The sequence below is a fragment of the Mycobacterium sp. genome (assembly GCF_965230835.1).
Lineage (GTDB): Bacteria > Actinomycetota > Actinomycetes > Mycobacteriales > Mycobacteriaceae > Mycobacterium.
The window spans coordinates 4785348-4900690 of record NZ_CBDDLW010000002.1; the positions used below are offsets into that span (position 1 = coordinate 4785348).

At 63.1% G+C, this 115343-nt stretch carries 87 protein-coding genes and 7 pseudogenes (1 of these 94 only partly in view); 37 read left to right on the plus strand and 57 right to left on the minus strand.

Annotated elements, in window-relative coordinates; genetic code table 11:
• The 14 genes from mycP to ACO07W_RS21925 form a co-directional block, all read right to left on the minus strand.
• A protein-coding gene (mycP, locus tag ACO07W_RS21860; RefSeq protein ID WP_421846165.1) for a type VII secretion-associated serine protease mycosin crosses the window boundary here: on the minus strand, positions 1-1352 show its 5' portion. The gene continues 430 nt to the left of window position 1, outside the view; 1352 of the gene's 1782 nt are visible here — the first part of the coding sequence; the start codon lies at positions 1350-1352; the stop codon falls past the left edge of the window.
• The gene (gene eccD / locus ACO07W_RS21865) at positions 1330-2838 is read right to left on the minus strand and encodes a type VII secretion integral membrane protein EccD (RefSeq protein WP_421845648.1); all 1509 of its coding nucleotides are present in this window, start codon (positions 2836-2838) and stop codon (positions 1330-1332) included. The genes mycP and eccD overlap by 23 nt, the downstream gene beginning before the upstream one ends.
• A 269-nt stretch (positions 2839-3107) precedes the next feature.
• Complete coding sequence (locus ACO07W_RS21870) at positions 3108-4013, minus strand: ESX secretion-associated protein EspG (protein WP_421845650.1); 906 nt, start codon at positions 4011-4013, stop codon at positions 3108-3110.
• Between the two features lie 87 nt (positions 4014-4100).
• On the minus strand, positions 4101-4385 hold the full coding sequence (locus tag ACO07W_RS21875) for a WXG100 family type VII secretion target (protein WP_421844534.1): 285 nt from the start codon (positions 4383-4385) through the stop codon (positions 4101-4103).
• Positions 4386-4447: 62 nt separating this feature from the next.
• The gene (locus tag ACO07W_RS21880; protein ID WP_421845651.1) at positions 4448-4744 is read right to left on the minus strand and encodes a WXG100 family type VII secretion target; all 297 of its coding nucleotides are present in this window, start codon (positions 4742-4744) and stop codon (positions 4448-4450) included.
• Positions 4745-5080: 336 nt separating this feature from the next.
• The gene (locus ACO07W_RS21885; RefSeq protein ID WP_421845653.1) at positions 5081-5380 is read right to left on the minus strand and encodes a type VII secretion system ESX-5 target PE19; all 300 of its coding nucleotides are present in this window, start codon (positions 5378-5380) and stop codon (positions 5081-5083) included.
• Positions 5381-5614: 234 nt separating this feature from the next.
• Positions 5615-6820 (minus strand): PPE family protein, encoded by a 1206-nt coding sequence (locus ACO07W_RS21890; RefSeq protein WP_421845654.1) that lies wholly within the window; start codon positions 6818-6820, stop codon positions 5615-5617.
• 11 nt (positions 6821-6831) lie between these two features.
• Positions 6832-7131: a PE family protein gene (locus ACO07W_RS21895; protein ID WP_421845655.1), complete on the minus strand. Its 300-nt coding sequence runs from the start codon at positions 7129-7131 to the stop codon at positions 6832-6834.
• A 71-nt stretch (positions 7132-7202) separates the two neighbouring features.
• The gene (locus tag ACO07W_RS21900; RefSeq protein WP_421845657.1) at positions 7203-8366 is read right to left on the minus strand and encodes a PPE family protein; all 1164 of its coding nucleotides are present in this window, start codon (positions 8364-8366) and stop codon (positions 7203-7205) included.
• A 654-nt stretch (positions 8367-9020) separates the two neighbouring features.
• Complete coding sequence (eccCa, locus tag ACO07W_RS21905) at positions 9021-13196, minus strand: type VII secretion protein EccCa (protein WP_421845658.1); 4176 nt, start codon at positions 13194-13196, stop codon at positions 9021-9023.
• The gene (gene eccB / locus ACO07W_RS21910; RefSeq protein ID WP_421845659.1) at positions 13193-14713 is read right to left on the minus strand and encodes a type VII secretion protein EccB; all 1521 of its coding nucleotides are present in this window, start codon (positions 14711-14713) and stop codon (positions 13193-13195) included. Before eccB ends, eccCa begins: the two co-directional genes overlap by 4 nt.
• Before the next feature lie 516 nt (positions 14714-15229).
• Positions 15230-17917, minus strand: a complete 2688-nt coding sequence (locus ACO07W_RS21915) for a sugar epimerase family protein (protein ID WP_421845660.1) — start codon at positions 17915-17917, stop codon at positions 15230-15232.
• Positions 17918-17942: 25 nt separating this feature from the next.
• Positions 17943-30512: a type I polyketide synthase gene (locus ACO07W_RS21920; RefSeq protein ID WP_421845661.1), complete on the minus strand. Its 12570-nt coding sequence runs from the start codon at positions 30510-30512 to the stop codon at positions 17943-17945.
• Between the two features lie 398 nt (positions 30513-30910).
• The gene (locus ACO07W_RS21925; RefSeq protein WP_421845662.1) at positions 30911-31270 is read right to left on the minus strand and encodes a hypothetical protein; all 360 of its coding nucleotides are present in this window, start codon (positions 31268-31270) and stop codon (positions 30911-30913) included.
• Between the two features lie 161 nt (positions 31271-31431).
• Between ACO07W_RS21925 and rbpA the strand changes: the two genes are divergently transcribed.
• Entirely contained in the window at positions 31432-31776 is a 345-nt protein-coding gene (rbpA, locus tag ACO07W_RS21930) for an RNA polymerase-binding protein RbpA (RefSeq protein ID WP_421845663.1), read from the plus strand.
• A 12-nt stretch (positions 31777-31788) separates the two neighbouring features.
• On the opposite strand, the pseudogene lnt reads toward rbpA, so the two are convergent.
• The 3 genes and pseudogenes from lnt to ACO07W_RS21945 all read right to left on the minus strand — a co-directional run bounded on the left by lnt (position 31789) and on the right by ACO07W_RS21945 (position 36791).
• A pseudogene (gene lnt / locus ACO07W_RS21935) lies at positions 31789-34604 on the minus strand (apolipoprotein N-acyltransferase).
• Positions 34597-36129, minus strand: a complete 1533-nt coding sequence (locus tag ACO07W_RS21940; protein WP_421846166.1) for an amidohydrolase — start codon at positions 36127-36129, stop codon at positions 34597-34599. Before ACO07W_RS21940 ends, lnt begins: the two are co-directional and overlap by 8 nt.
• 107 nt (positions 36130-36236) lie before the next feature.
• Positions 36237-36791: an FxsA family protein gene (locus ACO07W_RS21945; RefSeq protein ID WP_421846167.1), complete on the minus strand. Its 555-nt coding sequence runs from the start codon at positions 36789-36791 to the stop codon at positions 36237-36239.
• Between the two features lie 169 nt (positions 36792-36960).
• On the opposite strand from ACO07W_RS21945, the gene ACO07W_RS21950 reads away from it, so the two are divergent.
• Positions 36961-37605, plus strand: a complete 645-nt coding sequence (locus ACO07W_RS21950) for a hypothetical protein (protein WP_421845664.1) — start codon at positions 36961-36963, stop codon at positions 37603-37605.
• Between the two features lie 50 nt (positions 37606-37655).
• Here the strand turns inward: ACO07W_RS21950 and ACO07W_RS21955 are convergent, their stop codons facing one another.
• Positions 37656-38042, minus strand: a complete 387-nt coding sequence (locus ACO07W_RS21955; RefSeq protein ID WP_421845665.1) for a PPOX class F420-dependent oxidoreductase — start codon at positions 38040-38042, stop codon at positions 37656-37658.
• A 19-nt stretch (positions 38043-38061) separates the two neighbouring features.
• On the minus strand, positions 38062-41637 hold the full coding sequence (gene cobN / locus ACO07W_RS21960) for a cobaltochelatase subunit CobN (protein WP_421845666.1): 3576 nt from the start codon (positions 41635-41637) through the stop codon (positions 38062-38064).
• 308 nt (positions 41638-41945) lie between these two features.
• Here cobN and ACO07W_RS21965 point away from each other — a divergent pair, with 308 nt between their 5' ends.
• From ACO07W_RS21965 to ACO07W_RS21990, 6 genes and pseudogenes are all read left to right on the plus strand, one after another.
• Positions 41946-42278 carry a heme-binding protein gene (locus ACO07W_RS21965; RefSeq protein ID WP_421845667.1) on the plus strand — a complete coding sequence of 111 codons (333 nt, stop codon included), beginning with the start codon at positions 41946-41948 and terminating at the stop codon, positions 42276-42278.
• Positions 42279-42334: 56 nt separating this feature from the next.
• A complete protein-coding gene (locus ACO07W_RS21970; RefSeq protein ID WP_421845668.1) occupies positions 42335-42616 on the plus strand; it encodes a hypothetical protein in 282 nt (93 codons plus the stop codon).
• 363 nt (positions 42617-42979) lie between these two features.
• A complete protein-coding gene (locus ACO07W_RS21975) occupies positions 42980-43192 on the plus strand; it encodes a hypothetical protein (RefSeq protein ID WP_421845669.1) in 213 nt (70 codons plus the stop codon).
• Between the two features lie 216 nt (positions 43193-43408).
• Positions 43409-44536 (plus strand): precorrin-3B synthase, encoded by a 1128-nt coding sequence (cobG, locus tag ACO07W_RS21980; protein ID WP_421845670.1) that lies wholly within the window; start codon positions 43409-43411, stop codon positions 44534-44536.
• Between the two features lie 9 nt (positions 44537-44545).
• The gene (locus ACO07W_RS21985; protein WP_421845671.1) at positions 44546-45172 is read left to right on the plus strand and encodes a precorrin-8X methylmutase; all 627 of its coding nucleotides are present in this window, start codon (positions 44546-44548) and stop codon (positions 45170-45172) included.
• A pseudogene (locus ACO07W_RS21990) lies at positions 45169-46691 on the plus strand (precorrin-2 C(20)-methyltransferase); the annotation flags it as partial. The gene ACO07W_RS21985 and the pseudogene ACO07W_RS21990, both read left to right, overlap by 4 nt.
• Here ACO07W_RS21990 and ACO07W_RS21995 read toward each other — a convergent pair.
• Positions 46652-47578: pseudogene (locus tag ACO07W_RS21995) on the minus strand (class I SAM-dependent methyltransferase); the annotation flags it as partial. The pseudogenes ACO07W_RS21990 and ACO07W_RS21995 sit on opposite strands and share 40 nt — an antisense overlap.
• Before the next feature lie 126 nt (positions 47579-47704).
• On the opposite strand from ACO07W_RS21995, the gene ACO07W_RS22000 reads away from it, so the two are divergent.
• A complete protein-coding gene (locus ACO07W_RS22000; RefSeq protein ID WP_421840071.1) occupies positions 47705-48979 on the plus strand; it encodes an IS256 family transposase in 1275 nt (424 codons plus the stop codon).
• A 54-nt stretch (positions 48980-49033) separates the two neighbouring features.
• Here ACO07W_RS22000 and ACO07W_RS22005 read toward each other — a convergent pair.
• Positions 49034-49273: pseudogene (locus ACO07W_RS22005) on the minus strand (SAM-dependent methyltransferase); the annotation flags it as partial.
• Positions 49274-49533: 260 nt separating this feature from the next.
• Between ACO07W_RS22005 and ACO07W_RS22010 the strand changes: the two are divergent.
• Together ACO07W_RS22010 and sigC are read left to right on the plus strand one after the other, a co-directional pair.
• Positions 49534-50163: pseudogene (locus tag ACO07W_RS22010) on the plus strand (DUF2275 domain-containing protein); the annotation flags it as partial.
• A 159-nt stretch (positions 50164-50322) separates the two neighbouring features.
• A complete protein-coding gene (gene sigC / locus ACO07W_RS22015) occupies positions 50323-50877 on the plus strand; it encodes an RNA polymerase sigma factor SigC (protein WP_421846168.1) in 555 nt (184 codons plus the stop codon).
• Positions 50878-50882: 5 nt separating this feature from the next.
• Here the strand turns inward: sigC and ACO07W_RS22020 are convergent, their stop codons facing one another.
• The 4 genes from ACO07W_RS22020 to ACO07W_RS22035 are packed head-to-tail and all read right to left on the minus strand — an operon-like array spanning position 50883 to position 54278.
• The gene (locus ACO07W_RS22020; protein WP_421845672.1) at positions 50883-51614 is read right to left on the minus strand and encodes a cobalt-precorrin-6A reductase; all 732 of its coding nucleotides are present in this window, start codon (positions 51612-51614) and stop codon (positions 50883-50885) included.
• Entirely contained in the window at positions 51614-52363 is a 750-nt protein-coding gene (gene cobM / locus ACO07W_RS22025) for a precorrin-4 C(11)-methyltransferase (RefSeq protein ID WP_421845673.1), read from the minus strand. Before cobM ends, ACO07W_RS22020 begins: the two co-directional genes overlap by 1 nt.
• Positions 52363-53532 carry a precorrin-6y C5,15-methyltransferase (decarboxylating) subunit CbiE gene (cbiE, locus tag ACO07W_RS22030; RefSeq protein ID WP_421845674.1) on the minus strand — a complete coding sequence of 390 codons (1170 nt, stop codon included), beginning with the start codon at positions 53530-53532 and terminating at the stop codon, positions 52363-52365. The genes cobM and cbiE overlap by 1 nt, the downstream gene beginning before the upstream one ends.
• On the minus strand, positions 53529-54278 hold the full coding sequence (locus tag ACO07W_RS22035; RefSeq protein ID WP_421845675.1) for an SDR family NAD(P)-dependent oxidoreductase: 750 nt from the start codon (positions 54276-54278) through the stop codon (positions 53529-53531). The genes cbiE and ACO07W_RS22035 overlap by 4 nt, the downstream gene beginning before the upstream one ends.
• Before the next feature lie 35 nt (positions 54279-54313).
• Between ACO07W_RS22035 and ACO07W_RS22040 the strand changes: the two genes are divergently transcribed.
• Complete coding sequence (locus tag ACO07W_RS22040) at positions 54314-54754, plus strand: F420-dependent biliverdin reductase (protein ID WP_421845676.1); 441 nt, start codon at positions 54314-54316, stop codon at positions 54752-54754.
• Positions 54755-54819: 65 nt separating this feature from the next.
• Here ACO07W_RS22040 and ACO07W_RS22045 read toward each other — a convergent pair whose 3' ends face one another.
• From ACO07W_RS22045 to ACO07W_RS22065, 5 genes are all read right to left on the minus strand, one after another.
• Positions 54820-57084 (minus strand): arylsulfatase, encoded by a 2265-nt coding sequence (locus ACO07W_RS22045; protein ID WP_421845677.1) that lies wholly within the window; start codon positions 57082-57084, stop codon positions 54820-54822.
• Positions 57085-57495: 411 nt separating this feature from the next.
• Positions 57496-58068, minus strand: coding sequence for a hypothetical protein (locus ACO07W_RS22050; protein WP_421845679.1), 573 nt, complete (start codon positions 58066-58068; stop codon positions 57496-57498).
• A gap of 84 nt (positions 58069-58152) precedes the next feature.
• On the minus strand, positions 58153-58806 hold the full coding sequence (locus tag ACO07W_RS22055) for a hypothetical protein (RefSeq protein WP_421845681.1): 654 nt from the start codon (positions 58804-58806) through the stop codon (positions 58153-58155).
• A 497-nt stretch (positions 58807-59303) separates the two neighbouring features.
• The gene (locus ACO07W_RS22060; RefSeq protein ID WP_421845683.1) at positions 59304-59597 is read right to left on the minus strand and encodes a hypothetical protein; all 294 of its coding nucleotides are present in this window, start codon (positions 59595-59597) and stop codon (positions 59304-59306) included.
• 13 nt (positions 59598-59610) lie between these two features.
• On the minus strand, positions 59611-62079 hold the full coding sequence (locus tag ACO07W_RS22065; protein ID WP_421845684.1) for a hypothetical protein: 2469 nt from the start codon (positions 62077-62079) through the stop codon (positions 59611-59613).
• 391 nt (positions 62080-62470) lie between these two features.
• Here ACO07W_RS22065 and ACO07W_RS22070 point away from each other — a divergent pair, with 391 nt between their 5' ends.
• On the plus strand, positions 62471-62857 hold the full coding sequence (locus ACO07W_RS22070; RefSeq protein WP_421846169.1) for a hypothetical protein: 387 nt from the start codon (positions 62471-62473) through the stop codon (positions 62855-62857).
• Positions 62858-63203: 346 nt separating this feature from the next.
• Positions 63204-63365, plus strand: coding sequence for a hypothetical protein (locus ACO07W_RS22075; RefSeq protein WP_421845685.1), 162 nt, complete (start codon positions 63204-63206; stop codon positions 63363-63365).
• A 42-nt stretch (positions 63366-63407) separates the two neighbouring features.
• Here the strand turns inward: ACO07W_RS22075 and ACO07W_RS22080 are convergent, their stop codons facing one another.
• Positions 63408-64682: an IS256 family transposase gene (locus ACO07W_RS22080; RefSeq protein WP_421840071.1), complete on the minus strand. Its 1275-nt coding sequence runs from the start codon at positions 64680-64682 to the stop codon at positions 63408-63410.
• 132 nt (positions 64683-64814) lie between these two features.
• Between ACO07W_RS22080 and ACO07W_RS22085 the strand changes: the two genes are divergently transcribed.
• The 5 genes from ACO07W_RS22085 to ACO07W_RS22105 all read left to right on the plus strand — a co-directional run bounded on the left by ACO07W_RS22085 (position 64815) and on the right by ACO07W_RS22105 (position 69855).
• The gene (locus ACO07W_RS22085) at positions 64815-65204 is read left to right on the plus strand and encodes a hypothetical protein (RefSeq protein WP_421845686.1); all 390 of its coding nucleotides are present in this window, start codon (positions 64815-64817) and stop codon (positions 65202-65204) included.
• Between the two features lie 187 nt (positions 65205-65391).
• A complete protein-coding gene (locus tag ACO07W_RS22090) occupies positions 65392-65796 on the plus strand; it encodes a hypothetical protein (protein ID WP_421845687.1) in 405 nt (134 codons plus the stop codon).
• A gap of 456 nt (positions 65797-66252) precedes the next feature.
• Positions 66253-66786 carry a hypothetical protein gene (locus tag ACO07W_RS22095; protein ID WP_421845688.1) on the plus strand — a complete coding sequence of 178 codons (534 nt, stop codon included), beginning with the start codon at positions 66253-66255 and terminating at the stop codon, positions 66784-66786.
• On the plus strand, positions 66776-68914 hold the full coding sequence (locus ACO07W_RS22100) for a DUF5631 domain-containing protein (protein WP_421845689.1): 2139 nt from the start codon (positions 66776-66778) through the stop codon (positions 68912-68914). Before ACO07W_RS22095 ends, ACO07W_RS22100 begins: the two co-directional genes overlap by 11 nt.
• Complete coding sequence (locus ACO07W_RS22105; RefSeq protein ID WP_421845690.1) at positions 68911-69855, plus strand: hypothetical protein; 945 nt, start codon at positions 68911-68913, stop codon at positions 69853-69855. Before ACO07W_RS22100 ends, ACO07W_RS22105 begins: the two co-directional genes overlap by 4 nt.
• A 185-nt stretch (positions 69856-70040) precedes the next feature.
• On the opposite strand, the pseudogene ACO07W_RS22110 reads toward ACO07W_RS22105, so the two are convergent.
• The 3 genes and pseudogenes from ACO07W_RS22110 to ACO07W_RS22120 form a co-directional block, all read right to left on the minus strand.
• Positions 70041-70994 (minus strand): annotated as a pseudogene (locus tag ACO07W_RS22110) (M24 family metallopeptidase); the annotation flags it as partial.
• A 37-nt stretch (positions 70995-71031) separates the two neighbouring features.
• A protein-coding gene (locus ACO07W_RS22115) for an IS3 family transposase (RefSeq protein WP_421840068.1) occupies positions 71032-72260 on the minus strand; the annotation gives its coding sequence in 2 pieces (ribosomal slippage) (positions 71032-71945 and positions 71945-72260; 1230 coding nt in all).
• A gap of 52 nt (positions 72261-72312) precedes the next feature.
• Positions 72313-72507: pseudogene (locus ACO07W_RS22120) on the minus strand (aminopeptidase P family N-terminal domain-containing protein); the annotation flags it as partial.
• A 52-nt stretch (positions 72508-72559) separates the two neighbouring features.
• Here ACO07W_RS22120 and ACO07W_RS22125 point away from each other — a divergent pair.
• Positions 72560-73528, plus strand: a complete 969-nt coding sequence (locus ACO07W_RS22125; RefSeq protein ID WP_421845691.1) for a 5'-3' exonuclease — start codon at positions 72560-72562, stop codon at positions 73526-73528.
• 11 nt (positions 73529-73539) lie between these two features.
• Here the strand turns inward: ACO07W_RS22125 and ACO07W_RS22130 are convergent, their stop codons facing one another.
• The 12 genes from ACO07W_RS22130 to arc all read right to left on the minus strand — a co-directional run bounded on the left by ACO07W_RS22130 (position 73540) and on the right by arc (position 87589).
• Positions 73540-74241 carry a DUF4333 domain-containing protein gene (locus ACO07W_RS22130; RefSeq protein ID WP_421845692.1) on the minus strand — a complete coding sequence of 234 codons (702 nt, stop codon included), beginning with the start codon at positions 74239-74241 and terminating at the stop codon, positions 73540-73542.
• A 75-nt stretch (positions 74242-74316) separates the two neighbouring features.
• Positions 74317-77121 carry a DEAD/DEAH box helicase gene (locus ACO07W_RS22135; protein ID WP_421845693.1) on the minus strand — a complete coding sequence of 935 codons (2805 nt, stop codon included), beginning with the start codon at positions 77119-77121 and terminating at the stop codon, positions 74317-74319.
• A 24-nt stretch (positions 77122-77145) separates the two neighbouring features.
• Positions 77146-78096, minus strand: a complete 951-nt coding sequence (gene tatC, locus ACO07W_RS22140; protein WP_421845694.1) for a twin-arginine translocase subunit TatC — start codon at positions 78094-78096, stop codon at positions 77146-77148.
• A gap of 45 nt (positions 78097-78141) precedes the next feature.
• Positions 78142-78408 (minus strand): Sec-independent protein translocase subunit TatA, encoded by a 267-nt coding sequence (tatA, locus tag ACO07W_RS22145; RefSeq protein WP_421846170.1) that lies wholly within the window; start codon positions 78406-78408, stop codon positions 78142-78144.
• 144 nt (positions 78409-78552) lie between these two features.
• Positions 78553-79515 (minus strand): helix-turn-helix transcriptional regulator, encoded by a 963-nt coding sequence (locus ACO07W_RS22150; RefSeq protein WP_421845695.1) that lies wholly within the window; start codon positions 79513-79515, stop codon positions 78553-78555.
• A 158-nt stretch (positions 79516-79673) separates the two neighbouring features.
• On the minus strand, positions 79674-80660 hold the full coding sequence (locus tag ACO07W_RS22155; protein WP_421845696.1) for a helix-turn-helix transcriptional regulator: 987 nt from the start codon (positions 80658-80660) through the stop codon (positions 79674-79676).
• 17 nt (positions 80661-80677) lie between these two features.
• Positions 80678-82036 (minus strand): Pup--protein ligase, encoded by a 1359-nt coding sequence (gene pafA, locus ACO07W_RS22160; RefSeq protein WP_421845697.1) that lies wholly within the window; start codon positions 82034-82036, stop codon positions 80678-80680.
• A gap of 64 nt (positions 82037-82100) precedes the next feature.
• The gene (gene prcA, locus ACO07W_RS22165; protein ID WP_421845698.1) at positions 82101-82853 is read right to left on the minus strand and encodes a proteasome subunit alpha; all 753 of its coding nucleotides are present in this window, start codon (positions 82851-82853) and stop codon (positions 82101-82103) included.
• Entirely contained in the window at positions 82850-83737 is an 888-nt protein-coding gene (prcB, locus tag ACO07W_RS22170) for a proteasome subunit beta (RefSeq protein ID WP_421845699.1), read from the minus strand. The genes prcA and prcB overlap by 4 nt, the downstream gene beginning before the upstream one ends.
• On the minus strand, positions 83734-83928 hold the full coding sequence (locus ACO07W_RS22175; protein ID WP_421845700.1) for a ubiquitin-like protein Pup: 195 nt from the start codon (positions 83926-83928) through the stop codon (positions 83734-83736). Before ACO07W_RS22175 ends, prcB begins: the two co-directional genes overlap by 4 nt.
• Positions 83929-84052: 124 nt before the next feature.
• Positions 84053-85549 (minus strand): pup deamidase/depupylase, encoded by a 1497-nt coding sequence (gene dop / locus ACO07W_RS22180; RefSeq protein ID WP_421845701.1) that lies wholly within the window; start codon positions 85547-85549, stop codon positions 84053-84055.
• A 210-nt stretch (positions 85550-85759) separates the two neighbouring features.
• Positions 85760-87589 (minus strand): proteasome ATPase, encoded by a 1830-nt coding sequence (arc, locus tag ACO07W_RS22185; protein ID WP_421845702.1) that lies wholly within the window; start codon positions 87587-87589, stop codon positions 85760-85762.
• 319 nt (positions 87590-87908) lie between these two features.
• On the opposite strand from arc, the gene ACO07W_RS22190 reads away from it, so the two are divergent.
• The gene (locus ACO07W_RS22190; protein WP_421845703.1) at positions 87909-88490 is read left to right on the plus strand and encodes a hypothetical protein; all 582 of its coding nucleotides are present in this window, start codon (positions 87909-87911) and stop codon (positions 88488-88490) included.
• An 11-nt stretch (positions 88491-88501) separates the two neighbouring features.
• Positions 88502-88795, plus strand: a complete 294-nt coding sequence (locus ACO07W_RS22195) for a DUF503 domain-containing protein (protein ID WP_421845704.1) — start codon at positions 88502-88504, stop codon at positions 88793-88795.
• Here ACO07W_RS22195 and trmI read toward each other — a convergent pair whose 3' ends face one another.
• The gene (gene trmI / locus ACO07W_RS22200; RefSeq protein WP_421845705.1) at positions 88796-89674 is read right to left on the minus strand and encodes a tRNA (adenine(58)-N(1))-methyltransferase TrmI; all 879 of its coding nucleotides are present in this window, start codon (positions 89672-89674) and stop codon (positions 88796-88798) included.
• A 73-nt stretch (positions 89675-89747) separates the two neighbouring features.
• Here trmI and ACO07W_RS22205 point away from each other — a divergent pair, with 73 nt between their 5' ends.
• Together ACO07W_RS22205 and ACO07W_RS22210 are read left to right on the plus strand one after the other, a co-directional pair.
• The gene (locus tag ACO07W_RS22205; RefSeq protein WP_421845706.1) at positions 89748-90623 is read left to right on the plus strand and encodes a RecB family exonuclease; all 876 of its coding nucleotides are present in this window, start codon (positions 89748-89750) and stop codon (positions 90621-90623) included.
• The gene (locus ACO07W_RS22210) at positions 90620-91423 is read left to right on the plus strand and encodes a thioesterase family protein (RefSeq protein ID WP_421845707.1); all 804 of its coding nucleotides are present in this window, start codon (positions 90620-90622) and stop codon (positions 91421-91423) included. The genes ACO07W_RS22205 and ACO07W_RS22210 overlap by 4 nt, the downstream gene beginning before the upstream one ends.
• A 47-nt stretch (positions 91424-91470) precedes the next feature.
• Here the strand turns inward: ACO07W_RS22210 and ACO07W_RS22215 are convergent, their stop codons facing one another.
• From ACO07W_RS22215 to ACO07W_RS22225, 3 genes are all read right to left on the minus strand, one after another.
• Positions 91471-91953 (minus strand): glycine zipper 2TM domain-containing protein, encoded by a 483-nt coding sequence (locus tag ACO07W_RS22215; protein WP_421845708.1) that lies wholly within the window; start codon positions 91951-91953, stop codon positions 91471-91473.
• A gap of 84 nt (positions 91954-92037) precedes the next feature.
• A complete protein-coding gene (gene hisG, locus ACO07W_RS22220; protein ID WP_421846171.1) occupies positions 92038-92892 on the minus strand; it encodes an ATP phosphoribosyltransferase in 855 nt (284 codons plus the stop codon).
• Between the two features lie 2 nt (positions 92893-92894).
• The gene (locus ACO07W_RS22225; protein WP_421845709.1) at positions 92895-93176 is read right to left on the minus strand and encodes a phosphoribosyl-ATP diphosphatase; all 282 of its coding nucleotides are present in this window, start codon (positions 93174-93176) and stop codon (positions 92895-92897) included.
• Positions 93177-93239: 63 nt separating this feature from the next.
• Here ACO07W_RS22225 and ACO07W_RS22230 point away from each other — a divergent pair, with 63 nt between their 5' ends.
• Together ACO07W_RS22230 and ACO07W_RS22235 are read left to right on the plus strand one after the other, a co-directional pair.
• Complete coding sequence (locus tag ACO07W_RS22230) at positions 93240-94019, plus strand: enoyl-CoA hydratase/isomerase family protein (protein WP_421845710.1); 780 nt, start codon at positions 93240-93242, stop codon at positions 94017-94019.
• Between the two features lie 108 nt (positions 94020-94127).
• Positions 94128-95003, plus strand: a complete 876-nt coding sequence (locus ACO07W_RS22235; RefSeq protein WP_421845712.1) for a PAC2 family protein — start codon at positions 94128-94130, stop codon at positions 95001-95003.
• A gap of 10 nt (positions 95004-95013) precedes the next feature.
• Here the strand turns inward: ACO07W_RS22235 and ACO07W_RS22240 are convergent, their stop codons facing one another.
• The 5 genes from ACO07W_RS22240 to ACO07W_RS22260 all read right to left on the minus strand — a co-directional run bounded on the left by ACO07W_RS22240 (position 95014) and on the right by ACO07W_RS22260 (position 99604).
• Positions 95014-95898 (minus strand): SDR family oxidoreductase, encoded by an 885-nt coding sequence (locus ACO07W_RS22240; RefSeq protein WP_421845713.1) that lies wholly within the window; start codon positions 95896-95898, stop codon positions 95014-95016.
• A 24-nt stretch (positions 95899-95922) separates the two neighbouring features.
• On the minus strand, positions 95923-97158 hold the full coding sequence (gene mshC, locus ACO07W_RS22245) for a cysteine--1-D-myo-inosityl 2-amino-2-deoxy-alpha-D-glucopyranoside ligase (protein WP_421845714.1): 1236 nt from the start codon (positions 97156-97158) through the stop codon (positions 95923-95925).
• Between the two features lie 82 nt (positions 97159-97240).
• Entirely contained in the window at positions 97241-98038 is a 798-nt protein-coding gene (locus ACO07W_RS22250; RefSeq protein WP_421845715.1) for a 3'(2'),5'-bisphosphate nucleotidase CysQ, read from the minus strand.
• A gap of 176 nt (positions 98039-98214) precedes the next feature.
• Positions 98215-99030 carry an SCO1664 family protein gene (locus ACO07W_RS22255; RefSeq protein ID WP_421845716.1) on the minus strand — a complete coding sequence of 272 codons (816 nt, stop codon included), beginning with the start codon at positions 99028-99030 and terminating at the stop codon, positions 98215-98217.
• On the minus strand, positions 99014-99604 hold the full coding sequence (locus ACO07W_RS22260) for a DUF3090 domain-containing protein (RefSeq protein ID WP_421845717.1): 591 nt from the start codon (positions 99602-99604) through the stop codon (positions 99014-99016). The genes ACO07W_RS22255 and ACO07W_RS22260 overlap by 17 nt, the downstream gene beginning before the upstream one ends.
• Before the next feature lie 272 nt (positions 99605-99876).
• On the opposite strand from ACO07W_RS22260, the gene ACO07W_RS22265 reads away from it, so the two are divergent.
• From ACO07W_RS22265 to ACO07W_RS22305, 9 genes are all read left to right on the plus strand, one after another.
• Positions 99877-100443, plus strand: a complete 567-nt coding sequence (locus ACO07W_RS22265; RefSeq protein WP_421845718.1) for a TetR/AcrR family transcriptional regulator — start codon at positions 99877-99879, stop codon at positions 100441-100443.
• 93 nt (positions 100444-100536) lie between these two features.
• Positions 100537-101187: a heme oxygenase (biliverdin-producing) gene (locus ACO07W_RS22270; RefSeq protein ID WP_421845719.1), complete on the plus strand. Its 651-nt coding sequence runs from the start codon at positions 100537-100539 to the stop codon at positions 101185-101187.
• Between the two features lie 780 nt (positions 101188-101967).
• On the plus strand, positions 101968-103338 hold the full coding sequence (locus tag ACO07W_RS22275) for a PPE family protein (RefSeq protein ID WP_421845720.1): 1371 nt from the start codon (positions 101968-101970) through the stop codon (positions 103336-103338).
• 5 nt (positions 103339-103343) lie between these two features.
• Positions 103344-104699 (plus strand): PPE family protein, encoded by a 1356-nt coding sequence (locus ACO07W_RS22280; RefSeq protein ID WP_421846172.1) that lies wholly within the window; start codon positions 103344-103346, stop codon positions 104697-104699.
• A 276-nt stretch (positions 104700-104975) separates the two neighbouring features.
• Positions 104976-105176 carry a hypothetical protein gene (locus tag ACO07W_RS22285; RefSeq protein WP_421845721.1) on the plus strand — a complete coding sequence of 67 codons (201 nt, stop codon included), beginning with the start codon at positions 104976-104978 and terminating at the stop codon, positions 105174-105176.
• Entirely contained in the window at positions 105173-106660 is a 1488-nt protein-coding gene (locus ACO07W_RS22290) for an aldehyde dehydrogenase family protein (protein WP_421845722.1), read from the plus strand. The genes ACO07W_RS22285 and ACO07W_RS22290 overlap by 4 nt, the downstream gene beginning before the upstream one ends.
• A gap of 39 nt (positions 106661-106699) precedes the next feature.
• Entirely contained in the window at positions 106700-108250 is a 1551-nt protein-coding gene (locus tag ACO07W_RS22295; RefSeq protein WP_421845723.1) for an APC family permease, read from the plus strand.
• A gap of 3 nt (positions 108251-108253) precedes the next feature.
• A complete protein-coding gene (locus ACO07W_RS22300; protein ID WP_421845724.1) occupies positions 108254-109822 on the plus strand; it encodes a GMC family oxidoreductase in 1569 nt (522 codons plus the stop codon).
• Positions 109823-110075: 253 nt separating this feature from the next.
• Positions 110076-110444, plus strand: a complete 369-nt coding sequence (locus tag ACO07W_RS22305) for a YybH family protein (protein ID WP_421845725.1) — start codon at positions 110076-110078, stop codon at positions 110442-110444.
• A 210-nt stretch (positions 110445-110654) separates the two neighbouring features.
• On the opposite strand, the gene ACO07W_RS22310 is transcribed toward ACO07W_RS22305, so the two are convergent.
• Positions 110655-110936 (minus strand): hypothetical protein, encoded by a 282-nt coding sequence (locus tag ACO07W_RS22310; protein ID WP_421845726.1) that lies wholly within the window; start codon positions 110934-110936, stop codon positions 110655-110657.
• 495 nt (positions 110937-111431) lie between these two features.
• On the opposite strand from ACO07W_RS22310, the gene ACO07W_RS22315 reads away from it, so the two are divergent.
• Complete coding sequence (locus tag ACO07W_RS22315) at positions 111432-112706, plus strand: IS256 family transposase (RefSeq protein WP_421840071.1); 1275 nt, start codon at positions 111432-111434, stop codon at positions 112704-112706.
• A gap of 31 nt (positions 112707-112737) precedes the next feature.
• Here the strand turns inward: ACO07W_RS22315 and ACO07W_RS22320 are convergent, their stop codons facing one another.
• The gene (locus ACO07W_RS22320; RefSeq protein WP_421845727.1) at positions 112738-113511 is read right to left on the minus strand and encodes a hypothetical protein; all 774 of its coding nucleotides are present in this window, start codon (positions 113509-113511) and stop codon (positions 112738-112740) included.
• A gap of 253 nt (positions 113512-113764) precedes the next feature.
• Between ACO07W_RS22320 and ACO07W_RS22325 the strand changes: the two genes are divergently transcribed.
• Positions 113765-114982 (plus strand): ISAs1 family transposase, encoded by a 1218-nt coding sequence (locus ACO07W_RS22325; protein WP_421845728.1) that lies wholly within the window; start codon positions 113765-113767, stop codon positions 114980-114982.
• Positions 114983-115343: the final 361 nt, after the last annotated feature.

The following is a 115343-nucleotide window of genomic DNA, read 5'->3' on the forward strand; positions in this document are numbered from 1 at the left end:
GGCGAAAGACCCATGACGTCGGTTCCTGGTGCAGCAATCTTCACCCATGGCCCGGCAATGCTCATTTTGGCGAGCGGCCGACCGCTGGTGTCCACCGCACCGACGGTGAGAACGTAATCGTCGAACCACGAAGGCGTCACGATTGTCGTTACAGCATTCCAGTCGCGGGGGTCATCGGGCGCCAGCGGATCAAAGATCGGGTTCTGTTTGCAGTCCTTCTTGCTGTTGTCTCCGGCCGCGGCCACGATGACCGCATCCTTTTCTACCGCCGCGTACTGGACTGCAGCCCCCAAAACCCGCTGGTCGATGGGATTGCGCACACTGATGCACGTCACGTCGGAAATGTTTATCACCGACGCACCCATATTTGCCGCGTGCACGATCGCTCGCGCCATTGTCTCGACATCGTCGATCTTTTTCTGCGTTTGCGGATCTTCGTCCCCCGTGTAGGGGTCTTTGAGACCAAACGCCTGACTCGACTGACGGATTGAGATCACCTCCGCCTCCGGCGCGATCCCACTGAAGGCGTCTGGCGGGGGTGCCGGCGCCGGGTCGCGCGGGTACGGCCCGCCCGGATTGTCGACAGCAACTATCTGTCCACCACCCGAGTAGCTCGGTATCGTCACCGTGCCGGTGCCGTGGTTCGCCGACGGTGCTCCCTGATTGGGAGCCGGCGGAGGTGGTGGCGGCGGAGGCGGTGGTGGTGGCGGCGGCGGCAACGGCGCCGGAGGCGGCGCACCTGGCGGGAGCGCCTCCGGTGGAGGGGGCGCTACTGTCACAGTCTGCGGTGGTACCGGTGACAGAGTCACCGTCTGCGGCGGCGGTGGCTTTTCCGTGGTAGGAACGGTGACCGGTCTGCGCGGCGCAGCGGGGACCGGCACCGCCCCGCTCGCCGGCACAGCAGCGATCATCGACGCCACGATGGTGCCATGAGCGTCACAATCCGCCAGACCATCACCATCGGGCATCACGTAGTCGCCGCCTGGGATCAGTCGCGGCAATCTGGGATGCGGAGTAACGCCTGTGTCGATGACCGCAACCTTCACCCCGGCGCCACGGCCGAATTGCCATGCCTCGGACATGTTCAACATGTCCATGTACTTCGGTTGCAACCGAAAGTCAGTGCCGGGCGACACCCCGACCTCGGTGCAGTAGGCGGTCTGCTTCATCGGAGCCGTCGGCCCGGGCGAATCATCGGGCGGCAACGCACCTGGGTCAATCGTTGGAGGCGAAATAGCATATGCCGGCGGCAACCCGGCTAACGCTCCTGAGGCCAGCAGCAGAGCAGCAACGGTCGCGGCGAACGGGCGACCGCCCCGCAACCTGCCGCTACCGGTACCGAATCGCTGAATAAACATTCATCAACCACAATGCCAGCGGGAAAATTGGCACGAGGCAGAGATACTCAAACAGTTCCACCAACTTACGGAACAGCGGACTGTAGACGGTATTCGGTACAACCGCGGCGGCTGTCATGCCCGCTGCCGGCAGCAGCACCAGAACTGCGGCGCCGATCGCCACCGCCCAAGGCGACGACAGCACCACCGCGTAGCGCACGACCACTGCGGCAACAATGATCACCGAAGTCGCAGCCAACGTAATCGCCTGCCAACGATCGACATATGACCGGCCGCGCAACATCAGGAAGCCCGACACAAACCCGCCGAGTATCAGCGGCAGTAAACGCCCGTCGCGGGGATCGCACAATCCGGTCATGCAGACCACCGTCACGATGCCAAGCCCCACCAGCAATCCGCTCAAGAACGACCGAGCACGTTCGGCTTGCAAGAGCACGTCACGCACCGACGCCGGCCCCTCCAGGGTCGGCGGACCACCACCGGAGACCACCACAGTGGTCGGCAGATCGGGCCTAGCCTCGAAAACCCAGCGGCTGGTAGCAGACGGGAACACCGGCAGCCGAATACCGGACAGCCGTCGGGACAGCGCCGGCGCTGAGTGGTAGCCCAATACACAGATCAACAGCAGAGTCGACATCAGAGTTACCGCACTGGTCGCCGCGACCATCCGCGAAAGCGCGGCAAAGGTTGCCAATGTGCAAATGGTGATAACTGTGGCGTAGATCCCGAGTCGGCGGCCGGTGAACCGGACTGCGAGCGTCGCGGCGACGGCAAGGACGCCGAAACCCAGCACCGCTTGCGGGGAACCCACTGGACCAGGCGGCAGTGCTGCCGCGGTCACCGTCAGCGGCACAAACGCACTCATCAGCATCGTGTCGGCGACCAAGCGATCAGCATCGGTCTTGGCGCGCATCAACAGCATCACAGCAAGTGTCAGCGTGAGCACCGCGACAACCGCCGCGTAGATCGTGGTCAACCAGGTGGCGTGGTGCCAACGCCACCACGCCAACATCCCCGATGCCAGAACCACGCCGGTTGCCACCATCGACGCCCCTACCTGGACGGCAACGATGGGATCGATCGCCGCAAAGCGCTTACTGAGGTCCGCCGAAACCGCGGTAGAGATGTGTTCGACGACCTGCGACCGATGTTCGGTGTCTGGGATGAATCGAATCCACAGCCGGTCGCCGTCGAAGACATCTTGCTCAGTCAGCGACTGGGTAAGGCGTAGCGGCGTGCCATCGACCAGGCATAACACCCACCTGCCGCGTCCAGTGGCCTCCAATGAAGTTTCGCCAAGCTCCCTGAGCCGGCTGTTTACCACTTTCAGCAGAGGCTCGGTCATCACCGAAACCGGCGCGTTGGCATCCAGCAGTACGCCAATCTGGACGCCCTTACCGGCCATGATGCCGATAACAACAGCCTGAGGTACGGCGACGCCCTCAATTTCAGTCTGTGGTGCGTCAGCTACTGCGGTCATCGTCCTGTTCCCCCTGCTATCGCAAACGTGCTACCCGGTAATTCCAGCCGTGCGGGGAATTCCGTCAGTGTACTCGCCGAGGCATCGTAGCCCCGCGGAAACTGCGACTCGAGTAACTCCGAATTCATTTGCCTCGCCTCGCGACGGTAGTTGTGTTGGACATAAAGTTTCAATCTTGCAGCCAATTCTAGAGGAAACTGCCGCATTAACCTCACGACAGCATCTTATAGTCAAAAACGTTGTGATATTTCGTTTTTCGTACCGAATTGTCAAACTCTGCTGTGCGTTTTCCATTCGCCGTACGGCAGCGTGTCCAAAACTGTCTTCACGCCTACTTGGACCAGCTGCGGGGTAGCCGGGCAGATCGCCAACCACGCTTCACCGGAGCCAGCCGTTCGCGCTTGCTGGTACAACGCGATCCGACCACCGGATCCATCCTTCAGGGACAACACCGAGGCACTGGGACCCTTGGCGTCGTCTCGGTACTGACGTGCGTACACCGCGACCTCAGCTGCGGGATCCGACAATGCCTGTCCAAGCGCAGCAACCGTAGAGGCGCTAATGCCCATGCGGCGCAGATCGCCGCCAGAGAATACGTTAAAGCCCGATTCCTGCCACGACTTTGTTGCCTCCAGCATCTCCTCAAGCGGGACGTTGACCGCGTTGATGGCTGCCGCGTCGGCGTGGTGAATCGACTCCAAGCCATCCATCACCAGCGAAGCAATTGAAGCAGTATCTGAAACTGTGACATCGTCGACAGTGATGTCATTCCCGACCCGAACCGCCGACACCCAGTGCGGCCCGCGACGAGCCAAAACCACCCGGAATTCGTTGTCAGGTATGTCGCGCGAACCCGGAGCCCGGTCTTCCTCCTCCTCAACAACGCCATACAACAGCTTGCCGCGGGAAAGCAGGGCGACGACCTCAAGGTCAGGCGCGGCCAGCACCCTCATCCGTGCCGCAACCTGTTCATTGACCTCGTCGTCGACGACGATGCCCTGCTCGCGCATCACCGCCATTCCCGGATGCTCGTTAAGCCAGTCATTGTTGTCGGTGGAGACGTACGGCCGGCACCTTAGCTCCGGCGCGACATGCCGGATATCCAGCAGCGCCTGAAGCATCCAGAAGCCGTCGACGTTGACGGTGATGTCGGTGCGGGTACTCTGTTGATCCATCCCTACCTCAGAGGTCGACGTGCGCGATGACCGACGACACAGCAGCACACCGGCTCGATGGTGTGCTGCTGCGCCGACCGTTCAGATTTAAGCCCAGCTGGAGCCGACGGCGCTGTCGGTGCTGGCCATGTTGTTGCCAGCGGACTGCACCTTGGCGCCGTGGGCGTTGGCCTGCTGGTAGATCATCTGGAAGTTGCGACCCAACTGCGTGATGAACTCCTGGCACGCCACCGAACCGGCCCCACCCCAGAAGTCCCCAGCAGCCAGCACATCACGAACAATGGCCTGGTGCTCGGCCTCCAGGGAGGCAGCCTGCGCACGGATCAAAGCACCGTGGGCATCCACGTCGCCGAACTGGTAATTAATGGTCATCGAATCTGTTCTCCTTCACTCATCAAAGCGATATGCGGCAACGGCGTCGACCGCGCCGAAAATTAGCTGCTAAGGATTTGCTGCGAAGACTGCTCTTGCTGCTCGTAGTGATTGGCGTCACGGTGCATACCGTCGCGCACCCCGTGCAGCATGTTGACGATGTTGCGGAATGCCGTGTTCATCTCACCCATGGTGTCCAGCGAGGTCGCCGAGGCCATACCGCTCCAGCCCGCACCAGCGATGTTCTGCGACGATGCCCACATCTTGCGAGCCTCGTCCTCGACCACCTGAGCGTGCATCTCAAACCGGCCTGCCATATCCCGCATCGCGTGCGGATCGGTCATAAAACGTGCAGTCACGTGAATGTCTCCTTAGATTATTTAGTAGAGATTGCCTGCTATCTGGATCATCTGCTGTTAAGGCACGGTGGCCTATTCGGCTACGCGCTGGCGCAGCCAGCGGCCGGAAACTAGCGATGGCCCCCTCTCTCTATCGTCAGAGCGCCCGCAGGGCGTTACTTCAGGTGCAATGAACGTCAAAATAAGCTCGCGGTGTCAGCGATGACGACGTGCCGGCGGCATCCTCGGGCACCATGGCGGCGAAGTCATCACAGCCAGCAGTAATTGACCGGAGCGACACTGCAGTAAAATTCACGTCCGCAACTAATTCGTCCCAAGCCCTAGTCGCCGGCCTGTTCAGCCCGCGGCAGCTGCGTTGGCCGCCTCAGTTGCCGCATACGAACCAGAACTGGTTGCCAGCGTGTTAACGAACATCTCGTGAATCGCCGCGGCCTGCGCACTGACCGCCTGGTACATCTGCGCATGCGCGGCGAACTGAGCCGCCGTCAGCGCCGAAACCTCATCGGCAGCCGCTGGCACCACCCCCGTGGTCGGGGCCGCCGCAGCCGCATTCTGGGCATTCATCGTCGACCCGATACCTTGCAGGTTACCGGCCGCCGCCGCCAAGGCCTCCGGCTGCGTCGTCACGAACGACATGCTGTTCTCCTCCCTAAAATTCTTCCCAGCAACCGCTCTCCGCAAAAGAGTAGATGACTGTGTCCTGGCAGGTCACCTTCACCGCCACCTGTTAGCAAGAGTTCACGAAAGGGCACGGCGAATTCACCTTTGGTAACCCAACAGTAACAGCGTTTAGCCTGGCTGAGGACCCCATTGAGCCAGCGTGCACCAAGAGCATCGATGAGTCACCGAGTCGAGCAAGCGCTCCGGCGGCTAGCCCGCGAACGGTGGGCGCGCCATCACCGTGGGCCGGACTCCGTATCGGGGGCCAGCACCACCTGCGCCAGTACCGATACCAGCTAGCGGCAGGCCACCGAGCAGATTGCTCTCCGCGGCATCCGGGACAGCGCTAACGGTGTTGATGGGTAGCGGAGCGGCCCCGGAAGCGATCTCCGGCAACGACGCATTCCACATCGGCGGCACCGACAACCTCCCCACCGAAGCCGCGCTTCCCAAACCAGCTGCCACGGGCGCACCACCCAACCCGGCCAGACCCCCCAAACCGCCCAAGCCAGCCGCGCCGCCAGCGGCGCCGGCGACCGCGGCAGCTGGTGCCGAGCCAATAACTCCCAAGGTTTTGGCGGTTTGAACGAAGTTGTTCGCCATACCAACGCTGAAGTAGGGCAGACCCTCAGTGTTGTAAAAGAAGCTCGCGTAGGGCTGAAGGTCGGTAAGCAGCTCGGGAATCGAGCTAGGGAAATTTGGCTTTCCGAACAAGATCTCCGCCAGCCACGACAACGGTCCATTGTTGGACTGTGAGCTCAAGGGCGTCACCAGGTTGCGCAACGCGGTGGGTATCGACGAAATCATCTGTGACAGCTTCGACTGGGCCGTGCCCGCCGAGGTGGCAGTCGCGCGGGCTACCGCCGCTCCCTGAGTAGTCCCGGCAGTCGGGCTGGTGGTCTGCGGCGGCTCGGAGAACGGCGTGATCGCGGAGGCAGTCGCCGACGTGGCCGCGTAGTTATACATGGCCGCTGAATCTTGAGCCCACATCTCGCCATACTCGGCTTCGGTGGCCGCAATCGCAGAAGTGTTCTGCCCCATAACATTGCTCTGGGTCAGCGACGCCAACTGCGCCCGGTTGGCCGCGACCAGTGGCGGCGGAACCACCGCGGCGAACGCTGTTTCGTAGGCCGCGGCAGCCGCTCTGGCCTGAATCGCAGCCTGCTCGGCTTGTGCAGCCGTAGCACTCATCCAGGCCACGTACGGAGCGATCGCTTCGGCCATCATCCCGGACGCCGGACCCATCCATTGTTCGCTGCTCAACTGGCCAATCACGGTGTCGTAACCGGTCGCCGTCGAATTCAGCTCCGCGGCCAGGCCATTCCAAGCTGACGCCGCGGCCACCATTGATGCCGATCCCGGACCCGAATACATTCGCGCCGAATTAACTTCTGGTGGTAATGCGCCAAAGTCCATCGCAGCACTCCTTAACCGGCCGCGGCTGCGTTGGCCGCCTCGGTAGCCGCATACGACCCCGAACTCACGCTCAAAGTCTTGACGAACATCTCGTGAATTGCCGCGGCCTGGGCGCTCACGGCTTGATACATCTGTGCGTGCGCTGCGAACTGAGCCGCCGTCAGCGCTGAAACCTCATCGGCAGCCGCTGGCACTACCCCCGTGGTCGGGGCCTCCGCGGCCGCGTTCTGCGAGTTCAAAGCCGAACCGATCGCCTGCAAACTGCCAGCCGCCGCCGCCAGCGCTTCTGGTTGCGTGGTCACATACGACATCTGATCTCCTCCTCAATAAACTCTGGGCTCAACAATGTGCCGATTGGCAGCCGTTGCGCGGGTTCACGGCGTCATCCGGCCGACGGTGGACGGGCCACTACGCTGTGGCGGAACCCGTATTTATGTGTAAATGCCGTGGTGCGCCGACCCGCCCCTGCGCTAGCCGGAATTCCGTGCAGCAGGCTTGCCGTCGACTTCGACGAAGCGGTGGTGAAATGAGCCCCCATCGTCGCGTCGGCAGCCGGTTTTGCGGCCGCCGACGATGCCGCCCAACTCGGCGGCACCGACAACAGCCCGACCTTGGTAGCCGAAGCCAGAGTCGCCCCAACCTGCCCACCACCCAAGCCGGCGAACAGCGGGGTCGCATACCAGGCTCCGCCGGAGCCGGCCGTGGTTCCGACACCGAACGTCAACTGCTGCGATATCGAGGCAAAGAACTGCGTCATACCCAGCGCAAAGTACGAAAGACCCAACAAACGAACTATCGCCGTCCGTTGGTCCGGGGTGATCGAACCCAGCAGCCGCACAATCCACCAGTCGCTAGGGTTTGGCCAGCTGAACGAAGCAAACGACATGTGCCTCAGCGCATTAGCCATCACCGGAACGGGTATCAACCCTAATTCCGACGAGCACACCGTACGTTCGCTAGCACCCGCCGACACAGCACCGGCTTTGGCCACCGCCACAGCTTGGGCAGCCAATCCACCCGAACGAGTGGCCGATGTCGGCTCGGTAAACGGAATCAACCGCGAAGCAGTCGCCGATGATCCCGCGTAGCCGTACATCGCCGCGACATCTTGGGCCCACATATCGGCGTAACTCATCTCGGTGGCGGCAATCGCCGCAGTGTTCTGACCGAAGAAGTTGGTGGCGATCAATGTCGCTAACAAAACCCGGTTGGCCGCGACCTCCGCGGGCGGCACGGTCATTACGAACGCTGCCTCAAAGGCCGCCGCCGCCGCGCGAGCCTGATTGGCGGCCTGCTCGGCCAACAATGCCGTCGAACTCAACCAGGTCACATGCGGCGCAGCCGACGCCAGCATCGCCATTGACGCCGGACCTGCCCATGCCGATCCGGTGAGCACGGAGACCACCGACTCGTAACCACTTGCCGCCCAGGATAATTCAGCCGACAACTCGTCCCAAGCCGCAGCAGCGGCCAGCATCGGCCCCGATCCCGGACCGGTATACATCCGCGCCGAATTGACTTCCGGCGGCAATGTCCCGAAATCCAACACCACTCCTCAGCGGACTGCAATCGCGTTGGCGAACTCGGTTGCGGGATGGGCATCGTCTGCGACCGGCGCAGCCGTCTCAGACGAAGCCAGCTTCTAGGGCAGCACCTTTGCTGCGAATTCAGGCACTTCGGCGGCCCTTTGCGAGCGGACCAGTTGATAGGTTGCGTGCCCTCTGCGGCGCACCGAGAGCGGCATCACCTACGCCACAATCCCACCGCTTCGCTGCTAGACGCGTAGTCATCACTGAAATACGTTCTCAGCGCGAAGGAACCGGGACCTTATCATGATGAATCTGTAGCTGCATCGCTTGGAAGCCGTTGCATAGAAAACACATTAGATTGCAACCGCCGCATCCACCAAACCACGTACCAAGTCTTCATTTAGTGCGGCTAATTAGATGATTTCCGTTCATTTTTCGTTCACTTTGCGGTTCGTCACCAGCGCCAACGCAACCCCGCTGACACAGCCGGCAGCCGGATTCAACGGTCCGCTTGAACAGCAGGTTCCATAACGGGAGCGGACGACGGCACCGCCGCGAATAAAAGCGCAGTCAGAGAAAATGCGCGTTCAAGGAATCTTCGAATCTCATGAACGAAGAATCAGTTCGCGTGAAAATCCTTCACACTCAAAAAATCGTCGGTGCAGCGCGGGCTAACGGCGCAACTCAGTCGCTGCCACCTGCACGAACACGCCGGTGTCTTCAGCCATCAGCAAGCCCCGACCGCGCGGCAGCGGACCGCCCTTCATCTTGCCCCGAATGAAGCCCTCATCGGGATCGGCGTCCATTACCAGCAACGGAGCATTTGCCTGGTGCAGTGCCCGCAACACCGGGTCACTGCCGGCAGAGGACCAGCCGCCGAACGTGCGCGTAACAATCACGTGCAGCCCAACGTCTGCTGCCCTAGTGACCCAGGGCGCAGCCTTCTGCAGGGGCGAATCGAATCCCGGCGGCAGCTGCTGAATGTCGTCGACGATCAAGAAGATCTCCGGACCACTCCACCACGACCGTGCCAGCAGCTCCTCCGCGGATAAACCGGGTGGCGGCTCGCGGCCAGCCAAAACCGCTGCCAGTTCCCCCATCATCGCGGAGACGCCATCAAGGTTGTAGGCGAATTTCTCTACATAGTCAGAGCCCAGCGTGGTCAACAGCTGACGACGCGGGTCAACCAACCAAACCTGCGCCGAAGGCCCTGAGGCGGCAGGCATAGTACTTGCGCCAGGCGCGTAAACCCGACCGATCTCGGACATGATCGTCGCCAGCGTTGTGGTGCGTCCGCATTCGCGCCTGCCCGTCACCATCAAGTGCCCGTTCTCACCGAAGTTGAGGTAGACCGGCTGCAAATCCAATTCCGATATCGCCCAGCAGATTCCGCCGGCGCCAACCCCCTGGCGCGTATCCCGGGCGGCCAACTCCCGTACTTGTTGCACATCGAATCGCGCCGGCAACCGCCGCACGGGGGGCGCCTCGGCGGTAGTGAGGCGGCCGACAGCCGCGGCGACACTGTCGCACTCGAAGACATTGTCAGCTGTACTGGCCAGCGCTGGCCGAGCCACCAAGGTGTGCAGGCCAGACTGTGGATCGGCATCGAGTCGAACGTAGTTGACCGCAACCATGCCGCGTCCCGGCTTAACCGGAACATCCTTGGCGAACCGGGAGCGCACCAGCTTGGCGTCTTCCACCGCCGCCAACCGCAGCTCGACCCGGGAACCGAAACCGCTGCGCACCGGCGGTCGCAGCTCCGATTCGCGATCGGCGGTGACCACCACGTGCACACCGAACGATGGGCCCTGGTTGATGATCACGTTGACCTGCTCGATCAGCACCTCGTTTTCCTCGGCCAGTGCCCGGTAGTTGTCGACTACCAGGTAGACATCGCCGAATCCGTCGTTGGGTACCGGGCCGTCCTCACCGCCAAACTTGCGACGCCGGAACATTTCCATCGACGCGATTCCACACTCGAGGAAGCTTCGTTTGCGCTCACGCACCAGGGCCAGCAATTCGGCCACCGTGCGGCGCACACCGTAAGGATCGGTGGGTCCTGCAACTTCACCCACGTGAGGCAATCGAGCCACCGTCGTCAACGCGGTGCTGCTGTAGGCCAGGCAATAGAACTGAATCTGTTCGGGAGTGTGGGTCAACGCGGCCGAGCAGATCAGTGTCTGCAGAGCCGTGGTCTTGCCCGAGCCGCCAGCACCCAGAATCAGCACGTTCGCGCCGGGCCCAGAAGTGTCCACAGTCCACGGCGGCTGGTCATGCTTGTACGGGCGATCGATCAGACCGATCGGAAACACCAAATTCTGCGCGGATCCGTAGTCCTTTTGCCACTGCCGGCCAAGGAAGCGGTTGACCATCTCATCGATGGCCACAGGCACAGTTAACGGCGGATGCCATAGCCGGTACGGCTCGAACTTGATCCTGCGCAGCTGATCGATGATCACTGTCCCGACCTTCGGCGTCCTGACCGCGTCATCCTCGTCATCCTCGTCACCCGGATCGATCGCGGGTTCCTCGGACTGCATCAACTCGCCATTCGAATAGGCAACCACCTCGTCGATCTCAGGTCCGCCCACACTGAACTCGAGAGGGGTGAACGAGTTGGTGAACAACTGCGGGCGAATGTAATCGATGCTGTGCACCAGCGCTGGCTGTTCTTCACCGTCGATGGTGATGCCACGGAAGTAGTCCCGCCACAGGAATTCGGCCTGGAACCGGATGACGTCCTCAAGACTCTTCCGGAAGTAGCCCAACCCGGCCTGGGCAGGAAGGTTGACCGCGTTTGGCACGCCAGCCGCCTGCGCCGCCCCGGCGGTGCGGGCTTTCAGCACCAAGCGGTAGCCCATGTTCTCCATGAGCTTTTCAGCTCGGCTCTCGATGGTTTGCGAAGCCATCATTAGGTGGATCCAGTAGGCGCGGCCCTGCCGACCGATTGAGTCGAGCACATCGACCGCCGTTGGCATGATGCGGAACCATTCGTAGAACTCGTCAATGACCACGACGAGCATCGGCAGCGGTGGCATATCCTGCCCACGCGCCCTCATCCTTGTCCGTACCGCGTTGTACTCTTTGGCGTCGTCGACACCGGCGTTGTCGCACACCGCTTTACGACGTGCAATCTCGCCCCACAGCGCGTCCAAAAAGCGTTCCATCAACGCCTGGTCTTCTTCGAGGTCTGTGATGATCCGCGACACGTGCGGTACCCCGGCGAAGGGCTTGACCGCCGAACCACCCTTGAGGTCGGCGAGAACAAACTGCAGCTCTTCCGGCGGATGACCGAGCATCAGCGATTCGATCACGGTTCGCACCAGCGTGGACTTACCAGAACCTGTTGTTCCGGACATCACGCCGTGCGGGCCGTCGCCGCCTTCGTCCAGCGACTTCATGTCCAAGAACAGCAGCTCACCGTTGTCAGACCGGTTGCCGAACGGCACCCGCAGTCGCGAACGACCCATCGAGTCACTGCGGCCGCTCCACAGAGCCTCGAAGTCGATCGCCGAGGGATCGTCAATACCGTAGTAGGCCATGATGTCTCGGGCACCGATGTGGGTTACCCGTTGGCCGATTTCTTCGTACGCCTCGGCAAGCCGCCACTGCGCCAGCTTCTGTGCGAACTCTTCTGCTTCGTCTCTGCTGACCTGGTCGGTGAGCGCAAAGAACCACGGCTTCTCGTCAATCACCATCCACGTATCGCGGTCCCGGGGCAGCGCGTCAATCACGCCCGTCTCATCAAACTGCAGCAGGCGGTCTGGGACATCGGTCCACATCGACGATCCGGTCAGATCGAAGAAGGTCACGCCGTCGACGCCTTCGGAACTGATCACGTACTCCCATTGCGGATCTTCGACATCGGCAATAATCACGTGATGAGGCGTCGGTGTCTGCGCCGAAGAACTGGCATGCCGAGGCGTGAATGACCCGCGACCGGCAAACAGTTCTGCTTGCTCAGCGGCAAACTCGCGGACCGAGCTGTAAACCATCCGCGCGTTGCCTGCCGCATCGTGGCGCCGCGAATCACCGAAATGCGGAAGCCACTTCACCCATTCCCATTCCTCCAAATCGGAACTAACCACGACCATCTGCACATGGTCGGGGCCATGGGAGAACGTCAGCTGGCAGATGATCGCCCGCATCAAACCCAATGCTTGCTCACGGCTCCCCGCAAGGGCGTACCACGGCTCAACCAGCAGCGAAATCATCTTCGGCAAGTTGTATACGACGCTTTGGTAGCGCCCGAATTCCTGAAGCGCCTTGCCGGTCACCGGCTCCAGTTCGATATCAGTCGGCATATTCTGGGGCTCACCCCAGGTAACCTCAGGACGAGTCATTCCTACGCCGACCCGGACTACCCCGAAGTTGAGGTCCTTGCCATCAGGCTTCCGCTCCCACATCCGCTGTGATCCCACGGCTGCCGGCAGTGTCGCCGGCGCCGGATGGAACCACCGGTAGTTGGCGTCCATGCTGTCCGCCGACTCCTGCGCCGTCTCACGCAGCATGTCCAGCATCAACATGAACTGCGCGCGCATCGCGTCCAATTTCGGCCGGCTCATCTGCTGCTGGCCGCCGCCCATCCCGCGGAACATCATCATCATGATTCCGCCCATCATGAAGATCGGGAATATCGAGCCGACACCCCCGAACACATGTGAGCCGCTGGCGAAGGTCATCGCGATCATGCCGCCCAGCAGGCCGATCACCACGACGCCGACCACGATCAGCCACCACGGCTTACCCTCCGGCGGGGGGATACTCAACGGCGTCGGCAGAACAATGTTCTCCGGCTTGATTACCGGGGCTTTCTCTGGTGTCGGCCGTGCAAAACCACGTTTCACTTCGGTACCACCAACTCTGAAGGGGTCATATCCATAGGAAGGGTGTCGTGCTCTACTAATGCATCCGCTCGGGAAAGCGTTGGGCCCTGCGGCAGCAACCGCAGCGCCACCCACGGGGCCAGACTCGGCGACATCGTCAAACCAAGTGCTTCGCGCGCTTCCCTGGTGTCGTCAACACCGAACCGCGCGCCCGCATCTGTAAGCCACCACAGCGACTCGGTGGTCTGGGCCGCCGGATGGTTGCCGGTGACGGCCACGAAATTCGCGTAATCGGGACCGAAAAGAACCTGGTCCGCTTGGCGACCGGAGAGATCGGCCTTGACCAGCTCGACCACCTTGTTGAGGTCGCCCGGCGCGACCGGAAGGGTCGGCCCGGAGACCACCTGGACACGGGAGCGACTTTCGCCACCGGTGCGTTCCCACCACCAGCAGGTCGACGGATTCTCGCGAATGTCCACCACGTTCAGCGGGGCATCTGGATACGCCGAAAGATCCAGCCTGTTGACCACGGGCATCTTCGCCAACATGTAGGGCTCCACGGTCACCGGCTTGACGTTGCCCGAACTGCCAGCGTTCTGCATGATCTGGGCCACCAACGGCGACATTGTTTGCACTCCATCGAGCAAAACCAGCGAATACTGTTGCGGCCCACTGATCTGTGGCGTGACGATCACAGTGCCGACGGGGCCGGGCGCTCCCGGAAACTTCGCCTTTTCCCCTGCGTTTGGCACCTCTGGCACCAGCAATTCGGGGCCGACCGGCAGCGCGTCAAAGAGGGCATGGCTCATCGGCCGCGCCTGGCTGACCTGTTCCGGAGTCAACCCGAGCGGCAACAGCACCGCTCTGTCCGTCGCATCAATCTTTGACCGACGTCCGTCCCGGATGACCCAAGCACTCCCGGCGTGGCTCAACACCACCGCATCCGACCCGTCCAATATTCGCCGATGAGCGGTGAGATCGGGTTTGCCGTCGATCACCGTCACCGTCACTCCTTGCGGGGAACCGACGCCCGACGACGTTGCCACGGTGTCGCACACCAGCCACGAAGACGCCGACGGGCTCGTTGGAGAAAATTCTGTCGGCGCACCCGGGATTCCCACCAGCGGACCGTGCGGGAGCTCCCGGATCTTGCTTGCCTTCACTTTGTGCGGATTGTCCGACCGACCGGTGATCAGCCGCGCCGACGCCAGATTCAAAGCCGGGTAGAGCGTGTCGCCCACCCGAACATAGAGCGCCCCGGAGTCGCGGTCGGCAATGATCGGCGACTCCCCTATCTGGCCGGCCGGGCTGATAAAGGAATACAGCAGGGCCCCGAGGCAGATCACCAACGCCGCGGACACCGATGCCACCACCGCCAACGTCTGACGCCGGCCCGGCTCAACCTCCATTCGGACGCGCCAGCGAGTCAACGCCATCGCCGTTCGACGAGCAAGGAACTGGTAGCCGGTTACCTGGGTCCGCGTCGACAACCCGAGGCCGTAACCCGACCCCCGCTGTCCGCGGCTCTCGTTCGCCACGTTAGTTCACCATCCGGTCTGTCAAAGCGCCTGGGTATCGGTCTGGATATTTGACAATGCGCAAGTCACGTCGATAACCGTAAGGCACCCGCACGGACCGCGCCACGTGGCGCCGACCCACCGAATCCCCCCGAGTATTCGTCATGTCTGCAACAAACATCGTAGCTGTGAACAGCCAAGTCGGCTCAGTGAACCCTCAGATCGCTCGACAATCCCCGGAGTCGTCCAGCAGAAACCGGGCGCGAGATGGGCAATAGACTGCGCTGGCGCCTTCGCCGGTCGAACTTGCCGAGCGATTCAGCATCGCCACCGAGTACCCGGATTTGGCCACCGAGATGTCGCCAATATTCACCGGTAAACGCGCGGATCACCGTCGATTTCGCCGCTGGCCGCAGTAGCAGCTCGATGGTCGGCTTGCCATGGTCCAGTCGCGGGGCGATGCGGGTCGGTCACGTCAGTCATCATCGGTGATCTCGCCGTCGGCGTGCTCCAGATGGGCCGACGCGTAAGAGCGCGCTATACATCCCATCGTCGGTCGACAACCGGTGGTGGCGGACCGTCTTCGGGCGCCAGTTCGAGCACCTGGATCTCACCGGTCGTCCCGTCGACTTCAATTAGCGCTCCTGGGGGCAGACACTGTGTGGCCCCCGCTACGTCAACTACGCAGGGGAACCCGAATTCACGCGCCACCACGGCGGCATGCGACATCGGGCCGCCTAGCTCGGTTACTACCGCTGCCGCGTAGCAGAAGGCAGCGGTATAGCCCACATCGGTGACCTCCGCGACAAGGATCTCGCCAGGCTGGAGGTCATCGATGGTCTCCGGATGGACGATCCGGACCCGGCCCCGGACCCGACCACCGCAGACTCCGACCCCGCGCATAGTGTCCCCATCGGCGAGGACCGATGGCGATAGCGTCGTCGGCTGCCAACTCCCACTGAAGACAGTGGGCGGTACCACCCCAGCAAGCCGGTGCTGTTCAGCTCGGCGCCGAGCCACCACCGCCGAAACGTCGGCTGGCAGTGCGTCAAGTTCGTCGACCAACAGGTAGAACACGTCGTCGGCAACAGCGAAAACGCCGGCGTCGGTGAGCCGGCGCCCGTACTCCCTCAGCAGACCGCGCAGCACCCAGATGGCACGCACCATCTTGTCGCGGCGGACTTCGCGGTCCCGGAGTTGGCGCGCGGCCAGCCGCGCCACCGGTCTGGGTCGCAATGGGATAGCTGAATGGCTGGGCTCGGACGCCCCGGGCGGCGGCAGCGTAGTCAACGCTTTGGTAACCATCCGCACCAGCAGCTCGGGATCGTCAGCGTAACTGGTTGCCAGCATCTCGACCTCCGCTGGACCACGGTGACCGATCAACGCCAGCTCATCGAAGACCGCGGCATGAAACTCCGGCGCCTCGACAGCCAGCTTGTCAAGGCGCTCACCGGGTTCAGCCAGCACACGGGTCACTCTATGGTCGCTCCGGGCAGCTTCCACCAGCCGCTGCACCGCTTCTACCGACCGCGCACTGACCAATTCCGGCCCAGCCGCTGGAGAAGTATCTCGTCCGCTCAGGCCGCGCAACAAGACATTGAACGCAGCGCACAACATGAACGATCCGGATGCCAGCAACCAGCCATGCACAACGTGGTCGCGGGCCAACAAGATCAGGCTGAGCAGGCGACGACTTTCCAGGGCCGTGACATCTTCGCCGGCCAGTTTTTCCAGACGATCGACATCAGCCATGAAGTCTTGGGTGTCGCGTGGCGAGCCGGCGGACAGACCCAACAGATTGATCCCGAATACGCCGATGTTGCGCACAGTGCGCAGGTGCCTGCGGACGCGGTTGGTTTCCGACGGCGGTCGCTCCTCCCCGAAGATAGGGAGCGAGGCCATGCTGGGGCCGAAAAAACCGCTGTTGCTGACAATCGTCGCGGGCTTGGCGAAGGGAACAGTTTCGGCCATGAAATGTGCCGAAGTAATTGCCCCATACAGTCGGTGGGCGAAAACCGCAACGGTGCGCATCGCGATCTCGCGCTGGATCACTCCGCCGGGTCTGAGCCGGTCGGCAATCCCCACGCCGCCGGCGCGCAGACCGCGCACCGTCACCGAGGCCGACGACGGCGAAAAGGGCCCGGGCAGCGCCTCCGACAAATTGGTGGCCAAAAAGGTCGGAAATCGGGGGTCGATAGGGGTATCGAACTCACCATTGACGCCTTCTGGTCCGGCCAGCCTGGGACTCACGCCGTCCTCGGCCGGGCTGTCGACGGCAGGAAGATCCTGAATGGAGGCCAGCCGCCACGGCAGTACAAGCATGCGCTTGCCCAATGAGACGCGGCCGCGCACCGCCAGTGTGAGATCTTCGACGCATTCGTCGGCGTTCCACGCCGAGCGGAATCCCCACTCGTCGCGAAGCAGCGTGGTATCCATCACCGCAGTCCTCGATAGCAACTCGAACTTGGCGAACGAGGCCAAACGACGGCCAACGCCAGCCAGCCCGCAGCCCACCGGCACAATCGGCCGCCTGAGTGCAGCGGCGATCTGGCGAAGCGACGACGTGCCTGGGGCAGCGAGATTGACCGGACCAGTGCCAATTCCGGGATCCACGACCGCACGGACAAACAACCGCAACGCGTCGTCGGTATGGACGACTTGCACGAGACGATCTGCTGCGCCATCAATGTCGGGAAACACTGGTAACGCCAGCAGCCGGAGCAATGCGTCGTCGACGCTTCGCCCAACGATGCGCGCAAGGCGAATCGCGACCCAATGCGCGCAGGATTCCGCCAGCATCGCCTCAACCCGAGCTTTGTACTTGCCGTCGGTAGATACCGGCGTCATCTGGGCACTCTCAGTCGCCAGCGCCTCACCCGACGCGCCATATACCTGCGCCGAAGAAGCAAATACAAGGCGTCGGGTTGCCGTGTCGGCAATCGCCTCTAAGACATTGCGCGTGCCTTCGACATTCACCTGCTGGCTGGTCCGGTGGTCCGCACCGGGGCTGTTGACCCATGCACAGTGTGCGACCACATCCGCACCGGCAACCGCACGCCTGACCGAGGCTGCGTCCCGGATGTCGGCGGCGATGAAGTGCGCTTTGCTAGACCAGCTTTCGGGTCGACGCCGAGCAATGCCAGTGACGTCATGCCCCCCGCTGACCAATCGCGAAACCAGGCCACGGCCAAGCACGCCGCTAGCCCCGGTAACCGCGATCTTCACTGATTAACCTCGCTGCCGCTCGCGTCTACTCGTCGTCGTCCAGGAACGCCGCGTTGACCAGGTCGTCGAGGTCCATGTCGGCGATATCTTGCTCAACGGTCCCCGCCAGCGCCGCCCTCTGGCCGTTGCCGTCGCTTTCGTTGGCCAACGTGAGCAAGAGGTCCAGCACTCCTGCCTGACGAAGACGTTTGACCGGAATGGATGCCACAACTCGCTGCAGTTCGGCTTCGCCCGGCGCCGCGGCCGGAGCGCTCGGCAGTGACTCACCCAGCAGTTCCGCGTGCATATATCCAGCCAGCGCACCCGAGTTGGGATAGTCGAAGATGAGTGTCGGGGAAAGCGCCAGGCCGGTAGCGGATTTGAGCCGGTTGCGCATCTCGACTGCGGTCAGCGAGTCAAAACCCAACTCCTGGAACGCCCGGTCCGGGTCGATCGCTTCAGGGCTGGTAATCCCCAGCACGGTGGCGATGTGCGAACGCACCAGATCCAGCAAGATGACACGTTGCTCGTCTTCCGGCAGCCCTTCCAGACGCTGCAACAGAGCCGATTTTGACTTCGCAGCCGCCAGCGAGTCATCCACCTGCCGCCGCGTGGGCGCGTTGATCAAATCCACGAACATCGGAGGCAACGTGCCACCCTCGAATTTGACCCGCAGCGCTGCGAAGTCGATATGGGCGGGCAGCATGAACGGTTCGTCGACAATCATCGCGGTGTCGAACAGGTCCAGCGCCTGCGCGGAGGACATCGCCTCGACACCGTCACGAGCGAACCGCGCGAAATCGACCGTCGCTAATCCGCCGGTCATGTCGCTGGCCTGCTCCCACAACCCCCACCCCAACGAGATCGCCGGCAACCCATGCGACCGCCGATGCACAGCCAACCCATCCAGGAACGAATTAGCCGCCGCATAGTTGCCCTGCCCCGACGAGCCCACCAACCCGCCCATCGACGAAAACAACACAAACGCACTCACATCCAAATCGCGGGTCAACTCGTGCAAATTCCACGCCGCATCCACCTTCGCCCGCAACACCGCATCCACCCGCTCCGGAGTCAACGATGTCACCACAGCATCATCAAGCACCCCCGCAGCATGAATCACCCCAGACAACGGCCACTGCACCGGCACATCAGCAACCACCTTCGCCAACGCCGCCCGATCAGCCGCATCACAAGCCACCACCTGCACCTGCGCACCAGCAGCCCCCAACTCGGCCACCAGATCACCAACCCCCGGCGCATCCGGACCACGTCGACTCACCAACACCAGCCGACGCACACCATGACGAACCACCACATGACGCGCCAACGCCGAACCCGCCATACCCGTACCACCGGTCACCAACACAGTGCCCGCCGCCCACGCACCCGGCATCCTCATCACGACTTTGCCGACATGACGCGCCTGACTCAAATACCGCAACGCCGCAGCCGCCCGCCGCACATCAAACGTCGTCACCGGCAACGGCCGCAACACACCCGCATCGAACAGCTCAGCGAGCTGAGTGAGGATTTGCTGAATACGGTCCGGGCCCGCTACGAAGAGGTCGAAGGCGCGATAACGAACACCCGGATATTCCTGCCCGATCACCCCAGGATCGCGGATGTCGGTCTTGCCCATCTCCAAAAACACCCCACCCGCAGCGACCAACCGCAGCGAAGCATCCACGAACTCACCGGCCAGCGAATCCAACACCACATCCACGCCACGCCCACCGGTGACCGACCGGAACTTGTCCTCAAACTCCAAACTACGCGAATCACCAATGTGATCGTCATCAAAACCCATGGCCCGCAAAGTGCCCCACTTACCGCGACTAGCGGTAGCGAACACCTCCAACCCCAAATACCGCGCCAACTGCACCGCAGCCATACCCACCCCACCAGTAGCAGCATGCACCAACACCCGCTGCCCCGGCTGCACGTCAGCAAGATCCATCAGCGCGTAATACGCGGTGGCGAAAACCACCGACGTCGTCGCGGAGGCGGTGTGCGACCATCCCGCCGGTACGCGGACCAGCAGCCGGTGATCGGTGACAGCAACCGTGCCGGTGCCGTCCGGGAACAAGCCCATCACCCGATCCCCAACCGAGAAACCACCGTGGGCCGCAGCACTGGAGGTGGCTGTTTCGACGACAACGCCAGAAGCCTCGACACCCATCACGGCATCGGGATCAGGGTAGAGACCGAGTGCGATCATGACGTCACGGAAGTTTGCCGCAATAGCCGACAACGCAACCCGAACCTGCCCGGGCTCCAACGGCGCATCGGCGTCGGGAATCGGCTCCAGCCGCAGGTTCTCGAACGTACCCGCGCTGCTCAAACCCAACCGCCACGGACCCTCGCCAGGGGGCACCAACACGCCGCCAACAGCACGGCTGCCATGTACCCGCGCGGTGTACACCTGCCCGGCACGCCACAGCACCTGCGGCTCGCCGGCCCCGACCAGCGCCGCTACCGCAGCATCGTCAAGGGCCGCATCCGCATCAACCAGCACGATCCGGCCGGGATTCTCCGTCTGCGCCGACCGCACCAGACCCCACACGGCCGCACCAGCCAAATCGGTGACATCCTCACCGGCCAACGCCACTGCGCCGCGGGTGACCACCACGAGCATCCCTGCGCCTTCGCTGGCCAACCACGACTGCAGCACCTCTAGCACCGAACGGGTGGCCGCATATACGTCGGCCACGACGTCACCGGCAGCCGGAGCGGACTCGAACAGCTGCGCCGACATTCCCGACACGGCCTCGGCCTCTAGCTCCGGTGTACCCCAGGCGCGCACTGCTACCGGCTCGACCGCGGCCGACGGCTGCGGTGACCAGATCACCTCGAACAATCGGTCCGGACCCGACCCGGCGACCGCAGCACGCAACTGCTGGTCAGTGACGGGCCGAGCGATCATCGAAGCTACCGAAAGCACCGGCAGGCCCATCGCGTCGGCCAACTCGATGGAGACCGCAGAGGGTCCGATCGGCGAGATTCGCGCTCGAACCGCTGACGCGCCGGCTGCATGCAGGGAAACGCCCTGCCAGGAGAACGGAACCAAAACCGAGTTGTCAGCAATCTCTGCGCTTTCGGCCGCCAGAATCACCGCATGCAATGCCGCGTCCAGCATCACCGGATGAACACCAAACCCGGCTGCCGACACCCCAGTGTCCGCCGGCAGTTCCACCTCGGCAAAGACGTCATCTCCTCGACGCCACATCGCGGTCAATCCCCGAAACGCCGGACCGTAGCCGTAGCCGCGGTCAGCCAACTGCTGGTAACCGTCGGCCACGTCCACTCGAACAGCTCCGACCGGCGGCCAGGCCGACATATCCACCGACGGCTCCGTGGACCCAACGCCCAGTACACCCTCGGCGTGCAGCAACCAATCGGACCCCGCGTCAGCGCGTGAATACACCGATACCGCCCGAGCGCCCGACTCATCGGCGTTGCCCACAACGACCTGCACCGCAACCGATCCCGGTGCCGGCAATACCAGCGGGGCAGCCAGAGTGAGTTCGTCGACAACCCCGCAGCCCACTTCGTCGCCGGCACGAATCGCCATCTCCACGAACCCGGCCCCCGGGAAAATCACCACGCCGCCGACGGCGTGGTCGGCCAGCCAGCCATGCACGCTTGGCGACAGCCGACCAGTCAGCACCACACCCCCGGAGGCCGGCAGCTCGACCACCGCGCCCAGCAACGCGTGCTCGCTAGCCGCTAGGCCCAAGCCGGCAGCATCGGCGGCGGCCCCATCAGCCGACAGCCAAAACCGCCTCCGCTCAAAGGCGTACGTCGGCAGTTCGACGAAATTCGCCTGTCCCAGAACGGCGCGCCAATCCACCTCGGAGCCCGCGACGAACGCCTCGGCAACGGCGTTCGTCAATGTCGTCGGCTCTGGACGGTCCTTTCGCAGCGCCGACATGGTCACAACAGGTTGCGTCGTCCCGTCATCAGGCAGCGACTCTTCGATCGAGGCAGTCAAGCCGCTGCTGGGGCCTACTTCAAGGAATCGACGTGCACCGGCCGATTGCGCGTAGCGAACACTGTCGGCGAACCGTACGGCTTCCCGAACATGCCGCTTCCAGTAGGCTGGCGACGCGAAATCCTCCTCCGCCAGCTGCCCAGTGACGTTCGAGATGATCGCGATGTTGGACTCCCCGATTGACAGCTCACTTGCCACCGTGGCGAATTCGTCGATCATCGGTTCCATCAGCGGAGAGTGAAACGCGTGAGAAACCGCTAACCGGTGAACTCTGCGCCCGTCTGTCCGGAAGCGGTCGGAGACGGCCACCACCGCGTCTTCGGCACCCGAAATCACCACCGAAGCGGGACCGTTGATCGCAGCTATACCGACCTCGGGGCTCAGCAGAGGACGCACCTCGTCTTCGGTAGCCTGCACGGCGACCATCGCCCCGCCCGACGGTAGGGCTTGCATCAGCCGGCCGCGGGCGGCAACCAGCACTGCAGCGTTCTCCAACGACAAAACGCCGGCGACATGTGCAGCAGACAACTCCCCCACTGAGTGGCCCATCACAAAATCGGGCTTTACCGACCACGATTCCAGCAACCGGTACAACGCAACCTCTACTGCAAATAGTGCTGGCTGCGCAAATTCGGTTGTGTTTAAAAGATTTTCGTCGTGGCCCCAGATCACTTCACGCAGTGGGCGCAGCAGATGACGATCCAATTCGGCCACAACAGTGTTGAACGCCTCGGCGAACACGGGATACCCGGCGTGTAGCCCCATCCCCATGCCCAGCAATTGGGAGCCTTGGCCGGGGAAAACGAAAACCGTCTTACCCGCAGGCTGCGCGATACCGCGCACCACACCAGAACCCAAATCATCACCGGCCAACTCCGCCAAACCAGCCAGCAACCGCTGCCGATCACCACCGACAACCACCGCCCGATGCTCAAACACCGAACGCCCCGCCAACGACCAACCCACATCAGCAACATCAAGCTCAGGCCGCTCACCCACATACCGCGCCAACCGAGCAGCTTGGGCCCCCAACGCCGAAACCGACTTAGCCGACACCACCCACGGCACCACCGGCACCGACGGCCCAACCACCTCACCACCACGCGCCACCACCGGCGCAGCCTCCACAATCACATGCGCATTCGTGCCACTAATCCCAAACGACGACACCCCCGCACGCCGCACCCCACCCCCCGCCGGCCACTCCCGCGGCTGAGTCAACAACGCCACCGAACCCGCCGACCAATCCACATGCGGACTGGGCTCATCCACGTGCAACGTCGCCGGCAACACCTCATGACGCATCGCCAAAACCATCTTCATCACACCCGCCACCCCCGCAGCGGCCTGCGTATGACCCATATTCGACTTAATCGACCCCAACCACAGCGGTTCTCCCGACCCACCCGAGCCACCACGATCCTGCCCATAGGTCGCCAACAACGCCTGAGCCTCAATCGGATCACCCAACGTGGTCCCAGTCCCGTGGCCCTCCACCACATCGACCTCAGCCGCCGACAACCCCGCATTAGCCAACGCCGCACGCACCACCCGCTGCTGCGACGGACCATTAGGCGCAGTCAACCCATTAGACGCACCATCTTGATTAACCGCAGAACCCCGCACCACCGCCAACACCGGATGACCCAACCGCTGCGCATCCGACAACCGCTCCACCACCAGCATCCCGCCACCCTCGGAGAAGCCAGTGCCGTCGGCTGCCCCCGCATACGCCTTGCAGCGCCCGTCTGGCGCCAACCCGCGCCATCGACTGAACTCCACGAAGATGTCGGGCGTGGCGTTGATAGTGACCCCACCGGCCAGGGCCAGATCGCACTCGCCCGAACGCAACGACTGCACCGCCATGTGCAACGCCACCAACGACGACGAACACGCCGTATCCACCGACACCGCCGGGCCCTCCAACCCCAGCACATACGACACCCGACCGGAGGCCACACTCGACAGTTGGCCAGTCAGCCGGAAGCCCTCTACCGGTTCGGCCGCGAACATCCCGTAGCCCTGCGTCATCACCCCGGAGAACACGCCGGTGGCGCTGCCCCGCAACCCGCCAGGATCAATCCCGGCCCGCTCCAACGCCTCCCAGGAGAGTTCGAGGAACATGCGCTGCTGTGGGTCCATCGCCAGGGCCTCGCTGGGCCCCACTCCGAAGAAAGCCGGATCGAAGTCGGCGACCCCATCGACGAAGCCACCGGTGCGCGTATAGCAGGTGCCCCCGGCATCAGGATCCGGATCGAACAACCCAGCCAGGTCCCAGCCACGATCGGCGGGAAACTCAGACAGCACGTCCCGACCATCGGCCACCATCTGCCACAACGCCTCCGGTGAATCCACCCCACCCGGATAGCGGCACGACATCCCCACGACCGCGATCGGATCGTCGCTCGTGTCCCGTACCGCCGGTGTGTGCTTGACTTCTTCTGGGGCTCCGGCCAATTCGATGCGAATATATTTGGCCAGGCCATTGGGCGTCGGGTAGTCGAAGATGAGTGTCGGGGAAAGCGCCAGGCCGGTAGCGGATTTGAGCCGGTTGCGCATCTCGACTGCGGTCAGCGAGTCAAAACCCAAATCTTGAAACGCTTTGTCGGGGTCGATCGCTTCAGGGCTGGTGCTGCCCAGCACGGTGGCGATGTGCGAGCGCACCAGATCCAGCAGGACAGCATGCTGTTCTGCTTCAGGCAACCCATGCAGACGTTGCGCCAGCGCCGATTTTGACTTCGCAGCCGCCAGCGAGTCGTCCACCTGCCGCCGCGTGGGCGCGTTGACCAGGTCGGTGAACATCGGTGGTACCGCTACTGCTTGAGCCCGCAGTGCGGTCAGGTCGATGCGGGCCGGCGCTAAGTAGGGTTTGTCGACAATCATTGCGGTGTCGAACAGGTCCAGCGCCTCCGCGGAGGACATCGCCAAGACTCCACCGCGGCCCAGCCGAGCCAGGTCGGCGCTGTCTAGTCCCCCGGTCATGTCGCTGGCCTGCTCCCACAACCCCCACCCCAACGAGATCGCCGGCAACCCATGCGACCGCCGATGCACAGCCAACCCATCCAGGAACGAATTAGCCGCTACATAGTTGCCCTGCCCCGACGAGCCCACCAACACGGCCATCGACGAAAACAACACAAACGCACTCACATCCAAATCGCGGGTCAACTCGTGCAAATTCCACGCCGCATCCACCTTCGCCCGCAACACCGCATCCACCCGCTCCGGAGTCAACGATGTCACCACCGCATCATCAAGCACCCCCGCAGCATGAATCACCCCAGACAACGGCCACTGCACCGGCACATCAGCAACCACCTTCGCCAACGCCGCCCGATCAGCCGCATCACAAGCCACCACCTGCACCTGCGCACCAGCAGCCCCCAACTCGGCCACCAGATCACCAACCCCCGGCGCATCCGGACCACGTCGACTCACCAACACCAGCCGACGCACACCATGACGAACCACCACATGACGCGCCAACGCCGAACCCGCCATACCCGTACCACCGGTCACCAACACAGTGCCCGCCGCCCACGCACCCGGCATCCTCATCACGACTTTGCCGACATGACGCGCCTGACTCAAATACCGCAACGCCGCAGCCGCCCGCCGCACATCAAACGTCGTCACCGGCAACGGCCGCAACACACCCGCATCGAAAAGCTCAGCGAGCTCAAGCAGGTACTGATGCATGCGGGGACGACCGGGTTCGAAGAGGTCGAAGGCGCGATAACGAACACCCGGATATTCCTGCCCGATCACCCCAGGATCGCGGATGTCGGTCTTGCCCATCTCCAAAAACACCCCACCCGCAGCGACCAACCGCAGCGAAGCATCCACGAACTCACCGGCCAGCGAATCCAACACCACATCCACGCCACGCCCACCGGTGACCGACCGGAACTTGTCCTCAAACTCCAAACTACGCGAATCACCAATGTGATCGTCATCAAAACCCATGGCCCGCAAAGTGCCCCACTTACCGCGACTAGCGGTAGCGAACACCTCCAACCCCAAATACCGCGCCAACTGCACCGCAGCCATACCCACCCCACCAGTAGCAGCATGCACCAACACCCGCTGCCCCGGCTGCACGTCAGCAAGGTGCACGAAAGCGTAGTACGCGGTGGTGAAAACCGCTGATATGGCAGCGGCTTCGGCGTATGACCAGTCGGCGGGCATGGGGAGCAACAAACGAACGTCACCGGTGACCCGCGTGCCGCTGCCGTCCGGAAAGAATCCGAACACCGAATCACCGACCTTGAATTCGGTGACCTCCGGGCCGACTTCGACGACTACACCGGCTCCTTCGCCGCCGAGCAATGCGTCGTGAGTGAACATGCCCAGTGTGATCATGACGTCGCGGAAGTTCGCCGCAATCGCCGACAACGCAACCCGAACCTGCCCGGGCTCCAACGGCGCGTCGGCATTGGGAACTGGCTCCAGCACGAGGTTTTCGAAGGTGCCCGCACTACTCAAACCCAAACGCCACGGACCCTCATCCGGGGGCACCAAAACGTCGTCGGTATCGCGAGACACCTGAACCCGTGCGGTATACACCTGCCCGGCACGCCACAGCACCTGCGGCTCGCCAACCGCCAAGACCGCCGCCGCAGTAGCATCATCCAGCACGGCATCGGAGTCGACCAACACGATCCGGCCGGGATTCTCCGTCTGCGCCGACCGCACCAAACCCCACACCGCCGCACCAGCCAAATCGGTGACATCCTCACCGGCCAACGCCACTGCGCCGCGGGTAGCGACCACCAATACTCCGGTTTCGCGCTCGGTCAACCACGACTGCACGACGGCGAGTGCCTCATGGGTGCGCTGATGGCTTTCTGCTAGCGGATCCTCCCCGGCCGTAAACGACTCAAATACCTCATACGACGGCGCCGGGGTGGACGCCGCCGATGCGGCTGGCGCCGCGGGGGTCCAGACCACCTCAAAGATCCGGTCGGGGCCCGAGCCCGAGACCGCGGCCCGCAATTGCTGTTCGCTCACCGGGCGGGCCATCAGCGAAGCTACCGAGAGCACTGGTAGCCCCAGCCCATCGGCTAGCTCGACTGACACCGACGCAGGACCCGCCGGCGCGATCCGCGCCCGTACCGCCGAGGCGCCGGCCGCATGGAGGGAAACACCTTGCCAGGAGAACGGCAGCATCAGTTCGGACGTCTCGCTAGTGATGAGTACGGCATGCAACGCCGCATCCAATAGCGCTGGATGCACACCGAACCCGCGAACACCGCCGGCTGCATCGGGCAAAGTGACTTCGGCGAACAGCTCGTCACCGCGGGCCCACACTGCGGTCAGCCCACGAAACGCCGGGCCATAGCCGTATCCGCGAGCCACCAGCCGCTCGTAACCATCGGTTGTGTCCACCGCGACCGCACCTACGGGTGGCCACGTCGACATATCCGCACTCGGCTCGACCGGCCCCGAATTCAGCGTGCCCTCGGCGTGGCATATCCAACCGGAACTGGCATCTGCCTGTGAAAAGATCGAAACGCTGCGGCGGCCCGATTCTTCAGCGGAGCCCACGATCACCTGAATCGCGACCGAGCTCAGTCCACCAGAAGTACCCGGCGGTAACGGCAATGGCGCCTGGAACGTCAACTCGTCGACCACCGAACAGCCGACTTCGTCGCCAGCGCGGATCGCCAACTCCAGAAACGCCGCGGCCGGGAACATCACCACGCCGGACACGGCGTGGTCGGCCAACCATCCCTGCGCACCGGGCGACAACCGGCCCGTCAGCACCACACCCCCGGAGGCCGGCAACTCGACCACCGCGCCAAGCAACGCATGCTCAGTAGTCGCCAGCCCCAGACCGGTCGCATCGGCGGCGATCCCGTCGCCAGAGAGCCAAAACCGCCGCCGCTGAAAAGCATACGTCGGCAGCTCGACAAAGCCAGCCCCATCCAGCGCGCCGCGCCACTGGACACCCACGCCCGCTACATACGCCGAGGCGGCCGACATGAGAAACCGCTGGAGTCCGCCGTCTTCACGGCCGAGAGTGGGAACGACGATGGCAGTTATGGTTTGCGGGTCACCGTCATCACTGGTCCCAAAGTCGCTGACGATGTCCTCGATACCGGCGATCAGCGCAGGGTGCGGACTGGATTCGATAAAAGTGCGGTACCCGCTTTCGCACGCGCTGCGCACCGCCTGATCGAAACGAACGGTCTGACGAATGTTGCGGTACCAGTAGTCAGCATCCAAACCTGCTGTGTCCAAGCGGGTTCCGGTCACTGTGGAGAAGAAAGCGGTGCGGGAGGAACGCGGCTCGATGCCGGACAATACGTCGACGAGCTCGCCGCGAATTGCCTCGACCTCAACCGAATGCGACGCGTAGTCCACCTCGATCCGCCGAGTGCGCAGATTCTGGCCAGCGCACAGCTGAATCAGTTCCTCCAGGGCGGCGACTTCGCCTGACACCACAACCGCTGAAGGGCCGTTGACTGCCGCCACACCGACCCGATTGCCAAAAGATGCCAATAATTCGCGCGCATGCTCGGCACTGCACGCGATTGACACCATGCCGCCGGGGGCCGTCAATGCCCTCAGCAATTTGCTACGCAGCGTGACCACCCGCGCGGCATCGCTTAAAGACAAAGCACCGGCGATGTATGCGGCAGCGATTTCGCCTTGGGAATGGCCAATCACAGCATCGGGACGCACAGCGACCGAATCCCACAAGCCGGCCAGCGAGACCATAACCGCGAACAACGCGGGTTGCACAACATCTACGCGATCGAGTTCCGGGGCGCCGGGAACTCCGCGCAGTACATCGGTAAGAGACCAGTCGACGAATTCCGATAGCGCCTTTGCGCACTCGTCTATGTGCTGAGCGAATACCGGTGCCGCATCAAGCAATTCGGCCCCCATGCCCAGCCATTGGGAGCCTTGGCCGGGGAAAACGAAAACCGTCTTACCCGCAGGCTGCGCGATACCGCGCACCACACCAGAACCCAAATCATCACCGGCCAACTCCGCCAAACCAGCCAGCAACCGCTGCCGATCACCACCGACAACCACCGCCCGATGCTCAAACACCGAACGCCCCGCCAACGACCAACCCACATCAGCAACATCAAGCTCAGGCCGCTCACCCACATACCGCGCCAACCGAGCAGCTTGGGCCCCCAACGCCGAAACCGACTTAGCCGACACCACCCACGGCACCACCGGCACCGACGGCCCAACCACCTCACCACCACGCGCCACCACCGGCGCAGCCTCCACAATCACATGCGCATTCGTGCCACTAATCCCAAACGACGACACCCCCGCACGCCGCACCCCACCCCCCGCCGGCCACTCCCGCGGCTGAGTCAACAACGCCACCGAACCCGCCGACCAATCCACATGCGGACTGGGCTCATCCACGTGCAACGTCGCCGGCAACACCTCATGACGCATCGCCAAAACCATCTTCATCACACCCGCCACCCCCGCAGCGGCCTGCGTATGACCCATATTCGACTTAATCGACCCCAACCACAGCGGTTCTCCCGACCCACCCGAGCCACCACGATCCTGCCCATAGGTCGCCAACAACGCCTGAGCCTCAATCGGATCACCCAACGTGGTCCCAGTCCCGTGGCCCTCCACCACATCGACCTCAGCCGCCGACAACCCCGCATTAGCCAACGCCGCACGCACCACCCGCTGCTGCGACGGACCATTAGGCGCAGTCAACCCATTAGACGCACCATCTTGATTAACCGCAGAACCCCGCACCACCGCCAACACCGGATGACCCAACCGCTGCGCATCCGACAACCGCTCCACCACCAGCATCCCGCCACCCTCGGACCAGCCGACCCCGTCGGCTGCCCCCGCATACGCCTTGCAGCGCCCGTCTGGCGCCAACCCGCGATGCCGACTGAACTCCACGAACACCGTCGGTGTGGCATTTACCGTTGCCCCGCCGGCCAGGGCCAGATCGCACTCGCCCGAACGCAACGACTGCACCGCCATATGCAACGCCACCAACGACGACGAACACGCCGTATCCACCGACACCGCCGGGCCCTCCAACCCCAGCACATACGACACCCGACCGGAGGCCACACTCGAGGTCATGCCAGTCAGCCGGTAGCCCTCGATCTCCTCGGCCAACATTCCGTAGCCCTGGACGATGAGTCCGGCAAACACTCCGGTGGCGCTACCCCGCAACCCGCCAGGATCAATCCCGGCCCGCTCCAACGCCTCCCACGACAGCTCTAATAGCATCCGATGCTGCGGGTCCATCGCCAGGGCCTCGCTGGGCGCCACTCCGAAGAAAGCCGGATCGAAGTCGGCGACCCCATCGACAAAGCCACCGGTGCGCACGTAGCACTTGTGGCGCGCGTCAGGATCCGGGTCGAACAACCCAGCCAGGTCCCAGCCACGATCGGCGGGAAACTCAGACATCACGTCCCGACCATCGGCCACCATCTGCCACAACGCCTCCGGTGAATCCACCCCACCCGGGAAGCGGCACGACATCCCCACGACCGCGATCGGCTCACTCGACCGCTCCAGCAGCGCACGATTGCTGCGCTTCAGGCGTTCAACCTGGACCAGCGCTTTGCGCAGCGCTTCAGTCGCATGCTGGAGTTGATCAACCATGACTACCCTCGCCTACCCTCACCTATGGCCGCTTTTTGAGACCGTCCTGACTGCCGGATGCGGCTCGCGCCGAGTCGCGCAAGTTGATGCCCAAAGCGAGTTCGCCGATTCTTCGACCAACGCCGTGCCGGTCTCCGACCCAAGAATGTCGCTGGTGAGTATCGCCAACTCCGGCAGGATTTCAAAACGCCTACTCCCGGGGCCTGCAGCCGGAACGGCGTCTTGCCAAGGCGTCCGAATAATCCATCGACTGGATCGACCGCCCGATGCGGCCACGGCGACACAGCTGTACGCCCGGCCACCCGTCCATGGCGCGACTGTACCCGTCAGAGCAATGTGATGCTTGGGCCGCATGTCAGCGTGGGTCAGCGATACAGAAACGGCGACGGACGCCCCGACTAGACGCCCACCCGACGCCAGCCGTCGGCGGCCCTGGCGGTCCGCAACAGGGTGTCGCACAAGTCACGCAGCTCGGCTTCCTTAGCCCCTTCGTCGAGTGCGGTCGCTACGTCCTCTGCCGCACATCGCACTTGGTACAGACGATCGGATAGGTCTGCCGCCTCTTCGGCCGACAACACCACCGCATCCGCCGGCAGCGACAGCGATGTCCCCGCGGCGCCCCGCGTCATCATGGCTCGCTGCTCATAGGCGCGCTGCCGACACGACTGCCGGCAGTACTGGCGGCGCCGGCCCGTTCCCACGTCACTCACATCCCGACCACACCAACGACACGGCTGAGGTCGGGCTCGACGGGTCACGACTATCGACTCTAGTCGGCTTGGGCCATTTCCAGTCCGCGACACGAGTATGATGAACAGCTGGCCCGGGAACTAAGACGACCGTTCCAACGTTTGCTAAGCGGAGAGAATCGCCGGTACTGAAGCCGAGCAACTCACAGGACACAAAAGGAGTAGCTTTTATGGCCGATCGCGTCCTGCGGGGCAGCCGCCTCGGAGCCGTGAGCTATGAAACCGATCGTAATCACGACCTCGCGCCGCGGCAGCTCGCCAAGTACCGCACCGACAACGGTGAGGAGTTCGAGGTTCCCTTCGCCGACGACGCCGAGATCCCCGGCACCTGGCTATGCCGCAACGGCATGGAGGGCACCTTGATCGAAGGTGACCTGCCCGAGCAGAAGAAGGTCAAGCCGCCCCGAACGCACTGGGACATGCTTCTGGAGCGCCGTTCGGTAGAAGAGCTTGAGGAGCTGCTCAAAGAACGCCTCGATCTGATCAGGTCACGCCGCCGCGGAGGCGGCAGCTAGCCGCTCGACCGGCTATGGACGGTCGTGGGCCCGCGTCGAGCGGACGCGCCCACGTCGTCCCTCGATACCCCATCGAGTGACTTTCACCAACGCCTCACGAATGTTGGATCCGCTCATCTTGGAGACGCCGATCTCACGCTCGGTGAAGGTAATAGGCACTTCGACAACGACGAACCCGGTATTCACCGTTCGCCAGGTCATCTCGATCTGGAAGCAATAGCCCTTCGAGTCGACACCGTCTAGGTCGATCGCCGCAAGCACCTCACGGCGGTACGCGCGATATCCGGCGGTGATGTCATGGACATCGATCCCGAGCGCCAACCGCGAATAGGTGTTAGCCGTCTTGGACAAAGCTAGACGGCGCAGCGGCCAGTTACGGACCGTGCCGCCGGGCACGTAGCGCGAACCGATGGCCAGGTCGGCTCCCGCGTCAACGGCACCCAACAAGCGGTACAGCTGTTCGGGCGCATGGCTGCCATCGGCGTCCATCTCCACAAGCACCGAGTATTGCCGGCTCAAACCCCACGCGAAGCCTTCCAGATATGCCGCACCCAGGCCGTTTTTGGCGGTGCGGTGCATCACATGAGTACGACCGGGGTCGCCGTGTGCTAACTCGTCGGCGAGCTGGCCAGTGCCGTCGGGGCTACTGTCGTCGACGATAAGCACGTGCGCATTCGGACAAGCGTCCTTCAGCCGCTGATGGATCAGCGGCAGATTCTCTCGCTCGTTGAACGTGGGAATGATCACCAGGACGCGCTCGCTGGGACGATTGCCCGGCACCTGGGGCGCAGACTGGCCGGTGGTCATATCGCTCCTCTTTGTCTCCCAGAATCAGGTCTTTGTCTCCCGGAATCAGGTCGAGCGTCGGCGGGAGTGTGGTCATCACCCTCGGATGGCTCCGGGGCCGCAGCACTCCGCCGAGTCGTACGCGGGAACCACCCATTGTGCCGTATGGCAACGAGAATGACTGCTCCGGCTGCGCCGACCAGAATCCACTGCAGGATCGGGCCCCAGCGAGTTGCTGGTGTAAGCCTCGTCTTAAGGCGCACTTGGACGTCCATATATGCGGACTCAAAAAAGTTCGTGCGTATCAGCTCGCGGCCATCTGGCGCTATCACCGCGCTGATACCCGTGGTGCCGGCAACCACGACATACCGATCGTGCTCGACGGCCCGAACTTTCGCGAACATCAATTGCTGCTCGCTCATCGTCTTGTTAAAAGTGGCATTGTTGGTGGGCACCGCCAGTAGCTGTGCGCCGTTGCGAACCGCCTTTCGCGGGGCCCGGTCGAAGATCACTTCCCAGCAGGTGGACACCCCGACCGGCACGCCGCCGATGCCCACCACATCGCTACCGGTGCCGGGCACGAAATGGCCGGCGCGGTCCGCGTAGCCAGACAAGTGCCGAAATAGCCACGGCATAGGCAAGTACTCACCGAATGGCTGCACGATTTCCTTGTCGTGACGGTCGCCCGGTCCGGTATCGGGATTCCAGACAATCGCGGTGTTGGTGTGTGCTGGGATTTCTTGGCCACGGCCCGGAGCGTCGAGCACAGTACCGACCAGGATCGGCGCGTCGACCGCATTGGCTGCCGCAGAGATCCGTTGCCCAGCGTCGGCATTGACAAACGGGTCGATGTCCGAGGAGTCTTCCGGCCATATGACGAACTGGGGTTGCGGGACAAGGCCCGCATGGACGTCTTCGGCCAGCCGCAGCGTCTCTTTGACGTGGTTGTCCAGAACCATTCGACGTTGTGCGTTGAATTCGAGACCGAGCCGGGGCACATTGCCCTGTACTACCGCCACGGTGACGGTGGGTTCGCCGCCGGATCCTGCGCCCGCGTGACGCACTTGCGGCCAAACGATAACGGCGGTGAACAGCACGAGACACACGCAGACACCCGGCAGCACCACCGCCGGCGGCTGCGAACCCGCACCGTTGGTGACAACGGCTCGCGTGACGTTCGTCGAACCCGAACCCTGGCCGTGCGCCCGCCTTTCGCCTGGGCCTGTTCGCCACCACTTCTCGATTTCTACCGCGATCGCAGTCAGGCTGAACCCGACCAGCGCAACGCCCGTGGACAACAATGCGACACCACCAAGCTGAACCAACGGCAGCAACGGGCCATTGGCTTGGCCGAACGCGACCGATCCCCACGGAAATCCACCAAACGGGACAATCGACTTCAGCCACTCTTGCGCCGCCCACAGCACCGCGAACCAGATCGGCCAGCCCGGCAAACGGCGCACGACGACGGCACAGAGTCCGAAAAGACCGGGGAACATCGCCGACGTGGCCGCTAACGCCAGCCACGGCATTGGGCCCACGAGGTTGCCAATCCACGGCAACAATGGCACATAGAACGCAAGACCAGCCAGGAAGCCGTAGCCAACCCCCCCCAACGGCGTCGTTGCGCGGTGGGTCAACACCCAGGCTAGGAGCGCGAGGGCAACGATGGCCGCCCACCAACATTTCAGCGGCGGAAAGCTCGCGTACAGGAGCCAGCCTGCCAATACAGCCACTATCAGCCGCGGCAGACGCGGCTGCACAGCGGCACGGACCACAGGTATCCGCGCTATCAACCCGGCGCCGATCTCGGCCAATCGCGGCCGCGCCGCGGCCAGCAGACGCGCCGCCAAGCCCGGGGCCTCCGCGCCGTGCGCTAACTCACGCGGCGAGTCGATGAAGTCTTCATCTTCGAAGAAGTCCTCATCTTCGACCAAGTCCTCATCCAAGGCCGGGTCGTCGTACGGTACGTAGTCGTCATCGGCAGGCTGCGCCGCGGCGCGCCTGCCTGCCCGGCGGGCCTCCGGCCATTCTCTAGCCATAGATCACTGCACCTCGATGCACGGTCTTGCGACAACTCGGCAAGGGGTCGGTCGCTCCCAGCCGCGGCAAGGCAGGCCCGCGGGAGCGCGGGTCGGTGGACCAGCGACGGACGCCTTCCCGCGGTCTGTGCGTGTCCAAGACGCCAGCGTCCCACACGGCATACGAGGCGGGCGCGCCAGGCACTAACGTGCCCGCCTTGCCATCGCGGACACCGCCCGCCCGCCAGCCACCTCGCGTTGCGGCCGCGAACGCCGCCCGCGCAGACACCGCACTGCTGGCAGTGCGGTGATTGACCGCCGCGCGCACGCTGTGCCACGGATCGATGCCTGTTACAGGGGCATCGGAACCGAGCGCGAGGGGCACGCCTTGGGATGCTAACAGTGCCAGCGGATTGAGTTCGTTGCCTCGTTCAGCACCAAGGCGGCGGGCGTACATGCCGTCGCTGCCTCCCCATAGCGCGTCAAAATTCGGTTGCACGCTGGCGATGATGCCCCACGCACCTAGCTTTGCAGCCTGAGCCCCGGTCACCATTTCGAGGTGCTCGAGTCGGTGTCCGCAGCGGGCGACAGCGACTACACCCAGGTCATCGACCACACGTTCGAAGGCATCGACCACCACCGAGACAGCCGCGTCGCCAATGACGTGAAAGCCAGCGGTCACCTCGGCTTCGGTGCATGCCCGAATATGCGCGGCGACGGCGTCGGAGTCGAGCCAGCAGGTTCCGACGCACCCGGGGGCATCGGCATACGGCTCGTGCAGCCAGGCGGTGCGGGATCCGAGCGCGCCATCGACGAAGAGATCTCCGGCCAGCCCGCGGGCGCCGGTCTCGTCGATTAGCGCACGGGCCTGTTCAGCCGTTGTAACGGCCTGTCCCCAATAGCCAATCACCTCGACACCGTGACCGAATTGGCGCAATTGCAGCCAGTCATCGATGCCGCCGATGTGCGGGCCAGCGCATTCATGCACCGCAACAATGCCGACCGCTGCGGCGGCCTGTAATGCCGCCTTCCGGGCGTCCGTCAGCTGCGCATCGGTCAGCAGTTCGCGGGCAACGGCCCTGACTTTGTGATGCGCGTCGCCAGCCAGAGGCTGTTGGGCGCTGAATCCCTCTGCCGCCGGCAATTCGGCGACCAGCCGCCGCAGCCCGAAAGAGGCCAACGCCGAATGCACGTCGACACGTGCCAGGTAGGCCGGCCGGTCACCGAGTGCTGCGTCCAGGGCAGCGGTGCTGGGGGCGGAGTTCTCGGGCCACGCCGACTCATCCCAGCCGTGCCCCCAGATCGGCTGGCCTGGATGGGCGGCAGCATAGTCGGCGATCATCTGCAGGCACTGTGCCTGCGAAGCCGCGGCTCGCAAATCCAGCCCACTGAACGTCAACCCGGTCGCACTCAGGTGAATGTGGCTGTCCACGAATCCCGGCGCCACCAACCGGCCCTCTAAATCCTCCACGTCGGCGTCCGGGTACTGGCTGCGGCCCACGTCGTCGCTGCCCAGCCAGGCGATGACGTCGCCGCAGACCGCCATAGCGGTGGCGTCGGGGTGCGTTGGGCTGTACACGCGGCCATTCACCAGCAGCGTGATGGGGGTCTGGTTCACACCGCAAAACTACGTGTAGGTCGGGCAAGCAAGCTTCAGCTCGGCGACGACGCGGGCCGCGGGGGTGGCTCCGCGCCAATCCGACTTTGCGACAGAGTCTGCGGCTCAACGTCTGTGACATCGGTGACGTTGATGACCTCGCCGTCAATGAAATCTCGGTTATTGCCGTTACCGCCAAGATTGAAGACGTCGGCCACACTGGCGGCCGCCTCCGGTGTCAGCGACACATGCCGCTGGAAACCACGCACCGCGATAGCGGTCAGGGCGGGACCAGCGGCGACCCGAATTGGCGGCACCAGCAGCAACAAGCCCATAGTTGTGGTCGCCAGACCAGGCATGAGGACCAGACCCGTGGCAACCGTGACAACGGCTCCGTCGGCCACAGCGCTCGCCGATTCCTTTTGTCCGAATCGCACCTGCACGAGTTGACGGCCGAGATGCCACCGAGCCACCGGGGCCAGAAGGACCAACCCGAGAACACACGCCGCCAGCAGCACCAGCACCGTCCAGCCGAACCCAATCGTGAGTCCCAGCCCGATCACTACCGCCATCTCGATGGCGACATAGCCGAGGAATAGCCGCGTCAACATGTGTGGCCAACGCCTGAGCAGTATCGCGAGTTCCTGGAAGTTGCGTTCGCCGCCGCCGGCCAATCCGGGACCCGGATACACCTGCGGGCGGGCAGACAACATGGAAAACTTCGCCGCATGCACGCTGCAGCCGTGTTGGGCGGCAAGGCTGTTGATGGAGGAGACGGACATGCGGGCAGTTTCTGATGGTGGCGGCTCGCAGCTGACCCTAGGTTCAGCCCGCCAGCAGCCCAACGGATGGATCGGCGCGTGCGCGACTTTTGTGGCGCTGGGAATCCTCGTCTTGGTGGGCGCCGCCATGCTTGGCCCTGTTGAACCCGCATCGACCTCAGACGCTGTGCAGGGGGTCGGAACCGCGGATGCTCCCGCAGAGCCTTTCAGCCCCGCGGAGCAACGGCTGGTTGGCCTACTGCCCCCCGGGTATGCGGCTAAGTCGTGCACGCGAGCTGGTGACGCGTTCCCGCACGCGGCTGCGAGCCTGGACTGCACCCAGGATCAGAACTCCGACAGTCGCGACTATGCGCGCTTCACCCTGTACGACGACGCGGGAACGCTGGCAAATGACTTCGAATCAACAGTCGCGGGCATGACGGTGACGCAGTGCCCGGATGGAAATCCGTCGCCGGGCATCTGGAATTACGAATCCACCCCGGGCCAGACCGGCGGCAGGATTGTTTGCGGCAGTGTCGAAGACCGTGCCGATATCGCGTGGACCCGCGATGCCCAGCTGTTGCTCGCTACCATCAACGGCGGGCCCGACCTCGGCACCTTGTACGAGTGGTGGCGTCGTTACGGGGGCTCGACGGAGCGCTGAACAAGCCGCGCCGACTCGCCTCATCGGTTGTGCACCGAGCGCGGATCGGGTTAGCTTCCCACCACTCTGAGCTCGATACCGATATTGCTATCCATTCCGCGCCGTAGCTTGCTGACCAGGTTAAACAGCCTGCCTTGGATCCCGTAACGCTTCCCTATGGCGTCGTAAACGGCACCCGTCTGCGACTTGTCCAGGATCGCGGCTGTCCCGTCAACAGCCTCACTCTTCGGGCGCCCGCGCACAGTGCAGATCGCCATTGTGACGCGGGGCGTCCGACGGATGCGCTTTACCTTCCATGCCTTTTCCTCGGAAATCACGAGCAGCCTGTCGCCGTCGACGGCAGCCCAGACAGGAGTCGGCTTGGGCCGGCCGTCCTTGGTGAATGTGGTCAGCAAAATGTATTGCGCCTTGGCGAGGTCGGCGAATGTGGGAGTCACGGCTCAAACCTAACGCCGACTAGCCTTCCAGATCACCCTCCGTTTCCAGCAACGCCTGACGCAGCCCGTCGATGGTTTCGGGTTGCGGCTCAGCCCACATCCCCCGGCCGGCCGCCTCCAGCAGCCGCTCGGCCATTCCGTGCAACGCCCACGGGTTCGACTCGTTCATGAACTTTCGGTTCTCCGGGTCCAACACGTAGCGCTCGGTGAGCTGTTCGTACATCCAGTCGGCCATGACCTGAGCTGTCGCGTCATAGCCGAACAGGTAGTCGACGGTGGCAGCCATCTCGAACGCTCCCTTATAGCCGTGTCGGCGCATCGCCGCCATCCAACGCGGATTGACCACCCGTGCGCGAAATACTCTCGTCGTCTCCTCGGAGAGAGTCCGGGTGCGCACCGCGTCGGGTCGGGTGTTGTCACCGATGTAGGCGGCCGGCGCCTGGCCTGTGAGTGCACGCACCGTGGCTACCATGCCGCCGTGGTATTGGAAATAGTCGTCAGAATCAGCGATGTCGTGTTCGCGGGTGTCGGTGTTCTTGGCCGCCACCGCGATGCGCCGGTACTGGCGACTCATGTCGTCGATTGCCTCGCGACCGTCTAGATCGCGCCCGTAGGCGAATCCGCCCCATGCGGTATACACCTGGGCAAGATCGGCGTCGTCACGCCAGTTCCGGCTGTCGATCAACTGCAGCAACCCGGCACCATACGTTCCCGGCTTGGAACCGAAGATTCTTGTGGTGGCTCGCCGTTTGTCACCGTGCTGCGCGATGTCAGCCTGAGTGTGGGCGCGCACGTAGTTGTCATCGGCAGGTTCGTCGAGGTCGGCGACCAACCGCACCGCGTCGTCCAGCATCGTCACCACATGCGGGAAGGCATCGCGAAAGAAACCCGAGATGCGCAGCGTGACATCGATGCGCGGCCGGCCTAGCTCCGCCAGTGACATCGGCGCCAGGTCGACGACCCGCCGCGATGCGTCGTCCCAGACCGGCCGGACACCCAACAACGCGAGCACTTCGGCAATGTCGTCACCGGCGGTGCGCATCGCCGAGGTGCCCCACACCGATAGGCCTACCGACTGCGGCCACTGTCCGTGATCGTCGCGGTAGCGAGCCAACAGTGAATCCGCCAGTGCCACTCCGGCTTCCCACGCCAATCGCGAGGGCACCGCTTTGGGGTCCACAGAATAAAAGTTGCGCCCGGTGGGCAGCACATTAACCAGACCCCGCAAAGGTGAGCCCGACGGCCCGGCGGGAACGAACCGGCCATCCAAAGCTCGCAACACCTGCTCAATTTCGGCTGCGGTGCCGGCCAACCGGGGCACGACCTCGGTGGCCGCAAACCGCAGCACCTCAGCAACAGCGGCGTCGTCGGTGAGCTGGTCAGCCACGTCAGGATCCCAGTCGCTGGCTTGCAACGCGGCGACCAATTCGCGGGCTGCGGACTCGGCCTGGTCCACTGACAAGCGTTCGTCGGTGCCATCTTCGGCCAGGCCGAGGGCCTGGCGTAGACCGGGGATGGCGTGCCGACCGCCAAACAGCTGCCGAGCCCGCAGGATGGCCAGCACCAAGTCGAGTTCGGTTTCTCCAGTCGGCTTTTGACCCAGGATGTGGAGCCCGTCGCGGATCTGGACATCTTTGATTTCACACAGCCAGCCGTCGACATGCAGGATCATGTCGTCGAACGAATCGTCTTCGGGGCGCTCGGTCAGTCCTAGGTCATGGTCCATCTTGGCAGCCCGGATCAACGTCCAGATCTGCTGGCGGATGGCTGGCACCTTGGCCGGGTCCAGGGCAGCAACGCTGGCATACTCGTCAAGCAACTGCTCTAACCGAGCGATGTCGCCATAGGTTTCAGCGCGGGCCATTGGCGGGATCAGATGGTCGACGAGCAACGCATGTGCCCGCCGCTTGGCCTGTGTGCCCTCACCGGGATCGTTGACCAAGAACGGGTAGATCAGCGGCAGATTGCCCAACGCGGCGTCAGATGCGCAGGCAGCCGACATACCCAGCGTTTTTCCCGGCAGCCACTCCAGGTTGCCGTGCTTACCCAAGTGCACTAGGGCGTGCGCGCCGAAATCTGCGTCCAACCAGTGGTAGGCGGCCAGATAGTGGTGGCTGGGCGGCAAGTCAGGATCGTGATAGATCGCGACCGGGTTCTCCCCAAAGCCTCGCGGCGGCTGAACCATCAACACGAGATTGCCGGCTTGCATTGCGGCGATGACGATCTCACCATCGGGATCGGTGGTTCGGTCGACGAAAAGTTCGCCCGGTGGCGGACCCCAGTGCGCCTCGACAGATTCGGTGAGTTCAACCGGCAGCGTTGCAAACCATTCCCGGTAGTCCTTGGCGGACATTCGAATCGGATTACCGGCCAGCTGGCCCTCGGTGAGCCAGTCGGGGTCTTGCCCGCCCCGTTCGATCAGGGCGTGGATAAGGGCGTCTCCGTCGACGGCGTCTAGCCCGGGCAGATCACCTACCTGGTACCCGCCCTCACGCATCGCCCTCAACAACGCCACCGCACTGGCCGGGGTGTCCAGGCCGACTGCATTCCCGATACGGGCGTGCTTTGTCGGGTAGGCCGAGAACACCACGGCAACTCGCTTGTCCTGGCGCTTCACCTGCCGCAGTTGCGCGTGTCGAACGGCTAGCCCGGCGACTCGTTCGCAGCGCTCGGTATCAGCGACATAGGAGATCAGACCGTCGTCGTCGATTTCCTTGAACGAGAACGGAACGGTGATGATGCGTCCGTCGAATTCGGGCACTGCTACCTGGCTGGCCACATCGAGCGGGCTGAGCCCGTCTTCGTTCGCACACCATTGTTCCCGGGGGCTGGTCAAACACAGGCCCTGCAAGATCGGGATATCTAGCGCGGCAAGGTGTTCAACATTCCAGGTATCGTCATCCCCGCCGGCGGAGGCGGTGGCCGGCCGGACTCCCCCGGCGGCCAGCACAGTGACAACCATGGCGTCAGCTTCGCGCAGCCTTGCGAGCAGCTCCGGTTCGGCGGTGCGCAACGAGGCGCAATAGACGGGCAGCGGGCGCGCGCCGGCGCCTTCGATGGCCCGGCACAGCGTCTCGACGTAGGCGGTGTTGCCGGCCAGGTGCTGGGCACGGTAGTAGAGCACGGCGATTGTGGGGCCTGCGGCGCCGGCGGCCTCTTGGCGCTCGAGCACTCCCCACGTGGGGGTGACCACCGGCGGTGTGAACCCGAAGCCGGTCATGAGCACGGTGTCTGACAGGAAGGCATGCAGCTGACGCATGTTTTCCACACCACCGTGCGCCAGATAAATGTGGGCCTGCACTGCAGTACCTGCCGCGACCGTGGACAGGCCAGTCAGCTCGGCGTCGGCGGCTTGCTCACCACTGACCAGAACGGTCGGCGCGGCACCGGCAATCACTGCGTCAATGCCGCCCTGCCAGGCCCGATAGCCACCGAGGATGCGCACCACCACGATCGAAGCTTCGGCCAGGAGTTCAGGCAGCTCGGCATCGGACAGTCTCGACGGATTGGCCCACCGATAGTTTTTCCCGCTGGAACGGGCGCTGATCAGGTCAGTATCGGATGTCGATAACAGCAGAACAGTCGGCTCAGACACCCTCCATTCGTACAGCACCAAGCTGAACGGCGAACACCTGGATCAGGCCGGCGTGCAACCTGGTTCCGATACGAAGGCCCCGAACAGATGCCGATACCGAAGATCTCGCGCTGATATGCCGACCAGCTTTCGCCGGCAAAACGGGGCAATAGGGACTCAACCGGCCGGAAAGGAAGAATAGTGAGCCTGAAGACGATCCCCATCAGCAACTTTATGAGAAACTTCTGTTGCCTCCCGCTTGGTTGGATTAGATTCAGTTTCACTGGCCAAAACTCGTCTGCTGGCAACCATCAAATAAGGAGGCAGTTATGTCGCTCTCAGCCCGATTTATGTACCGCGCAGTAGCTATCGGTGCATTTGCCGGCGCAATGCTCTTCGGTAGCTCAGCGATTGCCGTGGCCGATCCGCCTAACTGCACCGCAGCCGACTTGGCTCGCATTTCGTCGGGTGTCTCGAATGCCACATCCGACTACCTGTTCAACCGTCCCGATGTCAACGAATTCTTCACTGGCCTCAAGGGCCAAGACCGCGATGCGATGCGCGACACAGTACAGAACTACCTCAACGCCAACCCGCAAGTAAAAGGCGATCTTCAAGGCATCCGTCAGCCATTGACTGATTTCAAGAGTCGGTGCCAATAACCCCATCGACCAGCGCGTTCTAACTTGCCCGCGATCCTGCTTAACCCATTGAAAGGATGACCGCCGTGCGAATCAGGCGAACCTATCTGGCAGCGATTCTGGCAGCGGCTTCCGCCGCGGTCGCGGCGATTCTTGCCACGTCCATCGCCAGTCCAACAAATGTCCAATACAGCGCCCGCCCCCACATCGACGTGCCTGGCGTGCCAAACGTCGACGTCAAAGTCCCGAACCTCAACGCGGTGGAAAACGCCATCCCCGACATCCCCGTGCCAAACATCAACATGCCCAACGTCAAGATCAACCCAGGCCACGTCGGAGCACCCGGCCGCGGACGCTAACAGCACATCGCTTAAAACCGCACAAATAGCAACCCCGATCGCCTGCCAGCCACGCCAGCCAAACCTTGACGTCGCTGCACCGAACCAACCGCTGCCGTGGAACGCCAACGTCGAACCGCGAGAACCATGCCCCACCGACCGCGCTAAGCGCCATGCGACACCCAGACGCGAAGGCTGCCGAAATCGGCGCCCCGAACGGCATTAGCGAGCGCACACCGTCGGACCAGACATATCTGGCCGTCGGCAGTCCAACATGAGAGCCTCCTCATCTTCATCCCCCGCAGAACTCATATTTGCCGGGCAATCTGAAAAAGACCGCGAAATACGCGAATCAAATGGATGAGATGAATGGAGCACACAGCCATGAAACGACCTGCCAGCTGGAAAGTTCTCACCATCGGCGCCGCAATGACCGGCCTCGGTTTCCTCAGCGCCGCAACCGCGCTTGCCGATGATCCGCGACCGTCGCCCGTCGACACCAGCAACGAGACTATCGTTGCTCCCAACGGCGGCGACGTCCCTCAAGAGGACGGGCGTGTTTTGGGGTTGCTGTGTCGACACCTTGGAACCTGTTGATCCGGTGACCCACCACCCGGCGCCCGTCACCTATGCACCACGGTGACGGGCGTCATAACGTGCGGCACAAACATTGAAAACAGGTTCGGTGCTCTCTGCTCTCCCAGCTAAATAGACTCTCCAGCGAATTGCCAATATGGTCTGCTGAAAACCTTCTCGCCGAGGCGCCGCGCAACCAACCCATCACCGTGTTAGGCCAACGTCGTACCGTGAACCATGCCCCGAAGCCGCGACACCGACGCTTGCCCGGGCGCACTGCAGGTACATCAGGCCGCCGATGGGGCGCTGGTGCGAGTTCGGCTGCCCGGCGGCATGATCACCGCCGACCAGCTGGCCACGCTGGCCGATGCTGCAAGCACGTTCGGTTCGGCAACGCTGGAGTTGACTTCTCGCGGCAACCTACAACTACGCGGAATCACCGACCTCGCGGCCGTTGCCGACGCAATCGCCACCGCCGGAATGCTGCCGTCCGCGACACATGAGCGCGTCCGCAACATCGTCGCTTCGCCACTGTCCGGCCGAGCCGGTGGGCACGCGGATGTGCGGCCGTGGGTTCAGGAGCTGGATAGAGCGGTGTGCGCCGAACCCCGACTCGCGCAGTTGGGAGGTCGCTTCTGGTTCAGCCTCGACAGCGGCTGCGCCGACGTGTCCGGCTTGGGTGCCGACATCGGTGTGCACGTTGTCGACGAGAGTGTTGCGCTGCTGCTGACCGGACGCGATACCGGCGTCCGGCTGCCCGTCGCTGACATCACCAACACGCTTATCGAGCTGGCCACGCGGTTCGTCGACATTCGGGGAAAAGCCTGGCGAGTAGCTGAATTGGACGATCTTGGCGATCTCCTGCCGAACGTGAACCTGGGAGATCCATACCCGGCGGTTACCCGGCCACCGGTGGGTTGGATACGCCAGAAGAACGATCTGGTCGCTTTGGGCGCCGCGGTACCGCTGGGCGTGCTGCCCGCTCAGACGGCGCACTGTCTAGCCTCGATCGCAGCTGAAGTTCAGGCTCCATTGGTGGTCACGCCCTGGCGTTCGGTGCTGGTGTGCGATCTCGACGATGCTGTCGCCGATGCCGCCCTTCGGGTGCTGGCTCCACTGGGATTGGTGTTCGACGAGAACTCTCCGTGGCTGAGCATCAGCGCATGCACCGGCAGTCCAGGCTGTGTCCACTCAGCCGCCGACGTCCGCGGCGACGCGGCGCGGGCGCTGGGCTTCGACGGCACCGATTCCCCCACCCACCGGCACTTCGTGGGCTGCGAACGAGCCTGCGGGAGCCCACAGACTGGTGATGTGCTGATCGCCACCGAAGCGGGATACCGTCTGCTTCAAACTCAGAGGTCTTAGGGTGGGCGAGTGCTCGACTACATCCGAGACGCGGCCGAAATCTACCGACAGTCGTTCGCCGCTATCCGCGCTGAGGCCAACCTGGCGCGTTTCCCAACCGACGTCGCGCGGGTGGTCGTCCGGTTGATCCACACCTGCGGGCAGGTCGATGTGGCCGAACAGGTCGCCTACACCGACGACGTCGTCGCGCGGGCCGGCGCTGCTCTACGGCAAGGCGCTCCAGTGCTGTGCGATTCGTCAATGGTGGCTGCCGGAATCACCGCCGCGCGGCTGCCCGCCGACAACCAGATCGTGTCGTTGGTCGCCGATCCACGGGCACCAGAACTCGCCGACCGTCAGGGGACCACCCGATCGGCGGCTGGTGTCGAACTTTGGGCCGGTCAGCTCAGCGGTGCCGTGGTGGCCATCGGCAACGCACCTACCGCCTTGTTCCGGCTGCTCGAGCTGATTGACGAGGGAGTTCCGGCACCGGCGGCGGTGCTAGGCGGGCCGGTCGGCTTCGTCGGATCGGCGCAGTCCAAGCAGGAGCTCGTCGAACGCCCACGCGGAATGTCCTATCTGGTGGTCGAGGGCCGCCGCGGCGGTAGCGCGATGGCTGCCGCCGCGGTCAATGCGATCGCGACCGACACCGAATGACGATCCGCGGAACACTGTGGGGTGTCGGGCTTGGGCCCGGTGATCCCGAGTTGGTGACAGTCAAAGCCGCGCGCGTGATCGGCGAGGCCGATGTGGTCGCATATCACAGTGCCCGTCACGGGAACAGCATCGCGCGCGGGATCGCCGAGCCTTATCTGCGACCCGGCCAGCTCGAGGAGCACCTGGTTTATCCGGTAACCACCGAGGTGACCGATCACCCAGGCGGCTACGCCGGCGCGATTAGGGAGTTTTACGTTGACGCCGCCCAACGAATAGCCGCGCACCTCGACGCCGGGCGCAATGTGGCGTTGCTTGCCGAAGGCGACCCGCTGTTCTACAGCTCCTACATGCATCTGCACACCCGGCTCACTCACCGCTTCAATGCCGTCATCGTCCCGGGCGTTACGTCGGTGAGCGCCGCGTCGGCCGCCATCACGACACCATTGGTTGCCGGAGACGAAGTACTTTCCGTGCTGCCCGGAACGTTGCCTACCGAAGAATTGACCCGTCGCCTCGCTGAAGCCGACGCCGCGGTCGTGTTGAAACTCGGCCGCTCGTATAACAACGTCCGGGAAGCACTTTCATCATCCGGGCGCCTCGGCGAGGCGTTCTACGTGGAGCGAGCCAGTACCCCCCAACAGCGGCTGCTGCCCGCTGCAGAGGTCGACGAGACCAAAGTGCCGTACTTCTCGTTGGCCATGTTGCCTGGGGGGCGGCAGCGGGAACACTACGTGCCGACCAAAGGCACCGTCGCCGTGGTGGGCCTAGGTCCTGGCGACAGTGACTGGATGACACCGCAGTGCCGACGCGAGCTCGCCGACGCTACCGATCTGATCGGCTACAGCCGCTACCTGGACAGAGTCCCGATCCGAGATGGCCAGCGGCGACATCCCAGCGACAACACCGACGAACCTGCCCGTGCCCGCCTGGCCTGCACGCTGGCCGAACAGGGACAGTTGGTGGCGGTCGTGTCGTCGGGCGACCCGGGCGTGTTCGCGATGGCCACCGCGGTTCTCGAGGAGGCCACCCAGTGGCCGGGGGTTCCGGTCCGCGTGATCCCAGCTATGACCGCGGCCCAGGCTGTCGCGAGCCGGGTCGGCGCTCCGCTGGGCCACGACTACGCCGTCATTTCGTTGTCCGACCGGCTCAAGCCGTGGGACGTGATCGCCGCGCGCCTGACCGCCGCGGCAGCCGCCGACCTGGTGCTCGCCATCTATAACCCGGCTTCGAAGACGCGGACCTGGCAGGTCGCCGCGATGCGGGACCTGCTGCTGGCTCACCGCAAACCCGACACCCCCGTTGTGATTGGGCGCTCGGTATCAGCCGCTGGCCCCGATGAAGACGTGCGTGTGGTGCGGTTAGCCGATCTTGACCCCAGCGTTGTCGACATGCGCTGCCTGCTCATCGTGGGATCCTCCCAAACCCAGTGGTACTCGTTCGACTCACACGACCGGGTGTTCACTCCACGCCGCTACCCGTAGGCAGGGCCATCGCAACGAAGTCGAGACGCCACAGCGACTGGAACAGCGCGCGGGCGAAATCCTCGAGTTCGGCCGTGCTGGTTCCAGGAGAGCCGCCCTCCCGCGCCACCTGCGCAGCTATTTGCCGGATCGTTCGGCGGCCATCGACATGCTGCACAAAAGCTAGTTGGACAGGGCTGGGCGCCATTCGGAAACCCGGCCAGAAGATTTCCGTGCCCGCTACGCCACACCGCGTGCGCGTCAGCGGAATGTAGTTAAGGGCATCGGCGGTCGAAAAATCGATCGCATAGCTCGCTTTTCGCCGGTCTGGATGGCACGCCATGAATAGGTGGGCGCTGTTCAACGTCTCCAGACGCTCCATCACCGACCAGACCTTGACCTCAGGCAACGCGTTCACCGCGGCATAGAACTCACTGTGCGGAACAACAAAGTCGTGCGGGTAATACGGTGTCTTGTGGAACCATCCCTGAAATGTCAGGCCCGCAGACGTGACCAGATCGATGCACTCCTCGACGGTGTAGCTGCGCTGGCGACCATGCAGAAAGGTGTCGACTAGGGCGGCCTCGGACTGCAAATCCCGAGCTTTCTTCAGATAATTGCGAACCGGGTGATACGCCGGTAGCACCGAGAGCGCTGCGGCAACCAGGTTCACCGATGCATCGTCTTGACGTAGCTCCATGTCGCGAAAGACCGATTCCAGCAGTTCGACTCCGATGCGGCCGTACTTCCCGTACAGCATTGTCGCGATCACACCGTCCGGTCGTAGGCAGGCCGCAAGCGCAGTCATCCCAGCCTGCGGGTCGGCCATGTGATGCAAAACACCGGTCGACACAACAAGGTCGAAGTCACGTCCCAACGTCGGCAGCTCTTCGATGGGAAGCAGCTGCAACTCCAGGTTCGTCAGCCCGTGCTTATCTTTTAGGTAGGTCGCGTCTCATCGCTGGTGTAAATGGTCACGGGCGTAGGTTCCGTCGCAACCGACGAAAGCTATGAAGGAGGGGCTACGCCCGTGACCAAGCGAGTATCGCCGATTGAGCGTGTGCGTGTTGAGATGGATCAGTTGTTCGCCGCGACCGAGCGGCCGTTGACCGAGATTTTGGAGGAGGTCGGGCGGTTATCGGTGCGTCTGGTGTTTCAGGTCGCCGTGGAGGCCGAGGTAGAAGCAGTGTTGGGCCGAGCCCGTCACCAGCGTCGGGTTCAGGACGGCCCGGGCGGGTACCGCAATGGGTATCAACCGCCGGCGACGGTGAAGACCACGATGGGCTCGGTCGAATTATGCCGCCCGAAACTACGCGACACCGACGAGCGGTTCTGTTCGCGGCTATTCGGTGCCGGGGTGACGCGCACCCACGCTCTGGAGGCGTTGGTGATTTCGGGATGGGTGCGCGGTTTGTCGGATCGCGACATCGAGGCCGCGTTGGCCGAGGTGCTGGGCTCGCAGGCGGCGTTGTCGCGCTCGACGGTGAGCCGGATTTGTGCGGCCATCAAAGACGAGTTCGCTGCGTGGTCGTCTCGACGCCTTGATGAGCTGGTGTTGGACTACCTGTTCTTGGATGCCTCGAACTTTCGGATGCATCCCAACGCCCCGGCCGAGCCGGTGCTGGCCGCCTGGGGCATCTGCACCGACGGCAAGCCCCTGTTTATTGGGCTGGCCCCAGCCGCAGCGGAGTCGGCTGATGCGTGGGCCGACTTCTTGGCTGACCTGAGGAACCGGGGACTACGCCCGCCGCTACTGGGCATCTCCGACGGGGCGCCGGGCCTGATCGCCGCATGGGAGACCACGTTTCCGGCAAGCCTGCGTCAGCGGTGTCTGATCCATCGCTGCCGTAACGTCATCGCCAAGACACCTGTCGCGGTCCAGGACGAGATCAAAGCCGCGTTCTGGTCGATCTTCGATGACATTGACCAGCCACCCGGCCAGCAGGCCGTGGATGAAGCCACCCGCCGCGCCGAGGAGTTCACCACCACATACCGCGGGCTCTACCCAGCCGCGGTCGCTTGCCTGGCCAACGACTTCGCCTCGCTGAGCGTGCATTTGCGCTTCCCCCGCCAACACTGGACACGCATCCGCCATTCCAACCTCATCGAACGCACCTTCGGAGAATCCCGTCGCCGGGTCAAGGTCATCGGCCGCCTACCCGGCGAAACCAGCTGTCTGTCGCTGGTATGGGCCGTCCTCGACCGCGCCAGCCGCGGCTGGCGCGGAGTCACCCAAACATCAGCGACCAGCCGCCACCTCCAAGAACTACGCCACCAACTGCTCGAGCCACCCCGCCCACTGCATCCCCCCACCACAACAACCACGACCGACACCACCGCCGCGTAACATGACCACCAGGAACATGCGCCCAGCGTTTTTACACCAGTCCTAAGACGCCACCTTTAGGTATTGCTGATGGTCCAGGGCCGGCTGGCTGATATCGACTGCCAACACCTTCGCTGAGCGATTCGTGAACGCGAAAATCGCGGCCTGGTTGGTGCCGCAACCTGCAATCAGAATGTCGAGATCTGGCTGGTATTCGCGGTCAGGCCACAAGATCCGCTGGGAGTAAACCGGATCGAACCATTCCCAGTTCCCCGCGGTCCACTCTTCGAGATTTTCGATCGGGTGCGGGTACATCCACCGCTGGTACTGGCGAGAGACGATATCGGCGCGCGGATCATCGTTCACGTCAACGCTGGCTCCTTCAGTTGCTACCCGGCGAACGCCGGAACAGCAACACTAACCCCAGCGCCACCGTGGTGGTTGGCGCAGACGAGCTCAGCGGAGGTGATTGCACCGTCGCCTCTTTACACACAGCCGCCCCTTTGCCCACAGCCGCCCCTATTGCACACAGTTTCCTCTTTGCACACAACGCAGCGATGCGCGACGATGCTCAGATGCGGTGTGACGTTGCACGTGAGGCCTTGTCTGCGCGACTGGACGGCGAGGACCCAGACGTGTTGGCCTACGAGCTGGATGCTCATCTGGGATCGTGCCGGCGGTGTCGCGTCTGGCTCATCGGCGCGGCGGCCCAGACCCGCCAGCTGGCCGCGTTTGAGGCGGGCCATGCACCGGACTTGACCGACCAGATCATGGCAACCGCCGGATTCGTTGGGGCCCCACGGTATCGCCGATTGATGGCTGCGTTGCATTCGGGTTGGCGCCGGTGCGGGCTGATCGGTGTGGGTGTGTTCCAGGTGGCGATCGCAGCCGCCCAAATTAGCGGAGTCGACTTCGGCATGCTTTCTGCCTCCGGGCACGGGGCAACGACCGGGGCCCATCTCATGCATGAATCAACCGCGTGGTTGTTCGCACTGGGTCTGACCATGGTCGTCGCGGGCGTCTGGACCGTCGCGGCGGTCGGTGTAGCCGCAATTGTGAGCGTCTATTCGGCGGCGCTGACCAGCTACGTGTTGTTTGACGCGTTCCGCGGCGAGGTGACGGCCGCACGGATCGCCAGTCACGTCCCGCTGGTGATCGGCACTGTGTTCGCGTTGTTGGTCGCGCGGGACCGAGGCGGGGCGCGGACGTTTAGCCCGACCGCTACTTTCGGCGACCGGGTCGCCCGGGCCGGCATCACCGCCCGGGATCCGTCTCACCGACGACGTGGGCATTTGCGGCCGGTCAGCCGTTCTACGACATCCAGTCGTATACATGATGAGCCGACCCGTTTAGGGTGGATGCCCATGACCGCGTCAACCGATGACGAGGCCGTGACCGCGCTCGCCCTGGCGGCAGCAGAAGGCAACGCGAAGGCACTTGAAGCTTTTGTCAAAGCCACCCAGCAAGACGTGTGGCGCTTTGTCACGTATCTGTCCGACGCGCGCAGCGCCGACGATCTGACCCAAGAGACCTTCCTGCGAGCAATCGGCGCTATTCGGCACTTCGCCGGACGCTCCAGTGCACGAACCTGGCTCCTGGCCATTGCCCGCCGCGCTGTCGCGGATCATTTCAGACACATCCAGTCGCGGCCACGCACGACATACGGTGCCAATGCCGAGCACCTACCCGACGGCGACAACCACTCCCGTGGATTTGAAGACCTCGTTGAGGTGACGGCGATGATCGCCGACCTTGCCACCGACCAGCGGGAAGCGCTGCTACTCACCCAGTTGCTTGGCCTGTCCTACGCCGACGCCGCAGCGGTGTGCGGCTGCCCGGTGGGCACCATTCGATCCCGCGTGGCCCGCGCCCGCGACGCACTGCTCGCCGATGCGGAACCCGACGAACTCACCGGCTAGCGAAGTCACCGGTTTCGGAGTCCGACCACCCAGTTGGTTGCCTCGTCAACAGTTCCCACGGCCGTCACTCCGCCCGGCAGCTGTGGCCGTGCGACCATCAACACCGGGATGTGCAGCGCCGCGGCCGCGTCCAGTTTGGCGCGGGTCATCTTGCCGCCGCTGTTTTTGGTAACCAAGGAGTCGATCCGGTGCTCTCGCAGCAGGGCCAACTCGTCGTCGTACCGATACGGCCCACGGGACAGCAGCAGCTGATGCCGACGCGGCAACGAAGCATCATCCGGCGGGGTCACCGCGCGGATCAAAAACCAGGCATCGCTGTGGACGAAGGCCGCCGTGCCGGATCGGCCGGTGGTCAGAAATATCCGCGAATAGCCCTTCTCGGCAGCGACTTCCGCAGCATCCAGATCCGATGCCACGAGAATGGCAGCACCAGGCTCCCAGGCTGGTCGGGCCAACACCAGATGCGGGAGGCCCAACTCCTCGCAGACCGTCGCGGCGTGCGCAGTGATCGTTGCGGCGAACGGATGGGTGGCGTCGACGACAGCGTCGATGCCCTCATTCTGAAGCCAGCTCCGCAGCCCGACGGCACCACCGAAACCACCGATGCGCGTCTGTCCAACCGGCAACGCAGGGTCTGGCACTCGGCCGGCCAACGAGCTGATCACGTGCACTCGCGGGTGCAGCCGCCCGGCCAGCTCTCGCCCCTCAGCGGTACCGCCGAGCAAAAGTACGCGCATTAGTGGGTGTTCCGGCGTGCCGCCGAATACAGGTAACTGTCGGTGAATCCTTCGGCGGCCAGCACGTCACCGACGACGATCACCGCTGTCTTGGTGACTCCAACGTCCTGCATCTGTCTGGCGATATCAGCCAGCGTGCTTCGCAGGACGATCTGCTGAGGCCAGGTTGCGAAGGCGACGACGGCGGTAGGCGTCTCGGGGCGATACCCACCAGCCACCAGCTGTGTGACGATCGCATCGATCTGCGCTGCGGCCAGGTGCAAGACCAGGGTGGCGCCGGACCGCGCGAGGGTGGTGAGGTCTTCACCGGCCGGCATAGCTGTGGACAACGTCGCCACCCGGGTCAGGGTCACCGTCTGCGCCACTCCCGGCACCGTGAGCTCGCGACCCAGCACCGCGGCGGCTGCAGCGAAAGCGGGCACGCCAGGCACGATTTCGTAGCCGATGCCCAGTGCGTCAAGTCGTCGGCACTGTTCGGCCAGCGCGCTGTACAAGGACGGGTCTCCCGAGTGCAACCGAGCCACGTCGTGCCCAGCGGCGTCAGCCGCAGCCAGCTCGGTAATGATCTGGTCGAGCGTCAATGGACCGGTATCGACGATCTTTGCCCCGGGCATACAGTGCGTCAGCACGTCCTCGGGCATGATTGAACCTGCATACAGGCACACACCGCATTCGCTGAGCAACCGCTGGCCACGAACCGTGATCAAGTCGGCAGCGCCTGGGCCCGCACCGATGAAATAGACCGTCACTACTTCGTCACCACCCATTGCGTGATTGGCATCAGCGGACGCCAACCAGTGAAGTCGCCAAGCGGCTCACCGCGATAGTGCTGGAAACGCCGCAGCTCGCCACCCAGGCGTGAATGTGCGTGCGCTATGACGGCCTCGGATTCAACGGTCACCGCGTTGGCAACCAACCGTCCAGCGGCGGGCAGGTGATCTAGGCATGCGTCGAGCAGACCGGGGCGGGTGAGTCCGCCACCGATGAAGATCGCCGACGGCGGGGCGACATCAGCAAACGCGTCGGGCGCCTCGCCGCACACGTCAACGTTCAGGCCGCAGGCGGTGGCGTTGAATGCGATGCTGAGGCGACGCGACTCATTGCGCTCGAACGCTACCGCGGTACAGTTCGGCCAACTGCGGCACCACTCCACCGCCACGCTGCCCGAGCCGGCGCCGACGTCCCACAACCGTTGTCCGGGGCGCGGACCCAGTGCCGCCAGGGTAACCGCGCGGATCGTCTGTTTGGTGATCTGCCCGTCGTGAACGAATACGTCGTCGGGCACCGGTGATGTGCGCTCGTCGGGCAGGTAGCGGACGGCGATTAGGTTCAGGTCGTCGACGTCTTGGGGACCTGCGGTGGACCACTCCCGCGCGGTAGCGTCGCGGCGGCGTTCGGCGGGGCCGCCCAGCTGTTCAAGCACGCTGAACTCGGAGTCGCCACGGCCGTGCGTGTTCAGCAGAACCGCCAACGCCTTGGGCGTCGAACGATCGCTGGACAAGATGACCGCTTGGCCGCCGCGGCGTACCGCGGTGGACAGCGGCGCTGTCACCAGGCTGATCACCTCGGTGTCGGGCCGTGTCCATCCCATTCGAGCACACGCCAAGGTCACCGCCGACACGTGCGGCAGCACCCGCACGCGGTCGGCACCGAACAGCCGAACCACAGTGCCGCCGATCCCGTACAGCAGCGGGTCACCACTAGCTACCACGTGGACGTCGGACCCGTCCGGGGACAGGCGTTGCACAGCGGGAAGCATCGGCGATGGCCACTCCCGACGCACTGCGGTCACAGTATCGTCGAGCAGGCCCAGCTGCCTTTTTGAGCCATAAATCACCGTGGCCCTTTGTAATTCGGAGCGCGACGTCTGCGATAGACCCGGCATTCCGTCGGCTCCGATACCGACAACGATGATCATCGGGGCATCCTTCGCCAAACGAACTGCGGCAGCAACCTCATCACGAAGAACATGGGCCGTAAGGCCCAGGGGATCCAGACAGTGCGCCGTCCCTTGTCCAACGAGCGCGCCGTAGCGGCGGCGACCTGCCGCGGAGTGCGAGACAGCGGCGCAGGCTGCATGCCTGCTGTCATACGCCCGATGACGAATCCCGGCCGCGCGATCAACAGCCGCACTCCGGTGCCGTGCAGCGCATCGGCCAACCCGCTGGCGAAACCGTCTAGACCAGCCTTGGCCGATCCGTACACGTAGTTGGCCCGGCGCACCCGCACCCCGGCCACCGAAGAAAACACCACCAGCGATCCCCGCCCAGCCGCGCGCATCGCAGCCGCGAGATGGGTGAGCAGACTGACCTGCGCCACGTAGTCGGTGTGCACGATGGATACGGCGTGCTCGGCGTCAGCCTCGGCGCGGGCTTGATCGCCGAGAATTCCGAACGCCAGCACCGCGGTGCTGATCGGGCCGTGGTCGGCGATGATCGATGCGACCAGCGGACCGTGCGAGCCCAGGTCGTCGGCGTCGAACTCCATGGTGTGCACGTTGGCCACCCCGGCCTCGCGCAAGGCAGCGCACTGATCGACGAGCTGTCCAGCGTTCCGCGCCGCCAGTACCACCGTCGCCCCCCGAGCGAGCCGCGTCGCCAGTTCAACACCGATCTCGCTGCGACCACCAAGAATTAGGATCGGACCTGCAACCGTGTCATCCACGGCTGCGATTATCGCCTGCGTTAGCGTGGACGACGATGGCGAATACCACTGCCCGGCTCACTGACGATGCGCTGGCGTTTCTTTCCGAACGCCATCTAGCCATGCTAACCACGCTGCGTGCCGACAATTCGCCGCACGTGGTGGCGGTGGGTTTCACCTTCGATCCCAAGACCCATATCGCCCGCGTGATCACCACTGGCGGCTCCCAGAAGGCGATCAACGCTGATCGCGGCGGTTTAGCGGTACTCAGCCAGGTCGATGGCGCCCGCTGGCTGTCGTTGGAGGGCCAGGCCGCAGTAAACAGCGAAGTGGATGCTGTACGTGACGCGGAGCTGCGCTACGCCCAGCGCTACCGCACGCCACGCGCCAACTCGCGTCGGGTGGTCATCGAGGTCGAGGTAAAACGCGTATTGGGGTCTGCGGATCTACTAGACCGGGGCTCAACTACCAGCTCATCAAAACGGCGTTCAAGCTAGCACCTGTCTGTGACGCACTGGACGCCTTTGGTGTCCGGTAGGAGGCCTGCACGAATAATTTTCGATCATTGACGGTTCATTTCAATCGCTGCCTCAGCCGCCTGGGCAGCGAAATCTTGGTCGGCAACCAGTTGAATCTCCAGCTCGTGCAGCTTCCCGGCAAACGGGAACGGAGCGTCGTAGCGGGTCGATACGGCCGATCCGTGGTCGAAACCGATGCTGACGCCGATCGAGGAGATGAGCAGCATGACCAACGGCAGCTCGACCGTTCCGGCTGGTGCCCCGTTGACCTCGATACTGATAGAACCGGAGCGGCCATCGCCTCGCCGCAGCCGAACAACCAGCGTCGAGTCGCCGGCGGGGACCTCCACCGCGGATTCGACGAGCGAATGATCGTCGAACGCGTTGTAGTCGACTACCAGTCTGTCGTTCTGCACGAACACCGAAATGCCGGAATTCTCGCTTCCCGTCGCAAAGAGCACGCCGTCCTGACTGGCCGTGCGGGTTACCCGTGCAGTGAGATCGAAGCTTCGGCCGCCGATCGCGGCTGCGGCCTGCCCAGGAAGCGGGGACATCGGTGGGCGGTAGACGTAGCGTTGGTCGACCGGGTGCGGCGAATGAGGCCGGAACCGGGCACCGAACAGCTCGATGGTGCGGTCGTCGAGCGGAAGAACGCCATGCTTTTCGGCCTCCACCCACCACAGTTCGATCAGCTCACGCAGCCGATCGGGTTGTGCGGCGGCCAGATCGGTGCATTCGGACCAATCAGTGGCCAGGTGGTACAGCTCCCACTGCTCGGTGTCGAAGTCGGCGCCTGGAATGTGTTTGCAGACGGCCTTCCACTCGCCGGCGACAATGGCACGGCTACCCATCATCTCGAAGTACTGCACCGTGTTGGCACTTGCCGCGTCCGGATCGCCGACGGCAGCGGCGAATGAGTGACCGGTGACCGGGAGTTGCTCGACACCGCGGTATGTCTGCGGTGCCGTTACCCCGACGAGCTCATAGATAGTGGGCGCGATATCGGAGACGTAGACAAACTGGTTGCGCCGCGATCCGCGGTGGTCAGCAGCGGTGCCGGCCGGGTAATGCAGAATCAGCGGCACGTGCACACCACCTTCGTGGGTGTTTTGCTTGTACCACTTGAACGGGCTGTTCCCGCATTGCGCCCAACCCCACGGATAGTTGGTGTGACTGTGTGGACCGCCAATGTCATCGAGACGGCCGATCACGTCGTCTGGCAGGTCGACAAGACCGTTGAAGAACTTCATTTCGTGCATGATGCCGAATGGCCCACCCTCCTGGGAGGCACCGTTATCAGCCAGTACCAGCAGAACCGTATTGTCGAGTTGACCCAAGTCGCGCAAGCCGTCCACCAGTCGACCGATCTGGTCGTCGGTGTGGTCGAGGAATGCCGCAAAAGCCTCTTGGAGGCGGCTGGCCAGCTTCCGCTGGTTTTCCGGGAGGTCGTCCCAAGCGTCTACCCCCGGGTTCCGCGGGGCTAGTTCCGTTCCGTCGGGGATCACACCCGCTTCGAGTTGGCGCTCAAACCAACGCTGCCGGGTGACATCCCATCCGTCGTCATACTTGCCCCGGTATTTAGCCAGATAACTCGCCGGCGCCTGATGCGGGGCGTGGGTCGCGCCGAAGGGGACATAGAGGAAAAAAGGCCGGTCAGGCCGGACTCCGCGGGAATCGGAAACCATCCGCAGGGCTTGATCGACGAGATCCTCGGAAAGATGGTACCCATCTTCGGGACGTCCAGGTGGTTCGATGGGGTGGTTGTCGCAGACGAGCTGCGGATTGAACTGGTCTGTTTCACCTTCGAGGAAGCCGTAGAAGCGGTCAAAGCCGCGGGCCAGCGGCCATTGATCAAAAGGCCCGGCTGCCGAACACTGCTCCATGGGAGCGAGATGCCACTTGCCGACACAGAAGGTCGCGTATCCCTGCTCACGCAGCACCTCAGCCACCGTGGCCGCGCTATTGGTGATGTGGCCCCGTTGGTGGGGAAAGCCGGTGCGGAAGTTCGACACCGTACGCATACCCACGGCGTGCTGCGAGCGGCCCGTCAGCAGCGCTGCCCGCGTTGGCGAGCACAGCGGCGTGACGTGGAAGTTGGTGAACTGCAGGCCGTTCGCGGCCAATGCGTCGATGTTTGGCGTGTCGATATCGGAGCCGTAGCAGCCGAGCTGCGCAAATCCGGTGTCGTCGAGCAGCACAACGACAACGTTGGGCGCGTCCGCGCCGGGATGCGGCGCCTCCTCGTACCACTCTCGCGAATCGGCCAATGTACGGCCGATGGTGCCTTCGAATCGGGATTGTCGTGTCATTCGCTGAACTCCTCGCTAGTTGGCTCGCGTGCGATGAGGATGTCGCCGAAGGTGAGAACCCGCACCCGCTGTAGCGTCTCACGCCACGCTTCACATTCGATGGGGAAACGCACGGAGGATGGGGGCGAAGCGGCTACCCGACCAAAGGGGTTGGGGTGAGCCTGCGGCGACAAGCCACTAGGAACTCAGTTGCCGCATCCCAGCCCTGCAAGAAGTCGCGATACCGTCTTCATCGCGAGCCCGAAGTACTCCTCGCGGTCGTCGATACCGTTGCTACCGATATCGACACGTTGCAGCGTCTAACATTAATTCTACATCGGTCGAATATTTTGCGACTCCCGAAAGTAGACATCCAACTGCAGCAGTTTTTCCTCTAACGCAACCATTATGCACCATTTCATCGCATTTTGTTCAGCCCGGTTCTACATCCAGCTGCAACCTAACACTTTCAGGGAATCCATCGAGAAGTAACTCATCCAACTCGTCATATGAAAGCGGAAGAATGTGACTATAGGGCATATCGCCGCGCGTCATGATGCAGTACGCATCCGGGTTGTTCCGCATCACATATTGAACCACACGGCCACTTTGAATATGAGCATCCACCTGCGAATCAAGACCCTCGTCGCCCCACCGCCAACTTACCGGCTCCAGACGACAGTCAATTCGGAGTGACTCCGCAATCCCATATATCAAATATTTTCCAGCATCATCAATTCTCGCGAAGATACCTTGCGGGGATTCAATCGGCACCGCACTCCGCTCTGTTGATGCCCGGAGGCATTGATAGTGCCCGTCGACTGTGGCCGCTAGAATGAAAGCCCACCAATCGGGGTGGGGATACCCGAAACGAAAGTAGAGGCGGCCGCTATCCCATTCTGCCTCATCGGGCGCCAACTTTCCCGCGTAGCTGTATATCCTTCGCCATTTATTGTACCGGATAATCAATTCATATATGCCGGCGTCAGTTTCATCTAAAACCATTCTCACCCCCTCAAGATCAGATGCTCGAGCCATTCCAATCGGCTATCGAAAACAAATTAACCAAGATGTCCCGCTTTGATATTTTTATATGCAGCCCAAGCCGCCGAGACTGATGTTAGGTGAAAACCAGACGTCAGGAATACCTGCACGTAGTGCACGATCAAGTTCTTCAAATGTCAGTACGATAGCGTGGGAAAAGGCGATTGCGTCATCCTCACCCATCCAGCCACGGTCTTCAGCTTCCTGATTCACAGTCAAACTAACTCGTCCCGGAAAATTCTCAGGGTCGGATTTGTGCAAGGTAACGCGATGATCCAACCCTTGTCGATACCAGCGGAATCCTGGCGACTCAGAATACGGACCAGGTCTAGCTGCCTGACTTATCATATATAGCATATATTTTTCGACATCCTCAAAACTTCTGAACATCCAGCATCTCTCCCGCAAAGACCGTTCCTCTTGGTCAATGTAATAACAGTCATCTTCTTTTACGAGGAAGAGGGTCATATCCGCGCTATCTACAAAAACCAGCTCCGAACCGTCACCCATCTCAGGAGGGCGTTTACCCCAGAAGACCTGCTCTTTGCTTTCGCTCAAACCGGGGGCACGTTGCTCTGCACCGGGATAGCTTCCGCGTGCTCGAAGGTAAACTTCCTGCCACCTGTACCACGCATTGAGAATTCTGTGTAAAGCTAGCGGGAATCCGCTCATATCAAGATGATATTCAATCACCTTCACGCGCCCCTACTGATCCTAGCATTCACTTTCCCTTTGAAGCACCAGCACTCGAGTGCTCCGATGCTCGCTTTATGGCCTTTTGGGGCTCTATTCTGCGGCACACGCGGACGGCATAGTTCGAAGCCGCGATACCGCCCACGGGGCTGCGGCGAACCTGCGACGACCAGCCTCGACGAATTCGCTTGCCACATCCCTGGTCTGCAAGAATGGACGATACCATTCTCGCAACAAGCCCTAAACACTCCTCTCGGTGGTCGATATTGTTTCTATCGATATCGATGCATAACAGCATAAAACATTTATCCGCCACTAATCGAATATGTTTCATCAATTGGAAATGGCGATCGAACTTCACGAAGTTTTTTACCCAACACTGCGGACGGAGTTGCCCGCCACGACTGGTAGAAGACATTCACTATATCAATCAGCGATACAACCGGGGGCATACCATGCGGATGTTGCACTAGTGGAGTTCGCTGAAAATTCTGGCAATACTTCTAACGAAGATTCCAGCCGACACATCTGCCGATTTCATGCAGAGCTTCCTGGGAGATCTCCGGATGCTTTTCTTGGAAACGTCGCAAAATATCATTAGTCCCTTCTTGCAGCGTCATGGAACCCCATTCTATGGGCATAGCAACAGCCTCGCGGACAAGTTCGGATACCCGTGCGGCCAGAAATTCTCCTTCTTCTACCCCGAACGCTTCCAGCACCTTCTCCCTATCGATCCCGGGAATGGCAGAATCTTTGATAGCTACAATCACCGCCATGTCAATCTTTTTCGGATCCATCCATCCATTCCTTTCAGCGCTTAAATATAGTGGTTTCGTTTCCCGTCTCAGGATCAATGACGACAATTTTGGTCACATTCGGGTTGTCCATAAGCCTTGGAAGCTCAATCGCCTCCCACACATTTCCTGGCCGAAGGTTAGACCCTACAACAGCATGGACCTCTCCTTGAACATTCTCTGCATACATTCCGGAAACTTTTGACCACCACTCTTGCGAACTCGGGTCGTCGAAGCTCCATTTCGGAGGTTTCACGCTGTTTCGGTCCAACAGACCCTCTAAAGTGGTTCCACCGTGTGACGTCGCGAACAAATCGGCCGCACCGGTACCACCAGCCGACTCTGGCCCAATTCCAAACCCATCAGAAGTTCTTCCAGACCAGAAAAAAGCTCTATTTGTCGGCGGCGTAACAAGTTCTGGAGATGGCAACTGATATAGGTCAACCACACCGCTTCCGGGGAGCTCCCGCTCGCCGTGTGCACCCTCATGTCCGTGCTGAGTTTCCCGTTCGGACAGTGCGGAGTCCTTACCAGGCTCATGTTGGCCACCACCGGGCGGCGAACCGTCGCTTAGGCCATGTGCTCCACCGTCGCCGCCATGTGGTGGTGCGAGTTGCGTCGGGTGACTAGCTGGGGAGTTGATTGGGGGGGCCGGAGCTTTAGACTCTGCGGGCGCTGGGACTGGCGCCCAATGTCCTGGAGCCGGTTCCGAGGAAACGAGCGACCCGCCGGGCGAAGCTGGCGCGGGTTCAACGACGTGCGGACCGGTGGGTGGTACGTGCTCGCCCGCCGGTGTTGGCGTCCATGTCGGATGCGACGGTGCAGCGGACACTGCCGTTGGTTCGTACAGAGCCCGCGGCTGCTCGGCGCGCCCTGGCACGCCCGAGCCGGGTGACGTGGTGGGCGATTCGGGTGCAGGCTTATCTAGCGGCACCGATTCCACCGGCCGCGGGGTCGGCTCGACCGGCACCTGTGGTGACTTCTCCGCCGGCAGGCCCACCGGTCGACCTCCGGAGGGCGGATCGTTGATGGGTAGCTCCCCACTGAGATTCCTGAGATCGCGGGACAAGCCGTGGCCGGCCTGGCCAATATCGTCTACTGCCCCGCCAACACCTGTTAGTTCGCCAGCCTCTCCTACTACCCGCCCACCACGGCCGGCTGCGGCAGCAGCATCGGCAGCCTCAGCTCCCCTCGCCGCCCCCGCAACACCTCTAGCCCCAGCCCCGGCTCCCCCGACTCCCGGAATAGCCACTGAAGCGACATCGAAGAGGTTTCCCCCCAACCCCAAACCCGGCCGATCACGACGCCAATCCTCCAGATGCAGCAACCCCTTGGCCATATCTCTGTCGGCTTGGGCCGCGTCTTGCGGATTGAGAATGTGATTAAGCAAACCCGTCTTAGTCATAGCTTTCCAGCTCGCGGCCGCGCCCTCAGGATCGGTTAGTAGCCGCTGCGGGTCGAGCTGCTCAAGGCCTTGCACTGTCCCAACAGCCGCCTTGACAAACCCCTCCTGGGTGTTGGTGTAGGTATCGAACACCGTTGCTAGAGGATTGCCAACCTCTTCCCCCAGGAAACGCGTGAGCTGGCCACGCACATGGCGTTGCATCCCCACCACCACGCCGTCAAGGATTTGAATCGCCAACTGCATCTGCTGCTCACGCGCCTTCGCCTGGCGCCCCATGTTGTGCAGCACCGCCTGAATGTCCTCGGCGCTCTCGTGGACCTCATCAAGCAGATGACCTTCAAGAAACGACACAACTTGATCCCACAAACCAGACACAGACCCTAGCCGGTCCAACAGGTTCCGAATCGCGTCCTGGGTGTTGGCTACCTCATTGGCAAAATTTTCCAGCGCTGTGGCCAGCTTGCCGCACTGCTCGCCGACACTGGCCAGGTCGGTACCAATCGCCGACAACACCTGCTCAATCAGCGCGCCTTCGGGAATATCCTGAGCAGCCACCACCGCCTTCGGCGCGTTCAACGCATCGCGCACACCGTTGAGCGTCGCAGCGAAGCCACGCCAATGCCCCGCGGCAGCACGGATCCCCGCTGCGTCCCCGTTCGGCCACAAATCGCCAACCAAGGACTGGACCACTGCCCACAACACTGGGGCGACCACCCCGGGCCCCAGGGTCGCCGGCGGACCCGGCGGGACAAACTGCTCCGGCTCGGCCGGCGCAGCTAACACATCGGCACCACCACCGACAGTCGAAGTCGCCTCGGCGACAGAGTAATTCGACGCTGAAAGCCGAATTTTCGCCCCGTTGCGGCGCAATGCGTTGATGCCGGCAGCTGCCGCGTTCAACAACGCCTCCGCGGTATCCTGATATGCCAGCCCAAACACCTCGCCGGCCGCATCCTGACCAGTATTGGCTGAGAAACCCGCCGTCAACGGACCCAACGCCGCCGCCACATCGCCACCGACGGCTGCTACGGAGCTGCCGGCAGCCGACAACGCCTCGGGGTCAACCGCCAGGGGAGCCACCCGCGGAATTCTTCCCCATTGCGCCCAACACCGGTATTCACCACTGTGCCCAGCAAAACTAGCCACGGCCCGCTACCGTGACAACTCATTCATCCACAAGAGTGCCGAGCTGTATTCGACCGACAGCTACGCAAGAAGATGGTGGCTCTTCGATAAGCGAAGGCATCACTGTGGGGCGAAGACGCCAATCTTTATCAGCGCTGCAGCCATACCTGGAGTGCGTACTAACAACCCTCGAAATAGCGTTGGTGACATGACAACTCCTCCGCCCACCGCCAGCCAGTGGCCACCGATCAGTTCCCCCAACCCTGCACCACGCTCAACCGCCTGGTCAAAAGTAGCCATAGCCGGCGCTATCATCCTCAGCGCCACAGCCCTGATCGTGGCGCTGATGCGCCCAACGACCAGCAGCCCCGCTACAGCAACCGCCACCGCACCACCGACCTACACCGCCGCCGAAACCGCGGCCGACCACAAAAAACTGTGCGAGGTGTACAAACTGGCAGCGCGTTCGGTCCAAGTAGATACACATGGCGAGAATCCAGCGCTCGCAGCGGCTGCCCTGGCAAACGGTGCGGTGATGTTGGAACAATCAGCCAACACAGCCCCAGCACTGGCACCAGACGATCTCACCGCCGCCCTAACACTGGCCGAGGCCTACAGTCGCATCAACGCCATGGGGAGTTTTTTGCCTCGCAATCATCCATCACTTGAGTCCGCGATCAATGACGTCAATGCCAAAGACGCGCGCATGAAGGCCGTATGTGATGGCGGCTGACCTGCCGCCCAGCCGGTAGTCGACGTTGTTGGTTAGCGCGTGGCCCGGAGGTCAAACGCCAAGAGACAATTAACCCGAAACTAACCATCGCGGATAGCAACCCAGCCAACGTCAACAACTGTAAACAGGCCACGTGCGACGGGTGCTGCGCGTAAAGCAGCAATGTGATTTGCCGAATCTAGCCATCTGATTCACGATTGCGGATCCTTCGCTGACGCTTCGAGACGGCTACAGGAGTTCTAGTGAGCCCGTAAACGCGGCCACCCGCATCGGGACCAAAGGCCACTATCGACACACAGCCCCATCTGGAGTGCGTACTGACGACCACCGAAATAGCGTTAGCGACATGACAACTCCTCCACCCACCGCCGGCCAGTGGCCACCGATCAACCCCTACAACCCCGCACCACGCTCAACCGCCTGGCCAAAGGTAGCCCTAGCCGGCGCCATCATCCTCAGCACCGCAGCCCTCATCGTGGCGCTGATAGCGTTGATGGTGGCGTCTTAGGACTGGTGTAAAAACGCTGGGCGCATGTTCCTGGTGGTCATGTTACGCGGCGGTGGTGTCGGTCGTGGTTGTTGTGGTGGGGGGATGCAGTGGGCGGGGTGGCTCGAGCAGTTGGTGGCGTAGTTCTTGGAGGTGGCGGCTGGTCGCTGATGTTTGGGTGACTCCGCGCCAGCCGCGGCTGGCGCGGTCGAGGACGGCCCATACCAGCGACAGACAGCTGGTTTCGCCGGGTAGGCGGCCGATGACCTTGACCCGGCGACGGGATTCTCCGAAGGTGCGTTCGATGAGGTTGGAATGGCGGATGCGTGTCCAGTGTTGGCGGGGGAAGCGCAAATGCACGCTCAGCGAGGCGAAGTCGTTGGCCAGGCAAGCGACCGCGGCTGGGTAGAGCCCGCGGTATGTGGTGGTGAACTCCTCGGCGCGGCGGGTGGCTTCATCCACGGCCTGCTGGCCGGGTGGCTGGTCAATGTCATCGAAGATCGACCAGAACGCGGCTTTGATCTCGTCCTGGACCGCGACAGGTGTCTTGGCGATGACGTTACGGCAGCGATGGATCAGACACCGCTGACGCAGGCTTGCCGGAAACGTGGTCTCCCATGCGGCGATCAGGCCCGGCGCCCCGTCGGAGATGCCCAGTAGCGGCGGGCGTAGTCCCCGGTTCCTCAGGTCAGCCAAGAAGTCGGCCCACGCATCAGCCGACTCCGCTGCGGCTGGGGCCAGCCCAATAAACAGGGGCTTGCCGTCGGTGCAGATGCCCCAGGCGGCCAGCACCGGCTCGGCCGGGGCGTTGGGATGCATCCGAAAGTTCGAGGCATCCAAGAACAGGTAGTCCAACACCAGCTCATCAAGGCGTCGAGACGACCACGCAGCGAACTCGTCTTTGATGGCCGCACAAATCCGGCTCACCGTCGAGCGCGACAACGCCGCCTGCGAGCCCAGCACCTCGGCCAACGCGGCCTCGATGTCGCGATCCGACAAACCGCGCACCCATCCCGAAATCACCAACGCCTCCAGAGCGTGGGTGCGCGTCACCCCGGCACCGAATAGCCGCGAACAGAACCGCTCGTCGGTGTCGCGTAGTTTCGGGCGGCATAATTCGACCGAGCCCATCGTGGTCTTCACCGTCGCCGGCGGTTGATACCCATTGCGGTACCCGCCCGGGCCGTCCTGAACCCGACGCTGGTGACGGGCTCGGCCCAACACTGCTTCTACCTCGGCCTCCACGGCGACCTGAAACACCAGACGCACCGATAACCGCCCGACCTCCTCCAAAATCTCGGTCAACGGCCGCTCGGTCGCGGCGAACAACTGATCCATCTCAACACGCACACGCTCAATCGGCGATACTCGCTTGGTCACGGGCGTAGCCCCTCCTTCATAGCTTTCGTCGGTTGCGACGGAACCTACGCCCGTGACCATTTACACCAGCGATGAGACGCGACCGCGTTGATGATGCGCCCAACCACCAACCGTCCAGCCGCAGCAACAACCGCCGCACCACCGACCTACACCCCCGCGGAAACCGCCGCCGCCCACAAAAAACTGTGCGAGGTCTACAAGCTGGCCGCGCGTGCAGTGAAGATACAAACCAATATCGACAACCAGGCACTCGGGATTGCTGCTCTAGTCAATGGGGCGGTGATGCTGGAGCAAGCAGTTGGCGCTAACTCGGCTCTCCCGGCCACCGACCGCGCTACCGCGCTTTCACTCGCTAAAGCGTATACCCGCACAAATGCCATGGGGAGCTTCACGCATCGCGACGATCCAGCATGGCAGCAGGTTCTGGATGACGTGAATGCCGAGGACGCGCGTATGAAGGCCGTGTGTGGTGGCAGTTGATCTACCGTCCGGCCGGTGGTCTGCGTTGTTGGTTAGCGCGCGGCAAAGAGGTCAAACGCCAACAGACAACCAACCCGAAACTAACCATCGCGGATAGCGCCCCAAACCAATGCCAACAGCCGTGGACAGACACCGAGCAGCCGCGGCCAGAGCGCGTACTGACAACCCTCGAAATAGCGTTGGTGACATGACAACTCCTCCGCCCGCCGCCAGCCAGCGGCCACCGATCAATCCCGCCAACCCTGCACCACGCTCAACCGCCTGGTCAAAAGCAGCCCTAGCCGGCGCCATCATCCTCAGCGCCACAGCCCTGATCGTGGCGCTGATGCGCCCAACCACCAACCGTCCGGCCGCAGCAACCACCGCCGCACCACCGACCTATACCACCGCGGAAACCGCTGACGCCCACAAAAAACTGTGCGAGGTGTACAAACTTGCAGCGCGCTCGGTCCAAATAGATACGCACGGCGATGACCGGGCTCTCGCGGGTGTTGCAGTGGTCAACGGGGCAGTCATGCTGGGACAAGCGGTCAATGCCTCTCCAGCGCTCGCTCCGAGCGATCGCGCGACCGCGCGACCGCGCTCGCCTTAGCAGATGCATTCACCACGGCAAATGCACTGGGTAGCTTTGCGCATCGCGACGACCCAGAATCGCGGGCGGCCATCGATGATGCCAACGTCAAGGACACACGTATGAAGGCCGTATGTAGTGACGGTTGACCTACCGCCCGGGCGGTAGTCGGCGTTGTTGGTGGTCGCCTGGCGACCTGCGCAACCTGACGCACTGACAGCCGCGGTCAAATATCGGCGCTGGCAGACCGACATCAAAAGTCGCGACTGCAGCAGCAAGGTGATTTGCCGAATCCAGGGATCTGATTCACGATTGTGGATCAGTCCGCTGACGCTTCGGGAGGTCTACAGATGACGCGAGTCTGGTCAGCCCGCAAATGCGGCTGGCTCCATCGGGACCCCGCAGCCACCACCGACACCGTAGGCCGCAGCCGCACCTGCAGTGCGTCCGAAAAGCCGCTTGAATAGCGTTAGTGAGATGACAACCCCTCCACCCACCGCCGGCCAGTGGCCACCGATCAACCCCTACAACCCCGCACCACGCTCAACCGCCTGGCCAAAGGTAGCCCTAGCTGGCGCCATCATCCTCAGCACCGCAGCTCTCATCGTGGCGCTCATAGCGCTTATTCGCCCAACGACCAGCCATCCAGCTGCAGCAACCGCCGCCGCACCACCGACCTACACCGCCGCAGAAACCGCCGCCTCCCACAAGAAGCTATGCGACGTCTACCGACTCGCGGCGCGATCCGTACAAATAGACACCCATGGTGGCGACCAAGCGCTGGCTGGCGTATCAACCGTGAATGGGGCCCTCATGCTGGAACAAGCGTTGAACGCGGCCCCGGCACTCACACCCGCCGACCGCGCTGTCGCGCAGTCGCTAGCCGACGCATACACCAATGCCAACGCTATGGCTAGCTATTTGCATCGCGAGGATGCCGCGTGGCAGGAGGTGGTCGACGATGTGAACGCCACAGACGCGCGTATGAAGGCCGTGTGTGGTGGCGGTTGACCTACCACCCGGTCAGTGGTCGGCGTTGTTGGTCGGCGCGTGGTGGACTGCGCCGCCTGACGCACTGACAGTTGCAGTCGCATATTGGCGCCAGCAGGCGGATATAAAACGTCACGAGGTGACCGAGCTCAGGAACCAACGATCCCGGCTGTCTGCAAATAAGGGCCGTACCGCCGAAGATTTGTTGGAGCGATATTGGCAAGGCGAACAACAGCTGGAAACTATCGCCCACCAATGCGACATCAAGAGCTGCCAAAACGACCGCGTAGCCGATGCAATAAACAACTTGCGTGACCGCTTAGGAGAGGTCGCTCATTCAGGCAATGAGGAAATCGACAAGATCCTTGCTGGGCCTGGGCCTATGGAATCGAAAGTTGCCGCGGTTAATGCGGTCATCGCTAGAGCTAACGCGGACGCTGCGCACGCTGGAACGAATGCTATGTCGAACATTGTGGATGCAACCCAGCGCGTGCTAGACGGGACTATCGGAGGTGACGCGCGGTCGTGGCTACAGCAGCATGGTGTGAGCTTGGACAAGCCTCCGCCAGCACAACCGGTAACGGCAGATGATTTGAAATCGCAGCCAGCTGCGTACGGCAGTGAGCGGCTAAGCGCGGCTGCATCGGCTAAAGACCCTCTAGCGCTAATGTCGCTGACGCCTACAGCATTCGGTCGCGATCTGCCGGCGCCCGGAATATCGGCGCCGAATAGCTCACCGCCACAAATGACAGCCTTCGGCAATCAGCTAGCGGCGCCCTCTGCACCTCTGTCTCCGAGTATCGTCCCAACCACGTTGACCCCCAGCGCCCCAACCCCCGGTGTTGGTACCCCATCCCTGCCAGTCAGCCCGTCCTCAGCCGGATCGGGTTCGCTCCTATCACCGCAATCGCTCGGTCAGTCGTTTACCGCTGGAATGGCAACGGGCGCTCCAGCGGGTGCAAGTGCAGAGTCGGTGTCGGCGGGTGCAATGCAGGCAGCGTCGGAGCCCATGGCACCAGCGACACCGCCCCCCGCAGCGCCGGCGATTCCTCCACCGACGGTCCCGACCGCCGGTGCAAGCGGGCCGCCCGTACTCGACCATGGCGGAACGGCTTCAGGTCATGCGCCTACCGCGTCACCCGGTTTTGAGAACAGCAGCGGCATGACAACCGTGGCACCGGTGGTCGCTGGTGGCCCGGCTGCTGGAGCAGTCACCCCGCTGGCTGGGGGTACGCCCCCGGGACCGTTGCCGGCGTACGGCTCGGATCTGCGTCCGCCGGTCGTTGCTCCGCCTGCGGCACCGCCGACCCCGTCGGGTCCGGTGTCGGGTGCCGCGGTGGCGGCATCCCCGACATCGTCACCAGCAGCCGGTGGTTCGTTGCTGTCGCCAGTAGGAAAGACCGCCGCCCACCCGGCTGGACCCGGTCAAGCCGTGGGTGGCTCGTACCCGGTAGCCGGTCCGGTAGCGGCTGCGACGGCGGGGGCCGTCGCCGGTGACAGCTCCACCCGCGCAGCCGACCAAGAACGGCTGCGGCGAATCGTGAATGCCGTGGCCCGTCAGGAACCGGGATTATCGTGGGCGGCCGGGTTGCGCGACGACCGGCGCAACACGCTGCTGGTCACCGACCTTGCTGGCGGCTGGATTCCGCCGCACGTTCAGCTACCCGCGCATGTGCTGCTCCTGGAACCGGCTGATCGCAACCGCGATGCCAGTGCTGTGGAGTTGCTAGGTGCTGTCAGCGAGTCGGCGGCGCACCATCCACACGGGTACATCACCGAGGCAGGCGCCGACGCGGTGAAGCTGACCGGGGACCGAACCGCACGAACCCTACCCACAATCGATGAGCTTGGGCCCACCCTGGTCGAGGCGGTGCGTCGACGAGACGGATTGCCCCGGGTTGCACAGGCGGTCGCGGTGGCCGCTGCGCGAAACTACGGTGTGCCCGACAATGAAGCCGAGCTGCTTCGTGAAAGAGCTACCGAAATTCGCCGATCGGTGCTCACGGCGTACCCACATCATGATCGCGCTAACGTAGCCGATTGGATGCTGCTCGCAGCGATAATGGGGCTGATCGAAGACAGCCCCACAACAGCGAATTACCACCTGGCCTGGGCAAGCGCCGCCACGTCAACCAGGAGATGCAGATGACAATCGAGTCGCATCCCGAAACCTATGGGGCAGCTGCCGGCATGCCGCCGCTAGCTCCGTTGGCTCCGGGACCCGTCTACCCCGTTGGAACCTCGCCAGTAAGTGGCGTGGCAGCGGGATTCGGTTTGGCCACCAACGCCGATCTACCCGACACGAATGCCGAGGTTACCGCCGATGACGCGGATCGTCGGGCGCATGCAGCCGATGCCGCGGCGAAGTTCCCGGCTAACGAAGCCGAATCCGCGCAACAACTCCAGAGCCTGGGCACCGAGCAGATGGCGCAGATGATCCCGCAGATGGCCCAAGGTCTCGCCGGTGCGCTCGGTGGAGCGTTCGGTGGCGCTTTGGGGCCCCTAACTCAGCTTCCCCAACAGGCCATGCAGGCCGGCCAGAGCGCAATTCAGCCGTTGATGAGTGCGGTGCAAAACGCCGGCAGTGCCGGGCCGGGATCCGGCATTGGCGACGGGCTCGGTGAGTTCGGCGACGCGGAGCTCGTCGACTCCGTCGATGGCGGTGGCGGCGCTGGTGACGTCGGCGGCGGTACCACTCCGACCGGCTTTCTGGGCCCGCCACCTGTACCGACATCATCGCCACCGACGACCCCTGCCGGAGCCCCAACAAAGTCGGTGACGGCGACACCAACTGACGGCACGCCGCCTCTTGGCGGCGCTCGCGGCATGACCGGAATGCCGATGGTGCCGCCGGGCGCGATGGGCGCCGGCGGCAAGGACGGAAGCAAAGACAAGCCGGGAGACAAGCGCGTAGCGGCCCCGGGTGTGCCAAACGGCCAGCCGGTGAAGGGCCGCCTGACGACCCCGCCGAACGTTCCCGTCACCAAATCAGCCGAGGGCAAACCCGTAGTTCGCAGACGCATCCTGCTGCCCGAGCATCGCGAACACGGACGCATCGTCGCCGACGAGAAAACGGACGGAGTTGAGTGACGATCCGCCACGGCGGTCGGTTTGATTTGCGCCGCGGCGAAAAACTATCGCGCATGGCAGCCAGCACCGCAAGAGATGTGCACCGGGCGTAGCCGATCCTGGCCGCCCGGGAAGAAGCCGTGCAGCGAGCCGCCGACATCACGCCGCACGAGCGCACCACAAATTTGGTGGCGGCACCCGTAACTTCAGACCGGAACCACCGTCAGTTCGCGCGGCTGGTTGTTGACCGACACCGCACCGTCCTCGGTCACCACAACAATGTCCTCGATGCGGGCACCCCATCGGCCCGGAAAGTAGATGCCAGGCTCGATCGAAAACGCCATGCCCGCAGCAAGCGGCAGATCATTCCCCGCGACAATGTAGGGATCTTCATGCACACACAGGCCGATTCCGTGCCCGGTGCGGTGCACGAAATGCTCCGCGAGTCCCGCGTCAGCGAGCACGTTGCGAGCTGCGGCGTCGACCTCCGCTGCGGCCACCCCCGGGCGGACCACATCAAACGCCGCCCGTTGCGCCTGTTCCAGTACCGAATACTGTTGCGCAACATCGGAGCTAGGCTCGCCAATGCTGTAGGTACGAGTCGAGTCGGAGTGATAGCCGGGCTCATACGTGCCACCGATGTCGACGACAACCACATCGCCCACCTGCAACTTGCGATCCGAATGTTCGTGGTGCGGGTCAGCGCCGTGTGGACCGGAGCCGACAATGACGAACGCCACCTCCGAATGCCCCTCGGCAACAATGGCTTTAGAGATATCAGCGGCAACTTCCGCCTCGGTTCGGCCCGGCACCAACAACTCAGGTAAACCGGCATGCACTCGGTCGATGGCCGCCCCAGCCTTGCGCAACGCGTCGATCTCGGCTTCCTCTTTGACCATCCGCAGCCCACTGAGCACATTGGTCGCCAGCACGGGCAGCACGCCCAACATGATGGCCAGCGGCAGCAAATGCAGCGCCGGAATCGAATCGGTGACCGCTGTCGCTGTGGGCGCACCACCCAATGCCACAGTCACCAACTGGTACGGGTCGTCACCATCGACCCAATCCCGCACCTCCAAACCCAGCTCAGCAACGGCGGACTCCCTCAGCGAAGCCAGCTCCAGTCGAGGTACCACGACTGTTGGCACACCGTAAGCCGGGGGGCTTGACCCCTTGGGTTGGACACGGGATTTGTGGTTAGGCGGCTTGGGGCAGCGTAGCGGATAGGTGGGTCCTCTCGTAGGTGGCGGGGCTGAGCTGGTTGCAGTAGGAGTGGCGTCGTGTGGTGTTGTAGCGGGCCAGCCAGCGAAAGACCTCGCGTCGGCAGGTGGGGGCGTCGTCCCAGCTGTGTCGGTCTTGGAGGACCTCGCGTTTGAGGGCGGCGTTGACCGATTCAGCCAGGGCGTTGTCGGCGCTCGATCCGATAGCGCCCATGGACTGGGTGACCCCCAACCGGGTACACAGTTTCGCGAAATCCTGTGACGTGTACTGGCGTCCGTGGTCACTGTGGAATACCGCACCACCCAGACTGCCCCGTAGCGCCTCGGCGGCCTTGAGGGCATCTTCGACCAGTTCGGTGCGCATATGCTCTGCGATCGCCCACCCAGTGATCCGCCGAGACCAGCAGTCGATGACGGTGGCCAGATACAGGTTAGCGCCGCTAGCCAGCGGCAAGTACGTGATGTCCCCAACGTATCTCTTGTTGGATTCAGAAGCGGTGAAATCTCGTTTAAGCAGGTCAGGATATTTCTGTGTGGTTTTATCTGGTCTGGTTGTGCGGACACGGCGGCGGCACCGATACCCAGCGATCCCCGCTACGCGCATGACTCGGGCTACTCGCTTGTGGTTGACCCGCTCAGTATCAGCAACACCGTCGTTGAGTTCAGCGGTGATCCGCGGGCACCCATAGGTGTTGTCCTGATCATGTATTGCGCGAATACGCTCGGCCAACACCGCATCAGCAGCGGTTTGAGCTGCCCGCGTGGCTGCTGCCTGACACCAGGTGTAAAACGATGATCGAGCGATCTCGACGACCTGGCATAGCCGCTTCACCTCGAAGGCGTGTCGGTGATCGGCAACGAACTGAAAGCGACTCACCAGTTCGTCTCCCCAGCGAAATACTTGGCCGCCGACCGCAAAATGTCCCGCTCGGTGGCCAGCCGGGTCTTCTCGGCACGCAACGCCTGGTTCTCAGCATGGAGCCGTGCCACCGCTTGTTCGGGGGTCTCGCCACCCGGGGCCCCTACGGCAACCGAACCGGGTTTACGGTGCCGAATCGGCACACCGTGGGCCTTGCACCACGCCGATAACGTTGGGTCGCTCAAGCCAAGCTCAGCAGCGATCATGCTGATCGTCGCACCAGCGGTATCCCGATACAACGCAACCGCATCCCGCTTGAACTCATCAGGGTAACTTTTCCTTGCCATAGGGGTGGATCATCTCGCTTCCCCCAGGAACATCCTGGGATTCAGCGTGTCCAACCCAAGGGGTCAAGCCCCCCGGCAACACCAGCGCCGTGAGCCGCTCGAAAGTCTGCGCGCGTAGACCTAGCAGGTACCGCAGGTCATAGCCGGGGGTGATCACCAGACCGGCGAGGCTGGCCTCGGCGGTAGCGGCCGTTGCAGCGGCCAGCCGGCGGGCGTACACCTCGGTGTCGAATCGGCGAGAATCCATGGCAGCCAGGCTAACCCCGTTTCGCTGAACCGCGGCATGAGAACATAACCGCATGCCGCCACCTGTGTTATTGCTCGACGGCGCCAGCATGTGGTTCCGCTCGTATTTCGGAGTGCCATCATCGATCACCGCTCCGGATGGCCGCCCAGTCAACGCGGTTCGCGGATTCATCGACTCCGTCGCCACAATCGTTGCCCAGCACCAGCCTGGCCGGCTGGCCGTGTGCCTAGACCTCGACTGGCGCCCACAGTTTCGCGTAGACCTCATCCCCTCCTACAAGGCACACCGCGTGGCGGAGGAAGTCAGCGATCCGGTTCCCGCTGGTCAGCCCGATGCCGAGGAAGTACCCGATGAGCTGACCCCGCAAGTCGACATGATCCTGGAGCTTTTGGACGCGTTCGGGATTGCGACAGCCGGCGCACCGGGTTTCGAGGCTGACGACGTGCTGGGAACGCTGGCAGCACGTGAACGCGACGATCCGGTGGTAGTGGTCAGCGGAGACCGCGACCTACTGCAGGTGGTCGCCGACGATCCCGTGCCCGTCCGGGTGCTCTACCTGGGCCGCGGCCTGGCCAAAGCAACCCTGTTCGGGCCTGCCGAGGTCGCTGAGCGCTACCGGGTTCCCGCGCATCGGGCCGGACCTGCCTATGCCGAACTCGCGCTGCTGCGCGGCGATCCGTCCGACGGTCTTCCCGGCGTGCCCGGCATCGGTGAAAAGACCGCCGCCGCTTTGCTGGATCAGCACGACTCGCTGAATCAGATCATCGTTGCCGCCCAGGACCCGGTGTCCCCCATGGCCAAGGGTCTGCGTACGAAACTGCTGGCCGCGTCGGCCTATATCGAGGCCGCAGGTCCGGTAGTACGGGTGGCCACCGATGCGCCGGTCACGCTGTCAACGCGCACCGACGAGCTGCCACTGGCGGCCGTAGACCCGGCACGGACCGCCGAACTTGCGGCCCAATTCGGAGTCGAATCGTCGATCACGCGACTGCAGAAAGCCCTCGACACGCTGCCCGGGTGAAAGGAGCCAGCCTATTGCGGCCGGCCGACCTCATAGGTGCCGGCGTTGTCTTGAAAGGTCACGGTCACGCGCTTGGAGGCTCCGTCGATGCTCACATTGCACTCGAAGCTGCTGCCCTTCTTGACAGTGGGATCCTCGCCCCCGTTGCATGTGACGTCTTTAACGTTTTTGGCCCCGTAGCCGTTGGTCTCGTCGGTGAGGATCTGCTGCACGCCCTCCTGGGCTTTGTCGACGTCGAGTTTGGTGGTGACAAAGAACCCGGGCGCCCAAAACCCGAGGACCAGCACAACCCCGATGAACAACACGGCAAACACGCCGACCACGCCACCGACCACCGCAAGCGAGCGCTTGGACGTACTAGCTGGCTGCTCGTAAGGCGCGAATTGGCCGGGGTACTGACCGGGTTGACCGTACTGACCTGGCTGGACGTACTGCCCCGGTTGCTGCGGATATTGACCGGGCTGTCCATATGGACCGGGTTGTCCGTACTGGCCGGGCTGACCATATCCAGGCGCAGCCGGCGGATACTGTTGCTGATACGGCGATTCCGCCGGCTGTTGATACTGCGGATACTCGGCGGGAGAATAGGCCGGAGGCTGCCACGTCGCTTCCTGAGTGGGTTGCTGCTGCCAGCCCTGGTAAGGCTGATCGCCACTTTGCTGTCCAGGCGGTTGCCAGGGCTGCATCGGATCTGGTCCCTGCGGTCCGCTCATCGTTTCTCCTCAGTCCCCTAGTCGTCCTGGTCCTGTGCTGATCACATCCGGAAGTAACCGTAGCTCCGGCTCAGCCTACCCGGCGTCAACTGCGACGACGCCGCGCCGAACGTCCTTGATCGCGCGCGCCGCGGCAGCCCGCAACTCCGGGTCCGGGGCCGCGCCGCGAACTTGATCCAGCAAGTCGAGCACCTGCCGGCACCAGCGCACGAAATCCCCCGCAGACAATGCCGGCAAAGACGAGCCACCACCGGCGGAATCGCCAGCGGCTAGTGCCGCCGCTAGATCACCGGTTCGTGCCCAACGGTAAATGACTCTGGCAAAACCTTCGTCGGGTTCGCGACTCGAACTGAGCCGATGCGTCTGCTCATCGGCGCGCAGTTTCGCCGACAGTTTCGATGTTTGGATCAACGCCTGGCGCAATCGCGGTGTGGGCACCTCGGTGCCCGGGGCAGCGTCCGCGCCGTCACCGCCGCGCGTTTCGTAAATCACAGCCGAAACCGCGGCGGCCAGCTCGGCCGGCTTCACCCCCGCCCACGCACCAGTACGCAAGCATTCGGCCACCAACAGATCGCTCTCGCTGTATATCCGCGCTAACAACCGACCGTCGTCGGTGACCTGAGGATCGTTGGCCGAGCCCTCAATGAATCCGCGCTCGGTGAGCAACCCAACGATCCGGTCGAATGTCTGAGCCAACGAGTTGGTGGCCGCGGCCACCTTCCGCTCCAGCTGCTGGTTGTCGCGTTCGATCCTCAGGTAGCGCTCGGCCTGGCGAATCAGATCATCGCGGTCGGGTGCGCTATGCGCGGGGTGCTGGCGTATTTGCGCACGCAACGACGCCAGCTCGGGATCGTGAAACGCATCGTCAGTACTGCTGGCAGCACCTCGGCGACGGGCAGCCGGAACCGCAAGTCCGGCGGCGGCCGACCGCAGCGCCGAGGCCAGATCGCGCCGCACCCGCGGCTGGCGATGCTCAACCCGTTTGGGCAACGTCATCGATCCGATCGGCGGCGCCGTGCCCGAGTAGTCGGCAGCTGAAATTCGGCCAGCCCATCGATGCTCGGTTAATACCAGCGGCCGCGGGTCTGAGGTGTCGCGAGCGGAGTCTAAGACCACCGCGAGCCCGCCGCGGCGGCCGTGGCTGATGTTGATGATGTCGCCTCGGCGCAGTGCGGCCAATGCATCGCTGGCGGCCTGGCGCCTTTGCAACCGGGACGCGCGGGCCTGGCTACGTTCCAAGTCGGTGAGCTGCGCACGCAATCTGGCGTATTCGAGGATCGGTGTGTCTGGCCCACCGATTTCGGCGGCGATCTCATCGAGCATCTTCGTTCCCCGCTCAATGCCGCGGACCAGGCCGACGACGGATCGGTCTGCTTGATACTGGGCAAACGACTGCTCCAACAGCCGGTGCGCTTGCTGCGGGCCCATTCGCTGCACCAAGTTGATCGTCATGTTGTAGGACGGTGAAAACGAGCTGCGCAGCGGAAACGTACGAGTTGAGGCAAGGCCCGCCACTTCGGACGGCTCTGTCGTGTCCTCGCCGGACAGCCAGATCACTACCGCGTGCCCCTCCACATCGATACCGCGCCTGCCGGCCCGGCCGGTCAGTTGGGTGTACTCCCCCGGTGTCAGCGGCACATGCTGCTCTCCGTTGAACTTCACCAACCGCTCCAGCACCACCGTGCGCGCAGGCATGTTGATGCCCAGCGCCAAAGTTTCGGTGGCGAAAACCGCCTTGACCAGCCCGGCAGTGAAAAGCTCCTCGACGGTGTGCCGGAACACCGGCAACATCCCGGCGTGATGGGCGGCTAGCCCCCGAAGCAGCCCCTCGCGCCATTCGTGGTAGCCGAGGACAGCCAGGTCGGCGTCGGCCAGGTCGCCACAACGGTGATCGATCACCTCGGCGATCTGGGCACGCTCTTGCTCCGACGTCAACTGCAGGGGCGAGCGCAAGCATTGACTGACCGCGGCATCACAACCCGCACGTGAGAACACAAACGTGATCGCCGGCAATAGCCCTTCGCGGTCCAGCATCGAGATCACATCCGGGCGCGGCGGGGGCCGCTGGAAGCGCCCTCCAACGGCACGTGCACGGTTTCCCCCGGTAGCCGCTCCCCTTCGTCCCGCATGTCGGCGCGGCTTCCATTCCGACATCCGGTCGGCCTCACGGCGATGCGCGATGTGCCGCAGCAGCTCAGGGTTAACACTCGGCTGAGAATTGGATGCGTCTACGTCGTGGTCGGTCCGGTAGTCGAACAAGTCGAAGAGGCGCCTACCCACCAGCACGTGTTGCCACAGCGGCACCGGCCGGTGCTCGTCGACCACTACCGTTGTGTCGCCGCGCACGGTTTGGATCCAGCCGCCGAACTCCTCGGCGTTGCTCACCGTCGCCGAAAGGCTGACCACCCGCACCTCCGCTGGCAGATGCAAGATGACCTCCTCCCAGACCGGGCCACGCATCCGGTCAGCAAGGAAGTGCACCTCGTCCATCACCACATAGGAAAGTCCCTGTAGTGCAGGTGAATCCGCGTAAAGCATATTGCGCAGCACCTCGGTGGTCATCACCACCACCGGCGCGTCGGCGTTAACCGATTGATCGCCTGTTAGCAGCCCGATCCGGTCGCGCCCGTAGCGTCCCGTCAGGTCGGTGTGCTTCTGGTTGCTCAGCGCTTTGAGTGGAGTTGTGTAGAAGCACTTGCTGCCGGCTGCCAAGGCCATGTGCACGGCGAACTCACCGACCACCGTCTTGCCGGCACCGGTCGGAGCGCAGACCAGCACACCATGGCCCTGCTCCAGCGCTGCACAGGCGCGACGCTGAAAGTCGTCTAGCGAGAAAGGCAGCTCCGCGGCGAATCGGCCCAGCTCAGCCGAACCGGTCATGCTGCCACCGTGCGACACCGACGTCTACGTGATGTCGTCATGAGGTCTGCCAACGACCGTCGGTGCCGACACCGGCGCAGGCGGGTCGATTACCGACGCTTCGTCATCGGAGATCGGTTCTTCCCGCTTCGCTTTTCGCCTGTCATGCAGCCGCGCAACCTGAATGGCGAACTCGAGCAACACCGTCAGCGCCAGGCCCAGAGCCGTCATCGAAAACGGGTCTGATCCGGGAGTGAACACCGCCGCGAACACAAACATCGCGAAGATCAAACCGCGCCGCCAGGACTTGAGCCGCTCATAGGACAACAGACCCGCCAGGTTGAGCATGACGATCAGCAGGGGAAACTCAAAACTGATCCCGAACACCACCAACAGGTTCAACAGGAAGCCGAAGTATTTGTCGCCGGATAGCGCGGTCACTTGCACATCGCTGCCGACAGTCAGCAAGAAGCCCAGCGCCTTCGCCAACACCAGATAGGCCAGCACGGCGCCGCTGACGAAAAGCACTGCCGCGGGAATGACGAACGCCACCGCGAAGCGGCGCTCCTTCTTATAGAGGCCGGGGGTAATGAACGCCCAAAGCTGGTAGAACCACACCGGACAGGCCAGCACGATCCCGGCCGCAACCCCGACTTTGAGCCGCAGCATGAATTGGTCGAACGGCGCGGTGGCCAACAACCGGCATTCTCCGTCGGCGCTGATGTCGGCGCGCGCGGACTGCGGCAGCGCGCAGTACGGATGCCGCAACCACTCGCCGAGGCTATCCAGGCCAAAGATTGAATGCGAGTACCAGAGGAACCCAAAAATCGTGGTAATCAGAATCGCGCCAAGCGAGATCAAGAGCCGGGTACGAAGCTCGGTCAAATGGTCAACCAGGGACATCGTCCCGTCGGGATTGGCGCGACTACGCCTCCGCCGAGGGTTGAGTCGTGTGATTAGGCCAGCAAGGCGTTCTGAGGCCCGGGAACCGTTCACCACGTTTGGTCAATGACGCTGCCGTACGACAGTGCAGCGACCCGGCTAGGCCGGCCGCGTCTCGGGGTGACCTTGATCTGAAGCCGCCGCCGGATCGACCCGCTGGGACTGCACCGGAGTAGGGGTTTCAGTGCGAGAGTCCAGGGCAGAAGCTTCAGACTTGCCCTCGTTTTGCATTTCACGCACTTCGGATTTGAAAATCCGTAGCGACTTGCCCAAAGAGCGCGCCGCGTCAGGGAGCTTCTTGGCACCGAACAGCACGATCACCACGACAGCGAGGATCGCCCAGTGCCACGGACTAAGACTGCCCACTTTGATTACCTCCAGACGTTCACTCGATGTTACCGCAGCCAAGGCAGGTCTCTCCGAAAAGCGCACGGTACCCGCGCCGCGCGCCGTACCGCCCAGATCGTCGCGGTCCAGGCGCGGTGCCGCAATCAAGGCCGGTGTTCGCCATCAGCTCAATGCCTGGTAGGCACGCAAGGCCGCGGCGGCGGCATCGCGCACCCGCTGCGCGAGCGACTCCGGCTCCAGTACCTGCACGGCCGACCCGAAGCCAAGCACTAAGCGCGTCATCCAGTCCTCGGAGGCATAAGTCATGGCCATCTCATAAGAACCCCCAGGCAGCTCGCGCAGCTCGCGCATCGGGTAGTACTCGAACATCCACGACGCCGACGGTGCCACCAGCAGCGTGGCCGACGGCAATGACGGATCGCCATCGAACAGCGACGTGTCCGGTGGCGCCTGCAGCAACGGTTCCGGCGGCATGGCTGGCTCGCCAAGCTCGGTGGCGTCGACAATCCGGTCGAAACGAAACAACCGAACGCCTTCGGCCTCGCGCGACCAAGCCTCCAAGTAGCTGTGACCGCCGATGAGCAATACCCGGATGGGGTCAACCGTCCGGGCGGTGAGGGTGTCATGCGACGCGGCGTAGTAGTCGATACTCAGTGCACGTTTGTCATGCACCGCCGAACGCACCATGGCCGCCGCCCGGCTCTCAACGGGTGCGGGTTCGTCGACGGCTGACGCAGTGTCATCGTGCCCGACCGCCCCGGCTGCCGCCGCGATCTTGGCGATCGCGCTGCGCGCCGCCTGCGGATCAACCACGCCGGGGATGTCGGCCAGAGCTCGCAGCGCCACCAGCAGACCGGTGGCCTCGGGAGAGGTGAGCTTGAGCGCGCGGTCGATACCCGCCGAGAACGTCACCTCGACGGTATCGCCCGAGAACTGGAAGTCGATAAGATCGCCCGGGCCGTAACCGGGCAGTCCGCACATCCACAGCTGATTGAGGTCTTGTTCTAGCTGCTTGGCCGACACGCCAAGATCAACGGCGGCCTCCGCTCGGGTGATCCGCGGGTTAGCTTGGAAGTACGGCACCATGTTGAGCAGCCGCACCAACCTCGACGACACGGGGCCCATCAGCGCCGCTCCTCCTCATCGCTTCGCTCTGCATCGTCGCCAACGCGAGCCATCAGCGCCGCTCCTCCTCATCGCTTCGCTCTGCATCGTCGCCAACGCGAGCCATCAGCGCCGCTCCTCCTCATCGCTTCGCTCTGCATCGTCGCCAACGCGAGCCATCAGCGCCGCTCCTCCCGCGCACGCAACCGAGCCAAGACCTCTTCACGCAACGACACCGGCTCCAGCACGATCACATCGGCGCCGTAGCCGGTGATGTCACGCGTCAATCGATCGCTTGACCCGATATCGAGCTCGATCACCTCGCCGTCCCGGCCCGCGACATTTCGAGGTCCGACCAACCGCCCGGCGCGCCGCAGCGCGGTACCGCGCCCGCGAGCCACCCACACAGTGGCCTGCACCCCAGTCGGGGCTTCGGTGACCTTCTGCGCCACGATCTTGCGCAAATCAACACCATCGGGCACGTCGATCGCGTCGACCGGACCGATCGGCGTCACCTGCGTACCGATCCGCGACAACCGAAATATCCGGGTAGCGCCGCGGTCGCGGTCGTGGCCGACCAGATACCAGCGCCCCTTTTCGGTGACCACTCCCCACGGTTCGACCGTCCGGGTGGTGTATGGCTCGGCGCGGGAGGACCGGTGGGGGAACTGCACAGCCTGCCGCGAATCGACAGCAGACAACAGAATTCCCAGGACATCCTCGGACCCACGCAGTCCGGCCACGCCGGTTGGCGAGGCGATAGTCACTGGGGCGTCGGGGTCGACGTCAACGCCGGCCGCCCTCAGCTTAAGTAACGCGCCGTGGGTCGCGGTAACCAACTCATGGGACTCCCACAACCGGGTAGCGACCGCAACCGCTGCGGCTTCGTCGGCGGTCAGCTCAACCGCCGGCAATGCATAAACGTCGCGGTTGATGCGATAGCCCTCAGCGGGGTCCAAGTTGGAGACCTTTCCAGTCTCAAGCGGGATACCCAGGTCACGCAGCTCGTTTTTGTCGCGCTCGAACATCCGCGAGAACGCCTCAAAACTAGGACTGTCGGCATAGCCGGCCACACTGGACCTGATCTTTTCGGCGGTGATGTAGCCACGGGTGGACAGCAGGGCGATGACAAGATTGACCAGCCGTTCGACTTTCGAGATCGCCACCCGTAGCAGGGTAGTGGCTACATACTCGCGATCAACCGTTTGACGCGCTCATCGACTGCCCGGAACGGGTCCTTACACAAGACAGTGCGCTGAGCTTGGTCGTTGAGCTTGAGATGTACCCAGTCAACGGTGAAATCGCGCCCTGCGGCCTGCGCTGCGCGGATGAACTCGCCGCGCAGCCTGGCGCGCGTGGTCTGTGGTGGATTGTCCACAGCCGCACCGATGTCGTCATCGGTGGTGACGCGGGCCGCTAAGCCCTTCCGTTGCAGCAGATCGAATACGCCGCGACCGCGCTTGATGTCGTGGTAGGCCAAATCCAGCTGCGCGATTTTCGGGTCCGACAACTCCATGTCGTAGCGGTCCTGGTAACGCTGGAACAGCTTGCGTTTAATCACCCAATCAATCTCGGTGTCCACCTTGGCGAAATCCTGGCTCTCAACGGCATCGAGCTGACGGCCCCATAGATCAACGACTTGCTCGATCTGCGCATTGGGCTCGCGGGTCTGAAGATGCTCGACGGCGCGGGTGTAGTACTCACGCTGGATGTCCAGCGCGCTGGCCTGACGCCCGCCGGCCAGCCGCACCGGCCGGCGACCAGTGATGTCGTGGCTGACCTCGCGGATTGCACGAATCGGGTTGTCCAACGAGAAGTCGCGAAACGCAACCCCCGCTTCGACCATCTCCAACACCAGCGCCGCGGTGCCTACCTTCAGCATGGTGCTGGTTTCGCACATATTGGAGTCGCCCACGATGACATGCAGCCGCCGATACTTTTCGGCATCGGCGTGCGGCTCGTCGCGAGTGTTGATAATTGGCCGGGACCGAGTGGTTGCGGACGAAACGCCCTCCCAGATGTGCTCGGCGCGCTGGGAAAGGCAAAACGTGGCGGCCTTCGGCGTCTGCAGCACTTTTCCCGCGCCGCAGATCAGCTGCCGCGTCACCAAGAACGGCAACAGCACGTCGGAGATTCGGGAGAATTCTCCGGCCCGCACGATCAGGTAATTCTCGTGGCAGCCGTAGGAGTTGCCTGCAGAGTCGGTGTTGTTCTTGAACAGGTAGATATCGCCACCGATGCCCTCGTCGGCGAGGCGCTGCTCGGCATCGACGAGCAGATCTTCCAGCACCCATTCGCCGGCCCGGTCATGGGTCACCAGCTGCACCAGGCTGTCGCATTCCGCGGTCGCGTACTCGGGATGGCTACCCACATCAAGGTAGAGACGCGCTCCGTTGCGTAGAAAGACGTTGGAACTGCGACCCCAAGACACCACTCGTCGGAATAGGTAACGGGCTACCTCGTCCGGCGACAGGCGCCGATGACCGTGAAAAGTGCAGGTGACACCGAACTCGGTCTCGATGCCCATGATTCGCCGCTGCACGTGATTGAGCGTACTTGTTGTCCGACCGGTTTGGGTTCAGCGGCTCCGAGTAGGCACCGACAACTTAATCCGACGACTCACCGTCGGCGTCCGCGCTGGCCGAATCCATTTCCTGCAGCAGCGTTTCGAGCGCGCCGCCGGTGATGCGCCGAAACGCTCGTCGCGGCCGGTCAGCCTCGAGAATTGCCACTTCTAGACTGGCCCCGCCCAGAGCCGGCTGACCATTGCCCGACGTATCGGCGCTGCCCGCCCGCAGCGCCTGCACCGCGATACGCACGGCGTCGGTCAAACCGGCATTCTCGGTATAGGACTCTTTGAGGGCACTCGTGATCGGCTCCGTGGTACCACCCATCACAACGAAATGCGGCTCGTCGGCTATCGACCCGTCGTAGGTGATCCGGTAGAGCTCGGGGGGTTTCGTCTCGCCGTGGTGCGCGACCTCGGCGACACACAACTCGACCTCGTAGGGCTTGGCCTGCTCGGTGAAGATGCTGCCCAAGGTTTGCGCGTAGACGTTGGCCAACTGCCGCCCAGTGACATCTCGACGGTCGTATGCATAGCCGCGGGTGTCGGCGAACTGGATCCCGCCGCGGCGCAGGTTGTCGAATTCGTTGAACTTGCCCGCCGCCGCGAAGCCGACCCGATCGTAGAGTTCGCTGATCTTCTGCAGCGACCGCGAGGGATTCTCGGCGACGAACAGCACGCCTCCGGCGTAGGCCAGGACCACCACGCTGCGTCCACGTGCGATGCCCTTACGCGCGAGCTCACTGCGCTCACGCATCGCCTGCTCAGGTGAGATGAAATACGGAAAGCTCACTTCTCAACCCGCCGATTCGCGTTGGAGCCAACGGCGTCATCGCGTGATCGGGATTCGATGACTCCGCGAGCTACTTCGGCGATACGGCTCTCGGGCACATCGGCTGCTCCGTCGACCCCGATGGTGACCGCCGTCGGATAGATCCCCCGGACCAGATCCGGCCCGCCGGTGGCCGAATCATCGTCAGCGGCGTCGTAGAGCGCCTCCACGGCCACACGTAGCGCGGAATCAGCGTTGGTGACCTGCGAATACAACTTCTTCATCGACGACTTGGCGAAAATAGACCCCGACCCCACCGACTGGTAGCCCTCTTCCTCGATGTTCCAGCCCCCGGCGGCGTCAAACGAGACGATGCGGCCCGCGGATTCCGAGTCGGAGGCTTGGATGTCATAGCCCACCAGCAAAGGTAGCGCTACCAGGCCCTGCATCGCCGCCGCCAGGTTGCCGCGCACCATGATGGCAAGCCTGTTGACCTTGCCCGCAAACGTGAGCGGCACACCTTCGAGCTTCTCGTAGTGTTCAAGTTCGACCGCGTAAAGACGAGCGAACTCAACAGCGACCGCCGCGGTCCCCGCGATGCCAGTGGCCGTGTAGTCGTCGGTGATGTACACCTTGCGCACGTCGCGGCCCGCGATCATGTTGCCCTGCGTAGCGCGCCGATCTCCGGCGATAACGACTCCGCCGGGGTACTTCAGCGCGACGATAGTCGTGCCATGCGGCAGCTGATCATCGGCACCGCCAGGCTGGGCGCCACCGCCGATGCTCGCCGGAAGCAACTCCGGCGCTTGGCGGCGGAGAAAATCGGCGAAGGAAGACAGGTCTACGGCAGGGGCTCCAGAAAGCGGCGAGTTGGCGGTCAGGCGGTTAGGTAACGGCCAGATCACTGTCCGCCCTTTTGGACGTATGCACGGACGAAGTCTTCGGCGTTCTCTTCAAGGACATCGTCGATCTCATCGAGCAGATCGTCGGTCTCCTCGGTCAGCTTTTCGCGACGCTCCTGGCCAGCGGCGGTGCTGTCGGCGAAATCATCATCATCGCCGCCGCCACCGCCACGTTTGGTTTGCTCCTGAGCCATCGCCGCCTCCTGCTTCGTCTGGGCCTTTCCGAAGGCCGCGGGTGCGTGTCACTTGCTCGCTGGTCTCTCCACCCTACCGGTCACCCCCGACATTGCCTGGGCGCACATGCGATTGCGACACACCTCAGTTGGTGAGTTGTTCCACCAGTTCGGCGGCGCTATCCACCGAATCCAACAACGCCCCGACATGTGCCTTGCTGCCCCGCAGCGGCTCCAGGGTCGGAATACGAACCAGCGAATCGCCGCCCAAGTCGAAAATCACCGAGTCCCAGCTGGCCGCAGCGATATCAGCGCCGAACCTACGCAGGCATTCGCCGCGAAAGTACGCACGAGTATCAGTCGGCGGATTCTGTACCGCAGCGAGTACCTCGGACTCGGCGACCAGCCGCTTCATCGAGCCGCGGGCAACAAGTCGGTTGTAGAGCCCTTTATCAAGCCTGACATCGGAATACTGCAGATCAACGAGGTGCAATCGGGGAGCGGACCAATTCAGGTTCTCCCGATGCCGGAACCCCTCAAGCAGCCGCAGCTTTGCCGGCCAGTCGAGCAACTCGGCGCAGTCCATCGGGTCACGCTCAAGCTGGTCAAGCACATTCGCCCAGGTCTCCACAAGGTCAGCTGCCCGGGGATCGGGGTCGCGACTGTCGACAAGCTTAGCCACCCGATCGAGGTAGATCCGTTGCAGCGCAAGACCGGTTAGTTCGCGACCATCGACAAGGGCCACAGTCGCTCGCAGCGACGGATCGCGGCTGATCGCGTGGACCGCGTGCACGGGCCGCGCCAAGGCCAGGTCGGACAGGTCGATGCCTTCCTCGATCACATCGAGCACCAGCGCCGTGGCACCCAGTTTTAGGTAGGTCGACGTCTCGGCAAGGTTGGCGTCGCCGATGATGACGTGCAGCCGCCGGTATCGGTCGGCGTCGGCGTGCGGTTCGTCACGTGTGTTGATGATGCCGCGTTTCAGCGTCGTCTCTAAACCAACCTCGACCTCGATGTAGTCGGCACGCTGGGACAGCTGGAAGCCGGACTCCTCACCAGAAGGCCCGATACCAACCCGCCCCGAACCCGTCACCACCTGCCGTGACACCAGAAAAGGGGTCAACCCGGCGATGATGGCTGAGAACGGCGTCTGCCGCGACATCAGATAGTTCTCATGTGACCCGTACGACGCGCCTTTGCCGTCGACGTTGTTCTTGTACAGCTGCAGCTTCGCGGCTCCCGGCACACTGGCGACGTGGCGGGCAGCCGCCTCCATCACGCGCTCGCCGGCCTTGTCCCAAATCACCGCGTCGAGCGGGTCGGTGCACTCGGGCGCGGAATACTCCGGGTGAGCGTGGTCGACATACAGCCGCGCCCCGTTCGTCAAAATCATGTTGGCCGCACCGACCTCATCGGCATCGACTACCGGAGGGGGGCCAGCTGCCCGGCTCAGGTCGAAGCCACGGGCATCCCGCAGCGGCGATTCGACTTCGTAATCCCAGCGGGTGCGCTTGGCGCGCTGAATTCCGGCGGCAGCAGCATAAGCCAACACCGCCTGGGTCGAGGTGAGGATCGGGTTGGCAGTCGAGTCCGACGGCGATGAAATGCCGTACTCGACCTCTGTCCCGATGATCCGTTGCATGCCCTGCAGCCTAGGCGTGGCGAAGATACGAGCATCCGCCGGCCACCGAGCCGGAATCCGGCGTCGCCGCAACGACGGTCAACTGCCACCCGACTCTATCGGGCACCGCGCTGGCGACCCGCACTCCAGTGAGCCGCGTCCGAAAACTGGATCTTTAAAACGCTACGCCGTTGCAGGCCGTTGATCCTGCGGATCACACACCGCCGAGTCCTAGAGATATTGGCCAAGGTTGGATTCGGTGTCGATAGCCCGGCTCGCGCTGGAACTCTTGCCGGTGACCAGAGTGCGAATATAGACGATACGCTCGCCCTTCTTACCCGAAATCCGCGCCCAGTCATCAGGGTTGGTGGTGTTGGGCAAGTCTTCGTTCTCAGCGAACTCGTCGACGATCGAGTCGAGCAGATGCTGAATGCGCAGTCCCTGTTGCCCGGTCTCAAGCACTGATTTGATGGCGTTCTTCTTGGCCCGGTCGACAACGTTTTGGATCATCGCCCCGGAGTTGAAGTCCTTGAAGTACATGACCTCCTTGTCACCGTTGGCGTAGGTGACCTCCAAGAACCGGTTGTCGTCGATCTCGGCGTACATCCGGTCGACGACTTTCTCGATCATCGCTTTGATGCAAGCAGACCGGTCGCTGTCGAACTCGGCGAGATCGTCGGCATGTACCGGCAACGACTCGGTCAGGTACTTCGAGTAGATGTCCTGGGCCGCTTCTGCGTCCGGCCGCTCGATCTTGATCTTGACGTCGAGGCGCCCGGGCCGCAATATCGCAGGATCGATCATGTCCTCACGATTGGAGGCGCCGATCACGATGACGTTCTCCAGTCCCTCCACCCCGTCGATCTCGCTCAGTAGCTGCGGGACCACGGTGGTTTCGACATCTGACGACACCCCAGTGCCCCGAGTGCGGAATATCGAGTCCATCTCGTCGAAGAACACGATCACTGGCGTACCTTCCGACGCCTTCTCGCGGGCTCGCTGGAATATCAGCCGAATGTGACGCTCGGTCTCGCCGACGAACTTGTTCAGCAACTCCGGGCCTTTGATGTTGAGGAAGTACGACTTCGCCTCGCGGGCGTCGTCGCCGCGGACCTCGGCCATCTTCTTCGCCAACGAGTTGGCCACTGCTTTGGCGATCAGCGTCTTGCCGCAGCCGGGCGGGCCATAGAGCAGCACACCCTTGGGCGGGCGCAGAGCGTACTCCCGGTATAGCTCCTTGTGCAGGAATGGCAGCTCGACAGCGTCGCGGATTTGCTCGATTTGGCGAGTCAACCCGCCAATGTCTTGGTAGCTGACATCGGGCACCTCTTCTAGCACCAAATCTTCGACCTCGGCCTTCGGGATGCGCTCGAAGGCATAGCCGGCTTTGGTATCAACCAGCAACGAGTCACCGGGCCTCAGCTTGCGGGGCCGGGTGTCGTCGTTGAGCGCGTCAGGGACACCATCCGGCAAATCGTCGGCGACCAGCGGCTCGGCCAGCCAGACGATGCGTTCCTCGTCGGCGTGGCCCACGACAAGGGCCCGGTGGCCGTCGCCCAAAACCTCGCGCAAGGTGGATATCTCACCGACCGACTCATACGCGCCGGCTTCGACGACGGTCAGCGCTTCGTTGAGCCGGACCGTTTGCCCCTTACGCAATGACGCGGCGTCAATATTCGGCGAGCAGGTCAGCCGCATCTTGCGCCCAGAGGTGAACACGTCGACGGTTTCATCGTCGTGAGCAAACAGAAGGACACCGTAGCCGCTGGGCGGTTGACCCAACCGGTCAACTTCCTCGCGCAGCGCCAACAGTTGCTGACGCGCTTCTTTAAGAGTTTCCATTAATTTCGAATTGCGGGCTGCAAGCGAGTCGATGCGGGCTTCGAGTTGGTGCACATCGCGGGTAGCGCGGGCCGGGCTCTCCTGCCCGGCCGCGGTCTCAAGCTGCTCGCGCAGCATCGCGGCTTCGCGCCGCAGCTGCTCCAGTTCGGCAGCATCGTCACTGGACAGCGGGATATCACCAGGGGTACCGAATGCTTCAGAACGCTCTGACTCACCCATGTTGCGCTCCTTCCCCGCTCACCGACCGACGCTGCGGATACACCAACGCTACCGGCGATCGGCGCAATATGTGCGGAGTCAAATGCCGACGAGACGTAACATTTTCGGTCTCGCTGGTAATCTCTGCCTCGAGGCGGGCCACTCGAAGGGACCACGCAAGAGCCTCGAGAGAGCCCTGAAAGGACCTCCGCAACCGTGAAATCCCTAGCCACAAGGGTAGCGGCCACCGCCGAGAGACGCGGCCGGCCGATCTCATGTGCTTCGGTGAAAGAGCTACCCAAGGAAGTAGGCGCGGGCGCATAGCCTGGCTCATCACTGGATGAACGGACACACGCGCGCAGTCCTGGGCGCCGCCACGGTAGTGGCGGCGCTTGGGGTTGTCGGGTGCTCCGGGGGGGACCCAACAAGTCCGCCGTCGGCTGCCTCCCCGGTGCCGTCCGCTACTCCAAGCACCGTTTCGGCTCCCCTCACGGCTCCCCTACCGGCACCCGAAACCCTGACCGACGTGCTGTCCCGGCTCGCGGACCCGGGCGTACCAGGCGTCGAGAAAGTCACCCTCATCGAAGGCACCAGCCCGGAGAGCGCCGCCGTCCTAGACAGCTTCACCACCGCGATGCGGGACAGCGGCTACTTGCCCGTGACCTTCGCTGCAACCAACATCGAATGGTCGGACAAGAACTCGTCCGATGTGATAGCGAGCATCAATGTGACCACTTCTCGGCCCGATGACAACGGATTCGCTTTCCCGATGGAGTTCACACCTTTCCACGGAGGCTGGCAGTTGACCCGGCGGACGGCCGAAATGCTCTTGGCCCTGGGAAGTTCCGAGGAGACGTCGACGCTTGCACCGGCCCCGGAGCCCAAGCCGACGCCAGAACCAGCTCCTACGTCGGGGGGCTGAGAGCCCACCGAATGTGGATCGGCTGGCTAGAGTTCGACGTCTTACTCGGCGACGTGCGATCGCTCAAGCAGAAGCGCTCGATAATCCGTCCCGTTGTCGCCGAACTGCAGCGCAAGTTCAACGTGTCAGTCGCTGAGACCGGTGCACAGGATCTGCATCGTAGAGCTGGCATCGGATTGTCGGTGGTCTCCGGCGATCGCAGCCACGCCGTCGATGTTATGGACGCGGCCGAGCGCTTGGTAGCCGCACGTCCCGAACTGGAGCTGCTGTCCGTGCACCGAGAGCTGCGTCGTAGCGATGACTAACTAGCCATCGCGTCCTGGGCGCTTACGCCCCAACGGCGCCGGGGCAACAGCGCCAGGCGCCAACCGGCGAGTCGCCACGAGAAAGGCGGTGTGCCCGCGCATCGAATGCTGCGGGCGGACAGCCAGCCCAACGACATTCCAACCGCGCTGCATCGTCTCCCACGCCCGCGGTTCGGTCCAGCACTTTTGGGCCCGCAGCGCCTCCACGACCTTGGACAGCTGAGTCACGGTAGCCACGTAAACGACCAACACGCCGCCGGCGACCACCAGCCGTGATACCGCGTTCAGCACCTCCCAGGGCGCCAGCATGTCCAGCACTGCCCGGTCGAATGTCCCGTCCGACAGCTCAGAGTCGGCGACGTCACCGATGACGAGCTGCCAGTTCTCCGGCAGCTGGCCTCGATCGCCTCGGCCGTCTTCGCTCTGGCGAACCTCATAGAAATTAGCCACATTGCGACGTGCGTGTTCGGCATGCTCTGGACGCTGTTCGTAGGAGATCACCTGCCCGTGCGGCCCGACCGCCCGCAGCAGAGAGCAGGTCAGCGCGCCAGATCCAGCTCCCGCTTCCAGCACGCGAGCGCCGGGAAAGATATCGCCCTCGTGCACGATCTGAGCAGCGTCCTTGGGGTAGATCACCTGCGGTCCGCGGGGCATCGACATCACGTAGTCGACCAACAGCGGACGCAGCACCAGGAATGCGGCGCCGTTGCTTGATTCGACGACGCTGCCTTGCTCCAACCCGATCAGCGCATCGTGTGCAATCGAACCGCGGTGGGTGTGGAACTCGCTGCCGGGAGTAAGAGAGATCGTGTAATGGCGACCCTTGGCGTCGGTGAGCTGGACGCGTTCGCCGGCGGTGAACGGGCCGGTTGCTGACACGGCACCTAGCGTGCCAGCCGACGCGCCGCGGCCGGTGCCCGGGGTTGTCTGGGCCCCGGCCTAGGCTGCGGGAATGACCGACTCGCCGTCGCCGCACCAACCGGATGCACGCACACCACGGTTAGCTCTGTCACCGTCGCGGGCCGCGGATTTCAAACAGTGCCCTTTGTTGTACCGTTTCCGCGCGATCGACCGTTTGCCCGAGGCACCGTCAGCGGCACAGCTACGTGGGTCGGTGGTGCATGCCGCACTTGAGCAGCTTTACAGTCTGCCCGCGCCGCGCCGGGATCCCGACACCGCCAGGTCGCTGGTGGAGCCCGCCTGGGACCAGCTGATTGCTGACGATCCCGATCTGGCAGACGAACTGGACGGCGAACAGCGGTCCCGACTACTCGAAGATGCCCGCGCGCTACTGTCTGGCTACTACCGACTCGAGGACCCAACCCGCTTCGACCCAGACGGCTGTGAGCAGCGTGTGGAGGTGGAACTTGCCGATGGCACGTTGCTGCGTGGATATATCGACCGGATTGACGTCGCCGCCACGGGTGAACTGCGAGTAGTCGACTACAAAACGGGCAAGGCGCCGCCGGCCAGCCGGGCGCAGGCCGAGTTCAAGGCAATGTTCCAAATGAAGTTCTACGCGGTGGCACTTTTCCGTTCACGCGGTGTGCTGCCCGCCCGGCTGCGGCTCATCTATCTGGCCGACGGACAGCTGCTGGACTATTCGCCGGAGCAAGACGAGCTGCTGCGCTTCGAAAAGACGTTAATGGCAATCTGGCGGGCGATCCAATCCGCAGGCGCAACAGGCGATTTCCGCGCCAGCCCATCACGACTGTGCGGATGGTGCCCGCATCAGGCGCACTGCCCAGCTTTCGGAGGGACGCCGCCGCCCTACCCGGGGTGGCCCGATCACCCAGGTGCCGCGCGTCCGACCGAGCCGGCAGCGTGACAATTTGTTTCTACCGACGCCTCCCCAGCGACGGTGACCATCAGAGGTTCAGCGCAACTGACTACACCCGAAGCAACTGGGCCCCCGAAATTCAGCATGGATCACCCCCGCTGGCGCTGCTGACCAAACTGATCGAAGAACTGTCGGCGGGATCAGGCCTGCGGATCGGCAGACTCAGCCTCGACATACTCGGGCCAATTCCCGTGGCGCCGGTACGCGTTCGGGCCTGGGTGGAGCGTCCCGGTGCACGCATCGCCATGATGGTCGCGGAGATGCTCGCCGATCCTGTTCACGAACCCGCCCGTACGTTAGCCCGGGTCACCGCGTGGCTCCTGGCAGTCTCCGACAGCTCGGACGCGGCCACCGACCGCTACTCTCCTTTGGCAGAAGGGCCGGCCGAACCGATTCCGGCGGTCTTCGCCAACGCTGGCGGCTATTTCGACGCGCTCAGCTGGCGGCCGCAACTCACCGACGAGCAATCCGCCGCGGTGTCCTGGTTCAGCCCGCTGGGGCATGTCGTCGATACCGAAACGACATCGGGACTGCAGCGTCTTGCCGCCATCGTGGACTGCGCCAACGGAGTGGGTGCGATCCTCGACCCAAGCGAGTTCATCTTCATGAATACCGACACAGTGGTGCACCTGCACCGGCTGCCGACGGGCACCGACTTCGCGCTGCGCGCTCGCGCGTCTGTGGGACCGGACGGCATCGGGGTGACCACAGCAGAGGTTTTCGACAGAGCCGGGTTCTTGGGGACATCGGCCCAGACCATCCTGGTCCAGCGTAGACAACTCACCTAGTCTCATGGCGGCGAGCCGCGGCGCCCGCGATGCCCCGCAATTCTTGGTCACAACACGGCTGCCGCGGCGACGATAGCGAAGCCGCCCAGGACCGCAACCATATCCTCTAGCAAGGCGATTGGCAGGTCATGGCCGCCGCGAGCAGCGACCAGCCTGCGCCGGGCCTGAAAACCAATCACCGTGCCCAACACAGCGCCGATTACGCCGGCGCCAAGTGCCCCCCACCGGTATCCCCACGCGGTGCCGATGACGGCGCCGGCGAACCCGCCCAAGATGATCCGAACCAAGAAGACCGGCGTCGCGGTGCGCGGCGGCGTCCGGGATAGTTTGTCGCCGACGAGTTCGGCAACCGCAAAGGTGCTGACCAACGCAACCGTCACGATGTCGCCCACCCAAGATGCCCAGGTTCCGTGCAAGTTAATCCAGTCCAGAAAGGCGGCCCAGGCAACTACGGCCGGAGCGGTCACTGAGCGCAACCCAGCAACAACACCAATCAACAGTGCCAGCAGCAGCACAAGGACTTGCGTCATTGCGATCCCTTCGGGACACAAGATCAGCCTGGCAACGCTACCGGGACGCTAACACAGCGCCGACCCGGAACACCTGCTACTGGATCAGAATCGGCAGAACCTGATGTCGGATGCGAGGATCGCTTTGGCACCGATCGCGGCGAGGTCGTCCATCAAAGCGTTCACACCCCGACGGGGCACCAACGCCCGGATCGCGACCCAATCCGGGTCCGCAAGCGGGGCGATAGTCGGCGACTCGAGTCCAGGCGTGATCGCCGTCGCTTTCTGCAGCGCCGACCGCGGGCAGTCGTAGTCGAGCATCAGATACTGCTGGCCGAAAACCACACCCTGCACCCGGGCGACCAGCTGATCACGCGCCTCACTCCGGCCGCTGCCATCTTGAACAGCCCGCTCGATGAGCACCGCCTCGGAATCGCATAGCGGCTCACCGAAGGCCACCAGGTCATGCAGGCTCAGGGTGCGCCCAGACCCCACCACATCCGCGATGGCGTCGGCGACCCCGAGTTGAACCGAAATCTCCACGGCACCATCGAGTCTGATGACCGTTGCGTCGATACCTCTGGCGGCCAAATCTTTGCGAACCAGATTCGGGTACGCGGTGGCTATCCGTTTGCCGGCCAGGTCAGCCGTTGTCCAGTCGCGATCTCGGGGGCCGGCGTAGCGGAAGCTGGAAGATCCGAAACCCAGCGCTAAACGTTCCCGCACCGGCGCACTGGAATCGCTAACCAAGTCGCGTCCGGTGATTCCAAAGTCGAGCTCTCCCGATCCGACGTAGATAGCTATGTCCTTGGGCCGCAAGAAGAAAAATTCGACGTTGTTGACCGGATCGATGACGGTCAGGTCTTTGGGATCGGTGCGGCGCCGATACCCGGCTTCCGTCAGGATCTCGACTGCCGGTTCACTCAACGCACCTTTGTTAGGAACCGCGACCCGCAGCATCGTCACAGCTTCCGATAGACGTCATCAAGGGATAATCCACGGGAAATCATTAACACTTGGGTCCAATACAGCAGCTGGCTGATCTCCCCGGCCAGTGCGTCGTCAGGTTCGTGCTCGGCTGCTAACCACACCTCACCGGCCTCCTCCAGAATCTTCTTGCCCACTGTGTGTATCCCCGCATCAAGCGCGGCTACGGTGGCGCTGCCATCGGGCCGGCTACGGGCGCGCTCACCGAGTTCGGCAAACAGATCCTCGAAGGTCTTCACGGCCAGCGATTCTGTCACGCATCGACGTGCAAAGTCACGGCAGTTTCAGCCCGCCTGGTTGTGGCGTTTGTAGAGTGAGGCATGGCACTCTCTGAGATCGAGGTCAGAGTGGACGGCCCTCGCGGCGATATCACCCTGAACCGGCCGGACAAGCTGAACCCGCTCAGCACCACCACGTTGAACGAATTGGTTTCGGCCGCCCGCCACCTCGACACCCTGCCCAGCGTGAAGGTGGTGGTGGTTTCCGGCAACGGTCGGGCCTTCAGTGCCGGCGCCGACCTTGCGTCGTTCGCCCCCAATACCCGCGGTGCGGCGGTGAACCCGCGAGAAGCCGCCGATGCCGGACGACGGATGGCTGATGCGATCGAGGCGATGCGCGCCGTGACGGTCGCTGGCATCCATGGTCACTGCATCGGGGGTGGCCTGGTCCTCGCCGCGGCCTGCGACTTGCGCATCGCCGCCGCCGACACCCGCTTCTCGATCCCCGAGATCGACTTGGGGATCCCCCTTGCCTGGGGAGGAATACCGCGACTGGTGCGAGAAATCGGCCCGGCTCGGACCAAAGAACTCGTGATGACCTGCCGCCCGTTTGGGGCGGCAGAAGCCCTTACCGCAGGCTTTCTGAACAAGGTGGTCACCGAACAGGACCTGGCTGGCGCAGTCGACGAAATGGTAGCCATGTTGGCGAGCAAGCCGGCGTTGCCCCTAACTGCCACCAAACAGCACACAAACGCGGTGACAGAATCGATGGTCGGTCCTGGCCGGGCCTGGAGCGACGCCGATGCACTGGTCACCGCGTTGCAGGACCCGGAGTCGCGCGCCGCGGCGACTGCCTACCTAAACGGCTTGGGGCGCGGCTGACACACCCGCACGCACCCGAGCTACGAAGGTTTCCCGTAGACGTTGACCATCTGCCGGTCCACCACTATCCATGCGGCCTAGCGCCGGCCAGGCCGTACGCTAATTCCTGTGACTCCTCGAGATCCTGGCGAAACGCTGCCTCGACTGCAAAATACCGTCGTCGTCGCGGCATTCGAGGGCTGGAACGATGCGGGTGACGCGGCCAGCGACGCGGTGGCGCACCTGGCGACCAGTTGGGATGCCCTACCGATCGTGGAGATCGACGACGAGGCCTACTACGACTACCAGGTGAATCGCCCAGTCATTCGTCAGATAGATGGGGTCGCACGGGAGCTGGCATGGCCGGCAACGCAGATCTCATACTGCCGTCCACCGGACAGCGACCGCGACATCGTGTTGATCTACGGAGTCGAGCCGAATATGCGCTGGCGGACATTTACCGATGAGCTGCTGGCCATCGTGGGAAAGCTCAATACCGAAACCGTGGTGATTCTCGGGGCGCTGCTGGCCGACACGCCTCATACTCGGCCGGTGCCGGTCACGGGCGCGGCCTACTCCCCCGAATCGGCGAAGCTATTCGGCCTCGAGGAAGCCCGCTACGAGGGTCCGACTGGCATTACCGGGGTGTTTCAATACGCCTGCGTGGCAGCCGGTATCCCGGCTGTGACGTTCTGGGCCGCGGTGCCGCACTATGTGTCGCACCCACCGAATCCCAAAGCCACCGTGGCGCTGCTGCGCCGCGTTGAAGACGTCTTGGACCTCGCGGTGCCACTAGCCGACCTACCGGCACAAGCCGAAGCCTGGGAGTCGGAGATCACAGAAATGACAGCAGAGGATGAAGAATTGGCCGACTACGTGCAGTCGCTCGAGCAACACGGCGACGCCGCGGTCGACATTAACGATGCGCTCGGCAAGATCGACGGCGACGCGCTGGCCGCGGAGTTCGAGCGTTATCTGCGCCGTCGCCCGGGGTACGGACGCTGACTCTGCGCCACTACTGGCTGGGCCGCTCCAGGCTTTGGGTGTAGGCGCTGGTGGAACGCCCCAGCGCCACCACCTCGGCGTCCATGCCAGGCAGTATCCCTGCAGCAGACCGCAGGACCGGGAATTCGCCGATCCGGGTGGCCAACACTGGCTTGACCCAGCGGAACAAGCCAACCCAGCCAGGGCAATACACCCGACGTCGACGCCGCTCGATGCCCTTGACAAAGGCCTCCGCGCACTCGTCAACCGAAGTGGTCTTATTCAACGGCCACGGCAGCCTCGTCAGTAGCTTGCCGAATGACGGCAGGTCGGACTTGGCGTCGCGAACCAAGGCGGTGTCGATCCAGGACATGTGCGCCGAGCCGACGCTGACACCATGGTGGGCGGTTTCCAACCGCAGCACATTGGCGAGCATCTCGACGCCGGCCTTCGATGCGTGGTACGCCGCCAGCCCCGGTGCCCCGGTGAACGCGGCCAGCGAGGAGACGATCAACACATAACCTCGGCTGTCGATCACCGCGGGCAAGGTAGCCCGCACCGTATGAAAGACACCCAGCATGTTGACATCGCCGACCCGTTTGAACGCCTCGGGGTCGACCTGCAACACCGATCCGTAGCTAGCAATGCCGGCGTTGGCAACGACGACGTCTATCCGGCCGAACCGCTCAACGGCCTTATCGGCAGCAGCTTGCATAGCGGATAAGTCGCGCACGTCAGCGACCACAGTTAGTACCCGGTCGTCGCCAAATTCGGCACCGACTGCAGCCAGCTCCGCTTCGTCGAGATCGGTCAGCACAAGTTTGGCGCCCCTGGCGTGCAGCAGGCGGGCGACCTCAGCCCCGATTCCCCGCGCAGCACCTGTGACAAATGCAACGTTGCCCTGCAGCCAAGTCATGGCCGAAACGTACCGCCGCCGCGATTACAGGTCCACACCCAAAAGCGCATCGATTGTCGTTTCCATCAATCTTGGCGCCTGGGTGTCGTGCCCGCCGTACTCCAGGGCATCGGTGGTCCAACCATCTATCGCGGCAATCGCCTTGGGCGTGTCGAGGTCGTCGGCCAGGTACGTGCGTACCCGGGCTATCGCGTCGGCGGCGTCGGGACCCGCGGATAGCACGGTCGCGGAACGCCAGCGTTGCAACCGTGCGCTCGCTTCGTCGAGCACGGGCTTGCCCCAATATCGGTCCGCACGGTAATGCCCCGCCAGCAGACCCAACCGCACCACCGACGGCTCGACGCCTTGGGCGAGCAGCTTCGACACCAGCACCAGGTTGCCGCGGCTCTTGGACATTTTGTGCCCGTCCCAGCCGATCATTCCGGCGTGCACATAGTGGCGGGCGAATCGCCGGTCGCCGCTGACAGACTCGGCGTGTGCCGCGGTGAACTCATGATGCGGAAATATCAGATCGCTGCCGCCACCCTGAATGTCTATGCCGCTGCCGAGACGACTGAGCGCGATGGCCGCGCATTCGACATGCCAGCCGGGGCGGCCCGGCCCGAACGGCGACGGCCATTGGGGCTCCCCCGGCCGTGCCGCGCGCCACAGCAAAGCGTCGAGCTCATCGATCTTGCCGGGCCGATGCGGATCGCCGCCGCGCTGCTCGAAGAGATGCAACATAGTGGCGCGGTCGTAGCCCGACTCGTAACCAAACTGCGGCGTGGCATCCGCGCGGAAGTAGATGTCCTGATAGTCCGCGTCGACGACGTAGGCCGCCCCAGAGGCAAGCATCTTTTCGACAAGTTCGATAATTTCCGGGATCGCCTCGGTCGCCCCGACGTAGTCGTGCGGCGGCAGTACCCGCAATGCGGCCATGTCCGACCTGAACAGGCCAACCTCGCGTTCGGCGAGATCACGCCAGTCGACCCCGTCGCGGTCCGCACGCTCGAACAACGGATCGTCGACATCAGTAACGTTCTGCACGTAGCGCACATTGTGTCCAAGGTGCAGCAGCAATCGATGTATCAGGTCGAACGCGAGATACGTGGCGGCGTGGCCCAGGTGAGTCGCGTCGTATGGCGTGACCCCGCAGACATACATGGTGGCAATCGGCCCGAGCGCCAATGGACGCACTTGCCGGTCCGCGGTGTCATACAACCTCAATTCCGGGCCACGCCCCGGCAACGCCGGAACCGGCGCAGGCGACCACGACAGCATGCACTCGACTCTAGGCCCGACTCCGATGCCGGCCGGAACGGCCTGACGCGAGGGTGCCCCGTGAGCGCGCCGGAACAGCCGACTAGCCCCACATCTGCCGGATAGCGCCAAGCAGAATCGGCGATACCTCGGCGCGACACATCAGCAGGTCAGGCAGGTAGGGGTCGGGTTGGTTGTACATCAGTGGGGAGCCGTCCAGGCGCGATGCATGCATGCCTGCGGCCAGCACCACCCCGGCCGGCGCGGCCGAATCCCATTCCCATTGACCGCCAGCGTGCAGGTAAGCGTCAACGTAGCCGTCAATCACAGCCATCGCCTTGGCCCCGGCTGAACCGATCGGCACTGCTTCAATGGGTACCGCCTGGCTTATCAGGTGCAGGACCGCCGGTGGCCGGGAGGCGCTGACAGCAACCCGCAGCGCTCTGGAAGCGTCGGTGGGCCCGCGCGCGGCAGTCACCGTGTCGGTGCGATACACGATGTTTCCGCGAGCCGGCAACGAAACCGCAGCATCGGTGATACACGGCTGACCGTTGGTCCCACGTTGCCATAGCGCAATGTGTACCGCCCAGTCGTCACGGCCCCGTGTCGAGAATTCACGAGTACCGTCCAGCGGGTCGATGATCCACACCCGGTCGGACTGAAGTCGATCCAGATCGTCATGGGCTTCTTCACTGAGTACTGCGTCGTTTGGCCGTTCAGCCCGCAATCGCCGCATGAGAAGTTTGTTCGCCCGACTGTCACCGGCGCGGCCGAGCGCCCTCGGATCGTCGAAACCGACTTCGTCACGCACCGCCAGCAGAAGTTTCCCAGCGTCGATGGCAAGGTCGGCAGCCAGCGCGGCGTCTGTCACTTCGTCCGTCAGATCATGTGCGTCAGCCACCGCTTCAGTATCGCTGAACGTAGTGGGCCGTCTCCTTCGACCACCCACAACAGCGTCGCGCACGCCAACCCGAGACGTTGGTGTTGACGCTCTTCAGCACCGGTCTACTGGCAGTTCCCCTGGTCAAACCAGCGTTGAGGTGCGCGCCAGCTCGGGTCGACCCGGGAGCGAACAGCTCAAAAAGCCGGCCACGGAATCGGCCGGTGTCGGTTTGGTCCGGGCATCACTGGATTGTCCAGCAGCGCATATGCGCGCCGGCGCAGTGCCGAGATTTCAGCGCGGGTGATCCACTCAGCAAAAGCGTCGGCGAGGGAACCACCGAGATCCTCAGCAAACTCGGCAACCGAACCCAAAGTTTCCTCATCGATCGGCTTGCCGGCCCAACCCCACAGCACAGTGCGCAGCTTGTTCTCCACGTGCAAACACAAGCCGTGGTCAACTCCGTAGACATGACCGTCGAGCCCGTGCAAGATGTGCCCGCCCTTGCGATCGGCATTGTTAATGAGCATGTCGAACACCGCCATCCGCCGCACTCTGATGTCGTCAGCATGCATCAGAACAACCTCGTCGCCGGCGTAGTCGTAGGCTCGCAGCACCGGCAAATAGCCCGGTTGTGGCTTCCCTGCCGGAAACACGTCGACGAGGTCAGGCCCGGGCGCCGGATCGGAATCGGCAGCATCACCTGGCTGCTGCACCCACCGCTGCAGCATGCCAGGGCCAGCGGGCCCATCGCGAATCACGGTGTACGGCACAATGTTCCAGCCCAGCCTAGTCGACACCAGGTAGGCGCTGAGTTCGCGACCAGCCAACGTTCCGTCAGGGAAGTCCCACAACGGCTCCTCGCCAGAGACCGGCTTGTAGACACAATGCACGCTGTCGGCGCCCAGCGTTGCCTCACACAGAAAGGTGGCGTTACTCGCCGAGCGGATGCGGCCAAGGACCGTCAGCTCGCCGTCCCGCAGCACCTCACACTCATCATCCCCCGGGGTCATCATCGTTGGATCCGAGCAGCGCGTCGCGACGGTAGCCGTTAGTGCGTGCACACATGTGTCCTTCGGGGGCCAGCGGTTCGTCGCACAACGGGCACGGCGGACGTCCCGCCGAGATGACGCGGTTGGACCGAGTCGCGAACTGTCGCGCCGACTCGGGCGTCAGAAACACCCGTACCGCGTCGGGCCCTTCTTCAGTGTCGTCGAGCACCACTGAGGCGTCGAACTCCGCATCGGTCACGGCCAGCAATTCGACCACCACAGTCTGCGCCTCGGAATCCCAGCCCAGTCCCATGGTCCCCACCCGAAATTCGGCATCGACCGGCATGATCAGTGGGCTGAGGTCGTCGACCTCGTTAGGCTCGGGGGGCACCGGGGTGCCGAACCTGCGATTCACCTCAAGCAGCAACGCTCCTATCCGATCTGCAAGGACGGCAACCTGCTGCTTCTCCAACACCACCGAGACCACTCTGGCGTCGTGCACCGCCTGGATGTAGAAGGTGCGATTTCCGGGTTGGCCAACGGTTCCGGCCACGAAGCGGTCGGGTGTGCGGAATACATGAATTGCGCGGGCCATAGCATCTCCAAAATACCGTGCAGACGCCACGACCGTATGGTCCGTAGGCCAGCTGCCCTGGGGCTGATCGAGCCACGGCGCGAAACATGACGCCGGCAGTGGCCGAGCAGCTGCCCGATCAGGGCCGGGCTCCGCTCGTCGCAATCCGGTCCAGATCTCAGGCCGCCATTGCGAGATTCCCGTCACAGTGCGGGGCGCCGAACGGCTGCACCAAAATGACCCGCGCTGCAGAAGGGCTCGGCGATCATACCGCCGGGGTTAGAGTCACGGACGTGCCTAAGATCAGCGCCTTATCCGTCGAGGAGCATCGAGAGCGGGTCCAACGCCGTGTCTTCGAAGCCTTCGCCGCACTGATGGCCGAGCACAGTTTTGATGCGATCACAATGGCCAAACTTGCGGCCGCGGCGGGCATCGGGCGCACCGCGATATACCACCACTTCTCCGACAAAGAAGCAGTGGTCGTCGCATTCGCATCCCATGAGACGAGTCGCTACATCGACGAATTGCGCACGCATCTAACAGACGCCAACGATGCGGTTGAGCGACTGGTGATCTACATCAGATACCAGCTCGATGCCGGGCGACGCTTTCACATGGGGCTGGGACCGCAACTCTACGGCGCCTTGTCGCCGGCCACGATGAGCGCCATCCGTGAGCATGTCGTGGCCATCGAAGACGTGTTGCGGGAGATTCTGACCGACGGTGCGACCACGGGACAGCTCGCGTTCGAGGATGAGGCCGCGACGATGTCACTAATCCACGCCTGCCTTTCGCCTCGCGACCTGCCGGTGCCGGTGATCGAGCGATTTGTCCTGCGCGCACTCGGGGCGGCGCCATAAGAACGAGACCCAACCGGGGCATGCTATTTTGACACTTCGTCAGAATGATTTTGACATGTTGTCACGATATTCAACGACCACTCGGAGGAGAGCATGCAGCCGAGCTTCGCTGACACCACCCCCCCGTTGTCCGTAGCGTTAAAGCAGGGTTCGACCCAAGAACACGACGCAGCCGAGCGGTCGCTTTTCGTGACAGAACTACTTGCCGGCCACGTCAACAAGCAGGGATATGCCGACTACCTGCTGCGGTTGCGAGTGATTTACGCCGCGCTCGAGGACGCCGTGCGGGCTCGTCGCGACGACCCGTTGGTCGCCGCTGTGTTCGACCCGGCGCTCGAGCGCCTGACGGCCATTGAAGCCGACCTAGACGAGTGGGCGCCCGGCACCCCACGTGACGTCGAATCACCTGCCGCGCAGGCCTACCGTGATCGCATCACCAGCGCTTGCTGGGGAGGCGCTCTGGTGGCTCACCACTACACTCGCTACCTGGGCGACCTATCGGGTGGACAGGCCATCGGCAAGATGCTCGACCGCGCTTTCGGCTTGGATGGCGCCGGCCTAGCGTTCTACGCATTTCCGATGCGACCCAAACCCTACAAGGACTCCTATCGAGCCCGGCTTGACCGACTTGGCCTTGAGCCCGAAGAGGTCGGTCACGCGGTGAACGAAGTGAAGATTGCTTTCGGCTTAAACAAGGCGTTGCTCGACGAGCTAGCGAGCAATCTCTCTACCTACTGTCGTTGATTGGCGCATCTTGCCGCGGGCCGCTGGTTGCTCCTTCAGGAGCTCCATCCCGCCAATACCGCGCCCCTCGACGATTGCCACCACATCGCCATGGCGTGTTCGCCGGTCTCGCAAACGGCCTGCAGGTCGCCAAATCCTCGTCGCGATCAGTGTCGCGCCGTCGCGAATGGCGACGCTAGCGTTGACATCAGCCCGAGCCGCTTGCCCTAGTCCAGCCAAGCAATCCGTGCCGTTTGGCAACGACAGTCGGAACAGTTGTTCGTCGCGGCGAGGTCACCGGACCTAAAACGTGGCGCCGCCAGCTGGAGTTTCAAATTTGTTCCCGGATATTTCGAATATATCCATAAAAAATATACGGCTAAACCATTGCTGATGCCTTTCGCGTTGAAGAACCTACAGCCGCGCAATCGGGTGGCAAGTACTTCATAAAATCCCGCTTGAACCGTGGCCTGGATATCCGAAGGGCGGTATCACCGCCGTAGCTTGCGGGAGGACAACCGGGGCCATCGCTCCCGCCCCCGCGGTGATCCACTCGACGACATGGGACTGAACGCTCGCCCGCCGCGTCGAGGACCACCCATATCCACAATGGCCGGGCCCCGAATTCTGACGCGCGAAAATGAATCCGGTTTCGTATACTTAGGCGTCCTCGGCGGATCTTGCCATGCGAAGAGCCAAATTCCGCTCTTACTCAGACGACGCTGTCAGAGAGCGCTGAATCGTCAGGAACTTCTCTCAGCCGTTGACGAGTCGCGCCCAGCTATGTTGGAGGTACTAGTAGTGGATTTTTCCGCGTTGCCGCCGGAGATCAATTCCGCCCGGATGTATGCGGGACCAGGTTCGGGGCCGATGGTGGAAGCCGCAACGGCTTGGGACACATTAGCGGCGGAATTGAGTTCGGCGGCAACCTCATATCGCGCGGTGCTCGCCGAACTAACCGACGGGCCATGGCTGGGCCCGGTGTCGATGACAATGGCCGCGGCCACCGCCCCGTATATGACATGGATGAGCTCCACCGCCACCCAGGCCGCGCTAACCGCTAGTCAGGCCACAGCCGCAGCAGCAGCCTACGAAGCAGCATTCGCCGCAACCGTGCCGCCGCCGCTGGTCACCGAGAACCGAGCCGTACTGGCGTTGTTAGTCACCACCAACCTGTTCGGGCAAAACGCCCCGGCGATCGCAACAACCGAGGCACATTACGCCGAGATGTGGGCCCAAGACGCCGCCGCGATGTACGGCTACGCCGGCAGCTCGGCGACAGCAACGCAGCTAACACGATTCACCTCACCGCCGAACATCACCAACCCTGGCGGAGCAAGCGCCCAGAGCGCCGCCGTCGCTGAAACGACCGGCACCTCAACCGCAAGCCACACATCATCGGTGCTATCTCAACTACTCTCCACCGTGCCCAATGCACTGGAAGAACTCGCCTCCGGCGCGCCAATTAACCCGATCAATTGGCTGGAAAGCCTTTCGACTACCTCACTGCCGAGTTTAATCAATAGGCTCCTTCAGGTTACTGGCACGCACTTGTCTAATCTCAGCGGGCTATTTTTCGCAGCCTCGGTGACTCCATTCTTTTTAGCCCCGCTAATGCCGCTTGCGTTGCCCGCTGCGGCCGCGACTGACGCATCCGCGGTGGCCGATGGCACGCTGGGAGCGAGTCTGGTGGGTTCGGCTGGGCCGGCGGCCGGTTCATCGGTTTCGGCGGGCATGGGCGAAGCGGCGCTGGTCGGTAATGTTTCGGTGCCACCATCGTGGGGAACGGCGGCACCGGAGATCCAACTCGCGTCAGCGGCATTGCCAGCCGCCAACCCAGCAGGCGCGCTCACCGCGCTACCCACTGGGGCCAGCGGTTGGTCTGGCGCAATACCACCGATGGCCGGCCTGGTGAACGCGCCAAGGCATACCGGCGCTCGACCCCCATCCACCTCGGCCAGCGAGCCAGCCAACCCACAAGCTGGGGGGTCTCGCGCTGCCGGAGCCATGCCCGGACGATGGGTGCCAGCCGAACATCGCGCTCACACCACCAGTAGCCCGTTGAGTGCACGTGAACGCGACGACCTCGAAGCGATGCGCAAAGAACTCGCTGAGTTGGCGATGGAACGCGACGCGGCGGCGCGGTTGATCAGAGAGGCGATCCAGCCATGAGTTCATTGAATTTTGGGGAGTTGCCGCCGGAGATCAATTCCGCCCGGATGTATGCGGGACCAGGTTCGGGGCCGATGGTGGAAGCCGCAACGGCTTGGGACACATTAGCGGCGGAATTGAGTTCGGCGGCAACCTCATATCGCGCGGTGCTCGCCGAACTAACCGACGGGCCATGGCTGGGCCCGGTGTCGATGACAATGGCCGCGGCCACCGCCCCGTATATGACATGGATGAGCTCCACCGCCACCCAGGCCGCGCTAACCGCTAGTCAGGCCACAGCCGCAGCAGCAGCCTACGAAGCAGCATTCGCCGCAACCGTGCCGCCGCCGCTGGTCACCGAGAACCGAGCCGTACTGGCGTTGTTAGTCACCACCAACCTGTTCGGGCAAAACGCCCCGGCGATCGCAACAACCGAGGCACATTACGCCGAGATGTGGGCCCAAGACGCCGCCGCGATGTACGGCTACGCCGGCAGCTCGGCGACAGCAACGCAGCTAACACGATTCACCTCACCGCCGAACATCACCAACCCTGGCGGAGCAAGCGCCCAGAGCGCCGCCGTCGCTGAAACGACCGGCACCTCAACCGCAAGCCACACATCATCGGTGCTATCTCAACTACTCTCCACCGTGCCCAATGCACTGCAAGGACTCGCCTCCGGAGGCCCCGCACAGTGGCTTGAGCACCTCATCAATGCGTACTTGACCCTGAGCGCGGATACAGCAGGCTATGAATCGTTCGTGGGTGGTGCCACGTTCTTAGCCTCTGGAGTCGGGTATGTCTTGTCCCCAATGGTGAGTTCGTCGTTGACGCCGTTCGCGTCGGCCGTGTCGGCGGAACAGAGCGCGGCAGCAGCAGCGGGAGCGAGTCTGGTGGGTTCGGCTGGGCCGGCGGCCGGTTCATCCGTTTCGGCGGGCATGGGCGAAGCGGCGCTGGTCGGTAATGTTTCGGTGCCACCATCGTGGGGAACGGCGGCACCGGAGATCCAACTCGCGTCAGCGGCATTGCCAGCCGCCAACCCAGCAGGCGCGCTCACCGCGCTACCCACTGGGGCCAGCGGTTGGTCTGGCGCAATACCACCGATGGCCGGCCTGGTGAACGCGCCAAGGCATACCGGCGCTCGACCCCCATCCACCTCGGCCAGCGAGCCAGCCAACCCACAAGCTAGGCGACCTCGCGTGTTTGGTGACACGCTGGGCCAGTGGGCGCAGTCGGACCCGCGGGCACCAGACGAAGCAGGCGCAAGCAACGAGCGGGATGAGTTCAACCGGCTACAAAGAGCGATTGCCGAATTGGCGAGGGAACGAGACGTACTCCAGCGCTCGGCCTCGCTGTTGATCAAGGAGGCTTTGCAACGGTAGATACGGCCACGGACCCTGTCGTTCAACGACAGTCCGTTTTCGGCAACCCACGCAGCAAACCGCGGCTCACCTGCCCGCCAGCGGCACAGCTATGCGGACTAGACAGTTGAGCGACATTGACACTCAGCACACCGCCAGGCAGCTAATGCGGAATTCCTCCTAGCAGGCGGGTGCTTGTCCGGCATTGGCAGGGTAGCCGGATGTGATTGATGAGAATCAGTAGGGTGAGTTCGGGTTTGGCGCCCAACCAGGCATCAGGTCGAAAGGAAATTTTTCGTGCCGAACGCATTTCGCGATAAGTTCAGCCGCGACACCATCGCGGAGCCCGCAAAGATTGGCGCGCCTGTTCGCCAAGTAGCGAAAGAATTGAGAATCTCAACGGCGCCCGCGGGCGAGCAGATGCGCTGGCCCTCGAAATACGACATCAACGAAATTCTCGCGCCGACGCCAAGCAGCCTACGTGGTGGCCAACAGTGACCGCGGCTGGTCACGACCCGATTCTGTACATCGACGGAAAATGGTGCCATGCCGTCCGCGGCACCACCCGCGAGGTGCTCAACCCGGCCGACGGTAGCGTCGTCGCTGTCGTTGACGAGGCGGGCATCGATGATGCCAAAGCCGCGGTGGCAGCCGCGCGGGCAGCTTTTGACAGCGCATCGTGGCGCACCACCACGATGTCGGAGCGTGCGGAGCTCCTGCAGCGTATTGCTGACTTGCTGGTGCGCGATCGCGACGAGATCGCACGTATCGAGACACTCGACACGGGAAAAACCCTGCGCGAGAGTCACATCGATATCGATGATGTGGCTTCTGTACTCCGGTACTACGCACGACTGGTAGCGGTCGAGTCGGATCGCGTAGTCGATGTCGACGACCCGGTGATCATTAGCCGGGTTGTGCGCGAGCCGATCGGTGTGTGCGTGCTCATCGCACCCTGGAACTATCCGCTTCTGCAGATCGGCTGGAAGATCGCGCCGGCGCTCGCCGCGGGCTGCACCATGGTCGTGAAACCCAGCGAAGTGACCCCGCTGAGCACCATCGCCCTGGTGCGGCTAGCCGAGGAGGCCGGCGTGCCTGCTGGGGTGCTCAACCTCATTCAAGGGAGCGGCGCAGCCGTCGGCGACGCGCTGACGAACACCCCCGATGTGGATATGATCTCGTTCACTGGTGGCGCGTCGACTGGCGCCGTTATCGGGCGTGCGGCAGCAGCGCACGTCACCCGGGTGACCCTCGAGCTTGGGGGCAAGAACCCGCATGTCGTATTCGCAGATGCCGACTGGGACAGCTCCGTGGACGCCGTCGTCACCGGCGTGTTCCTGCACTCGGGACAAGTGTGCTCGTCAGGGACTCGGCTCATCATTGAAGACAGCATCGCCGATACGTTTGTCGCACAACTGAAGACGCGCGCCGAAGCCATCCGCTACGGAGACGGCATGGACCCCGCGAGCCAGACCGGCCCACTGGTCTCCATGGCCCACCGCGAGAAGGTAGAAGACTATGTGGCACTGGGACTCTCCGAAGGAGCAACTCTGATCACCGGTGGCCAGCGGCCCACCGAGGCGCGATTTGAACCCGGCAGCTACTTTCCGCCCACCATCTTTGACCACTGCGACCGCGGGATGCGAGTAGTCACGGAGGAAACGTTCGGTCCGATTCTCACGGTGGAACGGTTCAACACCGAGGCGCAGGCCATCGACTTGGCCAACGACACCTCCTACGGTTTGGCCGCTGGCGTACGTACGTCTGATCAAGCCCGTGCCGAGCGGGTCGCACGTGCGTTACGCCACGGCACGGTGTGGATCAACGACTTCGGGGTCTACACCGCGGCCGCCGAGTGGGGAGGCTATGGAAAGTCCGGAAACGGTCGCGAACTCGGACCTGCCGGACTAGCCGAATACCAAGAGCACAAACATATCTGGACTAATACGACACCTCGGAAATTGGGCTGGTTTACCGGCTAATCCAACCAAGAAGGTCGGTCCGCCCTGGACTTACCAGCAATGGCCATTGACAGGCTGGAAGGCAGGACAAAAATTTCAGTCCAAACGGTATCTGATGACCACGGATTGGGGCATTTTGGATACAAAGAATCCTTAGATCGCAGCATCGGGAGATTCGCGAGTTTCGCCGCCGGCGTGAGCTACATCTCCATTCTCACCGGCACGTTCCAGTTGTTCTATTTCGGATTCGGCACCGCTGGACCGGCCTATTTCGGGTCATGGCCGATGGTGTTCGTCGGCCAGCTGACCGTCGCGCTGTGCTTCATGGAACTGGCCGCCAAGTACCCGGTCGCCGGCTCGGTCTACAACTGGTCCAAAACCCTGGCCAGCCGTCTGGTCGGCTGGTCTTCAGGATGGCTGATGCTAACCGCCTCGATCGTGACACTTTCAGCGGTCGTGCTGGCGTGTCAGCTGAACTTGCCACTGCTGTGGAGCGGCTTCCAGATCATCGGCGACGGCACCGGCACCTACGATTTCGCCGCCAATGCCGTCATCCTCGGCAGCATCCTCATCTTGTTCACCTCAGTAGTCAACGCGCTAGGTGTGCGACTCATGGCGATAATCAACAGCGCCGGGGTCTTTATCGAACTCATCGCCGCTGGTCTGATCGCAATCATCCTCGCCGCCAATATAAGACGCGGGCCTGAAGTGTTCTTTTCCACTCACGGTCACGGCGACGCGCATTCGACCGGATATTTGGGGATGTTCCTCATCGCGTCGCTAGCGTCCGGCTACGTCATGTACGGGTTCGACACCGCAAGCTCGCTAGGTGAGGAGACTGTCGAGCCGCGCCGTACCGCGCCCAAAGCGATCTTGCGGGCCATCCTGGCGTCCTTCGTCATTGGCGGGGCAATCCTGGCGTCGGCTGTGATGTCGGCACCGAACCTCAACGACCCCAAGATCGGCAAGAGCACCGGCGGCCTGCAATACCTTGTCCAGCAAGTTATGTGGGGCCCACTCGGCAAGATCTTCATCGTCTGCATCTTGGTCGCGGTGACCGTCTGCTCACTAGCGGTGCACACCGCGGCAATCCGGTTAACGTTTGCGATGGCAAGAGACAACGCGTTGCCATTTGGCGAACGACTGGCTCGGGTGAACCCGAGGACGCAGACACCCATCGTGCCCGCCGTGGTGATCGGGATGATCGCCGTGCTGATCTTGGTGATGAACGTCGGGCAGCCAAAGATCTTCACAGTGCTGACCTCGATCGCGATCATCATGATCTATCTGTCGTACTTGATGGTGACGGGTCCGATGCTCAAAAAGCGCCTCAATGGACAGTGGCCGCCACCAGACCTGGCCGAAGGACGCTATTTCACGATGGGTAGGTGGGGTTTGCCGGTCAACATCCTGGCGGTGCTCTGGGGCGCGGGCATGGCGTTGAACCTGGCCTGGCCGCGTGTGGTCGTGTACGGCAACCCGTGGTACAACACCTGGGGCGCGTTCGTCTATATCGGCGTCATCCTCGGCTTGGGAGTGACCTGGTACGGCGTCAGGGGCCGCCACGATCTGGGCACCCTCGCATCGCATTCAACCGAGAACGCGGAGTGAACATTGGCATCTGGCAACACAGCTAGGGATACGTTCGACTACGTCATTGCGGGGGGAGGAACGGCGGGCTGCGTGCTCGCCGCGCGCCTGTCGCAGGACCCATCGGTCAGCGTCTGCCTGTTGGAGGCTGGCCCCAGCGACGTCGACGACGACAACATTTTGATGCTCAGCCGGTGGATGCACCTGTTGGACTCCGGCTACGACTGGGATTACCCGATCGAGCCTCAGGAGAAGGGCAACAGCTTCATGCGCCACGCCCGGGCCAAAGTGCTCGGCGGATGCTCTTCACATAACTCTTGCATCGCCTTTTGGCCACCGGCCGAAGGCCTTGACGAGTGGGAAGCGATGGGTGCCACCGGATGGGGCGCCAAACATTTTCTGCCCTATGTGAAACGCGTAGAGAGCAACGATGCCGAGGGCGACCACGGTCGCGACGGACCCGTCCGGCTGCGCGATGTGCCGCCCAATGACCCGTGCGGCGCAGCAGTGCTGGCGGCCGCGGCCAAGCTCGGCATGCCGACAGTGACGTTCAATAGGGGCACCACCGTGCTCAACGGCGCAGGTTGGTTCCAGATCAACGCCGCCGAAGACGGCACCCGGATGTCGACGTCGCACGCCTACCTGCATCCAATCCTGGGCACCCGTAAAAATCTTGAGGTCCGCGCGAATTCGTGGGTCAGCGAAATCTTGTTCGATGAGGCCAGTGCCGCGACCGGAGTGCGCTATCTACGCCCCGACCTCACCGGCTACGACGTCGCGCACGCGCGCCGCGAGGTCGTGGTAACCGCGGGGGCCATTGACACCCCTAAGTTGTTGATGCTCTCCGGCATCGGTCCGGGCGACCACCTGAGCGAGTTCGGGATCCCGGTGCGCGTCGACTCGCCAGGTGTAGGTTCCAACCTCGACGACCATGTCGAGGGCTTGGTGTTCTGGGAGGCCGCTCGCCCAATGGTCACAACATCGACGCAGTGGTGGGAGATCGGCCTGTTCACCACGACGGTGGCAGGCCTCAACCTGCCCGATCTAATGATGCACTACGGCAGTGTGCCATTTGATATGAACACTCTGCGCTGGGGTTACCCGACCACCGACAACGGATTCTGTTTGACCCCCAACGTAACTCAAGGCCGCTCTCGGGGAACCGTACGACTACGATCGCGTGATTTCCGCGACCGAGCCAAAGTCGACCCACGGTATTTCACTGACCCCGACGGCCATGACGAGCGGATAATGCTCGCAGGGGTGAAGCTGGCTCGTAAGATTGCTCAGCAGGATCCGTTGCGACCGTGGGTAGCCCGCGAGCTAGCTCCTGGACCCGACGCAGTCACCGATGACGAACTGACCGACTACATTCGCAAGACTCACAACACCGTTTATCATCCGGCAGCCACGGCCCGGATGGGTGCGCCAGACGACCCGATGGCGGTCTTGGATCCACAGTTGCGAGTCAAGGGCGTGCAGCGGCTGCGCGTCGTCGACGCATCGGCGATGCCGAAATTACCTGCGGTCAACCCAAACATTTCCGTAATGAGCATGGCCGAAAAATGCGCTGATCTGATTCGCGAGATGTGATCACGCGGCTAGCGGGTGCCGATGCCCCGCAGGCGTGGTTGCCCAACGCGAACATATGCGCTGTTGCAATCCAAGCCTCCGGAGGCACCCACTACCAGCTGCGATGCGCGACCACCCGCTCAGACGGGCAAGGAGATCTGTGCTGCGAGGTCACGGCGCAAGCCGCCAGGCCAGCCACTGTATGATCGGCATCTGCAACCAGTCTTGCAAAACTTACCGATACTCAATTTGAATCTAACCGGAAATTTGGGCAATGAGTGACGATGCTGATTTGGTTCGGGCTGTTAATGAAGCGAGCGAGCGCTGGAAGAGCGCTTTTAACGCCGGTAATGCTGCCGAATGCGGGGCACAATACGAGCATTCCGCAACTATGAAGGCAGAACCGTTCGGAACCTTCGAGGGGATCGACAAAATTCAGGCGTTTTGGCAAAAACTTATTGACGATGGATTCTCGGATGTCGAATATCTAGATCCCCAGATCGAAGTGGTCGACCAGAAAAGTGCAGTACTTACGTCTAGTTGGAAGATGAACAAGGCGCAAGGAACTATCCACCGTGAACTTTGGGTAATTCAGGAAGACGGTTCCGCGAAGCTACGCGAAGACCATTTTCAAGCGAGTTGACAAATCTCGACCGAATCGGCGGCGCGCAGAAAATATGCGGTCTAGCCTATGAGCTTGCCGATAGGTGCCGCCGCGGCGGTCCGGAACCGCACGTCGCTATCTCACGCGAACCCATCTGAGCAGCCCACCCTAAAGGACGAGGGGCAGAACACCCCCATCCACAACCCTTGGCAATTCGCACCGCCGCCCTGAGCGACACGATTTGATTCTCTAGAAGCCAAACCTCCACGCTAGCTGTCGATCCACATCGGCCATTTGCGCGCTAGCAAGGTCGAGGGCGTCCAGTAGTTGCGAGGTGGAGGCAATGTTCTTGCGGTTGATGTCGACAAGCTGCGCCAGGCTTTCTTGAGTGACCCGTGTTGTTGCTCCATGCGAACTTGTGCTCAGCGAAGCCTGGGCTTGGCGAAGGTGATCCAGCGCCGACTCCGACCGGGACATGATCCGCCGCAAATCACTTACTCGCTCGGCAATACTTCTATGGTCATAAACCACATTGTTTGCGTCGCAAAAACCCGAAGCTAACTCAAGGGGGTCTCTTACTGCGCTGAGATGCCACAGGTATGGGATTTCGCCCCCTAGCGCGACAGACTGTCTCGCGGATAACGCGGCGGACTGTCTCGCCGGTGTTTCAATGCCACCTTCTCCCAAAGGCTGTGAACCGGGGCTGAGATACCAGTGGTACGGGCATTCGTCCTCTAACGCGACGGATTCTCTGGCCAGTGTTTCAGCGTCGCTTTCCCCCCACGGCCGCCAACCAAAGCCAAGATCAGATCGATGATCCCAGACATACGGGGTTTCGTCCCGCAACGCCGCATAACCGCTTACCGGTCTTCGTAACTCGACATAGTCCCCGTCCGAGTCGGTCGCGTCTCATCGCTGGTGTAAATGGTCACGGGCGTAGGTTCCGTCGCAACCGACGAAAGCTATGAAGGAGGGGCTACGCCCGTGACCAAGCGAGTATCGCCGATTGAGCGTGTGCGTGTTGAGATGGATCAGTTGTTCGCCGCGACCGAGCGGCCGTTGACCGAGATTTTGGAGGAGGTCGGGCGGTTATCGGTGCGTCTGGTGTTTCAGGTCGCCGTGGAGGCCGAGGTAGAAGCAGTGTTGGGCCGAGCCCGTCACCAGCGTCGGGTTCAGGACGGCCCGGGCGGGTACCGCAATGGGTATCAACCGCCGGCGACGGTGAAGACCACGATGGGCTCGGTCGAATTATGCCGCCCGAAACTACGCGACACCGACGAGCGGTTCTGTTCGCGGCTATTCGGTGCCGGGGTGACGCGCACCCACGCTCTGGAGGCGTTGGTGATTTCGGGATGGGTGCGCGGTTTGTCGGATCGCGACATCGAGGCCGCGTTGGCCGAGGTGCTGGGCTCGCAGGCGGCGTTGTCGCGCTCGACGGTGAGCCGGATTTGTGCGGCCATCAAAGACGAGTTCGCTGCGTGGTCGTCTCGACGCCTTGATGAGCTGGTGTTGGACTACCTGTTCTTGGATGCCTCGAACTTTCGGATGCATCCCAACGCCCCGGCCGAGCCGGTGCTGGCCGCCTGGGGCATCTGCACCGACGGCAAGCCCCTGTTTATTGGGCTGGCCCCAGCCGCAGCGGAGTCGGCTGATGCGTGGGCCGACTTCTTGGCTGACCTGAGGAACCGGGGACTACGCCCGCCGCTACTGGGCATCTCCGACGGGGCGCCGGGCCTGATCGCCGCATGGGAGACCACGTTTCCGGCAAGCCTGCGTCAGCGGTGTCTGATCCATCGCTGCCGTAACGTCATCGCCAAGACACCTGTCGCGGTCCAGGACGAGATCAAAGCCGCGTTCTGGTCGATCTTCGATGACATTGACCAGCCACCCGGCCAGCAGGCCGTGGATGAAGCCACCCGCCGCGCCGAGGAGTTCACCACCACATACCGCGGGCTCTACCCAGCCGCGGTCGCTTGCCTGGCCAACGACTTCGCCTCGCTGAGCGTGCATTTGCGCTTCCCCCGCCAACACTGGACACGCATCCGCCATTCCAACCTCATCGAACGCACCTTCGGAGAATCCCGTCGCCGGGTCAAGGTCATCGGCCGCCTACCCGGCGAAACCAGCTGTCTGTCGCTGGTATGGGCCGTCCTCGACCGCGCCAGCCGCGGCTGGCGCGGAGTCACCCAAACATCAGCGACCAGCCGCCACCTCCAAGAACTACGCCACCAACTGCTCGAGCCACCCCGCCCACTGCATCCCCCCACCACAACAACCACGACCGACACCACCGCCGCGTAACATGACCACCAGGAACATGCGCCCAGCGTTTTTACACCAGTCCTAAGACGCCACCGTCCGAGTCACTTTCCGGAGTTTCAACGTCGTCTTCTCCCCACGGCTGCCAACCAAAGCCAAGATCAGATCGATGGTCCCAGAGATACGGAGTTTCGTCCCGCAACGTGACATAGCCTGGTGCGGGTTTTCGTAATGTGACGTAATCTGCGTCCGAGTCTGTATCGCTGTAGTCTCGGCTTCGGTTTATGTCGTCTATCGACGCGTAGTCTGGGTCCGGGTCTATCGCGCTGTAGTGTGCGTCCGGGTTGCCCGTGTTGACGTAGTCGCCCGAAGCTGTCGCCGATTGCGGGTTTACGGGCTCGTCGGGTCCAACGTATGGGGATTCGTCGCCTAACCCGACGAGGCGGCTTGCCGGCGCGCGGCGCAGTCCTGCCGGGCTATTTGCCGACATATCGACATAGCGCGCTTCTACCGGCTTGAGATAGTCAGGCTCGCCCACCAACTCACCAGAACCTTGCGCCGCCAATTCGCCCGTTCTCTGCAGGTCCAGTCGCTCAGCCAGAACCTGACCGGTGTTTTCGTAGTCCGGGTCTATCGCGCTGTAGTGTGCATCCGGGTTGCCCGTGTTGACGTAGTCACCCGAAGCTGTCGCCGATTGCGGGTTTACGGGCTCGTCGGGTGCAACGGAGAGGTATTCGTCCACCACAGCGAGCCTTGCCGGCGCATGGCACATTCCCGGCGGGGCATCCGCGGGTACGTTGACGTAACGCGCTTCTACCGGCTTGAGATAGTCAGGCTCGTCCCCCAACGCACCAGGACCTCGCGCCGCCAAATAGCCCGTTCTCTGCAGGTCCAGTCGCTCAGCCAGAACCTGACCGGTGTTTTCGTAGTCCGGGTCTATTGCGCCGTTGCCTCGGCCAGGGCTCCGGCGTTGTTGATTAGCAGGACCGTGAGCTGCGCTGATGATCTTTGGAGCCGCGCTATTGGGGCCGGAGTGTAGGCACGGGCTATCTGGAGAACGATCGACTTGGTTACTGTTCGTCGTTCGTCTGGAGTTGCCCGTGCCTACCGTTTCCGTATTGCCTGTGTCGTCGGTTCCAGAGGTGTTCGATCGCTGGAGTCCTGATGAGCGCAGCGAGCTCATCCGATCGGAGTTTCTCGATGTGTTGGCCTCGGTGCCAGACCCCAGGGACCCACGCGGTCGGAGGTATTCGCTGATGGCTTTGTTGGCGATCGCGGTTCTGGCCACTGCCGCGGGGATGCGCGGCTATGCCGGCTTTGCCACGTGGGCGGCCACCGCCCCCGACGATGTGTTGGCCCAATTAGGGGTCCGGTTCCGGCGGCCCAGTGAGAAGACCTTCCGCGCTGTTTTGTCTCGGCTAGACCCCGCCGACCTCAACGTCAAGATGGGAAGTTACTTCACTGCACACGCGGCCAGCAACGACCCCAGTGGATTGGTGCCGATCGCGTTGGACGGCAAGATGCTGCGCGGTGCTTTACGCGCCAAAGCCACAGCCACGCATCTAGTGGCGGTGTTCGCCCACCGTGCCCGCTTGGTGCTCGGTCAACTCGCTGTCACCGAGAAAAGCAATGAAATTACCTGCGTACGTGCCCTGCTCAAGCTACTGCCGGGTAGCTTGCGGTGGCTGGTCACCGTGGATGCGATGCACACCCAGGTCGTCACCGCGAAGTTGATCTGCGCCACCTTGAAGTCGCACTACCTGATGATCGTCAAGTCCAACCAAGCCAAAATACTTGCGCGTATCACCGCGCTGCCCTGGGCCGAGGTGCCCACCGCCGCTACCGACGACTCCCGCGGCCACGGCCGTGTCGAGACCCGCACCCTGCAAATCATCACCGCTGCACCAGGAATCGGCTTCCCCTACGCAAAACAAATCATCCGGATCACTCGTGAACGCTTGATCACCGCCACCGACCAGCGCAGCGTGGAGGTGGTCTATGCCATCTGCAGCCTGCCGTTCGAGCACGCCCGCCCTACCGCGATCATGACATGGATGCGTCAACACTGGGGAATCGAGAACAGCCTGCACTGGATACGCGACGTCACCTTCGACGAAGACCGTCAAAGGGCACATACCGGAAACGGCGCACAGGTCCTAGCAACGCTACGCAACACCGCGATCAACCTGCACCGCCTCAACGGCGCCGACAACATCGCCGAAGCCTGCCGCATCACCGCTTTGACCGCCAACCGCCGCCTAGACCTCCTCAACCCACAATTCCCCAGCTCACAAGCCTGCCAATCAACAACGCCGTAGCCCTGTTGCCTCGGCCCCGGACTATGTCATCTATCTCAGCGTAATCTGGGTCCGAGTCTATATCGTCTATCTCAGCGTATTCTGGGTCCGAGTCTATTGCGCTGTAGTCTCCGCCCAGGTTGGGCGAGTTGACGCAGTTTCCGCCCGAAGCTCTAGCCGATTCGGGGTCTCCGGGTTCGCCCTGTTCGACGCATGACGATTCGCCCCCTAACCCGGCAGGGAACCTTGCCGGCGCATGGTGCATTCCTGGCAGGACATCCGCGGGGACGTTGACGTAGCGCCCTTCTACCGGCTCAAGATAGTCAGCCTCACCCCCCAACCCCACGGGGGACGTTGCCGGCTCAAGGTATATCCCCGCCGA

What these genes read in the sequence shown, in the direction of transcription:
- eccD (WP_421845648.1), bottom strand. Translation starts at nt 2,838, where the DNA reads ATGACCGCAGTAGCTGACGCACCACAGACTGAAATTGAGGGCGTCGCC.
- ACO07W_RS21870 (WP_421845650.1), bottom strand. Translation starts at nt 4,013, where the DNA reads ATGGATCAACAGAGTACCCGCACCGACATCACCGTCAACGTCGACGGC.
- ACO07W_RS21875 (WP_421844534.1), bottom strand. Translation starts at nt 4,385, where the DNA reads ATGACCATTAATTACCAGTTCGGCGACGTGGATGCCCACGGTGCTTTG.
- ACO07W_RS21885 (WP_421845653.1), bottom strand. Translation starts at nt 5,380, where the DNA reads ATGTCGTTCGTGACGACGCAGCCGGAGGCCTTGGCGGCGGCGGCCGGT.
- ACO07W_RS21890 (WP_421845654.1), bottom strand. Translation starts at nt 6,820, where the DNA reads ATGGACTTTGGCGCATTACCACCAGAAGTTAATTCGGCGCGAATGTAT.
- ACO07W_RS21895 (WP_421845655.1), bottom strand. Translation starts at nt 7,131, where the DNA reads ATGTCGTATGTGACCACGCAACCAGAAGCGCTGGCGGCGGCGGCTGGC.
- ACO07W_RS21920 (WP_421845661.1), bottom strand. Translation starts at nt 30,512, where the DNA reads ATGGTTGATCAACTCCAGCATGCGACTGAAGCGCTGCGCAAAGCGCTG.
- rbpA (WP_421845663.1), top strand. Translation starts at nt 31,432, where the DNA reads ATGGCCGATCGCGTCCTGCGGGGCAGCCGCCTCGGAGCCGTGAGCTAT.
- ACO07W_RS21940 (WP_421846166.1), bottom strand. Translation starts at nt 36,129, where the DNA reads ATGGCGGTCTGCGGCGACGTCATCGCCTGGCTGGGCAGCGACGACGTG.
- ACO07W_RS21945 (WP_421846167.1), bottom strand. Translation starts at nt 36,791, where the DNA reads ATGTTGACGCGGCTATTCCTCGGCTATGTCGCCATCGAGATGGCGGTA.
- ACO07W_RS21950 (WP_421845664.1), top strand. Translation starts at nt 36,961, where the DNA reads ATGCGGGCAGTTTCTGATGGTGGCGGCTCGCAGCTGACCCTAGGTTCA.
- ACO07W_RS21965 (WP_421845667.1), top strand. Translation starts at nt 41,946, where the DNA reads ATGTCGCTCTCAGCCCGATTTATGTACCGCGCAGTAGCTATCGGTGCA.
- ACO07W_RS21970 (WP_421845668.1), top strand. Translation starts at nt 42,335, where the DNA reads ATGACCGCCGTGCGAATCAGGCGAACCTATCTGGCAGCGATTCTGGCA.
- ACO07W_RS21975 (WP_421845669.1), top strand. Translation starts at nt 42,980, where the DNA reads ATGAAACGACCTGCCAGCTGGAAAGTTCTCACCATCGGCGCCGCAATG.
- cobG (WP_421845670.1), top strand. Translation starts at nt 43,409, where the DNA reads ATGCCCCGAAGCCGCGACACCGACGCTTGCCCGGGCGCACTGCAGGTA.
- ACO07W_RS22000 (WP_421840071.1), top strand. Translation starts at nt 47,705, where the DNA reads ATGGATCAGTTGTTCGCCGCGACCGAGCGGCCGTTGACCGAGATTTTG.
- sigC (WP_421846168.1), top strand. Translation starts at nt 50,323, where the DNA reads ATGACCGCGTCAACCGATGACGAGGCCGTGACCGCGCTCGCCCTGGCG.
- ACO07W_RS22020 (WP_421845672.1), bottom strand. Translation starts at nt 51,614, where the DNA reads ATGCGCGTACTTTTGCTCGGCGGTACCGCTGAGGGGCGAGAGCTGGCC.
- cbiE (WP_421845674.1), bottom strand. Translation starts at nt 53,532, where the DNA reads ATGATCATCGTTGTCGGTATCGGAGCCGACGGAATGCCGGGTCTATCG.
- ACO07W_RS22040 (WP_421845676.1), top strand. Translation starts at nt 54,314, where the DNA reads ATGGCGAATACCACTGCCCGGCTCACTGACGATGCGCTGGCGTTTCTT.
- ACO07W_RS22045 (WP_421845677.1), bottom strand. Translation starts at nt 57,084, where the DNA reads ATGACACGACAATCCCGATTCGAAGGCACCATCGGCCGTACATTGGCC.
- ACO07W_RS22050 (WP_421845679.1), bottom strand. Translation starts at nt 58,068, where the DNA reads ATGGTTTTAGATGAAACTGACGCCGGCATATATGAATTGATTATCCGG.
- ACO07W_RS22060 (WP_421845683.1), bottom strand. Translation starts at nt 59,597, where the DNA reads ATGGATCCGAAAAAGATTGACATGGCGGTGATTGTAGCTATCAAAGAT.
- ACO07W_RS22070 (WP_421846169.1), top strand. Translation starts at nt 62,471, where the DNA reads ATGCGCCCAACGACCAGCAGCCCCGCTACAGCAACCGCCACCGCACCA.
- ACO07W_RS22075 (WP_421845685.1), top strand. Translation starts at nt 63,204, where the DNA reads ATGACAACTCCTCCACCCACCGCCGGCCAGTGGCCACCGATCAACCCC.
- ACO07W_RS22080 (WP_421840071.1), bottom strand. Translation starts at nt 64,682, where the DNA reads ATGGATCAGTTGTTCGCCGCGACCGAGCGGCCGTTGACCGAGATTTTG.
- ACO07W_RS22085 (WP_421845686.1), top strand. Translation starts at nt 64,815, where the DNA reads ATGATGCGCCCAACCACCAACCGTCCAGCCGCAGCAACAACCGCCGCA.
- ACO07W_RS22090 (WP_421845687.1), top strand. Translation starts at nt 65,392, where the DNA reads ATGACAACTCCTCCGCCCGCCGCCAGCCAGCGGCCACCGATCAATCCC.
- ACO07W_RS22095 (WP_421845688.1), top strand. Translation starts at nt 66,253, where the DNA reads ATGACAACCCCTCCACCCACCGCCGGCCAGTGGCCACCGATCAACCCC.
- ACO07W_RS22105 (WP_421845690.1), top strand. Translation starts at nt 68,911, where the DNA reads ATGACAATCGAGTCGCATCCCGAAACCTATGGGGCAGCTGCCGGCATG.
- ACO07W_RS22125 (WP_421845691.1), top strand. Translation starts at nt 72,560, where the DNA reads ATGCCGCCACCTGTGTTATTGCTCGACGGCGCCAGCATGTGGTTCCGC.
- ACO07W_RS22130 (WP_421845692.1), bottom strand. Translation starts at nt 74,241, where the DNA reads ATGAGCGGACCGCAGGGACCAGATCCGATGCAGCCCTGGCAACCGCCT.
- ACO07W_RS22135 (WP_421845693.1), bottom strand. Translation starts at nt 77,121, where the DNA reads ATGACCGGTTCGGCTGAGCTGGGCCGATTCGCCGCGGAGCTGCCTTTC.
- ACO07W_RS22150 (WP_421845695.1), bottom strand. Translation starts at nt 79,515, where the DNA reads ATGGGCCCCGTGTCGTCGAGGTTGGTGCGGCTGCTCAACATGGTGCCG.
- ACO07W_RS22175 (WP_421845700.1), bottom strand. Translation starts at nt 83,928, where the DNA reads ATGGCTCAGGAGCAAACCAAACGTGGCGGTGGCGGCGGCGATGATGAT.
- dop (WP_421845701.1), bottom strand. Translation starts at nt 85,549, where the DNA reads ATGCAACGGATCATCGGGACAGAGGTCGAGTACGGCATTTCATCGCCG.
- arc (WP_421845702.1), bottom strand. Translation starts at nt 87,589, where the DNA reads ATGGGTGAGTCAGAGCGTTCTGAAGCATTCGGTACCCCTGGTGATATC.
- ACO07W_RS22190 (WP_421845703.1), top strand. Translation starts at nt 87,909, where the DNA reads ATGAACGGACACACGCGCGCAGTCCTGGGCGCCGCCACGGTAGTGGCG.
- ACO07W_RS22195 (WP_421845704.1), top strand. Translation starts at nt 88,502, where the DNA reads ATGTGGATCGGCTGGCTAGAGTTCGACGTCTTACTCGGCGACGTGCGA.
- ACO07W_RS22205 (WP_421845706.1), top strand. Translation starts at nt 89,748, where the DNA reads ATGACCGACTCGCCGTCGCCGCACCAACCGGATGCACGCACACCACGG.
- ACO07W_RS22215 (WP_421845708.1), bottom strand. Translation starts at nt 91,953, where the DNA reads ATGACGCAAGTCCTTGTGCTGCTGCTGGCACTGTTGATTGGTGTTGTT.
- hisG (WP_421846171.1), bottom strand. Translation starts at nt 92,892, where the DNA reads ATGCTGCGGGTCGCGGTTCCTAACAAAGGTGCGTTGAGTGAACCGGCA.
- ACO07W_RS22230 (WP_421845710.1), top strand. Translation starts at nt 93,240, where the DNA reads ATGGCACTCTCTGAGATCGAGGTCAGAGTGGACGGCCCTCGCGGCGAT.
- ACO07W_RS22240 (WP_421845713.1), bottom strand. Translation starts at nt 95,898, where the DNA reads ATGACTTGGCTGCAGGGCAACGTTGCATTTGTCACAGGTGCTGCGCGG.
- mshC (WP_421845714.1), bottom strand. Translation starts at nt 97,158, where the DNA reads ATGCTGTCGTGGTCGCCTGCGCCGGTTCCGGCGTTGCCGGGGCGTGGC.
- ACO07W_RS22255 (WP_421845716.1), bottom strand. Translation starts at nt 99,030, where the DNA reads ATGACCCCGGGGGATGATGAGTGTGAGGTGCTGCGGGACGGCGAGCTG.
- ACO07W_RS22260 (WP_421845717.1), bottom strand. Translation starts at nt 99,604, where the DNA reads ATGGCCCGCGCAATTCATGTATTCCGCACACCCGACCGCTTCGTGGCC.
- ACO07W_RS22270 (WP_421845719.1), top strand. Translation starts at nt 100,537, where the DNA reads ATGCAGCCGAGCTTCGCTGACACCACCCCCCCGTTGTCCGTAGCGTTA.
- ACO07W_RS22295 (WP_421845723.1), top strand. Translation starts at nt 106,700, where the DNA reads ATGGCCATTGACAGGCTGGAAGGCAGGACAAAAATTTCAGTCCAAACG.
- ACO07W_RS22305 (WP_421845725.1), top strand. Translation starts at nt 110,076, where the DNA reads ATGAGTGACGATGCTGATTTGGTTCGGGCTGTTAATGAAGCGAGCGAG.
- ACO07W_RS22315 (WP_421840071.1), top strand. Translation starts at nt 111,432, where the DNA reads ATGGATCAGTTGTTCGCCGCGACCGAGCGGCCGTTGACCGAGATTTTG.